The organism is Roseburia sp. AF42-8 (assembly GCF_003435965.1).
In the GTDB taxonomy this organism is placed as follows: Bacteria; Bacillota; Clostridia; order Lachnospirales; family Lachnospiraceae; genus Roseburia_C; species Roseburia_C amylophila.
Map to the genome: position 1 here is coordinate 1 of NZ_QTVB01000008.1, position 102,585 is coordinate 102,585.

Genomic DNA, 102,585 nt, shown 5'->3' on the forward strand with positions numbered 1-102,585 from the left:
ATTTTTTACAAATAATAGCGCATTCGGAAGTACTACTGACACGAGGGACTGAATTTTATTTCAAGAAAATATAGTTCCCCTTTTTCAGTAACACGGTAATCAATGCGCGCAATATCTCTAGCTCCCATATGTTCAAAAATTTGTTGTGATGTTTGCTGTATTTTCTGGCACATACTTGCAGCGATAAAATCAGAGGCAGTATATTGTTTCCTTAATTTTTGGGACTTTTCTTTAAGTCCCAAAACCTCTTGCGAAAAATAAATCTTGTCATTAATACTTGTAAGTATCACTTCGTTAAAGCGATAGTCATTAGGATTTCCTATGATTAGATTCGTTATTTCATAGCCAGGAATATATTCTTCTATAACAATTTCGGTAAAGTTATTCATAGCCAGGAATATATTCTTCTATAACAATTTCGGTAAAGTTATTCAATTTTTTTTAAAGCAGTTTCTAATTGTTGAATATTGTGGCATACGCTAGTATCTGAAATGCCAAGTGAAGACCCTTCGGTATTAGGTTTTACAATAAGAGGATAATTCGGTAATTCTATGTCATGTAAAGAAATATTTTTATTGGTAAGGCGATTAATCAAAATACCCTCTGGAATATTTATATTTATTTCTTTGACAGATAATTTAGAATAATGTTTATTATTCATCAATGCAACTGTAAATGTTGGAGAACCTGAATAATGAACATTTAACATTTCACATAACATAGGTACTTGTATCCTACTATATGGCTGTGTTAGTCCGTCAGACATATTTATAAATATGCAATCAGTAAAGGATTTTTTTTGAATATATGCATCAATTAGTTGGTTTACTCCACCAAAAATCTCACAAGTATATCCACCAGTATTTAAAATCTTACAAATTTCTTCAATGCTATTTCGAGTTGGATGATCATTAAATATCGTGTTCCCAGTACTTAAATTTTCAAAGTCTTCTCGAAAATCACATATTATTTTTATTTTTTGCATTTGTCATTTCTCCGCATATACATCAGAATATTATTTAATCTGACAGGCAGTGTCTGATTGTCCTGTCTATTTTTGAAAGATAATACATGATTATCCATCAGTTATAGTTCATTTAAATCCTGTTATACAAACAATGACAACATTCCTTCCAAGAATGAAACAAAGAAAACAAAAGAATGAATAAGTATATGAATAAAAAGAACTGCCAGAAAAGCAATACTGCCAATTCTAACAGTCCTTTTTATCTTTTACCCCACCCTGAAATCCTTCCTTGGATGTTTGTTCATCAGAATGTCCCGCTGCTTTGCTGTGGAAACATGGGTGTAGATTTCCGTGATGTGGATGGAACTGTGACCAAGCATTTCCTGGATGTAGCGGATATCCACATCGGCTTCTAAGAGGCTGGTGGCGAAGGTGTGGCGGAACATGTGCGGAGTGATGTGCATATCAATGGAAGCAAGGCTGCAGTATTTCCGGATGGTTCGGCGGACGTACTGGTCGGAGAGAGGACGTCCTGCCTGGTTGACGAAGAAGCGGTTGGTACGCTTAATATCAGGAAGGTAATATTTCCGGTATTCCAGCAGGGTGTGGACAACATCGTCATTGCCAATCTGGAGGAGCCGCTCTTTGGAACCTTTGCCGAAGATAAGCAGAGTCCGGTTGGAAAGGTTGATGTCATCCGGTGTGATGGAACACAGCTCAGAGATTCGGATGCCGGTGGCGAAGAGCAGTTCGATAACAGCAGCATCCCGGAGCGCATTTTTACGCTGGAAATCGGTAGCGGCGTAGGAGTATTGGTGATAGATAGAAGATAAAAGCAGTTCAATCGTAGGAAGCGGAATGGTTTTAGGAAGAATCACCGGTTCCCGGAATTTGATATGCAATTTGTTAAAAGGGTTGGAGACAATGCGGTCGCGGTAGTCGAGGTAGTGGAAAAAGGCTTTGAGGGAGGCAAGCTTTCGCTTTACGGTTTTGGGCTTGAATTGTTCATGAAGGGAGGCAACATAGGACTCTAATATGGCAGGAGAGATGTCAGATATACTGTAAGCAGAAGGAAAAGCAGCCGCAAGGCTGGTACCAAACTGTGTAAGGTCGATGCGGTATGCTTTTAAGGTTTTGCCATCAAGGCGTTTCTGGGTGCGGCAGTAGGTTAAATACTGGTTCATTTCAAAGTTAAAATCATGCATAATAAATACTCCTTTGTATGTGGCAGGAGGCTGTCCTGCCTGAATATAGATATAAGAGTATATCATAGAAAAATTTTTTATAAAAATTTCCAACTTCATATTGACAATTTGAAATCCCAAGCGTATTATGAACATATGAACAAATGCTCATATGTTAAAACGACCTGGAGGTGAGAAGATGGCAATGAACGATGTAGAATGCTGCGAAGAAAACTGCATTCATGCAGAGCTTCTTAAGAAGGCACGGGAGAAGATGCCGGATGAAGATGAATTATATGATCTGGCAGAGCTTTTTAAAGTATTTGGTGATTCTACCAGAATCCGGATCCTGTTTGTATTATTTGGCTCGGAAGTATGTGTGTGTGATCTGGCAGAGACGTTGAACATGACGCAGTCAGCAGTATCCCATCAGCTTAAGATTTTAAAACAGGCGAAGCTGGTAAGCAGCAGGCGGGAAGGAAAATCCGTATTTTATTCACTGGCAGATGAACATGTAAGAACCATTATCGACCAGGGCAGAGAACATATTGAAGAATGAGGAGGATATTATAATGAAGAAAAAATTTAAATTGGAAGACTTAGACTGTGCAAACTGTGCAGCAAAAATGGAAGATGCAATCAAGAAAATCCCAGGAGTCAATGATGCTGTAGTAAGCTTCATGACACAGAAGATGACCATCGATGCAGAAGATGAGCGTTTTGAAGAAATTATGGATGAAGTAGCCAAAGTATGTGCAAAGGTAGAACCGGACTGCCGGATTCTGCGATAGGAGATAGCTTATGACAAAGAATCAGAAAAAAATGCTGGAACGTATTCTGGTTACTGCAGTGCTGTTTGTAGCACTTCTGGTATTGGAACACGTTGGTGTCTTAGAACAGATTACACAGCCAGTCCTGATTTTTATTATTTATCTAGTACCATACCTTTTGATTGGCTATGATATTATATTTAAAGCATTCCGGAATATCAGTCATGGACAGGTATTTGATGAGAACTTTCTGATGATGATTGCAACGTTTGGAGCATTTGGAGTACGGGAGTATTCCGAGGGTGTTGCAGTTATGCTGTTCTATCAGATTGGAGAACTTTTCCAGGCTATGCCGTTGGAAAATCCAGACAGTCCATTGCAGATATGATGGACATTTGTCCGGAATATGCCAATGTGGAAGAGGATGGCAAATTAGTCCAGGCAGATCCGGATGATGTGGAAATCGGCACTGTCATTGTGGTAAAACCGGGCGAGCGTATTCCGCTGGATGGAATTGTAGTAGAAGGTGAGTCCATGGTCGATACCGCGGCACTGACCGGAGAATCTGTTCCAAGAAGAGCAGCAGAAGGTGATGAAATCATCAGCGGCTGTGTCAATGGAAGCGGTACTTTAAAGGTAAAAGTAACAAAAGCATTCGAAGATTCCACAGTATCCAAGATTCTGGAACTGGTGGAGAATGCAAGCAGCAAGAAAGCAAGAGTGGAGAACTTTATCACCAGATTTGCAAAATATTACACTCCGGTTGTTACCATTGGAGCAGTAATTCTTGCAATCCTGCCACCGATTATTTTGGGCGGCGGCTGGGCTGAGTGGATTCAGAGAGCCTGTATTTTCCTTGTTATTTCCTGCCCGTGTGCCCTTGTAATCTCCGTCCCATTGGGATTCTTCGGCGGTATCGGAGCATCTTCTAACTTAGGTGTTCTTGTAAAAGGAAGTAACTATTTAGAGGCAGTGGCTGAGATGACCACTATCGTATTTGACAAAACCGGTACACTGACCAAAGGCGAGTTCAAGGTATCTGAGGTACTTCCGGTAAATGGAAGCAAAGAGGAACTCTTAGAGCTTTCAGCCCATGTAGAAGGATATTCCAATCATCCAATTGCTAATTCCGTGCGTGAAGCCTATGGCAAAGAACTGGATATGAACCGGGTAAATGGAACAGAAGAAATTGCCGGACATGGAATTCATACATTTGTAGATGGAAAAGAAGTATGGCTTGGAAATGCCAAAATGATGGCAGCCCGGAATATTTCCTATACCGAAAACAGTAGTGCTGGAACCGTGATTTATGTTGCGGTAGATGGAGCATTTGCCGGAACCATTGTAATTTCCGATTCCATTAAGGAGGGCGTAAAAGAAGCTATCCATAGCATGAAGAAGGTAGGCGTGAAGAAATGCGTTATGCTGACCGGAGACCGTAAGGCAGCAGCACAGGCAGTAGCAGATGAACTGGGACTGGATGAAGTGCATGCAGAATTACTGCCGGGTGACAAGGTAAGTCAGGTTGAGGCACTTCTGAAAGAACAGCATGAGAAAGAAAAACTTGCATTTGTGGGTGATGGCATCAACGATGCACCAGTACTGACCAGAGCAGACATTGGAATTGCAATGGGAAGTATGGGGTCTGATGCGGCAATCGAAGCTGCAGATGTAGTTCTTATGGATGATGATGTACGAAAGATTGCATCTCTTGTGAAGATTGCAAGAAAGACACTTTCCATCGTGCACCAGAATATCGTATTTGCACTTGGCGTAAAAGCAATTGTGCTGATACTCGGTGCATTTGGTATTGCCAATATGTGGGAAGCAGTATTTGCAGATGTAGGTGTATCTGTCATTGCAATTTTGAATTCCATGCGGACACTGCGCATTGCAAAGAAATAGTATAAAGGCGTTTATTGAGAAAAAGAATCAGTAAACGCCTTTCTTTTACCAAACAGATAGTCTATACTAACAAAAGTTACAAAAATCTAACAGGAAGTCGGAAATAGTACAGCATTGGGAAAGAGGGAAGCAGGAGTAACAAAATAAAAGAACTGAAAAAAGAGTCAGAAAAGAAAAAGGAGGATGAATATGTTTCTGGAGATTCAGGATTTGAAAAAAAGTTTTGGACAGGGAGAGGCAAAAACAGAAGTTTTGAAGGGAATTAATTTCTCTGTTGAAAAAGGTGAGATTTGCGTATTGTTAGGACCGTCTGGTTCCGGTAAATCAACACTTTTGAATATTATTGGAGGAATTGATAGTGCAGACAGCGGCTATATTTCCATCAATGGAGAGAAAACAGCAGATATGAACGAAAAGGCACTGACGAATTACCGCCGCCGCCATTTAGGATATGTATTTCAGATGTATAATCTGATCCCAAACCTCAATGTGAAGGAAAATATCGAGGTAGGAGCATATCTGAGTGATAAATCATTAGACATTGACGAATTGCTTAAGACACTGGGACTTTATGAGCATCGTCATAAGCTGCCAAACCAGTTATCCGGTGGACAGCAGCAGCGTACAGCCATTGGCCGTGCCATTGTAAAGAACCCGGATATTCTGCTCTGTGATGAGCCGACCGGAGCACTGGATTACAATACATCCAAAGAGATTTTGAAGCTGATTGAGGATGTAAATCAGAAATATGGAAATACCGTTATTATGGTTACCCATAATGATGCCATCAAAAACATGGCAGACCGTGTCATTAAGCTGCGTGATGGACAGATTCGAAAGGATTACACCAATGAAGTGAAGATTCCTGCACAGGAACTTGACTGGTAAAGGCGGTGATGAAAGTGAAGAGTCCATTAAGAAAACGAATTCCAAGGGAATTGAAAACAGATTTTGGAAAATATCTTGTGATTTTCCTGTTCCTGATAGCTACTATCGGATTTGTATCGGGATTTCTGGTGGCAGGAAGCAGTATGATAACTGCCTATAATGAGAGTTTTGAAAAGTACAATATTGAAGACGGTAATTTCGAGCTGATGGAAGAAGCTGACGATACCCTGCTTACAGAACTGGAAAAAGAAGGCGTAACAATTTATGAGAATTACTATCTGGAAGAAGAGGTGGTAAATGGCAAGTCAGACAGTACCCTCCGTATTTTTAAACCGAGAAACGAAGTGGATAAAGTATGTCTGATGGATGGAGAAATGCCGCAGCAGGAAGATGAAATTGCAATTGACCGGATGTATGCGGACAATAATTCCTTAAAAGTAGGAGATACCATTAAAGTAGGCGGTGAGAAAAAGACCATCAGTGGTCTTGTGGCATTATCAGATTACAGTGCTCTGTTTTCCGATAGCAAGGATCTGATGTTTGATGCCATAAAATTTGGCGTTGCCATTGCCACAGAGGGTGCCTTTGATGCTTATGGTACCGGAAATCTCCATTACAGCTATTCCTGGAAATATGAAAAAACTCCGGCTGATGATACGGAAGCAAAAGAGAAAGCAGAAGATTTTATGAAAGTGCTGGGCAGTAAGGCAGCAATAGCAGCATACATACCGGCATTTTCCAATCAGGCAATTCATTTTACGGGAGATGATATGGGTGGAGACAAAACAATGGTAATGACGTTGTTATATATCCTGATAGCGATTATGGCATTTGTCTTTGCAGTTACCACCAATAATACGATTACAAAAGAAGCGGCAGTCATCGGAACGCTGCGTGCATCCGGCTATACCAGAGGAGAACTGCTGCGGCATTATCTGCATCTTCCGGTACTGGTGACAATCGTAGCAGCAATTATTGGAAATATACTTGGCTATACCGTATTTAAAAATATGGTAGCAGATTTGTACTATGGAAGCTATAGTCTGCCGACCTACCATACCATCTGGAATGGGGATGCGTTTATCCTGACAACGGTGATTCCGGCAATCATAATGATTGTTATAAATCTGCTTTTGATTTCTTCCAAACTGCGTATTTCACCACTGAATTTCCTGCGCAGGGATTTGGGCAGAAGAAAGCGGAAAAAAGCAGTAAAACTGCCGCATTTCAAATTCTTTAACCGGTTCCGTATCCGTATTATTTTACAGAACCGTGCGGGCTACCTGACTTTATTTATCGGTATTGCTTTTGCAGAAATTCTGCTGGTTTTCGGCATGATGATGTCACCACTTTTAGAGCATTATCAGGATGAAGTGCTGTCCCACATGCTTGCAGATTATCAGTATGTATTAAAAGCACCGGTTCCAACGGAAACAGATGGCGCAGAGACTTATCTTGCCGGTAGTTTAAAGACAATGCCGACAGAATTCAGCAGCGAAGAGGTCAGCGTCTATGGAATTGAAAAAGACAGTGCTTATGTTGATATTGATTTCCCAAAAGAAGGTGTTTATATTTCGGATAGTTATGCAGAAAAATACCGGCTTGCAGAAGGCGATACCATTGAGTTAAAGGAAACTTATGGAGATAAGAAATACAAGTTTAAGGTGGCTGGAATCTATGAGTATCCGGCAGCGGTGGCAATTTTTATGCCGGAAGAGGAATATCGGGATGTATTTGACAAAGAGGAGGATTATTTCAATGGATATTTCTCCGATAAGAAGATTACCGATATTGAGGATGCCTATATCATGACGACCATTACAGAAGATGACCTCACCAAGGTATCAAGACAGCTTGATGTATCTATGGGCGGCATGTTCTATCTGATGAATGTATTTTCTGTTGCACTGGCAGCAATCCTTATTTACCTGATGACAAAGCTGATTATCGAGCGGAATGCTTCATCCATATCCATGGTTAAGATATTGGGTTACAACACCCGAGAAATTGGGAAACTGTATCTGACAGCCACCACCTGGATTGTGGTGATATCCGTTATCCTGGGTGAAGCAATTGCTACCGAGACCATTAATGTCATCTACCGGGCAATGATGAGTGATTACTCCGGCTGGCTGAGCATCTACTATGACCCGAACATCTACTGGAAGATACTTCTGATGGTACTGGCGGCATACTTCGTAGTTGCATTCTTCTGCCTGGGTAAGATTCGGAAGATACCAATGGACGAAGCTTTGAAGAATGTAGAGTAGAACTTGAAAATGTAATATTGCAGCGAAACTGCTGGTATTTTTATACAAGTATATTTTCATCCCACCCAGCCAAACTAAAACCATATCAAACTAACTGAAATTCTTAATATGATAAAGAATTCTCACCACGCACATTTTATGTTGACAACAGAAATGTAATTAGTTATGATAAACACAAGTTAGGAACAGCTAACTAGAACGAAAGGAAAAGAAACTATGAGTACAGAGATTCTGGAAATTGTACAACAGATGGATTTACACAATGCAGAGACGCAGTTAGCGTTACAATGTGCCCCATTGATCGCAGGAGTAAAGATATCCAATCTCTTAGTCGTTTCAACAGGCATGGAGGATGCGGTAAAACAGTGCCTGAGAAAATCCGGAATTTCATTCCTGCTACTGCTCAGGACCAGGGAAAAAGCTCGTTACCTTCTTTTTCGGAAGAAACCGTTGGAGGCGTATCTGATGCGTAAAGAGATATGGGAGCTGCTGCAGGAGTCCGGTTATCAGGACTTTACGCTCGGAAATATTCTCAGTACGTTTCAGAAACGTTACCAGGGTTATATGTGCGGAGAACCTGGCTTTCCTCATGAAATGGGATTGCTGCTTGGCTATCCGGTAGAAGATGTAAGAGGGTTTATGGAACAGAATGGACAGAATGCACTCTATCAGGGTTACTGGAAAGTGTATGCGCATGTTCCGGAAAAGAAACGTCTTTTCGCACGCTATGATATGGAAAAAGAGACCATCATCCAGCTTCTCTCCAATGGAGTGGGAATGCGGGACATCATTGGTATTTATAATGACAGCATGCCGCAGAAAGCGGCTGTTTAGGAGGTAGAAAAAATGAGTAAGATTCAGGTAGTTTATTGGACACAGTCAGGAAACACACAGGCAATGGCTGAGGCTGTTGGAAGAGGAATTGAAGCAGCTGGCAAAGAAGCAGAGGTTGTTGATGTAAGTACAGCTGATATGGATGCATTAAAAGCTTCTTCCGTATTTGCAATGGGATGTCCTGCAATGGGTGCAGAAGTCTTAGAAGAAGGCGAGATGGAGCCATTCGTTGAAGAAGTAGAAGGCTTTGCAGCAGGAAAGAAAATCGCATTATTCGGTTCTTACGGATGGGGCGATGGACAGTGGATGCGTGACTGGGTAGACCGTATGACAAGTGCAGGAGCAACCGTTGTAAATGGCGAAGGTGTGATTTGTCAGGAAGCACCGGATGACGATGCAGTCGCTACATGCGAAAGTTTAGGCAAACAGTTAGCAGGAATGTAAATTCCAAAAACAAAAACATTTCCGTAGGGTACAAACAAATTGTATTATATATCATAACCAGAAGAAGTCTTGCAGAAAACTGCAAGGCTTTTTCACTTTACAGGAAATTGCTTTCCTGTAAAGTGAAAAACGCTCCGCGAGGATGCGCACTGCGGCGTATAAGGTAGATGTCGCAAGCGACCGCCGCAGGCGCGAGAATGTGGCAGGGCACATTCTTTGTTACGTTTTGAAAACAGCTGCATATACTGATAAGAAGGACTGGAAACAGGTGAAAGAATGAAAGTATTGAATCTGGGAGAACGCTCCGTGCTGGTACAGTATGTGCAGCTGGCATTAAACCGTGCGGGATATGATATAAGGAAAGATGGAATTTTGGGAGAGAATACCTGCAGGGCATTGCGGCAGTTTTTAAGGAAAAAGAGCGGGGAAGAATTTAACTGTAAAATAGATGATGTAGTGTGGGGAAAGCTTTTCCCTTATTTAAAAGGATATACGATGCATGAAATAAAATCCGGTGATACATTATGGGGTATTGCGGCAAATTATGACACCAGTGTATCAGCGATTATGACAGCCAATCCAACAGTAAATCCGCTGGCACTGCGGACCGGAAGTATTCTTGCAATTCCATTCTCTTTTTCGCTTGTAGCAGAAGATGTGGCTTACACTTCTTATCTCAATGACTGGATATTGGAAGGGCTTACGGTACGCTATCCTTTCTTGGTTCAGGGAAATATTGGAAAAAGTGCGATGGGAAAGGAAATTCCCTATCTTCGGATTGGAACAGGAGAGCGGGAAGTCTTTTACAGTGGAGCATATCATGCCAACGAATGGATTACCACACCGGTCCTGCTTAAATTTGCGGAAGAATATGCCCATGCATTTGCAGCGGGACGCATGCTTTATACTGTGCAGGCGGCATGGCTTTTTTATGGATTTTCCCTGTATCTTGTTCCCCTGGTAAACCCGGATGGCGTGGATTTAGTGAATGGAGTATTAGAAGAGGGTGCATCCTTAGAAGAGGCAGAGCGCATTGCAGCTGATTATCCGAAGATTCCATTTCCGAATGGATGGAAAGCCAATATAGAAGGAATTGATTTGAATCTGCAATTTCCGGCGGGCTGGGAAAATGCCAGAAACATTAAATTTGCCATGGGATTTACAACACCGGCACCAAGAGATTATGTGGGAGAGGCTCCCCTTGTGGCACCGGAAAGCCGCAGTGTCTATGAATTTACAAGAGCCCATAATTTTTCGTTAATTCTGGCATATCATGCACAGGGAGAAGTGATTTACTGGCGGTATCTTGACTATGAACCGGCAGATTCCAGAAGAATTGCAGAATACTTTGGCGAGGTCAGCGGATACCGGGTGGAAGAGACACCATCTGCGTCGGGTTATGCTGGTTTCAAAGACTGGTTTATTCAGGAATACAATCGTCCCGGCTATACCATTGAGGTGGGAATGGGTGTAAGCCCGCTTCCAATGAGCCAGTTTGCCGGAATCTATGAAGATAACCGTCTGATTTTAGAAGGCGGAATGACGGAACTTGTGCGATAACCGGGGATGTGTTATATTGTAGCAGAGAAAAGTTGAGGAAACTGGAGCGTAAGATGAACACAGCATACAGCTATGAGATACAGCCGCTGGATGAACATTCCATAAGCATAGAGCGTGTATATGGGACGACACCGGTTGTTGTAATTCCAGAACAGATAGATGGATTCACAGTAAAGAGAATAGGCGCATATTGTTTTTCGGAAAGCAAACATGTTCCGGCAGATGCCGTTACCATCGGCGAAGTGGACAGTTTTATGAAGGCATTATGTGGAAATGATATCGAAGAAATTTCTTTGCCGGATTCCGTGGAACAAATCGGGAATCTGGCATTTTATAATTGCCGCAAATTACGAACACTTACCTTGGGGCGTTTCTTAAAAGAATTAGGAAGCGATGCCTTTATGAACTGCCGGAGCTTAAAGCGGCTGGTGCTTCGTTCTTCCATGGAAGAAGCCAGTGGCGCACAGCTTATCTTAAATCAGGTTCGGGCTGATTTGGAAGTGGAATTTAAGGAAGCCTTATTTTTCTATCCGGAATATTACGATTCCTATGAAGAAATCGGACCGGCACATATATTTGCACTGAATATTGCGGGGGAAGGTTTCCGGGCAAGACAGTGTTTTCATGAGCGGATGGTAGATGCCGCCGCATACGATATGATATTTGAGCGGATCTGCATTGAGGAGAAGATGTGGACTGCAGCCAGAATGGCACTTTGCAGACTGGCATATCCGGTGGAATTAAAGGAAGAAGCCCGTGAACGTTATCTTTCTTATTTAAAAGAACATGCCAGTGAGGTATGCGATGTTTTGATTCAGAAAAAAGATTTAGCATTATTAGAGCTGATATGCCGGCTTCAGGTGGTGGAGCGGAGTGGAATCACTGCATTAATCGAGCAGGCGGCAGAAGCCGGCTGGGCAGAAGGCAGTGTCAGCTTAAGCAGCTGGCAGCAGAAATATTATAAGGAAGAAGCAGCTTCTTCCTGTTATGATATTGAGTGGTAAAAACAGCAGAAAATTAAGAAAATATGCAGTGGCAGAAAGGAGTAGAAGATGGCGCATATTAAGACCCAGACCGAATGGGAAAATGATATGTCTGTAAAAATCTTGCAGCATGCAAGAAGTGAAATCTATCTGGATTTGCGATATCTTGATGTGGCACTTTCTGCATTGAAGCCTCAGGCAATGGAAGGCTTAGAGACAATGGCTACGGACGGAGAGAGTCTCTTTTTCTCAGCAGGACAGGTAATACGTGTATTCCGGAATAATCCGGCATTTATGAACCGGGCGTACCTGCACACGATATTGCACTGTATTTTTTCACACTTATTTTTAAAAGGAAACAGAGATACGAAGCTTTGGAATCTTGCCTGCGATATTGTAGTGGAGCAGACCATTGACGGCATGGACAAGCCTGTACCAGGCGCGCATTAAGCTTTCTGCGGCAGCAGACCTATGAAGCGTTGAAGGGTGAGGGGCGGATTTCAGCAGCAGTGGTATACCGCTGGCTGCGGGGAAAATCCATGGAAGAGCTTCTTACCTTAAATCATGAATTTTATACGGATGACCACCGTTTCTGGAAAGAGGAAACCGGCAATGGCGCGGCATCTGCGGCCAGAAATAAATGGAATAAGATAGCAAGGCAGACCAGTATGGCGAAGAAGCGGCATGGAGATGAGCCGGAAAAGGGAGAAGAACTTCTGATGACACAGATCAGTGCTGCGAAAAGCCGCCGGAGTTATAAGGAATTTTTACAGAAATTTTCCATACTACAGGAAGAATTAAAATGCAATCCCGATGAGTATGATTTGAATTATTATACCTATGGGCTGCGGCTTTATAAGAATATGCCCTGATAGAACCGGTGGAGAGCCGGGAAGTAAAGAAAATCCGGGAATTTGTAGTGGTGGTAGACACCAGTTATTCTACCAGCGGCAGTTTAATCAAAGGCTTTTTAAATGAGACATTTGGCATTTTATCCCAGCAGAACAGCTTCTTTCGAAGATGCAGAATCCGGATTATCCAGTGCGATGATAAAGTGGAAATGGATGAGGTAATCAGCAGTCAGGAAGAAATGGAGCGGCTGCTAAAAAGCTTTCAGGTAGTGGGCGGCGGAAATACAGATTTTCGACCGGCGTTTACTTATGTAAACCAACTAATCAAAGAAGGAAACATCCGGCATCTGGATGGACTCTTGTACTTTACCGATGGCAAGGGCATTTATCCGGTAAAGAAGCCGGAATATAAGACCGCATTTTTATTCTTGGGAGCCTATGATGAGACGGCAGTACCGCCATGGGCAATGCGGCTGCAGCTGGAGCCGGAAGAGCTGGAACAGAATGCATGAGAGAAATAATATAGATTGGAAGAAAACAGATGAATATCAAACAGGCAAAGGAAGAAATCAAACATACCGTAACAGCATATTTGAAAAAGGATGATGAGGGCAGATATAAGATTCCTCTGATTCGTCAGAGACCGGTCTTATTAATGGGACCGCCGGGAATCGGCAAGACCCAGATTATGGAGCAGATTGCAGAGGAGTGCAAAATCGGACTGGTAGCATATACGATTACCCATCATACCAGACAGAGTGCAGTGGGACTTCCTTTTATCAAAGAAATGGAATTTGCAGGCAAAGAGTATTCCATAACGGAATATACCATGAGTGAGATTATTGCCAGCGTATACCGGAAAATCGAGGAAGGCTGTCCGGAAGGAATCCTTTTCATTGATGAGATTAACTGTGTGTCTGAGACACTGGCACCGACCATGCTGCAGTTTTTGCAGTGCAAGACCTTTGGTAATCAGGCAGTGCCGGAGGGCTGGATTATTGTTGCAGCAGGCAATCCGCCGGAATACAATAAATCGGTGCGGGAATTTGATATGGTAACCTTGGACCGTGTCCGCTGTATGCAGGTAGAGGCAGACCTTGGTGTTTGGAAAGCTTATGCCAGAACAAGACATATCCATGGTGCAATTTTAAGCTATCTTGAGCTTCGTCCAAAGAATTTCTACCGGGTGGAAGCAGATGTAGACGGCTTGCAGTTTGTCACAGCAAGAGGCTGGGAGGATTTAAGCATTCTGATGAAGACCTATGAAGAAATGGGGCTTCCGGTAGATGAGACCGTTGTAGGAGAATTTTTACACCATAAGGATGTGGCAGAGGATGCGGCAGCATATTTTGATTTATACCAGAAGTATAAGGATGACTATGGAATTCCGTTAATATTGGAAGGAAAGATTCGGCCGGAAGTATTTGCCCGGATTTATGATGCAGCTTTTGATGAAAGACTCAGCGTGGTCAATCTTTTGTTGGACGGATTACAGAATCTGTTCCGAAGCTATGGAAAAGAAAAGGCTAAGACAGATCGCGACTTTGCAGCCTTGAAAGAGTACCGTAATTCCGAAGGGGCAAAGAAAGAAGTTTTTGAGGAAAAAAAGGCAGCCTTTGATATCCAGAGAAAGACATTAGAAACAATCGAAGAAAAGACCGCAGCAGCCTTAGAGCATGCGTTTGATTTTATGGAGCAGGCATTTGAGGGCGGCCAGGAAATGGTGGTATTTGTAACAGATCTTGCTACCGTGGCAGAATCCGCAAGATTCTTAGCCGAGCACAACTGCGACCGCTATTTACAGTATAATCAGGAGCTGCTGATTGGAAGCAAGCGGGCAGAGCTTTTAGCCGAGCTGAACCGGGACTAGTTGTACAGCGTAAAAAAATGTCAGAAAGGATACCTTTAAACATGAAGAAGCTGGTAATCGGAATTCTTGCACATGTAGATGCAGGAAAGACAACATTATCGGAAAGTATGTTGTATACAAGCGGAAGCATACGCCATCTGGGAAGAGTGGATAATAAGGATGCATATCTTGACAATAATGCCATGGAGCGGGAGCGTGGAATTACGATTTTCTCAAAGCAGGCAGAATTTTCCTGGAAAGATATGGCAATCACTTTGTTGGATACACCGGGGCATGTGGACTTTTCTGCGGAGATGGAGCGGACCCTTAAAGTGCTTGATTATGCAGTGCTGGTCATCAGCGGAGTCGATGGTGTGCAGGGACATACCAGAACGCTGTGGCGTCTGTTAAAACTTTATCAGGTTCCGGTATTCTTATTTATCAATAAAATGGATCAGCCGGGAGCGGATAAAGAGGCTCTTTTATGGGAAATCAAGGAGCATTTGGACAGCAACTGCATTGACTTTACACAGGAGCAGAACGAAGGCTTCTATGAAGAGGCGGCTATGTGCGAAGAAGCAGCCATGGAGAAATTCTTATCGGAAGGAAGTCTTGCATCCAATGACCTTGCACAAATGATTGCAAAGCGGGAGCTTTTCCCCTGCTATTTTGGCTCTGCATTAAAGGTGCAGGGTGTGGAAGAACTGTTAGACGGACTTTACGAATATGGCAGGACACCGCAGTATCCGGATAAATTTGGTGCTAAAATCTTTAAGATTGCAAGAGAAGAACAGGGAAACCGGCTGACTTATCTTAAAGTGACCGGAGGAACTCTTCGTGTAAAGGACATGCTTAATGGCAAAGCCGGAGAAGAAGAGTGGGCGGAAAAGGTCAATCAGATCCGTATTTATTCCGGAGAAAAATATGAGGCAGTATCCGAGGCGGCAGCAGGTACAGTCTGTGCTGTTACCGGACTGACAAAGACGTATCCGGGAGAAGGACTTGGCATTGAAGAAGAGTCCATACTTCCGGTCTTAGAGCCGGTACGCAGTGTAAAACTGGTTTTGCCGAAGGAAGTTCCGGTGGCGGTTATGCTGCCAAAATTAAAGCAGTTAGAGGAAGAAAATCCGGAATTGCATATTGTATACCGGGAAGAAACCGGAGAGATTCTCATTAAGCTGATGGGCGAAGTACAGCTTGAAATCTTACAGAAACTGGTAAAAGAACGCTACGGCGTAGTAGTGGATTTTGGCGAAGAAAAGATTATTTATAAAGAAACCATCCGCAATACTGTAGAAGGAGTCGGACATTTTGAACCACTGCGCCATTATGCGGAAGTACATCTTCTGTTAGAGCCGGGTGAGCGCGGAAGCGGACTGTGTTTTCAGACAGACTGCAGTGAAGATATTTTAGATAAGAACTGGCAGCGGCTGATACTGACCCATCTTGCAGAGCGGGAACATAAGGGCGTATTAACCGGTTCTGCCATTACAGATATGAAGATTACCGTAGTGTCCGGACGGGCACATCCGAAACATACGGAAGGCGGTGATTTCAGACAGGCTACTTACCGGGCGGTAAGGCAGGGGCTGATGGAAGCAGATTCTGTATTGTTAGAGCCATATTATGCATTCCGTCTGGAAATACCGGAAGAATGTCTGGGTCGTGCAATGCATGATATGGAGCAGCGTAATAGCAGAATGGACGCTCCGCAGATAGAAAATGGAATGGCACTGCTCACCGGAAGCGGCCCGGTATCGAAGCTTTCGGATTATCAGAAGGAATTAAATACCTATGCCAAAGGGCGTGGCAAATTCTTCTGCACATTGCAGGGCTACGAGGTGTGCCAGAATCAGGATGAGGTGGTAGAAGCTATCGGTTATCAGCCGGAGGCAGATTTATATAATACATCAGATTCCGTATTCTGTGCCCACGGAGCGGGCTATCTGGTGCCGTGGTATGAAGTAAAAGAGTACATGCATATGCCATCTGTTTTAGAAGAAGATGGCGGCACAAAAGAAGAACGGATAAAAGTCCACCGTCCCGGCGTAGTAGAGGACTGGGTAGATACCGATGAAATCGATGCTATTTTAGAAAAGACCTTCTATGCCAACCGGCAGGAAGGAAAACGCAAAAACGGTGTTGTGCGAAAACGCAAAGCAGAAAACAATGCACCAACCGTCCGTACTTACCACAAGCCGGAAAAACTGGAACGCTATCTACTGGTGGATGGCTACAATGTAATTTATGCCTGGAAGGATTTACATGAACTGGCAGAAGTGAATCTGGATGGAGCCAGAGGCAAATTGCAGGACATTCTCTGCAACTATCAGGGCATCTTTGGTGGCGAAGTCATTGTGGTGTTTGATGCATACCGCCTGACCGGACATAAGACAGAACAGTTGGACTATCACAATATCCATATTGTCTTTACGAAGGAAGCAGAAACGGCAGACCAGTACATTGAACGCTTTGCCCACGAACATCACAATCATTATGATGTAACGGTTGCAACCTCCGATGGCTTAGAGCAGATGATTATCCGCGGCCAGGACTGCAAGCTGATATCTGCCCGGGAGTTTGAACAGGAAGTAAAACGGGCGAACAGCGCTATGTGGGATAATTACCGGAATGGACAGAATATTTTCTGATAAATATTGCCATGGCATGGAAAAAAAGCTATGATAGAAAAAGAGTTTCACTCGGGTGATTACGATAGAGGAAAACAGGATGCAACCATTGTATCTGCCATTTGACAGATGTTTCTTTTGTAATAGGAAATGTCATCGTTCTAAGACACTGCATTTTGCTTTTGTGATTTAGCCGGTCTTTCCAATGTTTGACAAGATATCTGTACGGTGCGCCGGAATGCGGATGCATGAAGCAGGCTGTTAGGGGCACTTGGAATTTCGGCGGCAAACCGGCAGCACTGGCACAGGGATGTGCCAGTGAGGCGCATCTTAAGCATGGATGCGAATATGCGCCGGTTGCCGGACGAATTCGTAACTTTATCGAAATTCTTAGTGCCCCTTGCAGGTTTGCTGTGGCATCCGCCTCCGGCGGACAGTGCAGATATCCCGTCAAAGCAGGTGGAAAGACAGTCTACTACAAGCAAAATGCGTATCTAAGAACGATAGGACATTTCCTGTTCATCAAAAGAAAACATCGTTAAATGGCAGCAACAATCGTTTGATCGTTGTTTTGCGTTATCGTAATCACCTGAACAGAATCATTTTTAGCAGAAGGAGAAAAGACATGGAAGGAAAAGGAAGAATAACAGGACATACAGGATTATTGGCATTGATCGGTTCCCCGGTAGGACACTCAGGCTCCCCGGCAATGTATAACTATAGCTTTGAAAAATTAGGATTAGACTATGCATACGTAGCATTCGATATAAAAGTAGAAGAAGTAAAGGCAGCCTTGGATGCCATGCGCCTTTTCCACATGCGTGGCTGCAATGTAACGATGCCATGTAAGACAGAAGCTGCAAAATATATGGATGAGCTTTCACCGGCAGCCCGGATTATCGGAGCAGTCAATACCATAGTAAATGAAGATGGAAAATTAATCGGACATATGACAGACGGTGAAGGATTTGTAGGCAATTTAAGAGACCATGGAATTGAGATAAAAGGAAAGAAAATCACAGTAGCAGGAGGCGGCGGAGCAGCCACTGCCATTCAGGTACAGTGTGCGCTGGACGGGGCAAGAGAAATCAGCATTTTCAATATCAAAGATGACTTCTTCGAAAGAACACTGGAAACAGCAGAGAAGATTAGAAAAGAAGTGCCGGGCATTGTGGTAAATGTGTATGACATTGCAGATACTGCAAAGATGACAGAAGAGATTCAAAGCTCTGACATTTTTGCCAATGCAACCATCGTTGGAATGAAACCGATGGAAAAAGAAAGCGTTGTGAAAGATACATCCGCATTCCGTCCGGGACTGGTGGTTGCAGATGCCGTTTATAATCCGGAAGAGACAAGATTACTCCGGGAAGCAAAAGAAGCAGGCTGCACCTGCCTCAATGGAAAAGGAATGTTACTGTGGCAGGGTGTTGCTGCATTCCGCCTGTACACCGGAGAAGAGATGCCAGTACGGGAAGTAAAAGAGAAGTTTTTCCAGTAGGATAAGGAGTAAGAAATGGAGCAGACGGTAGTCAGAATCAGGACATTGGAAATCGGAAGCGGAATGCCAAAGATTTGTGTTCCGGTTGTAGGAAAGACGGAAAAAGAAATATTAGAGGGCGCAGAGCGGGCGAAGGATGCAAAACCGGATCTGGTGGAATTTCGTGTGGACTGGTATGAAGAAGCTGCAGACAGTAAAAAAGTAGTAGCACTGTTAGAAAAGCTTCGTAAATGTTTGGGAGAACTGCCGGTTTTATTTACCTTCCGAAGCAGCAGGGAAGGCGGAGAAGCTGCCTTAAGCGACGGAGCATATCAAAGCTTAAATGAAGCTGCAATTGCATCCGACTTTGTGGACTGCGTGGATGTGGAATTATTTTCCGGGGATGCTGTTGTAAAGGCAGTAGTAGCGGCAGCACATAGCAATAATGTAAAAGTCATTGCATCCAATCATGATTTTGAAAAAACACCGGCAGCAGAAGAACTCCTTGCCAGACTTCAGAAAATGGAAGCACTTGGCGCAGATATTCCAAAGATTGCCGTTATGCCACAAAGCAGCAAGGATGTTTTAACACTGCTTACGGTAACGGAAAGCTGGAAGGAAACAGGGAAGACACCTGTTATTACCATGTCTATGGCAGGAGAGGGCTTAATCAGCCGTCTTTGCGGAGAAATCTTTGGCTCGGCAGTTACCTTTGGCGCAGCCGGAAAGAGCAGCGCACCGGGACAGATAGATGCAGAAGAACTGCGGCGGATATTGGAAATCATACATCAGAATAGCAATAGACAGTAAAAATAATAGAGAAGAATTTCAATCGATATTTGGAATCATACATATGGAAAGGAATTAGAAAATGGCAGAGAATATTTTTCTGATTGGATTTATGGGAGCCGGAAAGAGCACCATAGCAAAAGTATTAAAAGAGAAATTAAATGTTCCTCTTTGCGAAATGGATGAAATGATTGCAGAGCAGCAGAAAATGGCTATCTCTGACATTTTTGCACAGTATGGTGAAACACATTTCAGAGATTTGGAGACACAGCTTGTAAAAGATATTTCAGAAAAAGACGGTGTCATCGTATCCTGCGGTGGCGGTGCAGTGCTGCGGGAAGAAAATGTATCTTTTATGAAAGAAAATGGCAGAATCGTTCTGTTATCTGCTACACCGGAAACCATTTATGAGAGAGTCCGCTACAGCAAGGACCGCCCGATTTTAAATGGCCATATGAATGTGGAGTACATCCGTGAACTGATGGAGAAACGTCGCAGCCGTTATGAAAGTGTTGCAGACCTTGCGGTGGCAACAGACGGCAGGAGTGCAGAGACAATCGCAGATGAGATTATTGCAAAGTTAAGAGAAGCATAATGGAAATGAGAGAGTATATAGAAGCAATCGCAGAAAGCTGCAGGAAGCTGATTATCAGTAAGCCTGCCACAAAGCAGGAAGAGTATCGTAAAATTATCGTACAGAAAAAGGAAGCCTTTTTCCAGATGGAAAAATATACGGACAAGCAGGTATTTCATGAGAATCTATCTGTAGAAGAATTAGAGACAGCATTGGAAGAACTGATGCAGAATCATTTTCGTCAGCTCAATGGATTTGATATAGAAGCAGAGCATATTCTTCTGGTATCCAAAAAAGGAGTGCCGTCTTATAAAAAGAAAAAGCTGCAGAATGCAGTAAATGAGACTGCAACCCATAACCGGAAGAAAAATTATCTCTTAGAAGAAGGTAAGGTCATTCCGCCGTTGGTGGATATGGGAATTTTTACTGCAGAGGGCAAAATCGTCCGCACCATGTATGATAAGTTTAAGCAGATTAATCGTTTTGTTGAAATCATTGATGATTATGTGAAGGACTGCAAAAAGGAGAAGCTTCATATCATTGATTTCGGCTGCGGCAAGTCCTATCTTACTTTTGTTATGTACTACTACTTTACGGAAGTGCGCAAGATTCCAGTAGAGATTGTAGGACTGGATTTAAAGAAAGATGTCATAGAAAAATGTAATCAGGCAGCAAAAAAATACGGATATGACACCCTGCATTTTGAACTGGGAGATATCAATGGCTACAAAGCACCGTTTCCGGTGGATATTGTAGTATCTTTGCATGCCTGCGATACCGCAACGGATTTTGCCTTATACAATGCTATCAGTTGGGATGCGGAAATGATTTTCTCCGTGCCATGCTGCCAGCATGAATTAAATGAGCAGATGGAGAGCGAAAAGCTGCATCTGATGACCCGTTATGGCATTATCAAAGAGCGTTTTGCAGCACTGACAACGGATGCAATCCGTGCCAACCTCTTAGAGTGCTGCGGATACAAGAGCCAGGTCTTAGAATTTGTGGATTTGTCCCATACGCCAAAGAATCTTCTGATCCGGGCGAGAAAGGCAAAGATTTCAAAGGAGCATAAGCATAAGCTTTTAAAAGAAGTGGATGCCATGTGCGAAGAATTCCAGCTAAAACCGTTACTCTACGGATTACTGCAAGTGGATGAAGGGAGAAATACGGATGCATTCAGAACAGGAAAATAATAGTTTCCCGGTAGAGTTTTTAGAGAGAATGAAAGAAATGTTAGGGGAAGAGTACCCGGCATTTTTTGAAAGCTTAGGGCAGGAGCGGCAGCAGTCGTTCCGGATTAATACAGGGAAAACCAGAGTATCAGGATTTTTACAACAGACAGATTGGAAGCTAAAACCGGTTCCATGGTGTGAGACCGGTTTTTATTATGGAAAAGAGATTCGTCCGGGAAAACATCCTTATCACAATGCTGGTGTGTATTATATTCAGGAGCCGTCGGCAATGGTACCGGCAGAATGTCTTAAGGCACAGCCGGGGGATATCATTTTAGACCTCTGTGCAGCTCCCGGTGGAAAGAGCACCCAGATTGCGGCAGCTATGAAAGGGGAAGGAATCTTAATCTGTAATGAGATTCATCCGGCGAGAGCGAAGATTTTATCTGAAAATATTGAGCGGATGGGAATTAAAAATGCACTGGTATTAAATGAGACACCGGAGCATCTGGCAGAGCGTTTTCCAGGCTGCTTTGATAAAATCATGGTGGATGCACCATGCTCCGGGGAAGGCATGTTCCGGAAGAATGAAGAGGCCGGAAATGAGTGGAGTATAGAAAATGTCAGATTATGTGCCGACCGGCAGGACGGCATCTTAGACTGTGCGTATGAGATGTTAAGGCCCGGCGGCAGGATGGTATATTCCACCTGCACCTTTGCACCGGAAGAGGATGAAGGAAGTGTGCACCGTTTCTTAGAACGTCATCCGGACTGCCAGATTGCAGAAGGAATTGACAGTGAAGGCTTCATTCATGACAAAGAAGGCTGCATCCGACTGTTTCCGCATAAAATCGAAGGCGAAGGACATTTTGCAGCAGTGATAACGAAAGCAGGCGAAGGTTATGGCGGCTTTGGACTGACGGAAAAGGGCATAAAGGAAAAAGACTGCCCGGAATATCTTTCTTTTGTAAAAGAGAATTTAAAAGAAAAACCTCAGGGAGCATTGCTTAAATTTGGAGAGCAGCTCTATCTGATGCCGGAAGGATTTCCTGCTTTAAAGGGGCTGAAGGTATTACGGCCGGGACTGCATCTTGGCACCTTAAAAAAGAACCGTTTTGAACCATCCCATGCACTGGCACTTGCCATGCAGCCACAAGAGGCATTTCATGTTGCCATGCTTTCTTCTGGCAGCCAGGAAATCAGACAGTATCTGATGGGACAGACTTTTTCATGGGGAGGAGAAAAGGGCTGGTATTTAATCTGCGTAGATGGCTACAGCATCGGCTGGGGCAAGCTGGCAGGTGGAATTATGAAGAATCATTATCCGAAAGGGCTTCGTATGGTGGATATTACCTAAAAAGAGAGAATCTGAAAAAAGCTGCTTAAAATAAAACAAAATTAAGGAAATATTAATAAACACCGGGAATATCTGCTTGTGATTTAAAAGAAAATCGAATATGATTATTAAGTCGGAAAAAATAGAAAGTTAGAAAATTATGTGTGAAGAGACAAAGTTGGGAAAATTTTATCAAAAATACATAGCAAAATGGATACCATCATATGGACCACTGCCATTGGCATGGTGTGCCATTTTTAATACCATTATTTATTGGGGCACCCAGAGGCTGATGGCAAATGCAAAGCATTATGACCTGACCAGCAATCTGGACAGGAGTATTCCTTTTGTAAAAGAGTGGATTATTCTGTATGTTTTATTTTTTGCGTTCAGTTTAATAAATTATATTCTGGTATCGAGAGAAGATAAGGAAACATTTTTCCGTTTTGCAACAGCGGATATGTTGTCAAGAGTAATCTGCTGCATCTTATTTATATTGCTTCCAACCACGAATATTAGACCGGAAGTGACAGGGCATGATTTCTGCAGCTGGCTGGTGCGTTTTATCTATGCATCGGATGCACCGACGAATCTCTTTCCATCCATCCATTGTCTGGTAAGTTGGTTCTGCTTCATCGGGGTAAGAAAGAGCTGTAAGCTGCCGGGCTGGTACAAAGGATTTTCTTTTGTGATGGCAGCATTGATTTGTGCATCCACCCAGTTTACCAAACAGCATTATATGATTGACCTGGTAGCAGGCATTTTTCTGGCAGAATTCTGCTGGTTTGTATCAAAGCATACCGGAATGTACCGTCCGGTAATGAAAGTTTTTGATAAAATCGGAAGAAAGATATTTGGGGTGAAGCATTATGATGAGTAAGAAAAAAGGAATACTGAATGCAGTTTTTCTTATTACCGTATTTGCAATTACCATATATGCAATCTTTCATGGACAGGATTTAGGTGAATTGTTCGGCTATATCCGGAATACGGATTACCGGTACTGGCTTGTTGCGGTGGTCTGCGTGGTATTCTTTATCTGCAGTGAATCTGTTATTATATTTTATATGATGCGAAGCATCCGGCAGAAGATAAAACTTATGCATTGTTTCCTGTATTCCTTTGTTGGATTCTTTTTCAGCTGTATTACACCATCGGCAACCGGAGGACAGCCGGCACAGATTTATTATATGAAAAAGGATAAGCTGTCCATACCGGTATCGACACTGGTTTTAATGATTGTAACCATTACCTATAAGCTGGTACTTGTGGTACTCGGCACATTGGTTGTAATCATTCGTCCGGCACAGATTATGCATTATCTTGAACCTGTGCTGGGATGGTGTTATCTGGGACTTTTATTAAATGTCTTTTGTGTGGCATTTATGATGTTTCTGGTTTTCCATCCGACACTGGCAGCTAATATGATGGATGCCATCATAAGAGGACTTGGCAAAATTCATCTGATGAAGCGTACTGAATATTACCGGGAAAAAATGGCAAATGCCATGAAGCAGTATCAGGATGTGGCAGGATATTTCCGTACCCATAAATTGGTCGTAACCAATGTATTTCTGATTACCGTAGTACAAAGACTGTTACTCTTTTTTGTAACATATCTGACCTGCCGTTCCTTCGGAATCAATGGAACAGGGATGGTAACCATTGTTGTATTACAGGGAATGATTTCCGTTGCGGTGGATATGCTTCCGTTACCGGGAGGAATGGGAATCAGTGAATCACTGTTTTTATCTATTTTTGCACCAATCTGCGGCACACTGACATTGCCGGCGATGGTGGTAAGCAGGGGACTCAGTTATTACACAGAATTAATTTTAAGCGCAGTTATGACAGTCGTAGCACATTTTACGATAGGAAGACCGCATAAACAGAAGAGGGAAGAAAGGTAGAGGAAAAAATGATAGGTTTTTATGATTATACAGTAGTACTTACATATATTAGTCTGATGTGTTCTGTTTTTGGAATCACTCAGGCAATTGGAGGACATTATAGAACAGCAATTATCTGTCTGGCATTATCCGGATTATTTGATATGTTTGATGGAAAGATTGCAAGAACCAAAAAGAACCGTACTGATGATGAAAAGTTATTTGGCGTTCAGATTGATTCCCTTTGCGATGTAGTCTGCTTTGGTGCGTTCCCGGCAGTAATCTGTTATGTGCTTGGTGTAAGAGGTATTCTTGGAACCATTGTTCTGGCATATTATTGTGTCTGCTCCGTGATTCGTCTTGGATTCTTCAATGTGTTGGAAACCAACCGCCAGAGAGTAGAAGAGGGTGCCAATAAATATTATCACGGACTGCCGATTACAACGATGGCAATCGTACTGCCACTGGCATTTATGCTGAACTTTGTAATTGCGGAGCGTGAATTCAGTGTGTTACTACTCTTTGTTTTGGCAGTAGTTGGCACATTATTCATTGTAGATTTTAAATTGAGAAAGCCATCTAATGCATTTCTTGCAGTTTTGGTTATCCTTGTGGCATGTGCAGTAATTGCAATCTTCTTATTCTCAAAATATCATATTTCACTGTGCTTTCCGGGACTGGAGAATTCCATTTTAGACCGTCTGATGAGGTAGAAATTGCGTAACATTTCCTGCAATAAGGAAAAATGAGGAGGAAACGAGGATGCGTTGTGTAGATCGGAATGGAAATGAAATTGGTGAGAATGCAGCACAGGGCAGAGTGTTAAAGGCATTGTATGAGACGGCTGCCGGAAGAATTTTACTTGGAATTCTGGTGAAACCTTTTGTTTCCAAAGCAGGTGGATTCCTTTTGAACCAGCCGGTATCAAAGGCTGCAATTGCACCATTTATAAAAAAGAATCATATAGATATGACAGATTATGAGGAACGGGAATACCGTTCCTATAATGATTTTTTCACCAGGAAAGTCAAGCCGGGACACCGGAAATTTGACCGTGTTAAGGAGAATTTCTGTGCACCCTGCGACAGCAGGCTCAGTATATATCCCATTACAGCAGAGGGAAAAGTCCGCGTCAAGGATACGGAATATACCATGGAGAGTCTTTTCCGCAGCAGGAAAATCGCCCATCATTATGAGGGCGGAACCCTTTGTATTTTCCGTCTGACGGTAGATGATTATCATCATTACAGCTTTGTGGATGATGGCAGAATGGGGTACATCTATAGGATTCCGGGTGTTTTTCATACGGTAAATCCGCTGGCGGGAGAAATATATCCGATTTATAAGGAAAATACCAGAGAATTTTCTGTGCTGAAAAGTCAGCATTTTGGCAATATTTTAATGATGGAAGTGGGTGCACTTATGGTAGGCAGAATCTGTAATGAGAAAGAAAACTGCCCGGTGCACCGTGGAGAAGAAAAAGGTAAATTTGAATTTGGCGGTTCTACGGTAATTTTGTGCCTGGAAAAAGACAGGGTAGAACTGGACGCAGATATTGTGTATAATTCCAATAAAGGAGTCGAGACGAAAGTCCGGCAGGGGGAAAAGATTGGAAGGATGTCAGAATGGAAGCGCATGAAGTATTAGAACAGGTGAAAAGCGGAAAGATGACCGTAGAAGAAGCGGAGCAGTTTTTTAAAAGGGAACCATTTGAAGAGATGGGCTATGCAAAGATAGACAGCCATCGGAAAGTGCGTTCCGGTTTTGCAGAAGTGGTATTCTGTCAGGGAAAACGGGATGAGTTTCTTCTTGAAATCTTTCAGAGAATATACAAGGATGAAGGCGAGGTCATGGGAACCAGGGCGTCTTTGGCACAGTATGAGCTGTTGCACAAGGAATTACCGCAGGTTACCTATGACCCTGTTTCTCGTATATTAAAAATTGAAAAAAAGGATAAAAAACGCAGTGGACTGATAGCAGTATGTACGGCTGGAACGGCAGATATTGCAGTGGCAGAAGAGGCTGCGCAGACGGCAGAGTTTTTCGGAGCCAATGTGGAACGTATTTATGATGTGGGAGTCAGTGGAATTCACCGTCTCCTTTCAAGGCTTGAGGTAATCCAGAAAGCCAACTGTGTTGTTGCAGTGGCTGGCATGGAAGGAGCACTGGCAAGTGTTTTAGGCGGACTGGTAAGCAGGCCGGTAATCGGTGTACCAACCTCCGTAGGCTATGGAGCGAATATGGGAGGCATTTCTGCATTGCTTACCATGATTAATTCCTGTGCCAATGGTGTTGCAGTGGTAAATATTGATAATGGTTATGGTGCAGGCTGTCTTGCAACACAGATAAACAGACTGGGGGTGCATGATGAAGAAGCGTAGTTTATATCTGGACTGCCATACCGGAATCAGTGGTGATATGGTAGTGGCGGCTTTACTGGATGCAGGAGCAGACAGAGAAGTCTTAGAAACTGTTTTAGGAGCATTCCGGTATCCGGCTTTGGGATTGCAATCAGCAGAGTACAAAAGGCGGCCCTGTCGGCATGTGATTTTAAGGTCATCTTAGATGCCGCCCATGAGAATCATGATCATGATATGAAGTATTTATATGGGAAGGAAGAATCGCACGCACATGGAGGGCATTTCCATTCGGAAGAATCGCACGCACATGGAGGGCATTTCCATTCGGAAGAATCACATACCTATGGAGAGCATTCCCATACGGAAGAATCATACACCCATGGGGAACATCATCATCACGAACACCGCGGTCTGACGGAAATTTATTCCATAATCGATGGCACGAATATGCTTGATAGTGCCAGGACACTTGCTAAGAAAATATTTAGGATTTTAGCAGAAGCGGAAGCAAAAGCCCATGGTGTTCCGGTGGAAGAAGTACATTTTCATGAAGTGGGAGCCTTGGATTCAATCGTAGATATTATTGCAGCGGCAGTTTGTGTTGATAATCTTGGAGTAGATGAGGTCATTATACCTGCCCTGTGGGAAGGGGAAGGAACGGTGCGCTGTCAGCATGGAATCCTGCCGGTTCCGGTTCCGGCAGTGACTAACATAGTGATGGAATATGGAATCCCGCTTGGAAAAATAGGTGAAGCGGGAGAATATGTGACTCCGACAGGGGCTGCAATTGCAGCGGCTATCTGTACGTCAGGAGAGCTGCCGGAATGTTACCGGATTGTGGGAAACGGACTGGGCGCCGGAAAGCGGGACTATAAGCGGCCGGGACTGCTCCGGGCATTGCTGCTGGAAACAGAAGAACCGGTCTATGAAAGTGATTCTATTTTAAAACTGGAATGTAATATCGATGACTGTACCGGGGAAGCACTGGGCTATGCCATGGAGCTTTTACTGGAAAATGGCGCAAGAGATGTCCATTATATACCGGTCTATATGAAGAAAAACCGCCCGGCATATCAGTTGACAGTAATCTGCAGGAAAGAAGACCGGGAAAAATTAGAAGCAATTATATTTCGTGAGACAACAACCATTGGAATCCGCTATGTAGAAATGGTGCGGACGATTCTGCCAAGAAGGATAGAAAAGCGGCAGACCTCCTATGGTGAGGTGGCGGTTAAAATATGTGAGGGTGAAGGAGAAGTGCGTATTACTCCGGAGTATGAATCCATCCGGGAGGTATGCAGAGAGAGAGGACTTCCTTTTCAGAAGGTATATGATGATGTATTGCAGGAGTTGAAATAAGGATATGAAAAGGATGAGGTTAAAAGGATGCATACAAAAACAGATTTATTAGAGGGTAATATTTTAAAATCTTTGATTTTATTTGCAATTCCACTTATTATTTCCAATTTATTTCAGCAGCTCTATAATGCGGCAGATACCATGATAGTAGGCCATTTTCTGGGTGATGAATCACTGGCAGCAATCGGTGCATGTGCAGCGGTTTATGAACTGCTGGTAGGATTTGCACTGGGGTTTGGAAATGGACTTAGCATGGTAGTGGCAAGAAGCTTTGGTGTAGGAGATAAAGACTTGTTAAAGCGTGCAGTTGCAGGCTCTTTGGTAATTGGAGCAGCGGTGACGGTTGGTGTAATGCTGATTGCACAGATTGGACTTCGTCCGCTTCTGGTCTTGTTACATACACCATCAGAAATCATTGAGGAATCCTATTCTTATATTTATATTGTAACAATCTGTGTTGGAGTAATGTTTGCATATAATCTGTTGTCCGGATTGCTTCGTGCAATTGGAAACAGTTTTATGCCGCTGGCATTTCTGATTATTTCGTCCGTTATCAATATTGTACTGGATGTTCTTTTTATTACACAGTTTCAGATGGGAATCCGCGGTGCAGCAGTGGCAACGGTGGTAGCACAGGGAATTTCTGCAGTATTATGTGCCATTTATATTATGAAAAAATGTAAGATTTTAATACCGGCACGGGAGCATTTTAAAGTAGATGGACCACTTTACCTGGAACTGACAGGCCAGGGGCTTTCCATGGGCTTTATGTTAGCTATTGTATCTGCAGGAACAGTAATCCTGCAATATGCTATCAATCAGCTGGGTTATCTGATTATTGCGGGACATACAGCAGCACGAAAATTAAACAGTTTTTGTTCGTTGCCATTAATGCCACTGGCAATGGCAACAGCAACCTTTGTATCCCAGAACCGGGGAGCAGACCAGCGTGACCGTATCCTTAAGGTAGTACGGTATGCCATGATACTGTCTGTTGGCTGGGCAGTATTTATTACCGTTATTGTTGCATTTGCCGCACCTTCCCTGATTGCATTGCTCTCCGGCTCATCCGAAAGTGTAGTTCTTGAAAATGGTGCCAGATATATCCGCTGGAATACACCGTTTTATTCGGTTCTTGGAATTCTGCTGGTACTTCGAAATGTGTTACAGGGACTTGGTAAAAAGGTAGTGCCACTGGTTTCAAGCATGATAGAGCTGGTAGGAAAAATTGCATTTGTTCTATTGTTTATCCCAATCTTGAAATATTTTGGTGTAATTATCTGTGAGCCGGTTATCTGGTGCCTGATGTGTATCCAGCTTGTCATATCCTATTACAGAGACCCGTATATCCGTGGAAAGGAAGAAAAGAAATGAAGCTTGGAATCGTAGGAACAGGAACTATCGTAGAAGAAGTACTTCCGGTATTGCAGCAGGTAAAAGGGCTTTCCTGCTATGGAATTTGTGGAACAAAGCGCAGTGAAGCAAAAGCAGAAAAACTAAAAGAACAGTATCAGATGAAGCTTGCAGTAAGTGATTATGAAAAGCTTCTGGATTCGGAAATTGATACGGTCTATATTGCTGTGCCAAATCTTTTACATTTTGAAATGGCAAAAGAAGCAGTTCTTCGTGGAAAACATGTTATTGTAGAAAAACCCATGACAGCCAATGAAAGACAGGCAGAGGAGCTTTGTGCCCTTGCAAAGAAGCAGGGAGTATTTTTATTTGAAGCTATTACCACACGGTATCAGTCGAACTATCAGTTTATCAAAGAGCAGTTACCGACGATTGGCAAAATTAAAATGGCAGTCTGCAATTTCAGTCAGTATTCCAGAAAGTATGACCGTTTCCAGAATGGAGAAAACATTCCTGTTTTTGATGCAAAGCAGGCAGGTGGAGCTTTGATGGATTTAAACTTATATAATATCCAGTATTTAGAAGGCTTGTTTGGAGAACCGCAGTCTGTGCATTATACCGCAAACACGGAAAAAGGAATTGACACCAGCGGTGTTGCAATTTTATCTTATCCCGGCTTTCAGGCAGTTGCAATAGGCGCAAAGGACTGTCAGGGACAGCCGGAATATCGCATTGAAGGAAGCGAAGGCTACATTGCCCAGAACAGCCCGTGTAATATCTGCGGCGCAGTGACCATCCATTACCGGGATGGAAGAGAGGTATCCTATGATGGAAATGGAGATGCACACCGGATGTATGCAGAGTTTGTTTCCTTTGTAAATGAGATAGCATCAAAGGACACTGAAACCTGCTACGAAATGCTCGACCACAGCCTTGCGGTCAGCCGGATACTGACCCGGGCAAGAGCGGATGCCGGAATTGTATTTCCGTGTGATGAAAATTAGTCAAGTATGATTTAGTCAATCGTACTTGACTAAATTGTATTTGACGAAGGTAATCCTTCCATCTCCACACTATCTCCATATCTATGTAATAAGATGTAACAAGTTCGTAACAACTTGCGAATGATTACATAGGAAATTGCGAGAAGAGAAAATTATTTGAATTTATTTTAGAAAATGAACAATAGCCAGGCAGGCCAGCAAAGTGCGAAGGCATTTTCATGGCTGTTAGGGGCACTTGGAATTTCGTATGGGAACAGGCAACGCCGGTACATGGAAGTACCGGCGAGGCGCAGATGAACATGGATGTGAATTTGCACCGTTTGCCGGATAAAAAGAATACAATCCGAAATTCTTAGTGCCTCTTGCAGACATGATGCGGTCTTTGCATTTGCCGGACTGCCCGGCTATTTCATTCATTTATTAAAAATAAAATATCTCTTCTGCAATACCTGATGATTACATAGGTAAGGAGACAGATATGAAATACAAAACAGTAAAAAAATTATGGTTTGCAGCCGCAATCCTGACAACTACAACTTCATTATGGACCAATGTCAATGCCATGGAGACACCAGCTGCATCCGGTGCAGGCGTAATCCGGGCACTGAATGAGCAGCGCATTTTATCTGAGCAGTATGCACTGCAGCAGATACAGACAGGAGCTGGTGAACTGGCAGAAGGTGAAGCAGAAATAAATGATGTGGCAGAACTTTCACTTGGAAGTGCAGAAGGGGAAATGCCGGCAGCAGACCAGCCGGAACTTGCGGTTGCAATCGCACCGAATTATGTGAATATTCGAAAAGAACCGTCTACAGAAGGAGAAGTGCTTGGAAAACTTTACCGTAATACGGTAGGTGTGATAGAGGCGGCAGAAGAGGGCTGGTATTATATTACTTCCGGTTCAGTCAGCGGCTTTGTCAGTGCAGAATATATCTGCGTGGGAGAAGAAGCAAGAACACTGGCGGAAGAAATTGGCACACAGCTTGCCCGGGTAACTACAACAACTTTAAAAGTGCGTACGGAAGCATCCACAGAGGCTGCCGTATTAGGACTGGTACCGGAGGGCGATATACTAACGGTAACAGAGACGCTGGATGGCTGGTTAAAGGTTGATGCAGAGGAAGGGGAGGGCTATGTGGCAGCAGATTATGTAGAAACCTATACGGAATATCCCCATGCAGAATCCATTCAGGAAGAGATAGAACGGTTAGCAAGAGAAGAAGCGGCAAGAAGAGCAGCACAGGAAGCGGAAGAAAGAAGAAAAGAGGCAGAGCAGCAGGCAGCAGCACAAAAGAAGGCAGCAGCGAAGCAGAGCACCAATCATACAACAGCAGGGAATGCAACATCTAAAGCTTCAACATCTGGAAATGCTGCATCCGGAAACAGCGGAACAGCGGCGTCTGCATCTGATGCCGGTTTAGGCAGGCAGATTGCAGATTATGGATTGCAGTTTGTAGGAAATCCATATGTATATGGTGGAACCAGTCTTACAAATGGGGCGGATTGTTCCGGCTTTGTGCAGAGTGTATATAGGAATTTTGGAATTAATCTGCCAAGAACTTCCGGTGAGCAGGGAGCCTGCGGAAGTGCAGTGGCATCTTTGGCAGAAGCACAGCCGGGAGATTTAATCTGGTATTCCGGTCATATCGGAATCTATATCGGAAGCGGACAGATTGTGCATGCAAGTTCAGCAAAGACCGGAATTAAAGTATCAAATGCAGGCTACCGGACGATTCTTTCTATCCGAAGAATTGTATAAAGAGAATAAAAAATTTTATCCGTGGAGATACTGACTACAATAGAAAAGAGTATAAATTAGTAGAAAAGATTGTAGCAGGAAGGATAGAAGATATATGGGAACAAAGGGAACCATTATCATTCAGGAGTCAGAAGGAAGGATGCCCCAGGAACTCTGCCAGCAGCTTTTAGAAGAGGGCTACCGCATTGTATACGAAGAAGACAGGCGGGCAGGAAGTCAGATTGAAATTGGAACGGCCTGCATCTTAGAAGTAGACAATCATTGTATCAGAAGAGGCAGGAAAAAGATTCATCTGACACCTAATGAATATAAAATTTTATATACCATGGTGAAATCTCCCCACCGTATATAGCAGAAACCAGTTGATTACTTATGCGTTAGAGGATGCCTTTGATGGCTATGACAGAACAATAGATTCCTATATTAAGAGTATCCGGAAGAAAATTGAAAAGAATCCCAGACGGCCGCGTTATATCATAACGGTGCACGGAGTCGGATATAAATATGTTCCATCAGACAGTGAGGGCACTCATGGAGAATAAGAGCCTGGAACAGAGGATGGAAACAGAACCGGTGCATCGTGTGATTTTGTCACTGGCTGCACCTACGGTACTTAGCATGCTGGTAATTTCTGCTTATAGTATCGTAGATACCTTCTTTGTAACGAGACTTGGCAGCAGGGCAACCGGCGCGGTCGGAATTACATTTGCACTGGTGGCATGGATACAGGCAGTGGGCTATACCGTTGGCATGGGAGCGGGAAGCCTTGTTTCAAGGCTTCTTGGAAAGAAAGAAAAAGAGCAGGCAGAGCAGATTGCAAATTCAGCAATTATGTCAGGGCTGCTGCTTGGGCTTATAAGTCTGGGCGCAGGTCTGATTTTTTTAACACCTTTGCTGAAACTTTCCGGTGCAACAACAGAGCTGCTTCCAAATGCAAGAGAATATGCCGTATTTGTATTGCTGTCGGCACCATTTACTATAGAGACACTGGTGCTTGGTACGCTTCTTCGGGCACAAGGCAGGGCAAAAGCATCCATGGCAGGAATGGTAACCGGTGGAATTCTTGATATTATACTGACACCGGTGTTTCTGTTTGTCTTAAATCTTGGAGTAAAAGGAGCTGCATTAGCGGCATTTATCGGACAGGCAGTGGCAGCAATGGTACTGGGCGGTTGTTTCTGGCATGGCAGAATGAAACTCAATGGAAAGAAACAAAGTAAAAATTTCTTCAAAATAAAGGACTATGGAATCATTATAAAAAATGGTCTGCCGTCGCTTTGCAGGCAGGGATTTGCCAGCGTGGCAGCCGTATTGTTAAACCGGCAGGCGGTAGGATATGGAGATGCGGCAGTAGCAGCAATGTCTGTAGACGGACGGTTATTTATGGTATTTTTCAGCCTTTTTATCGGATATGGTCAGGGTTTTCAGCCGGTGGCAGGGTATCAGTTTGGAGCTGAAAATAAAAAAAAGTTAAAGCAGGCATTTATTTTCACTTTATGGAGCAGCACCATAGCAGCGGCAGGAATCGGAGCAGCAGGATTTCTTTTTGCACCGGTGCTGATGAGATTCTTTTTAAAGGAAGAAGCAGTAACCGCAATCAGCAGCTGTGCATTTCGGAGCCAGTGCATTGTATTTCCATTGATTCCCATAGGAATTTTAAGTAATATGCTGTTTCAGGGAATCGGGCAGCAGGGGAAGGCGGCATTTCTATCAGCGTGCCGTCAGGGAATTGTATTTCTTCCGTTGATTTTCCTTCTACCGGAATGGATCGGACTGGCGGGAGTGGAGATTGCGCAGGCATTGTCAGATGGGCTGACTGCAATCATCAGCATTCCATTTGTGTTTTGTTATTTCCAAAAGAGTGAGAAAAAAAGAACAAAAAAGACCAGTGACGGAAAGCGGCGGCTATGAAGCGCCGTTTGGTCAACTGGTCTACTGAACCATTTCTACCAGATAAGCTAACATGGTAACAGGTTCTTTCTTCTGTGCTTTCATCTCTCTTACATATGCTTCGTATTTTGCTACGAACCTGGAAAGACCCAGCACTGCATCCTGCTCTAAGAACATACAAATCCCTCCTTATGCAATTTATTATCTGAACAAACCTCTTTGTTCATTTAGTATTATATACTTACCTTTGGTAAATGTCAACAAAAAAGATGTGAAAAAATTGTGTAAAATTACCATAAAAGAAAATTAAGTTTTTGTTAATAAAATGTAAGGAACATTTGGTGTATGATGATAAGGATTGAAATAACAGATAACGCATATAGGAGCAGATAAAAATAAATGAGACAGACCGGAAGAGGAAAGAGAAAAACAGGAAGAAAAAAATATACATATGAGAAACCACATACAGCAGCAGAATACCGGCGCAGAAGAAGACAGCAGCAGGTGCGGATTCAGAGAATGCTGCTGCTTTTAGGAATTGTTCTTGTAGTAATTTTCATATTTGTATTAGGTGGGAAATTGCTCCGCTGGATAAGGGGAAAACATTTGGCAGCAGCAGATGTGCCGGCAGCCGTTACCAAAGTGGTAGAAAATCCGCCGGATTATGATGTGCAGCTTCTTACGATAAATGATTATTCCAGACCGGGACTTGCAATTGATCAGGTAAATGGCATTGTGGTGCATTATACTGCAAATCCGGGAACCACAGCACAGCAGAACCGTGATTATTTTGAAGGCTTAAAGGACAGCCATGAAACACATGCCAGCAGTCATTTTGTCATCGGACTGGATGGTGAACTGATTCAATGCATCCCATGCAAAGAAATTTCCTATGCATCCAATGACAGGAACAGTGATACTATTTCCATCGAATGCTGTATCCCGGACGATACCGGAAGATTCAACGATGCCACCTACCAGACATTAGTGCATCTGGTGGCATGGCTTTGTGGCAGATATGATCTGACCATGGATGATGTCATCCGTCATTATGACGTAACCGGAAAAAACTGTCCGAAATATTATGTGGAACATGAGGATGCCTGGAAACAGTTTAAGTTGGATGTGGCAGATTATATAGAAAAGAATGGAGTTGCCCCGGAAAATCTAAAAAATGACAAGGAGTAAGTCTTGCCAAATCTTCTGATTTCAAGTAATATTAAATCATTGATAGTGGAGAGACGAAAAGTCCACTGGTTGTAAGAAGGAAAAACATGTTAGAAGAGATTTGTAAGGCACTGACCGAAGAGACGAATATACGTGAAAATCTGATAGAATTAAAGAAAAGCATAAAAAATCAGGATGCATTGAAGGAATGGAAAGAATACCATGCAACGCATCCGGTTTTGTATGCTTTTTTGAGTTCCGAAGATGCTAAAATCCGGAAAAATGCAGCACTTATTCTGGGTGAGACAAATGAATCAGGGGCGGCAAAAGCACTGTTTGAGGCATACCAGAGGGAGAATACACGCTTTGTGAAAAGTTCTTATCTTACTGCAATGAATGGACTTGATATAGAGATTTATCAGGACGCATTCGGGAAGCGTTACAAGGAATTGTTAGCAGAAGTTCCGGCAGAAAGCGAAAAGAAGCACAGAACGGAAGAACTGCATGCTCTGGATAAATTGTTAGGTGGGCTGAACCAGAATAAGAAGCATCGTTTTACTGGATATGAAGAAGAGGTAGAAGTGCTTCTGACAACCAATCCTGCATATCGTGAGATTACGGCAGAACAGATAAAAAAAGATCGTCCGGTGCTGGTTCCGGCAGGTGTAAAAGTAAAGACGACACATCTTAGGGATGTGATAAAGATTCGTACTTTCCGGGAGATGCTGTTGCTGTTGTCCGGGGGACACCGGATTGCTGCAGAACCGGAAGCGGTAGCAGAGGCATATGTAAAATCAAATCTTATGGAGTTATTAAACAGGCTGCATGAGGGCAATCCACCATTTCGCTTCCGCATGGAAGTAAGGGGCATTGCTCCGGAAGAAAAAGGCAGCTTTATCCGGAAAGCGGCAGCAGCATTAGAAGATTTAACCGGACATCAGCTGTTAAATACGGTAGATGGCTATGAAATAGAATTGCGGCTTACAAAGAATACGGATGGCACATTATATCCATCCTGTAAATTATTTACGATTCCAATGCGGAGATTTTCTTACCGGAAGGAAGCAGTTGCAGCATCCATTCATCCGGCAAATGCAGCATTATTTATGAAGCTGGCAGAACCTTATCTGAAAAAGGGTGCACAGGTATTAGATCCGTGCTGCGGAGTTGGTACCATGTTAATAGAACGTGACCTTCTGGTGCCGGCGGGAGATATGTACGGACTGGATATTTTTGGAGAGGCTGTGATAAAGGCAAGAGAGAATGCCAAAGCGGCAGGAAGGCAGATTAATTATATTAATCGTGATTTTTTGATTTTACACATAAATACCTTTTTGATGAAATCATTTCCAATATGCCATTGAGAGGGAAGAAAACAAGAGAAGAACAGGATGCCTTTTACAGTCAGTTCTTTGATTGTGCAGGAAAATTCCTGAAAAATGGTGGTCATATGATTTTATATTCCAATGAGGGCGGCTTTGTAAAGAAACAGCTGCGGAGACATATGGAATATCGTCTATTAGACGAGTTCTGTATACGGGAAAAAGAAGGTTTTTATTTATTTATAGTCGGTAAAAAGGGGTAACAAAAATGAAGCAGAAGTTGGACATGCAGGGGAGTAATGAGTTAATGTTTGGAGCGGAATTACTCGACGGAAGAGTGCTTCAGGGATTACAGGACCGTTTCTGTGCCTGTAATAATTTATATTGTGTATGCTTAAGCCAGATGCAGGGGGTTGTGACCAAGGCATATGGTTCCAAGGAAGAACTGAATTATATTCATGAAAAAGTCGGTATGGCACGCCATATTGTGCTGCTGAACAGACTGATTACCTCTGAGATGGAAGATGTAGTGGAAGAACCATTGGAAGAGGATTATTTGAAAATGAACGGTGTTGCAATCCGTGTAGGCGGTAAGATTGCAGCAATCTGGATTGTCATTGGTGTGCTTTCTGATATAGCCGCACCAGAACAGGAGATTCCGGAGAATATCCAGAAGACTACGACAAAGCAGTATTACAATTCACTTGATTTTTTAACCTATATATCCAAACAGTATTTTGCTACAAAGTTGGATGAGCTTCTGGCACAGGAAGCATTTGCCAAAAACAGGGAAAGCCAGGAGCAGATTAAGACAGAATTACAGCGTACAGAGGTCATGACTTCTATCGTGAAAATGCTGGAGAGTGAAAATGGCTTTTCCAAAATTGCAGACGAAATTCTGACAGATGTATGCAATTATCTGAAAATCAGTAATGCAGCATTGCTCCGTATTAACCGGGATGGCGAGACTGCGGATATGATAAGTGAATGCTGTCTGGAGGAAGAGGATGCATTGATTGCAAAATGCCAGGGCATTTCCACATCAGAATTTCCTTTTACCAATGGCAAGCCTTATATGATTTCAGCAGATTCCATACTGCCGCCCGCATTTGCACAGTTTTTTGAAAAATGGAATATTCAGGCGGCAATCAGCCTGCCGGTAGAGATTAACGGGGAAGCTGCCATGTATTTATGCTTCTTTGAACTGCGGAAACGCCGTATCTGGGATGTTTCCGATATTAAATTTTTAAATGAAGTAAAACAGATTGTGCAGAGTATTTTGATTAAGCGGATTACAAAGAATTCGCTGGCAAGTTCTTATGCATCCTTAGAGGCAATCCTTGAAAATGTAGGCTGTGGAATCTGTGTAAGGGATATGCTTTCGGAGAAGATTCTTTATACGAACCAGCAGTTTCACAGGTTATTTGCAGATGGCCGGTTTGAAAAGCAGCAGGATGAGATTTTCCGTTCCGGTAATAAGCGTTATGGAAATGGTAATTTTGTAGAATATTATTCCAAAGAGGATAACCGGTATTTTGACATTTATCATACCCAGATTAACTGGGTGGATGGCAGAAGGGTTATGCTGCTGACGGTTTATGATGTGACGGATAAAAAGCTTTATCAGCAGAAGATTGAACGCCAGGCGAATAATGATTTCCTGACGGGACTTTATAACAGAATGCGTTGTGAGCATGATGTGGAAATCTATATCCAGAGAGCCAGGGAACAGGGTGGCAAGGGAGCACTCTGCTATATTGACCTGGATGACTTTAAGCATATTAATGATGGTCTGGGACATCAGTATGGGGATATTCTGCTGCAGACGATTTCAAGAAGCCTGCAGGGAGTGACCGGACTGGATTCTACCTGCTACCGCATGGGTGGTGATGAGTTTATCATCATTGTTAATCAGGAAGAATATCAGCGTCTGGATGAGATTTTAACAGAGATTAGGAATATTTTCTCCAAGCCGTGGTTCTTAAAAGGTGGAGATTACTACTGTACCATGAGTATGGGGGTGGTATGTTTCCCGGATGACGGAGACAATGTACAGGAATTAATCAAAAAAGCAGATATTGCTTTATACGAAGCAAAAAAAGGCGGTAAAAACCGTATAGAATTCTATGATGAGAATGTAGAAGCAACATCCTTTAAGCGGCTTGATTTAGAGAAGAATATGCGTTATGCCACTACAAATTCCTGCCAGGAATTTGAGGTGTATTATCAGCCGATTGTGGATATTTCCAGACCGGGAGATCCATGTAGTGGAGCAGAGGCACTTATCCGCTGGAATTCCGAGGCAATGGGGATGATTTCCCCGTCTGAATTTATTCCACTGGCAGAATATTTAGGACTTATCAATCCAATCGGAAGCTTTGCATTGAAAGAAGCCTGCCACCGTTGTAAATACTGGAATGACATGGGACATCCGGAGTATCATGTCAATGTAAATCTTTCGGTGGTACAGCTATTGCAGAATGATATGAAAGAAAAAGTCAGGGAAGTGTTGGAAGAGACAAAGATGGATCCGGCAAACCTTACCCTTGAAGTAACAGAGAGCCTTGCAATTAACGATATGAAGCGTATGAAGAGGATTCTTTCGGATATCAAGAGCCTTGGAGTAAAGGTTGCACTGGACGATTTTGGAACAGGTTATTCTTCCTTGAACCATATCCGTGAGCTGCCGATTGACATTATCAAGATAGACCGCTGCTTTATCATTGACATTGGAAAAGATGAGTATGCAGAGGCCTTTGTAAAGATGGTATCAGAACTGGCAGAGACCATCGGAGTACGGATTTGTGTAGAGGGGGTAGAGGAAACGGAACAGGTGGAGAAGCTCCGCAGCATGAAGGTGCAGTATATTCAGGGTTATTATTATGGTAAGCCAATGCGTGCAGAGGACTTTGAAAAGAAGTATCTGTAGAAATAAAAGAATGAGTAAAAAGCTGATGGAAGGAAAGCTTTTTACTCATTTTAAGTTTAGCAGTCTATCTCCAGTTCTACCGGACAATGGTCGGAACCAGGAACTTCCGTATGAATGGCAGCTCCCTTTAACTTCTCTTTTAAGGACTGGGAAACCAGAAAATAATCAATACGCCATCCGGCATTCTTTTCCCTTGCGTGGAAACGGTAGGACCACCAGGAGTAGATGCCTTCCTGTTCCGGGTAGAAATAACGGAAGGTGTCGATAAAACCATTCTCTAAAAGAACAGAGAATTTTTCCCGTTCTTCATCTGTAAATCCGGCATTTTTACGGTTGGTTTTCGGATTCTTCAAATCAATTTCTTTGTGGGCAACATTCAGGTCACCGCAGAAAATAACCGGTTTCTTTTCTTCTAATCCCTTTAAATACTGTAAAAAAGCATCTTCCCATTCCATACGGTAGGAAAGCCTTGCCAGTTCGCTCTGGGAGTTTGGCGTGTAGCAGGTGATGAGATAGTAGTTTTCATATTCTAATGTGATAACACGTCCTTCTTCATCATGCTCCGGGATGCCAATGCCATAGTTTACAGAAAGAGGTTCCTTTTTGGTAAAGATGGCAGTGCCGGAATAGCCTTTTTTCTTCGCATAATTCCAGTACTGGTAATAGCCCGGAAGGGAAAGGTCAATCTGTCCTTCCTGCAGTTTAGTCTCCTGAATACAGAATGCATCTGCATTGATTTCATGGAAGAAATCTAAAAATCCTTTATTGACACAGGCACGTAAGCCATTTACATTCCAAGAAATAAATTTCATAGTGAGTCTCCTTTTTATTGATACATATCGGTGATTGCGAAAAAGCGGTGTTTTATTTGAAAAAGATCTGTATTCGAAGAATTGGTGGCTTATGTGATGTGAAATGCCAGCAATTCTTAGCTGCATATTTTTCTTAATGGTAAACTGTCTTTCCGTTGCTTTGACCGGATGCCGTCACTGTCCGCCAGGTGCGGATGCCACATAATAACTGCAAGGGGCACTAAGAATTTCGAGACATATTTTGTCAGGTCCGGCAACCGGCACAAATTCACATCCATGTTCATATGTGCCTCGCTGGCACGTCCCTGTGCCAGCGTTGCCGGGTGCCGGACGAAATTCCAAGTGCCCCTAACAGCCATTAAAAGGCATCCGTACTCCGGCGGACAGTACCGGCATCTTGTCAAACATTGGAAAGACTGCTTTCTATCACAAAAAGAAAAATATGCAGCTTAGAACTGCGGTATTTCATATTAAAGCCAACATTCTTCGAATACAGTCTTTTGAAATAATAATTTCTTTTCGCAATCACATATTTGTTTCATTATACCCATTAGACTGGATATTCTTCAAGAAAAATATTATACTATTTCTATATATAAAAATGCAACGTATTGTGGAGTTATAAGCGAAGGAGGATATGCGATGTTAGAGAAGGTAGATTTAAACCGGAAGATGGGGAAAAAGGAATATAAGGAGTGGATGGACGATTTGCAGCCGAAACTTTCTTATCTGCAGAGAGCCTGTAAGGAACAGAAGATTCCGGTTATGATTGTATTTGAGGGATTTGGTGCAGCAGGAAAAGGAACATTGATTAATAAAATCATTGAGCCTTTAGACCCGAGGGGATTTTCGGTGTACGCTACTGCAGTGGAGACAAAGGAAGAAAAAATGCATCCGTTCCTGTGGCGTTTCTGGACGAAGATTCCATCACAGGGAAGAATTGCAATTTTTGACAGAAGCTGGTACCGGAGAGTGTTGGTGGACCGCTTTGACGGTGTGACCACAAAGGAGCAGCTTGATTATGCGTTTGGAGAAATCTGCTCCTTTGAAAAGCAATTAACGGATGATGGCATGGTAATTATCAAATTGTTTGCAGATGTGTCAAAGAAGGAGCAGAAGAAGCGTTTTGATAAGCTTCTGGAAGATAAGAAGACTGCGTGGCGGGTAACAAAGGACGATTTGGCAAGGAATAAGCATTATGAAGAATACCTTGCCATGAATGAAGAAATGCTGGAAAAGACGGATTCTGAATATGCACCGTGGCATATTTTAGAATGTACCGACCGGGAATATGCGGCAGCAAAAATGACGGAAATCGTAGTTTCTGTATTGGAACAGGCAATCGCAGATAAGAAAGCCGAACAGGAGAAGAGGGAGCAGGAGAAAGCAAAGGCGCAGCAGAAAGCGCAGGAAATAAAGCAGGAAAAGAATGCTTTACAGGAAGCAGAGACTACAGCACAAAAGGAACAGGTGCTTAAGAGTTCCGTACTGGCTGGAGTCGACCTTTCAAAGAAGATGGAAAAAGAAGAGTATAAAAAAGAACTTGCACGTCTTCAGGCAAGACTTTCCGAGCTTCATAATGAACTTTATAAATACCGGATTCCGGTGGTGCTGGCATTTGAAGGCTGGGATGCTGGTGGAAAAGGCGGAGCCATTAAACGGCTGACCCAGGCATTGGATCCAAGGGGCTATCAGGTAAATCCGGTGGCAGCACCCAATGATGCGGAGAAAACACATCATTATCTGTGGCGTTTCTGGAAACAGTTTCCAAAGGATGGTCATGTAGCAATATTTGACCGTTCCTGGTATGGCCGCGTTATGGTTGAGAGAATCGAAGGCTTCTGTCAGGAAGAAGAATGGAAGCGTGCTTACCATGAGATGAACGAAATGGAAGAGCAGCTGGCGCATCATGGAACCATTGTTTTAAAATTCTGGATGCACATTGATAAGGATGAGCAGGAGCGTCGTTTTAAGGAGCGTATGGAAAACCCGGCAAAGCAGTGGAAGATTACCGATGAGGACTGGCGCAACCGTGAGAAATGGGGTGCTTATGAAAAGGCAGTGGATGAAATGCTGATTCGTACCTCTACCACTTATGCACCATGGATTTTAGTAGAGGCAGACTGCAAGTATTATGCCAGAATTAAAGTGCTTCGTACGGTGGTAGAAGCAATTGAGAAGCGGCTGAAAGAAGAAAAAGAACGGAAATAATTACCGCTTGGTTCGTATTTCTTACCACTTATTCCAAAGGCATTTACAGAAAAATGTGTTTGTGTATAATGAGTGACATAGGAAGGAACGACAATGAAGATACGGATTGAATTAGACGAAAACTTAATAGAGGATGAAGTGCTGATTCGCTGCAGATCCTTAGATGAAAATGTAAGGAAAATACAGGAAGCCGTGTCACAGGTGCTTACCGGAAAACAGCAGTTAATCTGTTATAAGGAAGATACGGAATACTATCTGTCTTTGGATGAAATCCTGTTTTTTGAGACAGAGACCAAAGAGGTATGGGTGCATACAACAGATAAGATGTATCAGACCAGATATAAACTGTATGAGCTGGAAGAACTGTTGCCGGGACATTTTATGAGGGTTTCCAAATCCACAATTTTAAATACCAACCGGATTTACTCCATTACAAGAAATCTTACGGCATCAAGTGTGGTGGAATTTATGGGAAGCCATAAACAGGTATATGTATCAAGATATTACTACAAACCATTAAAATGTAAACTGGAAGAAAAGAGGATAAGAAAATGAAAAAAGAGAGAATCTTCTGGGGACTGTTTCTGATTTTTGGAGCGGTATTCCTGATTGTAAGCAAACTGGGACTGGTGGAAGGCATTGGCTTCTGGACGGTAATCGGAACAATATTTTTCGGTTGTATTTTATTAAGCAGCCTGATAAAGCTTCGATTTACCGGAATCTTTTTTTCACTGGCATTTCTAGGAATTATTTATGATGAACAGCTTGGCATACAGGCGATTACACCATGGCCGATACTTGGAGCGGCACTGCTTTTATCCATCGGCTTCGGTATCATTTTTAAGAAGAATACCACAAAATGTTGGAAAAAGAAAAAAGATACGGACTATGAGACCATTATAGATGAAGAGGATGGTAACCGGATTTCTTTCGATACCTCCTTTGGCGCATCCATCAAATATGTGAATACGGATGATTTCCAGTCTGCTTCCTTGGACTGCAGCTTTGGCAGTATGAAAGTGTATTTTGATAATGCGATGATGCAGCAGCCACAGGCAACGATTTATCTGGATGCATCCTTTTCCGGAGTAGAGCTTTATATTCCAAAGAGCTGGGCAATGATAAATAAAGTCCATGCAGCATTTGGTGCAGTGGAAGAGAAAAATCAGAATGTACCGGATGGTGTGCACAGTGTGATACTTACTGGAGAATGTAATTTTTCCGGCGTAACAATTATATATGTATAAGAAATAGCATAGAGAAAGCTGTCAGCAAAATTTTGCTGGCAGCTTTCTCTATGCTATTTTATGCCTGTGTGCCCGGAAGCCGGAGGCTTGATTTCATCAGCAGGGCAGCAATTGCAGCGGTGAGAATTTCCGTAATCCAGAAAGCATGGAACACATACTGCGGACCAAAGGCTTTGCAGAGAACAAAGGCAATCGGAATGATAAAAAGGATATAACGGAGCAGTGAAATAATTAAGGACTGTCCGCCCTTTGAAAGCCCTTCCAAAGCACCGGAGGCAGTAATGGATACGGTGGAAATCAGGAAACCACAGCAGATAATCCGAAGGGCATTGCTTCCCGCGGAAATTGTGGTGGCATTGTCTGTAAACATTCCGATAAGGTAAGGTGATGCAGTAAAGCAGATAATCATACCAAGAAGCATAATGACACCGTTCATACAGAGGGTAAGATGATAGATTTTCTTTACGCGCTTTATTTCACCGGCACCGTAATTGAAGCCCACCAGCGGACGCATCCCCTGGATAATTCCATTGGCAGGAAGGTAGAGGAAGGTCTGCAGCTTGTAATAGATTCCGACGACTACCACATAACACTGGTCATATGCGGCAAGGAGTCCGTTTAAAAATGAGATCAGTAAGGACGGCAGAGCCAGATTTAAGATGGCAGGGATGCCGATACCATATAATTTCAAATCAAGATGTTTATCCAGGATAAGATATTTTCTGCTAATCCGTACACTGATTGGGCGCAGAAAATAGGCAAAGAGATAAAAAATAAGAGTCAGCAGCTGTCCGATACCGGTGGCAAGGGCAGCTCCGCGCATTCCCATTTTCGGGAAGATGCCAATTCCGAAAATCAAAAGCGGGTCTAAAATGATATTGGCAATACAGCCTAGCATCAGTCCAATCATGGAGACATTCATTCTGCCGACAGACTGAAAGACTTTTTCAAAGGTTAAATTCATCATAATAATGATACTGAATACAAATACAATATTTGCATATTCTACACCTGACTTAAGAACATTACTGTCGGTGGTAAAGCGGCTTAAAAACGTAGGAATCAGGGCAATGCTTCCAATCGTTAAAATGACACCATGCAAAATAGAAAAGAAGAACCCATGGGTTGCAGCAATATTGGCTTTTTCCCCTTCTTTTGCACCAAGGTGAAAAGAAATTAAAGCATTAATTCCGACACCAAATCCAATTGCCACAGCATTGATAAAATTCTGCACCGGATAGACCAGGGAAAGGGCAGTCATGGCATCTTCACTGATTTTAGCCACAAACAGACTGTCTATAATATTATAAAGAGAATTTACCAGCATGGAGATAACCATAGGAAGTGCCATGGTAGTCAGCAGTGGTAAAATCGGTTTTTCTTTCATAAAATCTTCATTCATAATAATTGCTCCTTTTTTTCTTTTTTCTCACTAATCCAAAGTGTGAGAAAGAACAAAGAATGTGCCTTGGCACATTCTCGCGCCTGCGGCGGTCGCTTGCGACATCTACCTTATACGCCGAAGTGTGCATCCTCGCGGAGCGTTTTTTACTTTACAGGAAAGCAATTTCCTGTAAAGTAAAAAACGCCACACAATTATCGCAAGGATAATTGTGTGGCGAAAAGTAGTCAGACTAGAAAAATCCACACCAGTTTTAGCGTTATGAAAATAGCATAAATCATAGGAAAAGTCAAGATAATATCATAGAGCGGAAGAAGATGGCTTGAATATGAATTGGAACATTCAATGGAAAAATGATTGACAAATACCCTATGGGGGTATAATATAAGCATACCGGTAGGGGGTATATGACTATCGGGAAATGTGTATTGGAATGTGAAGATAGAAGGGAGCCTGACTATGGCAGAAGAAAAAGAGATGTGCCCATCCTGCTGTGGACGGAAGAAGCACAGACAGGAAGCAGAATATCAGGATTTATTAAAACGCTTGAACCGGATTGAAGGACAGGTGCGGGGTGTAAAGAAAATGTTGGAAGAAGACCGCTACTGTGTGGATATTTTAACGCAGGTGTCTGCAATTAATTCTGCACTGAACTCCTTTAATAAAGTGTTGTTAGCGGAGCATATCAAATCCTGTGTGGTGGAAGACATCCGTGCCGGAAAGGAAGAAGCGGTGGATGAGCTTTGTGCGACCCTTCAGAAACTGATGAAATAGAGGAGGACAAAAGTGTGAAACAGGAACGTTATGAAGTCACAGGTATGACGTGTTCTGCATGCTCTTCCCGTGTGGAAAAGTGTGTGTCAAAGATTGACGGAGTGGAAAATGTATCCGTAAATCTGCTGACCAACAGTATGCAGGTGTCCTATGACGAGAATAAGGTCAATGAAGATATCATTGTATCAGAAGTAGAGAAGGCAGGTTATGGTGCTGCACTGGCAAATGCCGGAAATGAGAAACGTACCGGCAAAGGGAAAAAGATAAATAAGGCAGAGCAGGAAATTCATGAGATGAAAATCCGTCTGATCTGGTCTGTTATTTTTCTGATTCCGATGATGTATATTTCCATGCACCATATGTTTTATGAATGGTTTGGAATTCCGGTACCGGGATTTATCAAGGCTGCATTTCACGGAGATGAGAATGCACTGGCATTTTCCTTTTCCCAGTTTTTATTGCTGCTTCCGATTATGTATCTGAACCGGAAATATTTTATTGTAGGATTTAAGAATCTTTTTGTACACAGAAGCCCGAATATGGATTCGCTGATTGCACTTGGGGCATCGGCTTCCGTTATCTATGGTGTATTTGCCATTTTCCGGATTGGTTATGGCCTGGGACATCAGGATATGGCACTGGTAAGCCGGTACAGCATGGATATTTATTTTGAGTCTGCAGGAATGATTCTGACATTGATTACAGTTGGAAAATATTTAGAGAGCCGTTCCAAAGGAAAGACCAGTGAAGCTATTGAGAAGCTGATGGACTTGGCTCCGAAGCAGGCAAAGGTCTTAAGAGATGGCAAAGAAGTTACGGTTCCGGCAGAGGAACTGGTAAAAGGTGATTTGGTGCTGGTTCGTCCCGGTGAAACCGTTCCGGTGGACGGAGTAATTGAAGAGGGACAGTCAAGCCTCGATGAATCTGCCATTACCGGGGAGAGCATTCCGGTATATAAGGAAGTGGGGGATATTGCAATTTCCGCAACCATTAACCAGAATGGCTTCTTGAAAATCCGTGCATCCAAGGTCGGGGAAGATACCACCATCAGCCAGATTATTCATCTGGTGGAAGAAGCTGGATCCAGTAAAGCACCGATTGCCAAGATGGCAGATAAGATTGCAGGAGTATTTGTGCCGGTGGTTATTACAATTGCCCTAATTGCTGCAATCATCTGGCTCATCAGTGGGGCAACCTTTGAATTTGCACTTTCTATTGGAATCGCAGTGCTGGTTATTTCCTGTCCGTGTGCCCTTGGACTTGCAACACCGGTAGCTATTATGGTAGGAACCGGAAAAGGTGCAGAAAACGGAATCCTGATTAAGTCTGGCGAAGCGCTGGAAACGGCGCACAGTATCGATACTGTAGTTATGGATAAGACCGGAACCATAACAGAAGGTAAGCCAAGGGTTACAGATGTGAGTGTTGGAACCACAGAATTAAACGAAAAAGAATTTGTGGCAATTGCAGCAGGCGTTGAGCAGGGAAGCGGGCATCCACTGGCACAGGCAATTCTGCAGTATGCGAAGGAGCAGGAGATTATGCCCCTTGCCATGAAGAATTTTAAGACAATTCTGGGCAGAGGAATTGAGGCAGAAGACGAAAATGCATCTTATTATGCGGGAAACGAAGCCTTTATGAAAGAAAAGGGAGTGTCATTGGATGACCTTGGAGATACTCTGGACAAGCTGGCAGAAGAAGGAAAGACTCCATTAATCTTTGCGAAAAACAACAGCCTTCTGGGTATCATTGCAGCAGCAGATGTGGAAAAGAAAACCAGCCGCTATGCTATTGAAGCATTCCGTAAGATGCACATTGAGGTAGTAATGCTGACCGGAGACCATAAACGTACCGCCGAAGCTATTCGTAAGAAGCTTGGAATTCCAAAAGTAATTGCAGAAGTATTGCCGGAGGATAAGGAACGGCATATTGCCAAACTGCAGCAGCAGGGACATAAGGTTGCCATGATTGGAGACGGAATCAATGATGCACCGGCACTGGCAAGAGCTGATGTAGGAATTGCCATTGGAGCAGGAACAGATGTGGCAATCGAAAGTGCAGATGCGGTACTGATGCGGAATGATCTGATGGATGCCGTAACAGCTATCCGGTTAAGTAAAGCGGTTATCCGCAATATCAAGGAGAACCTGTTCTGGGCATTCTTCTATAACAGTATTGGAATTCCACTGGCAGCAGGCGTTTTATACCCGGCATTTCATATTAAATTAAACCCGATGTTCGGTGCAGCCGCCATGAGTTTAAGCAGCGTCTGTGTTGTTTGCAATGCTCTCCGGTTAAAGCTTTTTAAGCCGCAGCGATTAGAGCAGACGGCAGGAAATGTGGCAGAACAGATAGCGGAAAAAGCAGCAGGAAGTCAGATAGAACAGACGACCGAAAAAGTGACAGATAATAATGAAAATGATAAGGAGGATAATAAAATGAAAGAAACACTTAAAATTGAAGGAATGATGTGTGAACATTGCAAGAAACATGTGGAAGAAGCATTAAATGCCATGGAAGGAGTACAGGCAGCTGTCAGCCTTGAGACAAAGAGTGCTGAAGTAACCATGGACAAAGAGATTCCGGATGCAGCATTTGCAGAAGTGATTGAAAAAGCAGGATATCAGCTTACCGGTGTTGAAAAATAACAAAATAACGTTATAAAAATCAAAAAAAATTAGGAAAAATGCAAGAAAAAAATTCCCTTATGCTATAAAGTTATGTTATAATAAGCGTAATTGAAACAACATGGGCGAAGGTAGAGGGAAGAAGTTAGGAGGATGGTTCCCGCAAAAGGAACCGTCCTCTTTTATTTACGCGAGTAGCGGGAAAAACCACAGCACATGATGGACAGACAGGAGGAACAGTTTTTATGTGGTCATATGACAGTGTATTTTATCAGATTTCAACATTGGGATTTTGCGGGGCTCCAACAGAAAATGATGGTGTTCTGGCTCATCGGATAAAGAAAGTGGAAGACTGGATTCCGCATATGGTAAAGCTTGGAGTGGATGCAATATATTTCTGTCCGGTTTTTGAATCGGACCGTCACGGTTATGATACCAGGGATTATACAAAGTTAGATGTAAGACTTGGAACCAATGAGGACTTTAAAGAAGTATGTGGAAAATTACATGACAACAATATCAAAGTAGTGTTGGACGGAGTGTTTAATCATGTGGGAAGAGGCTTCTTTGCATTTCAGGATTTACTGAAAAACAGAGAGAATTCTCCATATAAGGACTGGTTCACAAATGTGAATTTTGGCTGGAATAATAATTATAACGACGGACTTTCCTATGAAGGCTGGGAAGGACATAATGAGCTGGTAAAACTGAATTTGCGGAATGAAGAAGTAATCCGGCATATCTTTTCAGCAGTAGAGGGATGGATAAAAGAATTTGATATTGACGGACTGCGTCTGGATGTTGCATACAGTCTGGATATGGATTTTGTAAGAAGATTACGTCAGTTCGTAGATTCGAAAAAGGATGATTTTTATCTCCTGGGCGAGATGATTCATGGTGATTATAACCGTCTTCTGGATGAACAGAATATGCTGCACAGTGTAACAAATTATCAGGCATATAAGGGAATGTGGTCCAGCTTTAATGACCGCAACCTCTTTGAAATCAATTATACCCTGGAGCAGCATTTCTGTGGAATGTATCAGGGCAAACATTTATTAAATTTTCTGGATAACCATGATGTGAACCGTCTGGCAAGCACTTTAAAGGAAAAAGAACATCTTCCACTGGTATATGCAATGCTGTTTGCAATTCCTGGCATTCCATGTGTCTATTATGGCGGTGAATGGGCAGCAGAGGGAAAGAAGGAAAATGGCGGGGATGAAGCACTCCGTCCTTCCTTTGAAGCACCGGAATGGAATGAACTTACCGATTATATTTCCAGACTGGCGAAGGTTCATAAATCGGAAAAAGCACTTTGCTATGGTAGCTACCGAAAGGTATTCTTAACAAACCGGCAGATTGTATTTGAGAGAAGCTTTGAAGGTGAGCGGATTCTTGTAGCAATCAATCTGGAAGAGAATCCCTTCCATGCATCCTTTGATGCAGGAGCAGCAGAAGCAGTTGACCTGCTGACCGGAGAAAAAGCGGTATTTCAGGGTGGTCTCGATATGCCGGCATTTTCCGCAGCTTATTTAAAGATAACCGGATAAAAAGATAATACATAAGAATAAGAATAAGAGATAAGAGCTATAAGGAGGAAGTGCAGTAATGGCAGAAAAACGTAAATCTTCAGAAAAAAGTAATATAGGAAAGAAACTGGCACTTGGATTAATTGCAGTAATTTCACTCCCGATTCTTCTGGTTGGACTTGCCGGAATTATCATAATGCATCTGGTACAGAATACAGCATTAAATGCAGGTGTGGGAACGATTATTTTAATTGTGGTTTTAGCGGTATTTGTGGCAGGTTCCCTGTGGCTTGCAGTAGCAATTGCCGGAAAACTGAAAGCTGTAATTGGAAGTATGGATAAGATTGCGGATGGAAGCCTTCAGTTAGAAGAACCAAAACATAATGAAAAAAATGATGAAATCAGCAAATTGTTAGGCTCTGCCAATGATTTGGTAAGAAGCTTTGCACAGATTGTAACCGGAATCCGTAGAGCCAGCAGGGAATTAAGCGAACTGTCTACGACATTCAGCCAGTCCTTTGACACTATGAATGAAGCGTTGGATCAGGTGAGCGGTGAAGTTGCTTCCATTACAGATAATACCGTTTCACAGGCAGAGAAAACACAGCATGTACAGCAGAAAGTAGCAGAAATCGGTAATGCCATTGAAGTGATTGCCAGCAATATTACACTTCTTTCGGACAGTGCATTAAAAATGAAAGACTGCAATGAATCAGCAGAGGTGATTATGCAGCAGCTGGTGGAAATCAGCAGACAGAACAGGCAGTCTATTGATGAAGTGCAGAGCCAGACAGACAGAACCAATCAGTCTGCCTTACAGATTCGTACTGCAACAGAGATTATTGCAGGAATTGCAAGCCAGACAAATCTGCTTGCTTTAAATGCAAGTATTGAAGCTGCACGGGCAGGAGAACAGGGAAAAGGATTTGCCGTAGTTGCAGAAGAAATCCGTACCTTGGCAGACCAGTCCAGAGAGTCTTCAGAGCAGATTAATAAAATTGTTAATGAACTGATTGATAATTCTAATGTCAGTGTAGACATTACCGGAAAAGTATCAGAAGCATTTGAACAGCAGAATGCAAAGATTCGCGAGACAGAGACAATCTTTACTGCCTTGAATCATGAAATTGAAAGTGTCAGCACTTCTATTCAGGGAATCAATTCAGAAGTCGGTGGCTTGAATGAACATAAGAGTGCCATTGAAGAGAAAATGGATTCGCTTGCTGCAGCAGCAGAGATAAATACAACAAGTGCCAGAGATACATCTGAGGCAATGAACGAGTTTGAAGCTTTGGTAGAAGAATGTAAGAATGCAACTGCCAGAATTACTTCTGTAGTAGCAGAACTGGATGAAAATATCCGTAAGTTTAACGTTTCTTCCATGAAAGAAGAAGTAGAGAAAAACATGATGTAATAAACGGTATACAATTGCAAAGAGAAGGGTATTCCACAGGCCGAAGGAGTGCATATGGAATACCCTTTTGTGTATCTTTAAGGAGATTAAAATGAAAACAGAGATTTATACGATACCAATACAGGATGCATTTGCAGAGGAAAGCGAATGTCCGGTCTGCAGAATGTATCAGAAATTAGAAGAAAATGCTATCAATTATACCATTGGACCGGGTGCAAGTTATATGGAGGAAGATATCCGGGAGCAGAGCGATGAACAGGGCTTCTGTCAGAAGCATTTGGAAATGTTATATGAATATCCGAATAAATTAGGACTTGCCATGATGTTAAAGACCCATATGGATAAGACAGCTAAGGAGTTAAAAAAAGCAATGAAAGCACCACTGCCTCAGGCAGCTGTACTTTTCAGGAAAAAGAGCCAGACGGTCCATCCGGTGATTACCTTTGTGGAAGAAAAAGAGAAAAAGTGCTTTGTGTGTGATTACATTAATCACAGCTTTACAAATTATATCAATACCATTTACTATTTATATGAAAAAGAAGAGGACTTCCGCAAACAGTTTGCAGCATCCAAAGGCTTTTGTGTAAATCATTATAAAGTTCTGTTTTCCGGTGCCCCGGAATATATGGGTAAGAAATACCTGAATGAATTTCTGATGACTTTAAATGAGACTTTTATTAACGGATATGAGAGGGTGCGGGATGATTTAGAATGGTTCATCTGTAAGAATGATTACCGTTATAAGGAGCAGCCTTGGAAGAATGCAAGGGATGCACTGCAGAGAGGACTGGTAAAGGCAGGAAGTATCATGGAGGCAGAAGAAAAGAAGGAATAGGTAGAGGTAATAAAAGAAAAGGGGATAGAAGAAGACGTAAGAGCAACAGGTAAATAAAAACAGGAAAGAGAGGTATTTATGACAAGTTATATTTTACTGGTAGCAGCAGTGATTTTATTGTGCCTGTCATTGAATAAAATGTCCAACAAACTGGGAATTCCAATGCTGTTGGCATATATTCTTCTTGGCATGATGTTTGGAACAGATGGAATTTTAAAGATTCCTTTTGATAATTTTACGATTGCCGAACAGATTTGTACGGTGTCCTTAATCTTTATCATGTTTTACGGTGGATTTGGAACCAACTGGAAACAGGCAAAGCCGGTGGCTGGTAAAGCAGTATTATTATCAACAGTGGGTGTTATACTGACCGCAGTAACAACCGGAGCATTCTGTCATTTTATATTGAAAATGGATTTCTGGGAAAGTATGCTGATTGGCTCTGTAATCAGTTCTACGGATGCGGCATCGGTCTTTTCAATCCTTCGTTCCAGACGGTTGAATCTTAAGAACAATACTGCATCCATGCTGGAAGTGGAAAGCGGTAGTAATGACCCATGTTCTTATATGCTGACCGTAATTATATTAACAATAATGAGCGGAGAATTAAGTGGTTCTTCGCTGGTTGTCATGATATTCTCGCAGATTATTTTTGGCATATTAGTGGGGGTAGTTGTGGCACTGGCAGCAGCATTCATTTTAAAAAAAGTGAATTTTGCAACGGATGGATTTGATACGATATTTGTATTCAGTATGGCACTGGTATCCTACGCCGGGGCATCCATGATAAATGGAAATGGTTATCTGGCAGCATACATTGCCGGAATTATCCTTGGCAATACTCCACTTCATCACAAAAAATCACTGGTGCATTTCTTTGACGGAATCACCGGATTGATGCAGATGCTGATTTTCTTCCTGCTTGGTCTGCTGGCATATCCATCCCAGCTGCCGAAGATACTGCCGATTGCACTGGCAATTGCGGTATTTTTAACATTTGTGGCAAGGCCGGTTTCTGTATTTGCTATCTTGATGCCATTCCGCTGCCCGGTAAAGCAGCAGCTTCTGGTGTCCTGGGCGGGGCTTCGTGGAGCGGCATCCATAGTATTTGCAATTATGGCAACAGTAAGCCCAGCATATACGAAAAATGATTTGTTCCACATAGTTATTTTCATTGTCCTGTTCTCTATCAGTATTCAGGGTACACTGCTTGGACTGGTGGCAAAGAAGCTTGACATGATAGACGAAAATGGCAACGTCATGAAGACCTTCAGTGACTACTCCGATGAAATGCCGGTGGAGTTTGTTAAAATCAGCATCAAGGCGGGACATCCATGGGAGAACCGCAAGATAAAAGACCTTACTTCCCTGCCGGATTTATTACTGGTGCTGATTCTAAGAGGCGAGGAGCGTATCATTCCAAATGGCAACACGGTAGTGCTTGCCGGAGACAAGATTGTCTTAAGTGCTTTATCTCCGGAAGAAAATCTTGGCATCTGTCTGACAGAAATCCCAATCGAAAAAGACAGCAAGTGGATTGGAAAGCCATTATCCAGAATAAAACTGGGAGAAGAGAAGCTGGTTCTTGTTCTAAAGCGGAATGAGAAGGTTGTGATACCGAACGGAAATACTGTGATTCGTGAAAATGATGTGCTGGTAATCAGCCAGTTATAAATATGTTTTTTTGAATTTTGAAGAATAGCAGGAGTGTTCGCCGAAGTGCAGATGCATTTTAAGGGCTGTTAAGGGCACTTGGAATTTCGTTAGATATTAGGCAATGCCGGCACAAGGATGTGCCGGCAAGGTGCATAGGAACATGGATGTGACTTTGCACCGGTTGCCGGATATAAAAATGATTTTTCGAAATTCTTAGTGCCCTTTACAGCACTTAGACAGCATCTGTATTCGGTGAAGAGTACTGCTATTTTTAAAAATTTAAAAATATATGCAACAGAATGGAATTCAGCGACACTATATATATGAGACCGGTCAAAGGAAAGGACTTAGGAAGGTATAGGGTGAGCATATGGAGCAGGAACTGCAGCTGGTGTGCAGGGCACAAAGTGGGGATACCGGTGCATTTGCACAATTATATGAAGGCGTTTATCAGGACTTGTATCGCTTTGCGTTATATGTGCTGAAGCATCCGCAGGATGCACAGGATGTGGTCAGCGATACCGTGACAGATGCATTTGCACAAATCGGGGAGCTTCGAAAGACAGAAGCGTTCCGGGCGTGGATATTCCGTATTTTAAGTAATAAGTGCAAACGTAAATTAAAAGAGTATGCGACCCGTCCGGAAGAGCTGACACCGGAGCTTTTAGAGCATCTGGGAAAATCCGGAATGGATGAGCATGCAGCAGTGCGGAGCCTGTTCTTTGAGCTGCCTTCCGAGGAACGAATGATTATCGCCATGCATTTATTCTGTGGGTATAGCAGCAAGGAAATCGGAAAACTGTTAGACCTTAACGAAAATACCGTCCGCTCAAAAGAGAGCCGGGGAATAAAGAAAATGGTGGAGAAATATTGGAAGTGAGAAACGGAAGATATGCAAAAAGTCTGAAAAACAACAGAAAATTCAGATGAGATGGAGGTGACGGTATGAATGAACAGGAGATTTTAACCCAGTTAAGAAAAGCGGCGGAAGAGATAGAGATACCAGAGACTCTGAAACCGGAACAGATAGAAAAACAATTACAGGAACAGAAAGCAAAACAGCAGCAGGAAAATCAGCACTTGGAACCGAAAAAATCGAAGAAAATAATTCCATGGCGCAGACTTGGAAGTATGGTGGCAGTGCTGGCACTGGTAGTATGCAGCGGAATTTATATAACAGTGACCCGTTTCGATAAGAATTCCGGTACAGGGCAGACGGATTCCGTAGCAATGACAGATACGCAGCAGACTGTGGGAGAAGCAGATGAAACAGGGTATGTGGATGTGGCAGCTCTTGGAACAATGTATCATCCTGCATCGGATTATAAGGAGGTATATCAGACCCTTCTTAAGGGGTATCAGCAGAATTGGATAGAAGATCTGGAAACAAGTGCGGAGACAAGCGAAGCTGCATCGGGAGCATGAATTCCGGCAGTGACGAATATTACTACAGTGATGAAGCTAAGTACGGAAGTGCCGATGCCGATTTGCTGGAGAGCAGCAAGGAAGGCGGAAAAGATTATTCTACGACAAATCTGCAGATGGAAGGTGTAGACGAGAGTGATATTGCTAAAATTGATGGCAGTTACATTTATACGGTAGAGGATAAATACATTGTTATAACGGATATCCGGGATGGAAAATTAGAAGAAGTAACACGATTTCTCCCGAAAGACTGTGGCGCAGCAGACCGGGTGATGGAAATTTATGTGGATGGAGACCAGCTGATTCTGGTTGTGCAGGGCTATGAGACATCCTTGGGCGAAAGCAGCAAAGCTGGCTCTGATAAGGAAAACTCAGATAAAGAAAGCTCAGATGAAGAAATTGCTGTATCAGATGCTTCTGAAGACAGTGCATTCTGCTATAAAATGAATGGAAAAAGCACCACACAGATTCAGGTATACAGTATCGTAGACCGCAGGAATCCGGAATTTGAAGGAAGATTAATCCAGGATGGTTATTATAATACTTCCCGGAAAATCGGAGATGTAGTCTATCTTTTTACACAGTATCATATGACATCCGATGTGGTGGGATATGTAGAAAAGGAATATACCTCAGTGATTCCGAAGGTAAATGGAGAAAAGGTTGCCGCCGGTGAAATTTATCTGCCGGAGTCATCAGGAGAAAGTGGTATACTGGTTTCTTCACTGGATGTAAATAAGCCGGATAAAGTGCTGGACAGTAAGCTTGTAATCTCTGGATATGCCCAGACTTATATCAGCAAAGATGCCCTGTATTTATATGAGGAAGATTATGATGGGGCAATGATTACCAATATTGCAAAATTTGCACTGGATGAGGGCAGAATCAGTGGTGTGGCGGCAACGGCAGTAAGGGGTTATGTCAGAGATACCTTTGCAATCAATGCCAGTGATGGATATCTCAGGGTATTGACCACCGATTATAGTACAGAGGATGAGGTGAATGCACTTTATATTCTGGATGAGAACTTGAAATTAACCGGACAGTTGACGGGCATTGCACCGGGAGAAGAAATCTATGCCGCCCGCTTTATGGGAAACACTGGTTACTTTGTAACCTACCGGAATACCGACCCGCTGTTTACCGTGGATTTATCAGACCCGGCAAAACCGGAAATTATCGGCGAACTCAAGGTGACCGGCTTCTCCGAATATCTGCATTTCTGGGATGATACACACTTACTGGGAATCGGCTACGAATCTGATGAGAAGACCGGAAATATAGAAAACATTAAGATTTCCATGTTTAATATAGAAAATCCGGGAGAAGTAATCGAAGAGGCAAAGCTGGTATTAAAGGATGTAGATTATAGCGAAGCATTATATGATTATAAGAGTGTCATCATTTCAAAGGATAAGAATTTAATCGGTCTGGTTTGTGAGGATTATAGCGGCAGCGGAATAAAACAGACCTATCAGATATATTCCTATGAAAACGGAGCCTTTAAGAAACAGGCAGAAATTCCGGGTATTAACGGAGCCAATTACGAGAATGTCCGTGGAATGTATAGTGGCAATGTATTTTACCTCTGGATTTATGATAACATTACATCCTATGACATGACCGATGGATTTAAAAAGATAAAGGAGCGGGAGTGATTCTTGCAAAACTTTCCCGATAGCTTTATAATGACAGTATATGTGCCGGGTGGTGGTATGAAAATATCATCACCCGGCAACTTATGCAGAATCGGTGACTGCGAAATGGAGAAATGATAAATAGGGATGTCTGTTTTCTTAATACTTGTCAGGATGCAGTCTTCTGTTCGCCTGTAGACGAATACATTTGCGCAGGCTGCTAGGGGCTCTTAGAATTTTGGTAATACCAGGCAACGCTGGTACAGGGATGTACCAGCGAGGTGCAGAGGAACATGGATGTGACTTTGCACCGTTTGCCATATATAAAAGAATTGTCCTAAAATTATTAGACCCCCTTGCAGCCGGAGTGGTATTCGCTATAGGTGAACAAAAGGCGCATCCCGTCAAAGCAGTGGTAAGATATCCTTATTATCATTTTCCATTTCGCAGCAGCCATAACAACAAGTGCAAGGGAGAATAAACATGCAATATAGAGAAAATCCGGGAAACAAAGACCAGCTGTCCATCTTAGGCTATGGCTGCCTGCGTTATTCTAAGAAAGGAACCGCAATCGACCAGGAAAAGGCAGAGCGGGAGATGGCAGCGGCAGTGGAAGCCGGGGTCAATTATTTTGATACCGCATATACTTACGGTGGAAGTGAAGCCTGTCTGGGAAAATTTTGGCAAAAGGCTATCGGGATAAAGTGAAGATTGCAACCAAACTGCCGCATTATTACATAAAAGCAGAAGGGGATATGGAACGGTATTTTAAGGAGCAGTTAGAACGCCTTCAGACGGATCATGTGGAATATTATCTGATGCATATGTTAAATGATATTGCAGCATGGGAGCGTCTTACAGAACTTGGTATACAGGACTGGATTGCAGAGAAGAAACAATCAGGACAGATTGGAAATATCGGTTTTTCTTTCCATGGAGGAGCAAATCAGTTTAAGAAGATTATAGATGCTTATGACTGGGATTTCTGCCAGATACAGTATAACTATATGGATGAGCATACCCAGGCAGGAACAGAAGGCTTAAAATATGCAGCAGCAAAGGGAATTCCGGTGATTATCATGGAACCGCTGCGGGGAGGAAGACTGGTCAACGCACTGCCAAAGGATGCCAGAGCCATATTTGCATCCGCAGAACCACATCGTTCCCCGGCAGAATGGGGACTCCGCTGGATATGGAATCATCCGGAAGTAACTGTGGTACTTTCCGGAATGAATGATATTGCACAGGTAGAAGAAAATGTGCGGATAGCATCGGATGCCACAGCAGATGCATTAACAGAGAAAGACTTGGAAATCTTTGAAAAGGTAAAGAAATCCATTAACCAGCATATGAAGGTACCTTGTACCGGCTGCGGCTACTGTATGCCATGCCCGCATGGAGTAGATATTCCAACCTGTTTTGCAGCATATAATACACGCTATACCGACAGCTTTTATTCCGGTATGAAGGCATATATTATGTGTACCACTTTAAAGACAAATCCGACCAATGCTTCAAAATGCCGTCAGTGCGGAAAATGTGAGAAACACTGCCCGCAGTCCATTGCCATCCGGCAGGAATTAAAACAGGTGGCAAAGAAGATGGAGAATCCGGTTTATAAGGTAGCAAGGGCGATTTCGAAGCGCATTGGAAAGTATTAGAAAAAATATTATGAAATTTTGTAAAAAATAAAGGAAATTTGAAGGTGGACACAGAATTATAATAGCAGAGGTCGAATGACGTCCTCATAATGGTAAAGATGATGGCAGTGCATTTACATCATGAAATGGTGATGTGACAGGAAGGGAGAAGATAAGGATATGACAATTCGGGAACGGATGGAGCGCATGGAGCATGAGATGTTAAGCCTTATGCAGCATTAAGCGAGAATTCCAAAGGACGGGATTATCCGGAGGCACCTTGTGATATACGTCCCGTATACCAGAGAGACAGAGACCGTATTCTCCACTGTAAGGCATTCCGCCGTCTGAAGAATAAGACGCAGGTGTTCTTAACACCGAAGGGTGACCATTATCGTACCCGTATGTCGCATACCTTAGAGGTATCACAGAATGCCAGAACCATTGCAAAGGCACTGCGGCTGAATGAAGATCTGGTGGAAGCCATTGCATTAGGGCATGATTTGGGACATACGCCATTTGGTCATGCCGGAGAGCGGGTGTTAAATGAACTTTGCTCCGGTGGTTTTAAACATAATAAACAGAGCGTACGTATCGTAGAAAAATTGGAAAAAGGCGGACAGGGACTGAATCTGACCTGGGAAGTGCGGGATGGCATTTTAAATCATCAGACCAGTACGATGCCGCATACACTGGAAGGCAAAATCGTCCGTTTCTCCGATAAAATCGCCTATATTCATCATGATATCGATGATGCGGTGCGTGGAAAGATAATGGTGGAAGAAGATATTCCAATTGAGATACGGAAGGTATTGGGAAAGAATTCGGCAGACCGGCTGGATACACTGATTCATGATATTATTACCAACAGCATGGATAAGCCGGATATCATTATGTCCGATGAAATTTTCCAGGCAATGCAGGATTTACGGAAGTTCATGTTTGTAAGCGTATATACCAATTCCATTGCCAAAGGCGAAGAGACAAAGGCAGAAGGCTTACTCAGCAAACTGTTTACATATTATATGGAACATCCGATGACAATGCCGGCGCAGTATACCGATATGATTGCAGAAGGCGAAGAGGAAGAACGGGTAGTATGTGATTATATAGCAGGAATGACCGACCAGTATGCAATTGCCAAATTCTCAGAATATTTTGTACCGAGGCTTGGCAGGTGAATTAAGGAATGGCATATTATTCAGATGAATTAATAGAAGAAGTACGTTCCAGAAATGATATTGTAGATGTGATTTCCGGATATGTACGGTTGACAAAAAAAGGCAGCACGTATTTTGGACTGTGCCCCTTCCATAATGAAAAGACAGGTTCTTTTTCCGTATCACCGAATAAGCAGATGTATTACTGCTTTGGATGCGGAGCAGGCGGAAATGTATTTACTTTTCTGATGCAGTATGAGAACTTTTCATTCCCGGAAGCGATGGAGGCATTGGCAGAGCGTGCCGGAATCGAACTGCCGAAGCAGGAAATGAGTGCCCAGGCAAAGAAAGAAGCAGACAAACGCCAGATTCTGTTAGAGATTAACAAGGCAGCTGGCAAATATTATTATATGCTGCTGAGGAGTGGACACGGAAAACAGGCGTATGAATATTTTAAAAAGAGAGAATTATCGGATGCCACCATGCAGAAGTTTGGGCTTGGCTATTCGGATAAATACAGTGATGATTTGTACCGCTATTTAAGAAAGCTTGGATATGATGATGCAATCTTAAAGGAATCCGGTCTTGTGTCCATTGACGAAGTCCGGGGTGGACATGATAAATTCTGGAATCGTGCCATGTTTCCGATTATGGATGTGCATAATAAAGTAATCGGATTTGGTGGACGAGTCATGGGAGACGGCGAACCGAAGTATCTGAATTCGCCGGAGACCAAAGTCTTTGATAAGAGCCGGAATCTGTATGCATTGAATTTCGCAAGACAGACCAAGAAACCGCAGATGCTCTTATGTGAAGGCTATATGGATGTGATTGCGCTGCATCAGGCAGGCTTTGACAATGCAGTGGCATCCTTAGGAACCGCGTTTACCAGTGGACATGCCAGTCTGCTGAAGCGATATACGAAGGAGGTTTATCTTACCTTCGACAGCGATGGCGCCGGAATTAAGGCGGCACTTCGTGCAATCCCGATTTTAAAAGAAGTAGGGCTGACTGCCAAAGTCATCAACATGAAGCCGTACAAAGACCCGGATGAATTCATCAAGGCACTTGGAGCGGAAGAATACCAGAAGCGGATTGATGCGGCAGAAAACAGCTTTATGTTTGAAATCAGGATTTTAGAGCAGAAATATGATATGAAGGACCCGGAAGGAAAGACCGCATTCCAGACAGAAGTGGCAAAGAAACTGCTTGATTTTACCACGGAACTGGAACGGAACAATTATATGGAAGCTGTGGCGGATAAATATCATATGAGCTTTGAAGCACTCCGGAATCTGGTAAACCAGCTGGGCACCCAGGGAGGACTTGTAAAAGAGCGGACACCGCTTAAGAGTGGGCTGAATGAGAAGAAGCATAAGAAAGAGGACGGCATGAAGCAGTCCCAGAAATTGCTTTTGACCTGGCTCATAGAATATGATAATCTGTACGATAAAATCAAAGATATCATTACACCGGAAGATTTTACGGAAGACATTTTCCGTAAGGTGGCAGAGCTTCTTTATGAGCAGAAGAAGTCGGGTACTGTCAATCCGGCACAGATTATTAGTTTATTTGCAGAAGAAGAGGAACAGCGGGAAGTTGCAGAGCTCTTCCATGCGAGAATCCATGAAGTAGATTCTGCTGCAGAGCGGGATAAGGCGTTAAAAGAGACGATTCTGCGGGTGAAGGATAACAGCATCTCCTGCCGTTCGGCACACTTAGAACCTACGGATATACAGGGCTTGCAACAGATTGTGGCAGATAAGAGAACCTTGCAGAATATGGAGAAAATGCATATTTCTATAGATTGAGGACAAAATACTATTTAGTCCCGTTTATATGACGAATCATGAGAGGATGAACAAGAAAATGGATGAAAAGATGGAAAAGACTACGAAAAAGACAACAAAAGCTGCAAAAAGTGCTCCGGCAGCAAAAGACGAAAAGATGAGCATTGAGGAGAAAAAAGCAAAATTGCAGGAAAAACTCCAGGAACTCCTTGCACTGGCAAAGAAGAAAAAGAACAGCCTTGAGTATCAGGAAATCAGCGAGTTCTTCAAGGACATGGAACTGGATGCAGATGAGTTTGAGAAAATCTTAGACTTCCTTGAGACCAATAACATTGATGTGCTTCGAATCATGGATGATGACGATATCGATGACGATATCATCTTAGATGACGAAGACGAGGTAGAGGTAGAAAAGATTGATTTATCGGTACCGGACGGCGTATCCATTGAGGATCCGGTCCGTATGTATTTAAAGGAAATCGGTAAAGTACCTCTTTTAAGTGCAGAAGAAGAAATCGAGCTGGCAAAGAGAATGGAATTAGGAGACCAGGAAGCAAAGAAACGTCTGGCAGAAGCCAACCTTCGTCTGGTGGTAAGTATTGCAAAACGTTATGTAGGACGTGGTATGTTATTCTTAGACCTGATTCAGGAAGGTAACTTAGGTCTGATTAAAGCCGTTGAAAAATTCGATTACCGGAAAGGCTATAAGTTCTCTACCTATGCAACATGGTGGATTCGTCAGGCAATCACAAGAGCCATTGCAGACCAGGCAAGAACCATCCGTATCCCGGTTCATATGGTTGAGACCATCAACAAACTGATCCGCGTTTCCAGACAGTTACTGCAGGAGTTGGGACGTGAACCGACCCCGGAAGAGATTGCAGCAGAAATGAATATGCCGGTAGACCGTGTACGCGAAATCTTAAAGATTTCCCAGGAGCCGGTTTCTTTAGAGACTCCAATCGGTGAAGAGGAAGATTCCCATTTAGGAGACTTCATTCAGGATGATAATGTACCGGTACCTGCTGATGCAGCAGCATTTACCCTGTTAAAAGAGCAGTTGGAGGAAGTGCTTGGAACACTGACCGAGCGGGAGCAGAAGGTATTAACCCTTCGTTTTGGTCTGGAAGATGGACGTGCCCGTACACTGGAAGAAGTTGGAAAAGAATTCAATGTAACCAGGGAGCGTATCCGTCAGATTGAAGCAAAGGCACTCCGTAAACTGCGTCATCCAAGCAGAAGCCGCAAATTAAAGGACTATCTGGAGTAATATATGAATAAACTTTCAAAAAGAATGCAGGCAGTTGCAGCATTGGTTCAGAATACCACCTGCCTTGCAGATGTAGGATGTGACCATGGTTATGTTCCGATTTATCTGATTCAGTCAGAATGTATTGGGCATGCCATTGCAATGGATGTGAACCGGGGTCCGCTTCTTCGGGCAGAGGAGCATATCCGGGAAGTTCATTTAGAAGATTACATAGAAACCAGATTGTCCGATGGACTTACGGCACTGGCTCCATCCGAAGCCGATGGCGTGGTAATCGCCGGAATGGGTGGAGCGTTGACAAAACGGATTCTTGCAGAGCATCCGGAAGTCTGGAAGAAGATGAATAATCTTGTGTTACAGCCACAGTCTGAAATAGAAGAGGTACGCCGTTATATTTATGCGGAAGGCTTTCACATTGAAGAAGAAGATATGGTGGAAGAAGAAGGCAAATATTACGTGATGTTAAGATGCGTACCGGGAAAAGCAGCACCGTTGACGGATGTTGCTTTTCGTTATGGTGGATATTTATTGCAGACAAAAAATGAAATATTAAAACAATATTTAACAAAACAGAGACAGCAGTTCTCGGAAATCTTAAAGAAACTTGAAATCCAGAAGCTTATGCCGGAGCAAACTGTATTGCAGAAACCAGAATTGCTGCAACAATCTGCAACGCAACAGGATGAATTGCAGCAGAAAGAAGATGGCAGTACAAGACGCTTTGAACGGCAGAAAGAACTGGAAGAGAAACTTGCAATGATAGAAGAAGCAGAGCGTATCATGGGAGAAAATATATGAAGTGTGAACAGATACGGGAAATATTAGAGACACTTGCTCCTGTAGCAATGGCCTGTGAATGGGATAATCCAGGATTTCAGGTCTGCAGATGGGGGAAAGAGATAAACAGTATCTATCTGGCGGTAGATGCAACCGATGAAGTAATTGCGGAAGCAAAAGAACTTAAGGCTGATATGATACTGACGCATCATCCGTTAATCTTTGGTGGAATAAAAAATATTCTTACCAGTGATTTTATCGGCAGAAGAATTTACGGACTGGCACAGCAGGATATGGTTTACTGTGCGATGCATACGAATTTTGATATCTGCGTCATGGCGGACCTTGCAGCAGATTACATGGAACTAATGGAGACAGAACCATTGGAAGTAACCGGGGAGTGGCAGGGAAAATCCTGTGGTATCGGTAAAGTAGGAATGCTGCCGCAGCAGATAAGCCTTGAGGATTGCGGCAGGATTGTAAGAAGCCGGTTTCAGACAGAAGCGGTAAAAGTATTTGGTGATACCAGCCGCATGGTACAGCGTGCAGCAATTTGCCCCGGCTCCGGAAAGAGTGAAGTGGATGAAGCGATTGCAAAGGGTGCCCAGGTGTTGATAACGGGAGATATTGACCACCATACGGGAATCGACGCAGCAGCCCGAGGCTTAAGTATCTTAGATGCAGGACATTATGGATTGGAGCATATTTTTGTAACCTATATGGCAGAATATTTCAAGGAAAAATTACCGGAACTGAACATATACAGCCAGAAGTTACAATCTCCGTTTTCCTATATTGTATAAATAGTAATCAAAGAAATGGGGGACTACTATGGGAGAAATTAGATGTAGAATTAATATTCACGGAAATGTAAGGGAGTATGTGCCGGAAACCACATACAAGCAGCTTGCCAAGGAATATCAGAAACAGTTTTCGGATGATATTGTCCTGGTGCTGGTGAACAACCGCCTGCGGGAGCTGCGTGAGAAGGTAGAATCGGGAAATCTTACCTTTATTACAACAGCAGACAAGGATGGAAGGAAAGCATACCGGAGAAGTACGGCGTTACTGATGCAGAAGGCAGTGCATAATCTTTATGGGGAAGAAAAGATTACGGTCCGTATCATGCATTCCATTGCCCAGGGATATTATTGTGAACTGAAGCGGAATGAGGAAAAGAACGGAGCATCAGAGCAGGCAGAATGGGTAGCTGTCGATGAACAGATGTTAAGGAATTTAAAGCAGGAGATGCAGCGTCTGGTAGAAGCCGATTTTCTGATTGAAAAGCACAGTCTGCCGACGGCAGATGCAGTAGAACTCTTCCGGAGACTGGGAATGACCGATAAAGAAAGACTGTTCCGCTACCGGAGAAGCTCAAGAGTCAATATTTATGAGCTGGATCATTACAAAGATTATTTCTATGGATATATGGTACCGTCTACCGGTTATCTGAAATATTTTGACCTGACATTATATAAAGAAGGTTTTATGCTACTCTTTCCGGGAAAAGATACCAGGACGGTGGATGTTTTTGCCCCATCGGATAAACTGTACCTGACACTGGAAGAAGCGTCAGAGTGGGGACATACCATGGGAGTAGGAACCATAGGAGCTTTGAATGATGCAGTTTCTGCCGGCAGAATACAGGAAATAATTCTGATACAGGAAGCTCTGATGGAACAGAAAATAGGACAGCTGGCAGAGCAGATTAAAGAGGGACATCATAAGAAATTCATTATGATAGCAGGTCCGTCCTCTTCCGGGAAGACAACGTTTTCCCACAGGCTGTCCATACAGCTTGCCGCCCATGGCATGAAACCGCATCCGGTTCCGCTGGATGATTTTTATGTAGACCGGGATAAGACACCGAAAGATGCAGATGGAAAACTGGATTTCGAATGCCTGGAGGCATTGGATATTGACCGTTTTAATAATGATATGACAAGTCTTTTAAATGGAGATGCAACGGAACTGCCGGTATTTAATTTTAAAACCGGAAAACGGGAAGCAAAAGGCAGAATGATGCAGCTTGGAGAGGAAGATGTACTTGTTATTGAAGGCATCCATGGACTGAATGACAGGCTTTCCTACTCTCTGCCGCAGGAAAGCAAATTCCGTATTTATATCAGTGCGCTGACCCAGCTGGATATTGATGAACATAACTGCCTGCCGACGACAGATGGCAGACTGATCCGGAGAATTGTAAGGGATGCAAGAACCAGGGCTACATCAGCGAGGGAGACCATTGCCATGTGGGATTCGGTAAGGCGGGGAGAAGAAAAAAATATCTTCCCATTTCAGGAAGGTGCTGATGTAATGTTTAATTCAGCTTTAATTTATGAACTTGCTGTGCTAAAACAGTATGCAGAGCCATTGCTGTTTGCAATTGAACGGGACTGCCCGGAGTATCTTGAAGCGAAGCGGCTGCTGAAGTTCTTAGATTATTTCCTTCCGGTACCGGCAGATAATATCAATAACAATTCGATTATCCGTGAGTTTATCGGTGGAAGCTGTTTTAATGTCTGATATAGAAGCTATATGAGGGATAGACCGTGTTTCTTGTACAAAAGAGACATTTGTCTATCCCTGAATTTTACTTAAAAACACAAAAAAATAGACAAAAATTACGAAAAAAAGCGAATAAAAATAGAAATTTTGTTGAAAAGCATATAAAGAATGGCTATAATAAAATAATGATGATTTTTGTCACATCATGATATGTGAAGAATGATTTGGAGAGTGGCAGAGAATGGAAAGCAGACAGAAGAAACGTCTGGGGGATATGCTGATTGAGGAACAGATTATTACAGATGAGCAGCTCTCAGATGCATTAGAGAAGAAAAAGGGGACTACAAAGCGGCTGGGTGAGGTTCTGGTAGAGCTGGGTTATACCAATGAGACGGATATTGCCAAGGCACTGTCAAGCCAGCTTGGACTGGAAATAGTCTCGCTTAGTGGAATACAGATAGAAGAAAATGTGCTAAAGCTGGTGGACGTGGCAGTTCTGAGAAAATATGTCATGGTACCAATTGGCTTTTCACCGAATAATATGAATGAAGTCCGTGTGGCAATGGCCGACCCGATGGATATGCGTGGAATTGATGATTTTTCTATTATTACTAATCTGCAGGTCGCACCGGTAATTGCCACAACCCATGATATTATGCTTACCCTTGACCGTTTCTATGGAAGCAGTGAAGCAAGGAAGGTGGCTGAGGCATATGCACTGGAGCGCCGGCAGGAAGAGCAGAGGGAACAGGAGAAGGAGAATGATGAAGATATTGCAAATTCCCCGATTGTCCTTCTGGTAAATGCCATGATTGAGCAGGCAGCAAGACAGCGTGCCAGTGATATACATATAGAAGCATTGGAAAGCCGTGTAAGAATCCGCTACAGGATTGATGGTGTGTTATATGAGAAGGCGAGCTACGACATCCGGCTTCTGAATGCAATTACAGCACGTATCAAGATTATTGGCGGCATGGATATATCAGAAAAAAGAAAACCACAGGATGGACGAATTACCCTTGTGGTAGATCGTGTGGAATATGATATCCGTGTATCAATCCTGCCAACGGTTTATGGAGAGAAGTGTGTACTTCGTCTTGCACAGAAGAAAGCACTGACCAAGGATAAGAGGGAACTTGGATTTACCCCGGGGGAGCTGGAAAGCTTTGATCGTATGTTAAAGCATCCGAATGGAATCCTTTTGGTAACAGGACCAACCGGAAGTGGTAAATCAACGACGCTTTACACAGCACTTTCTGAACTGAATACAGAGGATATTAATATTATCACAGTAGAAGACCCGGTAGAGGCGAATCTGGACGGCGTCAATCAGGTACAGGTAAATGCCAAAGCGGATATGACCTTTGCATCTGCACTGCGTTCAATCCTGCGACAGGATCCGGATATTATCATGATTGGAGAGATCCGAGACGAAGAAACTGCAGAGATTGCGGTACAGGCTTCTATTACTGGACATCTGGTAGTAAGTACCCTGCATACCAACAGTGCGGCAGGAACCATTACCCGAATGTTAAATATGGGCGTAGAGGGATACCTCCTTGCGGATTCCATAATTGGTGTAATTGCCCAGCGTCTGGTGCGGAGACTCTGTCCGAACTGTAAACAGCCGCATAAGCCGACAGAATACGAACGCAAGCTTCTGAATCTGGATGATTTGGATGAGACGATGATTTTTGAAGCAAAGGGCTGCCCGATGTGTGCCAATACAGGATATAAGGGCAGAATCGGTGTCTATGAGATGATGGAAATCAGCACGGAAATGAAAGACGCTATAGCAAAAGATGCTTCCACTGCCGAAATCAAACATCTGGCAGTAGAAAATGGAATGGAAACTCTTGCAGCGGGAGCCAGACGTAAAGTTTTAGAAGGAATTACTTCTGTGTCAGAGCTGGTGGGAGTATCTGCTGAGGATTAAGGAGAACTGGGGATTTTACAATGAACAGAATAGAAATGTTTTTGCGGGAAGGAAATGAAAAAGGGGCATCCGATATCCATCTTGCACCGGGAAGCCCGGTGATGTTCCGGATTGATGGAGAACTGGTTCCTGCATCAGATGAGAAGATAAAACCATTTGAAATAGAAGAAATGATAGAACCGCTGTTGACGGAAGAGCAGAAGGCAGAGCTGAAGGAAAATGGAGAACTGGATTTTGCGTATTCTATCGCAGGCTTTCACAGGGTGCGTTTTAATGTGTTCCGTCAGAGAGGTACTTATGCGGTAGCACTCCGTATACTCTCGTTTGAGATACCGGAAGCAAAGCAGCTTGGTATTCCACCATCTGTGGTTGACCTGACCAACCGCAAGCGTGGGCTGGTATTGGTAACAGGACCGACCGGAAGTGGTAAATCTACCACACTGGCGTCTTTGATACATATTATTTCTGAAACATATGCTAAGACAATTATTACACTGGAAGACCCGATTGAGTATTTGCATCCTCACAGCAAGTCAATTGTATTGCAGAGGGAAATCGGTTACGACAGTAAGAGTTATGCGTCAGCACTTCGCGCCGCATTGCGTGAAGACCCGGATGTAATTCTGGTGGGGGAGATGCGTGACCTAGAAACAATCAGTATTGCGATTACGGCGGCAGAGACCGGACATCTGGTATTTTCAACCCTGCATACCAACAGTGCAGCAGCAACCATTGACCGTGTCATTGACGTGTTTCCACCGCATCAGCAGCAGCAGACCAGGATACAGCTGTCAGGTGTTATTGAAGGAATTATCGCCCAGCAGCTTCTTCCAAAGGAAGGCGGTGGACGTGTGGCAGCTTACGAGGTCATGCTTGCCACTCCGGCAATCCGTAACCTGATACGTGAAGGAAAGAGCTTCCAGATACAGTCTATGATACAGACCAGCAAGAAGCTTGGCATGCAGGCAATGGATGATGCTATTTATGACCTTTATATGCAGAATAAGATATCAGCAGAAGATGCCGTAAGTTTTGCACAGGAGCCGGCAGTTATGCAGCAGAAGGTAACGCTATTCTAAACTGCGGAGCATCTGCAGGGAACTGTTAACAGCAGCTTCCGTGGATACCGTAGAATGAGAAAAATGGTTAACAAATTTGAAATTTAACCGATAAATATACTGTAAGGGGGATGAGAAGGTGCCCAGTTATTCATATATAGCAGTGGATGCCATGGGAAAAGAGAAGAAGGCAACCATTGATGCAGAAAATCAGAACAAGGCAGCAGCCCAGCTTAAGAAAAACGGACTTACTTTAATATCCATAAAGGAAGTCGGAATGTTGGAAAAGGATATTAAATTAAGCTTTGGGCGGAAAGTAAAACCAAGGGATTTAAGCGTGTTCTGCCGGCAGTTTGTCAGTATGATAGAAGCCGGGGTTACGGTAATTGATGCCCTTGGAATGTTAGAGGAACAGACGGAAAATAAGAGGCTTTCCGCTGCACTTCATGAAGTACGTACCGAAGTGGAAAAAGGACAGACACTATCCGAAGCTATGGGACATCAGGGAGAGATTTTCCCGGAAATGCTAGTGAATATGGTGGCGGCAGGAGAGACCTCCGGTAATATCGAGCTTTCCTTCAGCCGTATGGCAGTGCAGTTTGATAAGACGGCAAAACTGTCCGGTTTAATGAAAAAATCACTGGCTTATCCGGTGGTACTGCTGATTGTGGCAGTATTAATCGTCATTCTGATGGTAGTAAAGGTAATACCGGGATATGCAGCAACCTTTGAGCAGGCAGGCATGCAGCTGCCGGGCATCACCCGGGCAATGATGAGCATGAGCCATGTAATTACAAAATTCTGGTATCTTTTCGTGGGAGGAATCCTGCTGATTGTGCTTGGTATCCGGGAATGGCGCAAGACAGAGAGCGGAAAGCTGTTCTTTGGCAAAATGGCCATGAAGCTTCCAATGTTTGGCAAGTTAAACATAAAGACATATTCTTCACAGTTTGCCCGTACATTAAGTACTTTAATGTATGCAGGAATTCCATTGATTCATGGAATTGATGCAGTCACCAAGCTGATGAAGAACCGTCACTTCCAGCTGCAATTGCAGTCGGCAAGAGAGGAAGTGGCAAAGGGTGTTCCGTTATCAGAACCGCTGCGGAAGGGCGGACTGTTCCCGCCTATGGTAATCCACATGCTTTCTATCGGTGAGGAAACCGGTGATATTGAGGGCATGTTAGACAAGCTGGCAGATTATTATGATGAAGAGGTTGAGATGACTACCCAGACGGTTATGGCGGCAATGGAACCAATGATTATCGTAGTTATGGCAATTATCGTAGTCATTCTGATTGCAGCAATTTATGCACCGATGCTTTCGATGTACAACCAGCTCGGCAACATGTAAAACGAATTAAGGTTCCGTAATAGGGGCGGAATTTTAAGATAAAATATTTATATTTATACAAGAAGGAGAATAGCATTATGAACAAGATTAGAAACAGAAAGAACAACAAAGGCTTTTCATTAGTTGAGTTAATCATCGTTATTGCCATCATGGCAATCTTAGCAGGAATTTTAATTCCTCAGTTTGTTAAGTACATCAGCAGCTCCAAAGTATCCGGAGATATCCAGCAGGCAGAGAATATCTACAATGCAGTAGCAGCTCAGTATGCAGATTCCCAGGGAACAGCACCGACAGGTATGAGTTATGATGGAAATAAGCATGAAGTAACAGATGATGTTGCAGAGGCATTAGAAATGGGAAAAGCAGCACCTACATGTAAAGTAGATTCTAGCTATTTATTTATGTATAGCTGTGATGACAAGGGTGCGGTTGCTGTATATCTTGCACCAGCAAGTGAGGATGGCAAAGCGTATGATCCTGCAAAAGATACCAAGATTTCTCCATCCATTGACGGAGTGGATAAAGATAAGTGGACAAAATAATCCGCTGAGCTAAGAAAGGACACTACATACCATGACACCAATGCCTGCACTCATCACAGTATTTATTTTCATATATGGAATTGTCATCGGAAGCTTCTTAAATGTCTGTATCTACCGGATACCACAGAAAGAAGATATCGTCCGGGAGAGTTCCCACTGTATGAGCTGCGGGCACCGGTTGAAATGGTATGATTTAGTGCCGCTGTTCAGTTATCTTTTCTTAAAGGGAAAATGCCGTTACTGTGGTTCGAAGCTGTCAAAGCAGTACCCTATCGTCGAAGCACTCAATGGAATCCTTTATGTAGTTGTATTTTATGCAACAGATTTTAGCTGGGACAGTATTTTATACTGCCTTATGACTTCTGCGTTAATCGTACTTAGTGTGATAGATTACCGCACCTATGAGATTCCTTTTGGAATCAATGTGTTCCTGTTTGTACTGGGGGTTATCCGGTGCGTATTTGGAAAAGGGGACAGAGGAACCTTGATGATTGGTTTCTTTGCAGTAAGCTTGTTCTTGCTGTTATTATCACTTCTTACCAGAGGAGCAGCAATCGGTGGTGGAGACATCAAGCTGATGGCGGCTGCCGGGCTGCTTCTCGGATGGAAGTTGATTATTCTTGCATTTGTGATGGGATGTATTGCGGGTTCTGTGGTGCATCTGTTCCGGATGAAGGTCTGTGGTGCCGGCAGAATGCTGGCGCTGGGTCCATATTTATCGGTCGGGATATTTATTGCCGCCCTGTGGGGGAATGGGATGATAGACTGGTATCTGGGACTTTTTATGTAGAAAAGAGTGATTATAAGTGGAAAGTGTATGAAGCATAGGTATGCTTTCCAGTTATAATCACGAAAGGTGAGTGAAGGATGAAGATATTAAGTATAGAAATAGGTGTTGATGTAACCCATGTATTGGAGATGGATTACCGGGTGAAGAATCCGAAAGTATATCGAAGCTTTAGCTTTCAGACTCCGGTAGGTGTAATTGGAGAAGCCGGTGTGCGTAAGAGTGAGGAATTCCGCACAGCCTTACATAAGCTTCTGGATGCAAATAAGATTAAGACACGGAAAACTTTATTCGTAGTTAATTCCGGTAAGATAGCAAGCCGTGAAGTGCTGATTCCGATGATAAAAGAAAACCGTATCAAGGATTTCCTGAATACAAATTCAGCAGATTTCTTCCCGGTAGATTTATCCCGGTACCAGCTGGTATACCGGAATGAAGGTGTGGTACAGCAGGACACGGTAAAGAAGAGAAAATTATATGTATTTGCTGTGCCGGGAGATCTGGTACAGTCTTATGAAGAGCTGGCAGATTTCTGCTCCCTGGAACATACAGCACTTGATTATGTGGGAAACAGTATTTTCCAGATGATGCATAAAGCGGTAGGAAATAATATCTGCTGTTCTGTAAAATTAGACAATAATGCAACCATGATTACGATTATCAATCAGGGAATGGTTGTATTACAAAGAACAGTATTTTATGGCTTTGAAGAAGTAGAGAAGGTTGTAGTGGATTCCGGTCTTTTCCCGAAGGAACAGTATCCGGCAGCGATGGATATATTACAGCAGACAGACTGTCTGGATACAAACCAGGCGGCACCGGAAGATGCCATGAATGCCATGCGGGCAGAAGCGGTAGAAGCACTGCGTCCGATGATTGGCAATATCCGGCGTGTATTAGATTATTATCAGTCCAGAAATAATGGGGCAGAAGTAAAAGAGTGTTTCCTGATTGGTAACGGAGCTTATATCAAGGGACTGGACAGGCTGATGTCCATGGAATTGAATCTTCCGGTACATTTACAGGAAAAAGATGTTTTAAACGGTTTCCGTACATCCGGAGGCAGATTTGATGCCATGTATGAAGCCTGCTATGGAGCAGCAATACAGCCATTAGACTTTGTGTTTGGTTCGGCACAGACTGCAAAGATTATAGAAGAGAAGAAAAAACGCGAATTGCTTGCGGCAAAGCTGATTGGTCTGCTTTGCGTGGCATGTGCTGTGATATTGCTGGCATTATCCGGAGTACAGAGGATTGCATTATCCCACGAACTGAATACTCTGAATAAGCAGAAGGATGAACTGGAATATATACAGGATATTTATAATGCATATGTGGATACCAAGAGCCAGTATGATGATGTGACAAAAATGAATGGCAAGACAGAGACAGTCAGTGATGCACTGGCAGATGCCATTGAAGAAATGGAAGAAAAATTCCCATCCGGTGTAAAGGTAACAAGCCTTACCAGTAATGGAGAGGGAATTTCCATGGACATTGAAGTATCTACAAAGGAAGAAGCAGCAAAGATTTTGCAGAATCTTGCAACCTTCGATGCTTTCCGCAGTGTAACGACCAACGGAATTACAGAATCCACAGATGAGAACGGTAAAATTACGGTAACATTTTCAGTGATGTGTACCTATGTAAATGGTACAGCAGATGATTCCATTGATACCGAGACCACACCGGAAGAAGATGTCGAGACCTATATGAATGGTGACCAGTATATTTATCCGGATATGGAAGGCAGTACCGAAAGTGGGGAGGCAGACAATGAATAAGGAAAATAAGAAAGTAAACGACAGGGAATTAAAACTGATATTTGTATTAGGCGGCATAGTATTATTTTTCTTAATCTACCAGTTTGGATATCTGAATGTCCAGAAGGCAAATAAAAATTTAAAGAGCCAGGTAGATGAGGTGCGTGGAGAAGTAAAGGTTATGCAGACCATGAAGCAGAACGAAGAGACTTATAAGGCATATACAGATTCCATGACACAGGAAATGCAGGAGGTAATGGATGCAATTCCATCAGAGATCCGTTCGGAGGATAAGATTATGTTTGCCAGAAGTCTTGAAAAAGAGTATGGCTTTCATGTTACCGGCGTAGGTCTCCAGACGGACGAAATGGTTTATGAAATGAATGAAGATGGAAGCAATCCGGCAGATGATGGCAAATTGTTATATCGTACCGTGGTAAGTCTTGACTGTGAATGTGATTATACACAGCTTAAGAACTGTCTGCGTGGATTAAAGAATAATAATTTCAAGATGTCTGTGGATACAGCAAGCTTCGAGCCGGATGAAGAAACCGGGAAGCTGAAAGGAAATATGACGGTAAATATGTATTATCTCTACGGAAGTGATAAACCATATGAACCATTAACCATTGATGGGGTATCCTTAGGAACAGATAATATCTTTGGAACGGGAACGATTACTCCGGCAGCTCCATCGGATGCCACAGGTACGGAAGATACCACAGGAACAACAGGTACCACAGGAACAACAGGTACCACAGGAACGGATACCAGGCGGTAAGAAAAGCCGGACAGTATAGAAGAAAATGTGAAAAGCAGAAAGGAGCAGAGATGGTATGAGCGGTTATAATGGCAGAAAATTAAATCATAAATTAAATTGTAGTTTAAATAACCGGGGATTTTCACTGGTGGAAATTCTGATTGCAGTAGCGATTCTCGTACTGTGTGCAGTTCCTTTACTGAAAGCATTTGTAACATCTGCCCAGACCAATGCCAGGGCAAGACAGAATTTAAATGCTACTACGTTGGCTGAAAATATTATGGAAGAAATAAAAGCGGCAGGTGTTGAAGGCTATGGTGTGAAATCGGGAGATACGGTTACGATAGATGGTGTGGAGCTTCCGGTTTATGAGGCAGAGTATAGCAATTACAGCTTTGATGGCAGGGCATATGATGTTAAGGCAGTAATGACACCATCGCAGGAGACCTATCAGGATGGTACTGATGAAAAGGCATATAATGCTCAGGGTATCCCGGAGATTTCTGTTATGGATGACAGCCGGGATGCTGTTTATGTAGAGGACAAGAATGCAAGATTTGACATAATAGATGAAAATGCGGATTCGCTGGGCATGAAGGCGGAAGAACTGCTGAATGCATGCAGAACGGAATACCGCTTTGCAGTAAAGGAAAATCACGGCAGATATACCGTTACCCAGACGGTAACATACAGTGATGCTTCCGGAAATACAATCGGAACACCCCAGACCCTGACCATATTTGATTCGGTGCTGACCGGAGCAGATCTCAGAAGTCTTTATGTGTGCTATATTCCGGCACTTCGAACAGCCGGTGATATGTACAGAACGCAGGAGAAGGTGGTAATCGAAAACAGACAGGATATTCCGGTTGATGTATATCTTATCCGTCAGGGCTCGCAGGATACACCACTTGCAGTCAGTATTATAGAAAGTGCTCCATCAACAGTGGCAGCAACACAGATTCATACAAATCTTTCTGTAGATGATAAGACAGACATCGGCAGTATAGAACGAAATGGAAGCAGTATTACAGCAGCTACAGCTAAAAGCGCCTTTGGTTTTCAGAAGATGGGCGAGGCTGCAAAGGCAGATGCAGCCAGACTTTATACAGTAGAAGTAACCGTTAAACCGGTAGATTCGGAAAAATCAATTACCTTAACAGGAACGGCAATGAAGTAAGGCGGGAAAACAATGAACAGATGGAAGAAATCACGGGACAATCGAGGAATGTCACTGGTCATGGTCATTGGAACAGTGGCACTGGTAAGCATACTGGTGGTTATAGTACTGTCTCTTTCTCTGATGAATATACAGATGAAGTCAGTATATAAGAAGTCTGCGGATAATTTCTATGATGCAGAAGCGGCAATGGATGAGATACGTACCGGTCTGCAGCAGGATGTGGCAGATGCAGCAACCACGGCATATCTTTCTGTTATGTCACAATATTCTGCCAGCAGTTATCAGGATGCTGTGCGTCAGAGCACCTTCCGGGAATTGTACCGGAAGGAGTTAAAGAAGAAAATCGGGCAGACCATGGATGATACCCATTATGATATCGGCTATCTTGAGAATTATATCGGTGCGTCCCACCGTTATGAAGCAGCAACCGGTACCGGAGCCAGACTTACAACACAGGATGGCAAAGATGCAGATTTTGTGGTAACACAGTCCGGTCTTGTGATTATGAATCTGGAGCTTTCTTATAAGGATGCAGATGCTTATGAGTCAGTTGTAGATACAGATCTTGTATTAAGCTATCCACAGGTAAACTTTATCCAGTCAACATCAGTACCGGATTTGCTGAATTACTGTGTGGTAGCAGATGAAGGTGTCTGGGTAAACAATGGAAACCGTACACTTACCATGAATGGCAATGTATACGCAGGCAATTATTATACCGGGAGCAGCAGTGACCGGAATGGATTCCACATTGACAACAGTGGAAGTGTAATGCTTGGACTGCGCAAGACGCTGATTACCAGAGGCGGACTTACGGTAGAAAACCAAGGTTCTTTTACAACGGATACCAAAGCTACGATATGGGCAGATAATCTCAATGTTTACAGCAACGCAGCCCTGTCCTTATCTGGCAGTACATATGTATCGGATGATTTGACGATTACCGGAAGCGGTGATGTTACCTTGCGTGGAGAGTATTATGGCTACGGTAATCCGGAGACTGCCAAGCAGCGGCATCTGTAGTTACAGAAGAAGTCAATGCCAATAAGGCGGCATACAGCAGTGCCATGATTATCAATGGAATTGCAGACAGTGGCAAGGCTAGTATCCGCATGAATGGATTAAAGACATTGATGTTAGCAGGAAATGCCTATATCGGAAGCGGCAATGCCATGATGGGAGAATCCCTGGCTGTAAAGAGCAGCCAGACGGCATATCTTGCACCGGCAGACTGTTTTCTTATAAATACTACCAATCCCACAACGGTAGCGGAAGATTTTATGGCAAAGAGTGATTTTGCAGCAGCTCCGGAAAAATATATTAATTATGAAGTGTTAAAAAATTATCATGCTTTGGATATCACACCATTATATAAAGATGGTCTGGTTTATTATTTCTTAAAATTCGAGAATGCAAAGGAAGCTGCGGCATTTGACCTTGCATACTACAATGATGCAGACCATGCAGCCACAAGGCAGCAGTACCTGTCTCTTTATGTGGATGACGCAGAATTATCTATCCGGGAGAGCAGCTCTGTGGAGAAGATTACCAACGGAAGTATTCTTGTCTGGGATACAAAAGGAATCCGCACCATTGAGCCGACAACCATAAGTAATGGATTAGACGATATTTACGAGGATGGTTATTATGCCGGACTGCAGAGTGGCTGGCAGGATATGTATGCTTCTTATAATATTTCACTGACAAAGGATTATGAGAGGCTTACAGCGGAGCAGAAGGCAGCCACTGTGTTTGAAAATCTGGTGGATGTAGACGGGCTGAAAAAAATTACTGGCACATCCGGAGCAGTTGAATTTGAATTTACCGATGGGGATGGAGTCCGGCAGGTGGCATACGTAACAGATAATGAAGGTGCATCAGCATTGGAGGTGGATGCTTCGTTTCTGGGTGGAAAGAATGTACCGCTTATCATTGCAACCGGAGATGTGAAGGTTACAGCAGATTACTCCGGTACAATTTTAAGTGGTGGCCAGGTGACCTTTGGCATGCCGGGAAGCAGCAGTTCAACAGTGTCATCTGATATGCAGGATGCTGCCAGAGTCATCCAGAATGCCGAATATAAGAAGGGGTCAGATACCTATATTCTGTCACAGGTATTGAAGAACAGCCAGTACTATGTAGGCAGTATTGGAAAGGCATATACCGGAGAGGATGCCGTGGATGTAACGAAGCTTGTAACCTATCAGAACTGGTCAAAGGAGTAAAGATAAGATGCAGAAAGGGAATCGTATAAGCGGAAAAAAGAATAGTGGATTTTCGTTGGTAGAGCTGATTGTTACCGTGGCGATTCTTGCAATTATTTCTGTGGGAGCGTTTCTGCTTACCGGCTCACAGAATGGATGGAAACTGCGTCATGTTGCGGAAAGACTGGATTCAGCACTGGATAAAGCTATGGTTCAGTCTATGAGTAAGAGTGATACTGCAGGTCTTATTGTCTATGAATTGAATGGAGAATATTATGCGGCAATAATAAAGGAATCCTGCCGGGACGGAAATATTTACCGTGTAACTGAGGACAAGGTGCTGGAAAAGTATTCACTTGGAAAAGAACCGTTGACGATTACGCTAAGTTATAAAGGAAAAGACGGGACAGCAGTATCAGATGTTACATTATCCAATCAGGGCAGTGAGAGTAATTTAAGCAGTGCGGCAGAATTTCTCTATGACAGAAGTACGGGGGCGGTTAAGACCGTAAAGGTAAACAGTGTGGAAAGCTATTATACTGGTATATATTTGAAGTTGTCAGACCGTGATATGCAGATAAAAATAAGTGCTGCCACCGGCAGACATGAGATACAGTAAGCAAAAAGCAGGGAGGAGGAAAACAAAGTGGACCACAGGAAAGCTTCAAAGAAGTATTGTGAAATCAGAAAATGCGGGATATATGATAATAAAGGATTTACGCTGGTTGAACTGCTGGTGGGAATTGCGATTGTGGCAATTGTCGGTGGATTAATCGGCACATTTTTGATTTTCTCCACAAGAACATATGGAAAAGTAACCGATGAAGCAGACTTACAGGAGGATGCACAGATTCTCCTATCCCAGATGGATAGTTATATTATCGATACAGACAGTGCACTTCGTTATTATGCAGATGTATCAGAGAGTGGAAGCGGCACGGAAATTTTAAAGGACAGCCTTTATCCGGGTGGAGCAGCAGGACTGACCAGAAAATGGCTGGAGATTTATAAGACCACCGATACCGGATATACAAAAGAGACCGTTTTGTGGACAAAATCCACAGAGAAGCTGACATATAAGCAGGAGACTATTGATGCGGCAGGAACGGTAACTGAAAATATAGAAGAACAGGATCTGGCAACGCATGTAACAGATTTTTCCATTGATCTGACGAAAGTAACTTCACTGCGTCAGGTAACAGTGTCTGTTGCTCTTGCCAGTGGAGAGAAAAGTTATGGAGCGGATACTACAGTGTATCTGCGTAACCAGATTGTAGTAAATGGGGAACCTTATACACCGGATGCAGCACCGGTCATTTCATCCGTACTCAGCGTTAAGGTTCTGCCACAGACGGTTATGATGCGGCCTGGCGGAAGAAAGGCATTTCAGGCAATTGTTTATGGTAATAATTCACCATCCCAGGAGGTAACCTGGAGTCTTTCCGGAAATACGTCTTCCCTTACCACTATTTCAGCGGATGGACTGCTGTGGATCAGCATGGATGAGAAGGCAAAGACCTTAACGGTAACAGCAACATCGGTACAGGATACCACCAAGTCAGGAACGGCGGAAGTAACAGTAGTACATGGCAAGAAGCTGTCTTTAGGCCAGATTCGGAAATACTGGCTGCAAAGAGGAAAATCAATGTATATCTATGCAAGGGTGAATGGAACATTAAGTGGTTCTATTACCTGGGAAAGTAATCCATTGGATTTACTTTCGGTGAATCCCGCAGATTCTGTAACAGTTGCAGGAGGATATCCATCATTGGATTTGATGAATGCGAGATGTGTGAAAACAGAGTATCCGGGGACACCTTTAGGAGAATATACAGTGAAGATTAGCGGTATAGTAGATGGTCAGCCGTATGAAGATATGGTTTATATAGAGGTGGTGGATTCGCCTGAAATAGCTGGAGCAGGTGATGTTGTATATTTTGATAAATCAAATGGTTTGGATTATTGGGTACATCCTGGAGACACCGTGAATTTGTCTACAGCATTAAAGAGGTTCGATATTGGAACAAAACGTAGTTATGAATTTAAAGAAGGCGGGAATATAAATAAGGATTCCTATACTTTTGAGACCTCTGGAACAGATGATGAAAAGATAAAAATAAGTATTGATGAAACAGCTGAGGATGGTGAAATTTATGTTACAGTCAAAGCTGGAAATCAATGGCATACAGGCTATGATTCTGTTACAATTCATGTGGCGGAGGAATTGGATTTCCCATATATTGTGGAAACAACATATTTTCCAGATCAGGAGAACTGGTTCTGGTCAAGTGTACATTGCAGGGGACCGGTAATGATAGCAGATTCAACATTACAATTTACGAATCTTACTTCCGGAATCAATGGGTTGATAGCAAATACCGGCGAGCCGCATAAACTTACACCATCGGAGCAGCATACAGGTGAGAATGAGCGTACGCTGTCTGGCGTAAATGAATTTACACAGGACGGACCGGGAAGGTATGAAAGTTCTAAGATACTTAATTTAGAGGGAATTATTATTATTGATAAAGATGTTGAACTTGATGCACCTTTTATTTGTTGTAATAGTGATACGGTGATTTATATAAAGGGAGAACATAGCTTGAAATTCAAAGGAATTACTACTTTTGACGGGCTGATTTATGCACCGGAAGGAGATGTTTATTTTGAAGGTCAGGCGGGTTATTGCCGGGGTGTTGTAATAGCAAAAAATTTGCATGTAAATAGTCGGGGAGACAGGGAGTTCTCCTTTATGGAAAAAAGCAGTGTAATGGATCTGGTTAATACATTGAAGGCAAACTAGCTTGTTGAGAAGTAAAAGAGGACAGGATATATGAAACGGAAGAATTCTTTGAAAAATTCCAGAAAGAGAATCATTCAGGCAACGGTAGCAGCAGTAGCAGGTATAACAGTTGCGGTTGCTGCATTCCGGCCGGTAGAGACTTCAGCAAACGGAGTACTGCCGGGGGTGGAAAGTATCGTTGCACAGAAGATGGCAACAGAAGATAAGACCTATCGGATTTTAGAGATTATGCCGGATGGAGCAGAAAGTGAAATGGGCTATCTTGCAGCGGGCAGTGAGCCGGTAGCCCTAGCAGCAGATGGAATGCTGGCTTACTTTGCAGAGAATGGTATCGAAAATACGCAGCAGGAGAGAATGAATTATATCAACAGCTTAAAGCAGCGTTTGGAGGACGGGAAGATAGCTTCCGGTGATACATCTAAGACACCACTTTATGCAGAAGCTTATGAGGAGACTTTTTTCCCGACAGAGGAGCAGCAGAAGGACTACAAGAAGCTGGTATTTCCGGAAGAACAGTATGAGACAATTACTGCTGAGGGACATTATGCTTACCGGCAGGATTATGACGGAAACTATAATCCCAATGTAGTTTCCTTCTCTTATAATGCAACTGGGGATTATGCAGTAGAATTTGAACGGAGAACACCACTTAGGGATGAAGCACCATATAACCAGCCATATGAGTACCGGGATAATGGAACAGATGGTTATTATGAAGCAGTTGAAAATCCTATGACAGGTGGTAATTATTACTATATTTCAGATTTTTACTACGTTGGAGCAGATTCAGAACATGGGCATTATCTGGCACAGTTAGATGCTGTAAAACCATATTCATATACTGCATCAGGGGATGGTGCATTTGCATTTGTACCGGGAACAGCGGAAGAGGACAGTGCAAATCAGTCCTGTCAGGTGGAGATGGGCTCTGTCTGGTATACCGGTGGACTTTATAATAATAACCTGTTCCGGGACTATGTATTAGGGGCATTGTCCAAGGATGATTTAAAGGTAGAAGTAACGGCAGTAACAGAGTCTGGACTTGCTTCTGTAGATGTATCCGGTATGGATTTTATTTATATCGGCGGACAGGGTTATGATACCGGAATGAAATATCAGCTTTCTTCTCCGGAGCTTCTTGCACAGGTGGATAAGATATATAAGAAAATTTTAGGCAAAGCACCGGTTCTTATTGATTCTACTGTCTTAGAAAGTGCGCTTACTGATTATAATACTTCTGATATGGCAAAGCTTGTGGTGTGGAGCATCCAGAAGGAGTTAAAGGATGACCCGCAGTCTGTGGATGCGGCAGAATTATGTGATACCGCTTCTTTAAACAGCAATTACACCGGCAATGATACTAATTATGCGGAAAATAATGTTTACTGCATGAAAATGACAGATGCAGACGGGGTACGTCAGCATGTATTTACCGGTCTGCTGGAAGCTTTTCCACAGGAGCTGCAGGAGGCGGAGGGATTTGCACCGGTGCGGGCATTGATTGAACAGGAGAATACCCTCCGTACATCAGCGGATGCAATTGATACCACGCTTTCAAAGAACATGGTCTTACAGTATATTTTAAATTATCCGTATGAGAGAACCTTTAGTGATAAAGAGGAGCTGCGGGTGCTGGATATCGAACCGGCAATGGGCGCACTTTATCTTGATGAAAATACAGCTGATGACAGGATTCTTACCAAAAAGAAGCTGGCAGACTGGACAGGTGTTGCTATTGAAAATATCAGCATTACCCGGATGACTTCAGCGGAGTTTATTGGTAAAATCGAAGACATGAATATGGAATACGACCTGGTTTACTTTGGGCTTGGTTATGCCGGAGAGAATGGAAATTCTGATGCAAAGCTTCAGGGGGATTATATGAACCGTGATGCTGAAGGAAATACGGTTTATAATGATTCACTGATGAACGGACTGGTCTATGCACATACCGGGGATGCATTCTTAAGAAAGGCTATTCTTGGCGGACTTTTAGATACCGATTATGTAGATAATAATACATCGAATTATCTCTATGGAGGCAATCCGGACAGCTCAAGAGACCCATACGGTGACCGGGATGAGTGGAACAGCGGATTAGGTAAGCTCGTTACCGTAACAAAGACCATCAGTGGTTTCCAGTATGATAATCCAAAGAATAGAAATGACCGTCAGGAAATTACCGTTACAGTAGGAAATGTAGGAGTATACCGTGCCAGCGGAAATGATATAACAGAGAGCAAGAAACGTGATCTGGAAGAATTCCTCGGAGCGAAATATCCGGTTCTTTTTGCACAGAATTTTGTGACCACAGAAGGTGAAATCAATGCAAAGGTGGTAGATAATTCTTCTGTTTTATATCAGTTCGCAAAGGAAAATCTGGCACAGGATAATGTCTTTTACCTGGATACCGAAGGCAGGCCAAATGATGAGAGCAGCTTCCGGTACTATATTAATATGCCAAAGGTTAAACTTGCCATGCTCAATCCGTCTACCGGAGCAGAAGAGAGTGATACGGCATTAAGTACAGGAACAGCACGTACTACGGATAACAATTATGGCAATAAAATTGTAGAAATCCGTACCGATAAGAAGGATTCCGGAGTCTATACGCTGCGTTATCGCTTCCGGATTGACAGTACCGTAGATGCCAGCGTGGCTACGGTATATCATGCAGGACTTTATTTTGATATGAATGCCGATGGTAAATTTATCGAAAATGATACCTATTCCGAACGGCAGAAGGACTGCATCATTTTTGATGCTTCCGGCAATGAAGTCAACCGGGATGCAGCTGGAGAATATCAGTTGAGCAGCGGACAGGAGTACTATCTTGAAAAAGACATTCCAGGTGACTATCGTGGTATGCTGACCTGGAAACTGGAACTGACTCAGACCACCAATGCCTATATCCGTACAGCAAAGACAGGTTATACGATTGTATCAAGACCAGCTGGTGATGATAGTGTACAGGTTGTTAAGGTGCTTCAGATTATGGGAAATAATAATGAATGGGGCGGTTACTTTAATCTTTCTCAAGATAGAGACATGCAGGATTTTATCAGCAATTTTGAAAATACAGAGGGAGTCCGGTTTGAAATTACAGCCATTCCAATGCGCGATTTCGATGGCAAATATACATCCTTTGAACAGCTGAAGGATTATCAGATGTTAATCTTTGGTTTCCAGGACAGTTATTCGGATATGACCAATGCTGACACACTGACAGCAGTAGATGATTATATTGTCAGCGGACGAAGTGTATTGTTTACCCATGATACCTCTTCCTTTGTCAATGTGGCAACCGAGCAGATGTACTGTCAGGATAATCCGGATGGCGATAATGGCTGGAACCCGGGCTGGCTTAGCAACCAGGGTAATGCAGGAGATTTTAACCAGGTGGAACGTCACTGGGGCTATATGGTAAACCAGAAATTCCGTGGTGTTCTTGGAATGGACCGTTATGGAATTACTTATAATGAGCGGACTTCCAAAGACCCGCAGGCGGCACAGCTTCGTTCCCTTCTATTAAAGGAAGGACAGCTTTTAGACATCAGTACTACTACAGATGCCTCTGGCAATGAGATAACAACCGGAACCATTGATACGGCACATGGTGGTGTAACGACACGGGAGAATCCGGATGGCAGCGGGGCACTGACTTCTGCAGTATTAGGAAGTGATAAAGATATTGCGTATGTACCGGGAACGAATCAGAAGCAGTCCTATGGACAGACACAGGGTTATACTTATGGAGCAATCAATTTCCATTATTATTATAATGCTCCGTGGCAGTGTACAACGGAAGCAAAGTATGCTTATAACCAGTACATGATGTGGCGTACACTTCCGTTACCAACACAAAGAAATGATGTTTCTCTTGGAAACCTGAAAAACAATGCCAGCATGTATGCAACCCAGGTAAATGATGGACAGATTACCCATTATCCATATGAGATTGGCAGTCAGATTACGATAGCTAATACCCATTACCAGTATTATCAGCTGAATATGGATGAGGATATGGATGGAGATGAAAACAGTGATATTGTAGTGTGGTACTGTCTGGGTGCATCCGGTGATGGTTCGGCGATATATACCAGTTCCCCGAATGATGTGCGGAACAATTATTATATTTACAACATTGGAAATATTACCTATTCCGGTGTGGGACACAGTACAATAAGTAACGTGAATGAGAAGCAGTTATTCTTTAATACCATTGTTGCAGCGTACAAGACAAGAATCAAAGATCCGGTAGTAAAGCTTTTAGAGAATGGAAGCCGTACTTCAGCAGAAAAGGAAGCTGTTTATGTACATACTGATAATGCCATCGGAAATAAGGCACTGGAAAATGAAGTAAATTTTTATTATACCGTAACAGATTCGAATCTCGTCACATCAGATAAGGAAATCAGTGTGGATTATTCCATGGTAGATAAAAATGGCAGCAGTATTGCAATTCCGGTACACGTAGCAGAAAATCAGGTGTATATCACAACAGAAGCAGTAAACGGAGATACGGTTACGACAGATTCTGCCGGAAGACTGAGAGGCTTAAAGAGCGGGGAAGTGTATAAAGTCACAGTTCATAATCTGACGGATACAAAAGTACAGGAGGCAATTACCAATGGTAATATGCGGATTGCAGTTCATGCAGTCAGTACCTTTGACTATTATGGAGACAGCTATGGTCTGGGTGAAAATGCCCAGGGCATTCCACAGAGCAGTGCATCTATGAAAATATTAGGAACAACGCTGTTTGATTTGGATTAGAACAAAAGAAAAAAATTTTATTGGAAAAATGGAAACGAAATCGTATAAGACCGGAAAAGCAATTCGTAAAATCAAAAAAAGGTTGAAAAACTGGTAACGTTACCATATAATAAAACCATGAAGAACCAAGTAGGGTGAATGGTCGCGGCTGCATTGTCGAAAGACATACAGACGAGGAAAGTCCGGGCTTCGCAGGGCAGGATGCCGGATAACATCCGGTGGAGGCAACTCCAAGGAAAGTGCAACAGAAATGTACCGCCAGGTAACTGGTAAGGGTGGAAAGGCAGTGTAAGAGACTACCGCATCTCTGGTAACAGAGATGGCTCTGTAAACCCCATTCGAAGCAAGACCAGATTTAAGCATTGACGTGGCCCGCCAGCTTAAGGTAGGTTGCTTGAGGCGGTTGGCAACAGCCGTCCTAGATAGATGACCATTTTCAACATAACCCGGCTTACAGCCCTGCTTGGTTTCTTACTATCAAATCTAATGTAATTCTAAAATGTTTCTTAAAAGACAATAACTCTGTTGACACAGAAAAGCAGGGGACTTAAGATGAATATCAGGGTATGGTGATATGTGAACATACATATCACCATATTTTTGCGTAAGCATCCGTAAGGAACTGCCGGTGGCAGGTGCGTAGATATAAAAAGAAGAGAGGTCTTATATTTGAAAGAGAAGTTAGCGAGATTTATGTCAGGAAGATATGGAGTAGATCAGTTATCAAGATTATATCTTGGAATTGCACTGATATTACTGGTAGTTTCAATTTTTAGTCACCTTGGTATATTTTATATAGTTGGAATTGTTCTTCTGGTGTATACTTATTATCGTATGTTTTCGAAGAACATTTCCAAGATGTATGCACAGAATCAGAAGTATTTGAATGCAAAATATCGTGCGGTGGTAAAAAAGGATGCATGGAAGAAACAGTGGCAGCAGCGTAAGATTTACCGGTTTTATCGTTGTCCGGGATGTAAACAGAAGGTTCGTGTTCCAAAGGGAAAAGGTAAAATCTGCATTACCTGTCCAAAATGCAGAATGGAATTCATAAAGAAAAGTTAAGCTGTAGCTATTTGGAGGAAGCAGTATGTTTGGATATGTAAATATCAATCGTAATGAATTATCAGATGAAAATAAAAAGATTTACCAGGGTTATTACTGCGGACTTTGTCAGAAACTAAAGGAGGTTTCCGGCCGTAAAGGCCAGATGCTTTTAAACTATGACATGACATTTCTGGTAGTGCTTCTGACCGGACTTTATGAGCTGGAGGATAAAAGCACAGATTTTGTATGTGCGCTGCATCCGACGAAAAAACGGACAGCCAGAATCAATGAAGCAACAGAATATGCTGCTGATATGAATATTATTCTTTCCTACCAGAATTTTGAAGATGACTGGAGAGACAATCGTTCTTATTCGAAAAAAGCATTTGCCAGAATGCTGGGAAAAGATTATAATCGCATCATGGCAAAATACCCAAGACAGGTAAAGGCAGTAGAAACCTATATCGAAGAACTGGGTAAGGCAGAGGATGCACAGGAATCTAATATTGATAAAATATCAGGACTGACAGGAACCATGCTGGGCGAAATTTTTGCATGGCGGGAAGATATATGGGCAGAAGAACTCAGATATTTTGGATTCTATTTAGGGAAGTTTGTTTATCTGATGGATGCCTATGAGGATTTTGAAACAGATAAGCGTAAAAATGCATACAATGTTTTCCGGGTACAGCGGAAAGAGGATATGCAGAATCTGGATACCTTTGTGAAGCTGTTGCTGACCAGTATGATGTCAGAGTGTGCCAAGTCCTTTGAACGTCTGCCAATTCTTATGCATGCGGACATTCTGCGGAATGTATTATATTCCGGAGTCTGGACGAAATATGAGTACAACAGACTGAAACGTGAGCGGAAGCAGCAGAAGCTTCTTGAAAAACAGAAAGCCGAAAAACAGAAGGCAGACAGGAAAAGTGCAACAAAGTGAAGTTAAGAATTAAGAAGGAGTAAGTAGTATGGACCCATACAAGGTGCTGGGCATAGCTCCGGGAGCAACAGATGAAGAAATCAAAAGGGCATACCGGAATCTGAGCCGCAAATATCATCCGGATGCCAATGTAAATAATCCTGACCGTGCACAGGCAGAAGAAAAATTTAAAGAAGTACAGATGGCTTATGACCAGATTATGAAACAGAAACAGCAGGGTTACAGCTATGGAAGCGGTTACGGCGGCGGTGGCGCCTATGGTTATGGTGGTTTTGGCTATGGCAGAACCAATGGTGCATATGGAAACAGCGGTTATGGCAGCAGTGCTTCCGGTGAATCGGTAGAGATGCAGGCGGCTGCAAATTACATCCGGAATCGTTGTTTTAAAGAAGCATTGCATGTGTTAGATGGCATTTCGGACAGAACGGCACGCTGGTATTATTACAGTGCAATTGCCAATGCCGGAAGCGGTAATAATGTAACGGCAAAGGAGCATGCCAGTCAGGCTGTCAATATGGAACCGAGTAATATGGAATATCGTCAGCTGCAGCAGCAGTTAGAGTTTGGTGGAACATGGTATCAGAGCAGAGGCGGCGAATATGAACGGCCATATTCCGGCAGCAGCGGCTGGTGCATGAGTATGCTGTTATTGAATCTTTTATGTAACTGTTGTTGTTTCAGACCATATTAGAAAATCATATTTTAGAAGTTCTTTTTTATTTGCAAGAATGAAAACTTCTGCTATACTGTAGAATGAAAAAACAGAAATGGAGATTAGAAATGAGAATTTTAGCTGAAAATACATCATGTATTGTAATTGACTATCAGGAGAAGATTTTGCCGGCAATGTCAGGAAGAGAGGAACTTGTGGCAAATTCTGCTGCATTATTAAAGGGACTTAATTTATTGGAAATACCGATGGTATTGACCACACAGTATGCCAAGGGATTAGGAAATAATATTCCGGAGATTTGTGAAGCAATTGGAAGTGATGTGGCATATGACAAGACCACATTTTCTGCATATGAAACAGAAGCGGTATATGAAGCAATGGATAAAGAGCGTAAAAATGTCCTGATTTGTGGAATTGAAGCACATATCTGTGTACTTCAGACAGCCATTGATTTAAAGGCAGCAGGGTATCAGCCGGTTATCGTAGCAGACTGTGTATCTTCAAGAAAAGAACTGGATAAGGAACTTGGTTTAAAGAGAGCAGAACAGGAAGGTATTCTGATTACATCTAAGGAAGCTATTTTATTTGAATTGACACGTAAGGCAGGCGGACCGGTATTTAAACAGATTTCTGCACTGATTAAATAAAGGAGACAGGATATGCTGCAAAGATTTTATCCCGATGAATATCTGGATTCTACCTATGTCATTGACTTTGATAAGCTTTATGAAGAGGGATACCGGGGCATTATTTTTGATATTGATAATACGCTTGTTCCACACGGGGCACCGGCGGATGAGCGGGCAAAAAAGCTGTTTGCTCATTTAAAAGAGCTGAGTTATCATTGTATGCTGTTATCGAATAACAAGGAACCACGGGTGAAGATGTTCAATGATGCGGTAAATGTTTCTTATATTTACAAGGCAGGGAAACCGTCAACGAAAAATTATCTTAAGGCAATGGAAGAGATGGGAACCACCACGGAGAATACGTTATTTGTGGGAGACCAGATATTTACGGATGTGTATGGGGCAAACCGTGCGGGAATCCGTACAATTCTGGTAAAACCGATACATCCGAAAGAGGAAATACAGATTGTTTTAAAGAGATATCTGGAGAAAATTGTGTTATTTTTTTATACAAGGAAGAGAAAGAAGGAAGAAAAATTATGAAAATCGGAATTGGAAATGACCACAGTGCAGTCGAAATGAAATTTGCAATTAAAAAGTATTTAGAGGAAATGGGACATGAAGTTGTAAATTACGGAACAGATTCTACCGAGAGTTGTGACTATCCGGAGTATGGTGAAAAAGTAGGACGCGCAGTTGCAGCCGGGGAAGTAGACTGTGGCGTATTAATCTGTGGTACCGGGGTTGGAATCTCTTTAGCTGCTAATAAGGTAAAAGGTGTCCGTGCAGCAGTATGTTCTGATGTAACAACTGCGCATCTGGTAAAAGAACATAACAATGCCAATATCATCGCATTTGGAGCAAGAATTGTTGGAATCGAGAAGGCAAAAGATATTGTAAAAGCATACCTGAATGCAGAATTTCAGGGTGGCAGACATGAAAAACGTATTGCCATGATTCACGAAATTGAATCAAGATAGGGTAAAGTCACAAAAAAAGGTTGAAAAATGGCTTGTTTTATTATAGAATAGAACGAGTGAGTGACAAGTTTGGAATGAGAATTTTTTCCAATACCCGTAAGAACCTGCCGATGGCGGCGTCTTATGGTGCTTAGCAACGAAAATTAGGAGGAATATCGATGATTTCAGCAGGAGATTTCAGAAACGGAATTACAATCGAATTAGAAGGAAATATTTATCAGATTATTGAATTCCAGCACGTTAAACCTGGAAAGGGTGCTGCATTTGTCAGAACCAAATTAAAGAATATCAAGAGTGGCGGTGTAGTTGAGAAAACTTTCCGTCCAACAGAGAAATGCCCACAGGCACGTATCGACCGTAAAGATATGCAGTATTTATATTCTGACGGAGATTTGTATTACTTCATGGATGTTGAAAACTATGAGCAGATTGCTTTAGATAAGACAACCATCGGTGATACATTAAAATTTGTAAAAGAGAACGAAATGTGTAAAATCTGTTCTCACAATGGCAACGTATTTGCTGTTGAACCACCATTGTTTGTTGAACTTCAGATTACAGAGACAGAACCTGGATTCAAGGGTGATACTGCAACAGGTGCAACAAAACCTGCAACTGTTGAGACTGGTGCAACTGTAATGGTTCCATTATTCGTAGAGCAGGATGATGTCATTAAAATCGATACAAGAACTGGTGAGTATTTATCCAGAGTATAATTTCATGCGAAATATGTGGGAGTTTCAAAACAGTTGTTTTGAAACTCCTTTTTCTGTTGCCGGGTATTTAGGAAAGAACTGTCAGTGGCAGTACCAGCAGGTTATGGCAATGAGAATGGAAAGTTGAGGAAACAGGCTATGCAGGAAGAAAGCAGAAAAGAGAAAAATTTCATAAAAAGGATTTATCATGCAGACGCACCAAAGTGGTTGAAATATGCGATATTATTCGGATATCCGGTTCTGCTTTTTTATATTACTGCATTTATGACATATAATCCTTTTGTAAGAACCAGGTGGAGAGCACAAATTCTAAATCTCCTTTTATTTGAGGCTTTTGTGTGGCTGCTGCTGGCGATTACCGGAAGTGCAGTGATTGCACTTCGCATGGAGACAATTCTTGGAATTGCACTGAGCATTGCGAATTATTATGTCATTTCCTTCCGTGGTTCTCCGGTGGTTCCGTGGGATTTATTGTCTCTTGGAACGGCAGCCAGTGTTGCCGGAGGCTATGATTATACTTTGCCGCCCCGTCAGATTGCATTGATTCTTCTGATGCTCTTTCTGGCATTTACGGAGTGTTATGCAAAGATTCATATTTCACGGAAAAAGATATTGCTCCGTGCAGGCAGTGCTGTGATTTCTATTGCCTGTATGGCAGGAATTGGCTGGATGGTACAGGATGATGCAATGGTAAGTGAATTACAGCTTTATCCGTTCCTTTTTACGCCTACAGTCATGTATGAACGAAATGGCTTTGCAGTGACGTTTCTTATGGATATGCAGTATCTTAAGGTGGAGAAGCCGGAAGGATATTCTGTTGAAAAGGCAAAGAAATTATTAGAAAATGAGGATGGTCTTGAATGGACGGCATCTGACCAGAGAAATAATGTTGGAAAGGAATTCGCAAATCAGAAAGAAACAACAGGCCAGCTTCCGAATGTTATCGTCATTATGGATGAAGCCTTTTCCGATTTGGGGGTCCTGTCCGATGAGGCACTTACGGTAAATGAAGACTATATGCCATTTATTCACAGCCTGCAACAGGGGGCAGAAAATACCCAGACCGGATATTTGAATGTATCGGTGAAGGGTGGAAATACAGCAAATACGGAATTTGAATTTTTAACGGGAGATACCATGGCATTTCTTCCGGCTGGTAGTATTCCGTATCAGCAGTATATTACGAAGGACACACCAAGCATGGCATCCTATCTAAAGAGCTTGGGCTATGAGACCTATGCCATGCATCCGTATTATGCGTCCGGCTGGAACCGGGATAAGATATATCCGCTGCTGGGATTTGACAGCTTTTATTCTTCCACGGATTTCTATGGTTCCACCTATGAGCGGGGCTATATTGATGATTCATCCTGTGTGGATAAGATTATTGAGACATATGAGAAGAAGGATGCAGGAACGCCGGCATTTATCTTTAATGTAACCATGCAGAATCACAGCCCATATACCGACGGCTATCAGAATCTTCAGGGAAATGTTACAGTAGATGGAACGGTATCTGCCCAGTTATCGGAATATCTGACACTGGTAAAATTATCGGATGCTGCATTGGAAAAGCTGATTGATTATTTTGAGACACAGGACGAACCTACGGTTATCGTATTCTTTGGTGACCACCAGCCGACAGATGCAGTGGTGGAGCCAATCTGGAATTTAGAAGGCAAATCATCCTCTGATTTAACAGAAGAAGAAAATCAGCTTCGTTATAAGGTGCCTTATGTTATCTGGGCAAATTATGATATTGATGAGGCGGTAAATCAGGAGAGCAGTGCCAACTATCTGGGGGCACAGATGATGGAAGCAGCAGGAGTTCCGTTGTCGGATTATCAGAATTATTTACTGGAACAAAAGAAGGAGATGCCATTGATTTCCACGCAGCATACGGAAGCAGAAGGCAGTGATGCATGGCTTAATTATCAGACGCTGCAGTATTATCTTTTATTTGACTGGGATGGAGAAAAATAGAAATGAAGGAAAGATTACTTCGAATCAAAAACAATAAGAAGATGCCGTTAATACTGGCTTTTTGCATTCCGTTTTTTCTTGCACTGGGAGTCTGTATCGGCCATGAGATTTATCCTTTTGGCGATCAGTGTTTTCTGCATATTGATATGTATCACCAGTATGCACCGTTTTTTACGGAATTCATGAATAAGTTAAAGAGCGGAAGCGGGTTATTATATACATGGAATCTGGGGCTTGGTACAGATTTTGTATCCCTGATGGCATATTATCTTTCCAGTCCTTTTAACTGGCTGTTATTATTATGTCCGTCTAATCTGGTAATCGAATTTATGACGGTATTGATTCTAATTAAGATTGGACTTAGCGGACTTACTTTTGCATTTTACTTAAACCGGCATTATAAAGATAATGGATATCGCATTGCTTTATTTGCGGTATTCTATGCGTTATCCGGGTTTATGTGTGCTTATAACTGGGATATTATGTGGCTGGATACGGTGGTGTTATTGCCGCTTATTTTGCTGGGTCTGGAAAGATTGGTAGAAGGAAAGAAGATGACGCTTTATGTGGTACACTGGCGGTTTCGATTCTTTCAAACTACTATATTTCCATTATGGTCTGTATCTATCTGGTGCTTTATTTTGTGATTCTGATATTAGAGCAGAAAAGCGGAATAGGAAAAGCAATTCTTAAATTTGCGACCGGCTCCATCCTGGCAGGCGGTATGGGAGCAATACTGATTCTGCCGGAGATTGTGGCGTTAAGCGGGAGTGGTTCCGGTGGAATCTCTTTTCCGGAAAAATGGAGTGGTATTTTGGCCTGCTGGATGAAGCAGCAAGGTTCTGCATTGGTGTCGAGCCGTCTTCTACGGTAGGACATATGCCAAATCTTTACTGCGGAGCGGCAATTTTATTATTATTATTCCTTTATCTTTTGAATCGCAGGATCCGAATTGGTGCAAAGATTCCAAGACTCTTACTGGTGGCCTTTTTCTTTGTGAGCTTTGCAAATAATAAACTGGATTTTATCTGGCATGGCTTTCATTTTCCGGATGGACTTCCGGCAAGACAGACCTTTTTATTTGCATTTTTACTGTTGACCTTAGGTTATGAAGCAGTGCGGGAAGAAAGAGGCAATAGCATTTTTAAAATCCTATTTGCATTCCTGTTAGCGGAGCTGGTATTGGTTTTATGTTTCCGGTTTACAGATTTAGAGCAGGTGACACCGGAGCAGATGCTTTTAACAGGACTTTTGATTTTAGGTTATGCACTTCTGCTGTTATTCTATCGGCGGAAGGATAAGACGATGCGGACTATCGTATCGATATTTGCGGTGATTCTGGTATGTGCCGAGGCAGGCGTAAATCTTGACACGACCAGTATTTCTACTACCAGCCGGACGCTGTATACCCAGCATTTAGAGGATTATAAAACACTGGCGGAGACAGCAGGAGCAGAGGGTGACGGTTTCTTCCGTATGGATAAGTTTAACCGGATGACGAAGAATGAGTCGGCACTTTCAAACTATGCATCCGCATCTATTTTTTCTTCTCTTATAAATAAAGATGTGGCAGATTTCTACCGGGAGATGGGAATGGAAGGCGGCAAGAATTATTACTGCTATAATGGTGCAACGATGCTTACTTCCTCGCTGCTTTCGGTAAAATATATCCTGACGGACAGTGCAGAAGAGGAAAGTCCGTATCGAAGTCTGATATCAGAACAGAATGGCATATACTTATATGAAAATACTTATACACTGCCACTTGGTTTTATGGTAGATAGTGATTTGACGGAAAAGTGGGATTTTACCCTTGGAACACCGATAATGGCACAGAATGAACTCGCCTATGCCCTTGGTGCAACGGAGAATCTTTTAGAGCCGGTGGATGCAGAATTACATGATGGCAAAACCGTGATTCAGGTAACGGAAACCGGCTATTATTATGGTTATTATACGATGAAGGATGCCAAAACCATTACCGCAACCACTGGAAACCGCACGCGGACATTTTCTAAATGTGACCATGTCTATTTACTGGATTTGGGCTATTGTGAGGCTGGGGAAGATATTACGCTGACTTCTGCCGATACGGATCAGATACTGGTGCAGGGCTACCGGTTAAATGATGCAGCATTTCAGGCAGCATATCATACATTATCCCAGCAGACCATGGAGTTAAAATCCTACAGTGACAGCAGAATCGAAGGCAGCATCAACGTAAAAAAAGCCGGAACTCTTTTGCTGTCCGTGCCGGATGATGAAGGCTGGCATGTCTTTGTGGATGGGGAAGAAGTGGATTATGAGCATTTCTGCGATGCGTTTATCAGCATTCCATTAAAAGAAGGCAGCCATGATATTATATTAAAATATACAACACCGAATCTGAAACTGGGAGCATTGCTTTCCGGTGGAGCATTGTTCTTATTCCTTTGTATTACCTGGATACCGGTTGTTGTGAGAAAACGAGGAGAGAGGGCATGAAGAAAAAAATAACATTTCTGATATTTACGGTACTGGCGCTACTTTGTGTTGTTTATTCGGGGATGGTACTGGCAACGGGTTCCGGAACATCATTTTTTCTTGTGTGGATTGGGCTGGCGGTACTTTTCTTCCTGTTTGGGTATTCTGTCTGGAAATCTTTCTGGAAGAAAGTTCCCCGGCTGGTTAAGGGAATCTGTATTGCTGTCGTTGCAGTGGGATTTACAGCATTTTTCATCGTAGAAGGCTGTATCATAAGTCAGATGCATGAAAAAGGCGAAGCGGGACTTGACTATATTATTGTGCTGGGGGCACAGGTGAGGGAAAGCGGACCAAGTGCTGCGTTAAAATACCGACTGGATGAGGCAGTGGAATATTTAGAGGATAATCCAAAGACAATCTGTATCGTATCCGGTGGACAGGGTGCAAATGAACCATATTCCGAAGCCGAAGGAATGGCACAGTATTTAAAAGAACAGGGGATTGATGCGTCCCGGATTCTCTTAGAGGATAAGTCCTTAAATACAGAGCAGAATATGGAGTACAGCAAGGCACTGATAAAAGATGGGGCATCCGTTGGAATTATCACCAATGATTTTCATCTGTTCCGGGCAAAGCAGATTGCACGAAAATATGGACTGGACAATATCTGTGGGATAGCAGCAAAGTCTACACCGGTTTATCTTCCAAATAATATGCTGCGGGAATTTTTAGCAGAGATAAAATTTTTGCTGTAATTATGCGGATGAATGGAAAAGTCAAAGACTGACCGGAGACTTTGATGTGTGCCAAGGCACATTCTTTGTTCTAAATGGGCTTGCATCGGGTGGAAGAATAGAATAGTATAAAAAGTAACAGGAGTTTTATGGAGAAAGGGCTTATATAGCTATGGAGATTAAATGCGAATACTGTGGCTCCATCATTAAGGAAACAGATGAGAAATGTCCTTACTGTGGAGCCACCAATCAGGCAGTAAAGCGTACTGCAGACCATACGCCAAAGACTATTGAAGAATTGCAGCAGTGGTATCAGGCACGGAATCTGCCGCCGTATGAAGTGACGAGATTCTTTATCGGAATCAATTACACACAGCCCAAAGCCTTTGGTATTTACCGGGAAGGACAGAATGTTATTGTCTATAAGAACAAGGCAAACGGCGAGCGGGCAATCCGCTATCAGGGAACGGATGAAGCCTATGCGGTAAATGAACTGTATCTTAAGTTAAAAGAGGAAATCTTAAACCAGAAGGAACATAATCGGGCTGGAAATGTAAGAAGCAGTTATGGAAATAACAGAAAGCCAATGTCAACAGGAAAGGTAATAGGAAGAACCTTTGCCGGGATTGGAGCATTCTTTCTTTTCTTCTTTGGATCCTTTGTACTCTTTGTGTTAGATACATTATACCGGGGAATTGGAACTGCACTTTTTATTGCACTGATTGCCGCAGCACCTGTGGCAGTGATATTAGACCTTATTGTTTGTGGGTTAAGGGAAAAAAGCACGGTATTTGAAAAGATATATCAGGGATTTTCCGGAAAGAAATTCTTAACCTGTGCCGTTTGTTTCCTGATGTGCTTTTTAATCGTTCTGATTCCGATACATAATTACAAGAAGGCAAGTTATTACCAGTACCAAAATACGGTCTATGTACACAGCCACAATAACTGGTTCGAGTATGATGGTTATGACTATGATAAGGTAGACAGTGATGAGGTACCGGATGATATTTTAAATAACCGTTCTGATTATGAAATGACTTATCAGAATGGCTATGACTGGGATAACAGCATTACCAATTTTGAAGACAGCAGATATTATGAAGAGCATTATGGCTCAGACAGCTCGGACAGCAGTTCAGACAGTGGATATGACTGGGATTCCAATGACAGCTGGGATTCTAATTCATCTGACTGGGATAGCGACTGGTAAATATTAATATATCATTTAGAAATTTATTTTTCTGTTAAGAATAATCTAAGAAATGAAATAGAATATCTTTAAGAACACTCTTTTTTCGTGTGCTTTACTAAGAGTAAAGAATGAAAAAGGGGTGTTTTTTATGATGCAGTCAGAACAGGAAGGACAACGAAATTTACAACAATCAGGAGCAGCCGGACAGCGGAATACACAACATGCAACGAACATAAAAAAGCGGAGCATGCGCCGGAAAAAAGCAAGAAGAATGCGAAGAATCAAAAGAATATTTGTGGCAGCAGTAATTCTGCTGGTAGTTTTTTCCGCGGGCAGAACATCATTTGTGCAAGGCTTCTTAAATCACTGGAATGTAAAATCAGAGGCAACACTTACGGCAGAGGGGTATCCGGAAAGCCTGGTACAACTTTACGAGAAAAATGAAGAAGCAAGACAGTTTGTGCTTGATTATAAGAAGAATGGAAACAACGAGCAGCCGATTGATATTTCATCGGATGTAACAGATGGTAAAATACCGCTTTTCCTTCAGTGGGACGAGCGTTGGGGCTATAGAACCTATGGAGATAATTTCCTTGCAATTACAGGATGTGGTCCGACGGCATTGTCCATGGTCTATGTGGGACTGACCGGAGATACTTCCATGAATCCTTATGCCGTTGCCCAGATGGCACAGGAGGATGGCTTCTATGTCAATGGAAGCGGATCTTCCTGGAGTATGATGACGGAACTTGCCACAAAGCTTGGCTTATCCGCGCAGGAACTGAGCTTAAATGAAGACAGCATCCGGCAGGAATTATCCCAGGGACATCCGATTATCTGTATCATGGGACCGGGAGATTTTACCACATCCGGACATTTTGTTGTTTTAACAGGAGTAGATTCCGAAGGAAAAATAACAGTGAATGATTCCAATAGTAAAAAGAACAGTAATAAGGCATGGAAGATAGAAGACCTTATGAGCCAGATCCGGGATTTGTGGGTGTATCAGTAGAAGTGGCATTCTTTACGAAAATCTGCTATAATTCTTGATAAAATGATTCGAAAGGCGAGTGGGAAAGAGACTGGTGGTAATCTTTCGACGGTAGTGTTTGAATATCCACAGCATTTGCCGGATGTGAATGTTGCATAAAAACTGTAAGGGGTACTAAGAATTTTGATTTAAATTTTATTTTTTTTCTGGCAACCGGTGCAAATTCGCATCCATGCTCAGATGCACCTCGCTGGCACATCCCTGTGCCAGCGTTGCCTGATGTGAGACAAAATTCCAAGTGCCCCTAACAGTCTTTATCATGCATCCACATTCCGGTAAATACTGTGGATATTACATCACATTCCGCCGGAAGAAAACCGGCATCACATTTCCCACTCCTTTACAAATATTTTAACAAGAAGGGAGCTATAGAATATGGGAACATGGTATTATGAAGTTGTATCCATCGATGGAGACTATGCAAATTTAAAGAGGACAGACATTGCTTCAGATGATTTGAAACTTGTGGCAAGAGCGCTTCTTCCGGCAGAAATTATGGAGGGAAGCAAGTTAAAATACGAACTGATGCAGTATGAGATTATAGAATAGAGGATAAAGGAGTTAGGGAAGATGAAAATCGAAGCATTAAACTGTCCGAACTGTGGAGCACCATTTCAGCCGGAGCAAAAAAACTGTGCGTATTGTGGAAGCTATATTATTGTGTCTGAGGAAAACTATGTGGATTTAAGCAATGTTGCGATTCATACAGAGATAAAGCAGCAGGAAAAATACCCTGGGGTATATGTGTATGGACGTTTATTGGGACAGGGAGAGAAACCACTGGCACTTGGTGCTGCAAATTTTTCTTCCGGGCTTGTATCAACCGGTGGCAAATTGCTGCTGACCACAGAAAGCCTGTCTTTTAGTGCACATGCATTTAATATTGGAGAAAAGGCAGTAACGATTCCATTGAAGCAGGTTACAGAGGTGAAAATGGGAAGCAATTTCCTGATTTCACAGAGTATTCTTGTGTCAACACCGCAACAGCAGTATAAATTTGTGGTATATCATGGAAAAGAATGGGTGGCAAAAATCGAAGCGGCAAGGCGGGAGGTTTAGCAAAAATTATGAAAAAGGAAAAGGTTATTGGAATTGGGGTTCTGCTTGGAGTCATTATTCTGGCAGTGATTGTAGTTGTAGTGGCAGGAAATCGGGGAAAAAATAAAACGAAGACTGAGACAGGAAATAAAACGGAAACAGAGACGCAGATGGAATCAGACTCAGAATCAGAAACAGAAACTGCACCTGCGGATAAAGAGCCTTTGGACGCAGACGAGCTGGTAGAAGAGAACTTTCGTCAGGCTGGAATTACAGAATATGAAAAAATAGATCTGGAAGATTATGAGAGCCAGGCAGGAATCGATTTATCAGAATATGTATCTTATCGGTTTTATTATGATAGCGATGGACTGAAAATTGAAGGATATTTCAGTGCACCAAAAGATTTACTGGATGGACAAAAGACTTCCTGTCTTATTTATAATCATGGTGGAAATCAGGATTACGGAGCATTGGAAAATATAGAAACCTGCTTTTATGCCTATCAGCTTCATACCATTTGCATTGCATCAAACTACAGGGGATGTGGAAGCAGTGAAGGAGAAGATCAGTTTGGCGGAGCAGATGTGGATGATGTTATCCGGCTTTTAGACTTGTGTAAACAATTTTCCTATATTGATAAGGATGCCATAAATATGATGGGTATTTCCAGAGGCGGAATGATGACTTATGAAGTGTTAAGAAGGGATGAGCGGGTGCATAAGGCAGTTGTCGTATCTGGCCTTTCCGATTGCTTTATGTCATATGAGGAAAGAAGTGATATGCAGACCATATTCGATTCTTTGGTAGGCGGTTCCCCGGAAGAGATACCGGAGGAATATGAGAAACGTTCTGCAACCTATTGGGCGGATGAAATTAATACACCGCTGCTTATCACTCATGCCACCGGAGATGAAAAAGTATCCGTTGCACAGGCAGATAAATTAACGGAAGCATTAGAGCAGGCAGGAAAGACCTACGAATATATTACCTTTGATGGAAATTCCCACGGAGAAATCCGGGCAGAAGATGGTGAGAAGATAAAGGCGTTTCTGGAAGGACAGGAGCAGGAAGAAGATAGTGAAAAGAATAATGTAAAATAGTGAAAAAATAGTGTATTATTTCCTTCGCATGGTACTGTTGTATTCAAATAAGGTTTGTGAATTGCCGGAGAGCTCAAACAGCGAAAAATTGGAGGGAAGCCTTTCGTATCTAAAAAGTAGAGAAAAAGAATTGCTCTTGCTGCTCATGAAGAACTACAAAAGAGAGTTCACGCCTATCGAAGTCAGCAAAGAACTTAAGGTTACCAATAAGACGGTAACAAACTATGCAAAATGGGATGATTGATTTATATGTGAGAGGTAATAATTCTGTAGCTTATTCAGAGATATATTCATCGTTTGCATCAGAAAAAAATAGTTATATTTCTGATTTGTTGTTGCTGGTTATCAATAATGACAGCTCTAAGGTACGAAAACATGGAGAAACATATGAAGTTGCAGGTGTTCGATTTACAGCAGACCAGATTCCTAAAATAGATACAAATAAGTTATTAGAAATAAAAGCTTGTAACAATATAATTGATTTCGGACAGAATCATTACTTCAAATATGTTTCTTCAGACGGAAAAGAGCATGCATTATTTACAAATGACAAGGGTGTTGGGGTTCCCTACTCGGAACATATGCGGGGAGCAGAGCATGATGCAGTTACTCAGAGATATGCTCATTTTTGGCGGTATATGATGAACGATGATCCTGTATATGTAGGATTGACTTATTCTAATGATGATATTGATGAATTTATAAAACATGCAGGCATAGAAAATGGCTTCTTTACTGTTAGAATGGGGAATCGGGAAGCAACACAATATTATACCAAAAGCGAAAACCATACTTTGGATATTCCATACGGAGAAGATTTGTGGTGTTTGGAATACCCGTCAAATTATAGATTTTGGGAAAAATTGATTAATCTCTGAGAGTCTATTTATATGTGTTGTAGTTATCAAGCAAAGGGATACTTATATCGTGTTACAGGACATGGTGTAGGTATCCTTTTTGCATATTATCTATAATCATTACATAAAAAAGTGCAAATGCACAAAAAATAGTAATGGCTATTGAAGTGAAAATAATTTAGTGGTAAAATAACATTACCAAAATTCGTGCAATGCACAAAAATAAGGAGTGACACTATGGAGATTAAGAGAGATTCATACCTTGAACAGTTAAAGATAAGAAAAGATAACGGAATGATTAAGATTATCACAGGAATCAGGAGATGCGGCAAATCATTCCTGTTATTTGTGTTGTTTAAGAAGTATTTACTGGAGAGTGGCATAGATAATGACCACATCATTGAGATTGCTTTAGATGGCATTGAAAATGAGGAACTGAGAGATCCAAAGAAGTGTTATCAGCATATTAAAGAGCGGGTGGAAGATGACCGGAAGTATTATCTGCTCTTGGACGAAGTACAGTTTATGCCACGATTTGAGGAAGTGCTGAACAGTTTGCTTCGTATCAGTAACATTGATGTGTATGTAACCGGCAGTAATTCTAAATTTTTATCTAGTGACATTGTAACTGAATTTAGAGGCAGAGGAGATGAGATAAGAATTTATCCGTTGTCTTTTGCAGAGTTCTATGCGGCTTATGATGGAGATTATGATGATGCTTGGGAAGAATATATGATATACGGTGGTTTACCACAAGTGGCACAATTTTCTGTAGAACGCCAGAAGGCTGAGTATCTTAAAAATATTTTTACCAATGTTTATATCAAGGATGTGGTAGAGCGGAATAAAATTCAAAATGTTGATGAGATTGGAACTTTGGTGGACATTCTTGCTTCTGCCATAGGAGCACCTACCAATCCAACAAAAATATCAAATACTTTCAAAAGTGAGAGAGGTATCAATTACAGCAATAAAACTATATCCAATCATATTGATTATTTGGCAGAGGCATTTTTGATTTCTAAAGCGGACCGGTATGATATTAAGGGGAGAAAATATGTAGGAGCCAATCTGAAATACTATTTTTCGGATATAGGACTTAGAAATGCCAGACTAAACTTCAGACAGCAGGAGCCGACTCATATTATGGAAAACATTGTTTATAATGAGTTGCTTGTGCGTGGCTACAATGTAGATGTTGGTATTGTGGATGTATTTGCAAAGAATAGTGACGGAAAGAGAGTTCATAAGCAGCTAGAGGTTGATTTTGTAGTAAACCAGGGCAGTCAGAGATATTACATTCAGGTGGCTTATGATATGACTTCTGAGGAAAAACAAACACAGGAACTTAATTCACTCCGAAATATTCCGGATTCATTTAAGAAGATTGTTATAGTAAATGGAACAAAAAAGCCTTGGAGAAATGAGGAAGGCTTTGTGATCATGGGCATGAAATATTTTCTGCTCAATGAGGATAGTTTGGAGTTTTAGTATGGAAGGAGATGATAAGTGTTCTTTGGTGATAGATCCGAAATAAATAATAGTAAGTACTTTGAGATTTTGGATAAGGAAATAATGAGAAAGGTAAGTGGAGGTTACAATTTAGGCATGGCTTACGTTGAAAATTGCATATATGGTGGAACATGGGATGGGTATAAAACGAGCTGACTTGAAAAAGTAAATTCCAGTGCAAGAGTAAATTCCATCGGCTTTTAAATTTTGCTGGTTTTGCAGGAGTTTTTTTAACAAAATCTCTTGCTTTCTGTTATAAT

The 102,585-nt window shown here is 42.5% G+C and carries 92 protein-coding genes, 1 other RNA gene and 5 pseudogenes; 91 read left to right on the plus strand and 7 right to left on the minus strand.

The window, feature by feature from the left end; genetic code table 11:
• Window positions 1-32 precede the first annotated feature (32 nt).
• The 3 genes from DW059_RS16705 to DW059_RS05015 all read right to left on the minus strand — a co-directional run bounded on the left by DW059_RS16705 (window position 33) and on the right by DW059_RS05015 (window position 2,172).
• A complete protein-coding gene (locus DW059_RS16705) occupies window positions 33-389 on the minus strand; it encodes a hypothetical protein (RefSeq protein WP_117698027.1) in 357 nt (118 codons plus the stop codon).
• Window positions 390-427: 38 nt separating this feature from the next.
• Window positions 428-985, minus strand: a complete 558-nt coding sequence (locus DW059_RS16710; protein ID WP_117698028.1) for a hypothetical protein — start codon at window positions 983-985, stop codon at window positions 428-430.
• Window positions 986-1,233: 248 nt separating this feature from the next.
• A complete protein-coding gene (locus tag DW059_RS05015; RefSeq protein WP_117698029.1) occupies window positions 1,234-2,172 on the minus strand; it encodes a tyrosine-type recombinase/integrase in 939 nt (312 codons plus the stop codon).
• 178 nt (window positions 2,173-2,350) lie between these two features.
• Between DW059_RS05015 and DW059_RS05020 the strand changes: the two genes are divergently transcribed.
• From DW059_RS05020 to DW059_RS05160, 33 genes and pseudogenes are all read left to right on the plus strand, one after another.
• Window positions 2,351-2,710, plus strand: a complete 360-nt coding sequence (locus DW059_RS05020; RefSeq protein ID WP_117698030.1) for an ArsR/SmtB family transcription factor — start codon at window positions 2,351-2,353, stop codon at window positions 2,708-2,710.
• 13 nt (window positions 2,711-2,723) lie between these two features.
• On the plus strand, window positions 2,724-2,942 hold the full coding sequence (locus tag DW059_RS05025; protein ID WP_117698031.1) for a cation transporter: 219 nt from the start codon (window positions 2,724-2,726) through the stop codon (window positions 2,940-2,942).
• A 10-nt stretch (window positions 2,943-2,952) separates the two neighbouring features.
• Window positions 2,953-4,826 (plus strand): annotated as a pseudogene (locus DW059_RS05030) (heavy metal translocating P-type ATPase).
• A 189-nt stretch (window positions 4,827-5,015) separates the two neighbouring features.
• A complete protein-coding gene (locus DW059_RS05035; protein WP_117698032.1) occupies window positions 5,016-5,714 on the plus strand; it encodes an ABC transporter ATP-binding protein in 699 nt (232 codons plus the stop codon).
• Between the two features lie 8 nt (window positions 5,715-5,722).
• Window positions 5,723-7,984: an ABC transporter permease gene (locus DW059_RS05040; protein ID WP_334294163.1), complete on the plus strand. Its 2,262-nt coding sequence runs from the start codon at window positions 5,723-5,725 to the stop codon at window positions 7,982-7,984.
• 216 nt (window positions 7,985-8,200) lie between these two features.
• The gene (locus DW059_RS05045; RefSeq protein WP_117698034.1) at window positions 8,201-8,818 is read left to right on the plus strand and encodes a DUF3793 family protein; all 618 of its coding nucleotides are present in this window, start codon (window positions 8,201-8,203) and stop codon (window positions 8,816-8,818) included.
• A gap of 12 nt (window positions 8,819-8,830) precedes the next feature.
• Window positions 8,831-9,262: a flavodoxin gene (locus tag DW059_RS05050; RefSeq protein WP_117698035.1), complete on the plus strand. Its 432-nt coding sequence runs from the start codon at window positions 8,831-8,833 to the stop codon at window positions 9,260-9,262.
• Window positions 9,263-9,538: 276 nt separating this feature from the next.
• Complete coding sequence (locus tag DW059_RS05055; protein ID WP_117698036.1) at window positions 9,539-10,822, plus strand: M14 family metallopeptidase; 1,284 nt, start codon at window positions 9,539-9,541, stop codon at window positions 10,820-10,822.
• Window positions 10,823-10,875: 53 nt separating this feature from the next.
• Window positions 10,876-11,826 carry a leucine-rich repeat domain-containing protein gene (locus DW059_RS05060; RefSeq protein WP_117698037.1) on the plus strand — a complete coding sequence of 317 codons (951 nt, stop codon included), beginning with the start codon at window positions 10,876-10,878 and terminating at the stop codon, window positions 11,824-11,826.
• A 48-nt stretch (window positions 11,827-11,874) separates the two neighbouring features.
• Window positions 11,875-12,255 (plus strand): DUF2201 family putative metallopeptidase, encoded by a 381-nt coding sequence (locus DW059_RS17050; protein WP_330408287.1) that lies wholly within the window; start codon window positions 11,875-11,877, stop codon window positions 12,253-12,255.
• Window positions 12,256-12,284: 29 nt separating this feature from the next.
• Window positions 12,285-12,677: a hypothetical protein gene (locus DW059_RS17055; RefSeq protein WP_330408288.1), complete on the plus strand. Its 393-nt coding sequence runs from the start codon at window positions 12,285-12,287 to the stop codon at window positions 12,675-12,677.
• A gap of 8 nt (window positions 12,678-12,685) precedes the next feature.
• Complete coding sequence (locus DW059_RS17060) at window positions 12,686-13,168, plus strand: VWA-like domain-containing protein (RefSeq protein WP_330408289.1); 483 nt, start codon at window positions 12,686-12,688, stop codon at window positions 13,166-13,168.
• 29 nt (window positions 13,169-13,197) lie between these two features.
• Window positions 13,198-14,526, plus strand: coding sequence for an AAA family ATPase (locus tag DW059_RS05070; protein WP_117698038.1), 1,329 nt, complete (start codon window positions 13,198-13,200; stop codon window positions 14,524-14,526).
• A gap of 41 nt (window positions 14,527-14,567) precedes the next feature.
• Window positions 14,568-17,156 (plus strand): translation factor GTPase family protein, encoded by a 2,589-nt coding sequence (locus DW059_RS05075; protein WP_117698039.1) that lies wholly within the window; start codon window positions 14,568-14,570, stop codon window positions 17,154-17,156.
• A 227-nt stretch (window positions 17,157-17,383) separates the two neighbouring features.
• Complete coding sequence (locus DW059_RS05080; RefSeq protein WP_117698040.1) at window positions 17,384-17,677, plus strand: hypothetical protein; 294 nt, start codon at window positions 17,384-17,386, stop codon at window positions 17,675-17,677.
• A gap of 83 nt (window positions 17,678-17,760) precedes the next feature.
• Window positions 17,761-18,636, plus strand: coding sequence for a shikimate dehydrogenase (gene aroE, locus DW059_RS05085; protein ID WP_022243991.1), 876 nt, complete (start codon window positions 17,761-17,763; stop codon window positions 18,634-18,636).
• A gap of 15 nt (window positions 18,637-18,651) precedes the next feature.
• The gene (gene aroD, locus DW059_RS05090; protein WP_117698041.1) at window positions 18,652-19,425 is read left to right on the plus strand and encodes a type I 3-dehydroquinate dehydratase; all 774 of its coding nucleotides are present in this window, start codon (window positions 18,652-18,654) and stop codon (window positions 19,423-19,425) included.
• Window positions 19,426-19,486: 61 nt separating this feature from the next.
• Window positions 19,487-19,999: a shikimate kinase gene (locus DW059_RS05095; protein ID WP_022243993.1), complete on the plus strand. Its 513-nt coding sequence runs from the start codon at window positions 19,487-19,489 to the stop codon at window positions 19,997-19,999.
• Window positions 19,999-21,171 (plus strand): class I SAM-dependent methyltransferase, encoded by a 1,173-nt coding sequence (locus DW059_RS05100; protein ID WP_330408290.1) that lies wholly within the window; start codon window positions 19,999-20,001, stop codon window positions 21,169-21,171. The genes DW059_RS05095 and DW059_RS05100 overlap by 1 nt, the downstream gene beginning before the upstream one ends.
• Window positions 21,149-22,507 carry an RsmF rRNA methyltransferase first C-terminal domain-containing protein gene (locus tag DW059_RS05105; protein ID WP_117698042.1) on the plus strand — a complete coding sequence of 453 codons (1,359 nt, stop codon included), beginning with the start codon at window positions 21,149-21,151 and terminating at the stop codon, window positions 22,505-22,507. Before DW059_RS05100 ends, DW059_RS05105 begins: the two co-directional genes overlap by 23 nt.
• A 157-nt stretch (window positions 22,508-22,664) precedes the next feature.
• Window positions 22,665-23,366, plus strand: coding sequence for a phosphatase PAP2 family protein (locus DW059_RS05110; RefSeq protein ID WP_158552031.1), 702 nt, complete (start codon window positions 22,665-22,667; stop codon window positions 23,364-23,366).
• A complete protein-coding gene (locus DW059_RS05115) occupies window positions 23,356-24,396 on the plus strand; it encodes a lysylphosphatidylglycerol synthase transmembrane domain-containing protein (protein WP_117698044.1) in 1,041 nt (346 codons plus the stop codon). The genes DW059_RS05110 and DW059_RS05115 overlap by 11 nt, the downstream gene beginning before the upstream one ends.
• Before the next feature lie 8 nt (window positions 24,397-24,404).
• Window positions 24,405-25,088 carry a CDP-alcohol phosphatidyltransferase family protein gene (locus tag DW059_RS05120; RefSeq protein ID WP_022243998.1) on the plus strand — a complete coding sequence of 228 codons (684 nt, stop codon included), beginning with the start codon at window positions 24,405-24,407 and terminating at the stop codon, window positions 25,086-25,088.
• A 49-nt stretch (window positions 25,089-25,137) separates the two neighbouring features.
• Window positions 25,138-26,022, plus strand: a complete 885-nt coding sequence (locus tag DW059_RS05125) for a phosphatidylserine decarboxylase (RefSeq protein ID WP_117698097.1) — start codon at window positions 25,138-25,140, stop codon at window positions 26,020-26,022.
• Complete coding sequence (gene larB, locus DW059_RS05130; protein ID WP_117698045.1) at window positions 26,001-26,756, plus strand: nickel pincer cofactor biosynthesis protein LarB; 756 nt, start codon at window positions 26,001-26,003, stop codon at window positions 26,754-26,756. Before DW059_RS05125 ends, larB begins: the two co-directional genes overlap by 22 nt.
• 37 nt (window positions 26,757-26,793) lie before the next feature.
• Window positions 26,794-28,094 (plus strand): annotated as a pseudogene (gene larC / locus DW059_RS05135) (nickel pincer cofactor biosynthesis protein LarC).
• A gap of 27 nt (window positions 28,095-28,121) precedes the next feature.
• The gene (locus DW059_RS05140) at window positions 28,122-29,468 is read left to right on the plus strand and encodes an MATE family efflux transporter (RefSeq protein ID WP_117698046.1); all 1,347 of its coding nucleotides are present in this window, start codon (window positions 28,122-28,124) and stop codon (window positions 29,466-29,468) included.
• The gene (locus tag DW059_RS05145) at window positions 29,465-30,451 is read left to right on the plus strand and encodes a Gfo/Idh/MocA family protein (RefSeq protein ID WP_117698047.1); all 987 of its coding nucleotides are present in this window, start codon (window positions 29,465-29,467) and stop codon (window positions 30,449-30,451) included. Before DW059_RS05140 ends, DW059_RS05145 begins: the two co-directional genes overlap by 4 nt.
• A gap of 218 nt (window positions 30,452-30,669) precedes the next feature.
• On the plus strand, window positions 30,670-30,807 hold the full coding sequence (locus tag DW059_RS15865; protein WP_158552034.1) for a hypothetical protein: 138 nt from the start codon (window positions 30,670-30,672) through the stop codon (window positions 30,805-30,807).
• Between the two features lie 122 nt (window positions 30,808-30,929).
• Window positions 30,930-32,210, plus strand: a complete 1,281-nt coding sequence (locus DW059_RS05150) for a C40 family peptidase (protein WP_117698048.1) — start codon at window positions 30,930-30,932, stop codon at window positions 32,208-32,210.
• Between the two features lie 94 nt (window positions 32,211-32,304).
• The gene (locus DW059_RS16395; protein WP_242986121.1) at window positions 32,305-32,562 is read left to right on the plus strand and encodes a hypothetical protein; all 258 of its coding nucleotides are present in this window, start codon (window positions 32,305-32,307) and stop codon (window positions 32,560-32,562) included.
• A 10-nt stretch (window positions 32,563-32,572) separates the two neighbouring features.
• Entirely contained in the window at window positions 32,573-32,752 is a 180-nt protein-coding gene (locus tag DW059_RS16400; protein ID WP_242986123.1) for a winged helix-turn-helix domain-containing protein, read from the plus strand.
• Entirely contained in the window at window positions 32,742-34,121 is a 1,380-nt protein-coding gene (locus DW059_RS05160; protein WP_158552037.1) for an MATE family efflux transporter, read from the plus strand. Before DW059_RS16400 ends, DW059_RS05160 begins: the two co-directional genes overlap by 11 nt.
• Before the next feature lie 21 nt (window positions 34,122-34,142).
• Here the strand turns inward: DW059_RS05160 and DW059_RS16715 are convergent, their stop codons facing one another.
• Window positions 34,143-34,277 (minus strand): hypothetical protein, encoded by a 135-nt coding sequence (locus DW059_RS16715; RefSeq protein WP_022244007.1) that lies wholly within the window; start codon window positions 34,275-34,277, stop codon window positions 34,143-34,145.
• Window positions 34,278-34,499: 222 nt separating this feature from the next.
• Between DW059_RS16715 and DW059_RS05165 the strand changes: the two genes are divergently transcribed.
• From DW059_RS05165 to DW059_RS05180, 4 genes are all read left to right on the plus strand, one after another.
• Window positions 34,500-35,288 carry a peptidoglycan recognition protein family protein gene (locus tag DW059_RS05165; RefSeq protein ID WP_117698050.1) on the plus strand — a complete coding sequence of 263 codons (789 nt, stop codon included), beginning with the start codon at window positions 34,500-34,502 and terminating at the stop codon, window positions 35,286-35,288.
• 86 nt (window positions 35,289-35,374) lie between these two features.
• Window positions 35,375-36,631: an RNA methyltransferase gene (locus DW059_RS05170; RefSeq protein ID WP_117698051.1), complete on the plus strand. Its 1,257-nt coding sequence runs from the start codon at window positions 35,375-35,377 to the stop codon at window positions 36,629-36,631.
• Window positions 36,622-36,852 (plus strand): hypothetical protein, encoded by a 231-nt coding sequence (locus DW059_RS05175; protein ID WP_117698052.1) that lies wholly within the window; start codon window positions 36,622-36,624, stop codon window positions 36,850-36,852. The genes DW059_RS05170 and DW059_RS05175 overlap by 10 nt, the downstream gene beginning before the upstream one ends.
• Window positions 36,853-36,857: 5 nt before the next feature.
• Window positions 36,858-39,518 (plus strand): sensor domain-containing phosphodiesterase, encoded by a 2,661-nt coding sequence (locus tag DW059_RS05180; RefSeq protein WP_117698053.1) that lies wholly within the window; start codon window positions 36,858-36,860, stop codon window positions 39,516-39,518.
• A gap of 56 nt (window positions 39,519-39,574) precedes the next feature.
• Here DW059_RS05180 and DW059_RS05185 read toward each other — a convergent pair whose 3' ends face one another.
• Together DW059_RS05185 and DW059_RS05190 are read right to left on the minus strand one after the other, a co-directional pair.
• Window positions 39,575-40,330, minus strand: a complete 756-nt coding sequence (locus DW059_RS05185) for an exodeoxyribonuclease III (RefSeq protein WP_117698054.1) — start codon at window positions 40,328-40,330, stop codon at window positions 39,575-39,577.
• 116 nt (window positions 40,331-40,446) lie between these two features.
• A complete protein-coding gene (locus tag DW059_RS05190) occupies window positions 40,447-40,689 on the minus strand; it encodes a hypothetical protein (RefSeq protein ID WP_117698055.1) in 243 nt (80 codons plus the stop codon).
• Between the two features lie 283 nt (window positions 40,690-40,972).
• Between DW059_RS05190 and DW059_RS05195 the strand changes: the two genes are divergently transcribed.
• The 3 genes from DW059_RS05195 to DW059_RS05205 all read left to right on the plus strand — a co-directional run bounded on the left by DW059_RS05195 (window position 40,973) and on the right by DW059_RS05205 (window position 43,788).
• Window positions 40,973-42,541, plus strand: a complete 1,569-nt coding sequence (locus tag DW059_RS05195) for a phosphate--AMP phosphotransferase (RefSeq protein WP_117698056.1) — start codon at window positions 40,973-40,975, stop codon at window positions 42,539-42,541.
• 93 nt (window positions 42,542-42,634) lie between these two features.
• The gene (locus DW059_RS05200; RefSeq protein ID WP_117698057.1) at window positions 42,635-43,096 is read left to right on the plus strand and encodes a LytTR family DNA-binding domain-containing protein; all 462 of its coding nucleotides are present in this window, start codon (window positions 42,635-42,637) and stop codon (window positions 43,094-43,096) included.
• Window positions 43,093-43,788: a LiaF transmembrane domain-containing protein gene (locus DW059_RS05205; protein ID WP_117698058.1), complete on the plus strand. Its 696-nt coding sequence runs from the start codon at window positions 43,093-43,095 to the stop codon at window positions 43,786-43,788. The genes DW059_RS05200 and DW059_RS05205 overlap by 4 nt, the downstream gene beginning before the upstream one ends.
• Before the next feature lie 58 nt (window positions 43,789-43,846).
• Here the strand turns inward: DW059_RS05205 and DW059_RS05210 are convergent, their stop codons facing one another.
• Window positions 43,847-45,190: an MATE family efflux transporter gene (locus DW059_RS05210; protein ID WP_117698059.1), complete on the minus strand. Its 1,344-nt coding sequence runs from the start codon at window positions 45,188-45,190 to the stop codon at window positions 43,847-43,849.
• 459 nt (window positions 45,191-45,649) lie between these two features.
• Between DW059_RS05210 and DW059_RS05215 the strand changes: the two genes are divergently transcribed.
• From DW059_RS05215 to DW059_RS15870, 51 genes and pseudogenes are all read left to right on the plus strand, one after another.
• Window positions 45,650-45,964 (plus strand): metal-sensing transcriptional repressor, encoded by a 315-nt coding sequence (locus DW059_RS05215; protein WP_117698060.1) that lies wholly within the window; start codon window positions 45,650-45,652, stop codon window positions 45,962-45,964.
• A gap of 14 nt (window positions 45,965-45,978) precedes the next feature.
• Window positions 45,979-48,612, plus strand: a complete 2,634-nt coding sequence (locus tag DW059_RS05220) for a heavy metal translocating P-type ATPase (RefSeq protein WP_117698061.1) — start codon at window positions 45,979-45,981, stop codon at window positions 48,610-48,612.
• Window positions 48,613-48,836: 224 nt separating this feature from the next.
• Complete coding sequence (locus tag DW059_RS05225; protein WP_117698062.1) at window positions 48,837-50,144, plus strand: alpha-amylase family glycosyl hydrolase; 1,308 nt, start codon at window positions 48,837-48,839, stop codon at window positions 50,142-50,144.
• Between the two features lie 58 nt (window positions 50,145-50,202).
• Window positions 50,203-51,537, plus strand: a complete 1,335-nt coding sequence (locus DW059_RS05230) for a methyl-accepting chemotaxis protein (RefSeq protein WP_117698063.1) — start codon at window positions 50,203-50,205, stop codon at window positions 51,535-51,537.
• A gap of 91 nt (window positions 51,538-51,628) precedes the next feature.
• Window positions 51,629-52,372 (plus strand): DUF6062 family protein, encoded by a 744-nt coding sequence (locus tag DW059_RS05235; RefSeq protein ID WP_117698064.1) that lies wholly within the window; start codon window positions 51,629-51,631, stop codon window positions 52,370-52,372.
• 78 nt (window positions 52,373-52,450) lie between these two features.
• Entirely contained in the window at window positions 52,451-54,046 is a 1,596-nt protein-coding gene (locus tag DW059_RS05240; protein WP_117698065.1) for a potassium/proton antiporter, read from the plus strand.
• Between the two features lie 352 nt (window positions 54,047-54,398).
• A complete protein-coding gene (locus DW059_RS05245; protein ID WP_117698066.1) occupies window positions 54,399-54,908 on the plus strand; it encodes an RNA polymerase sigma factor in 510 nt (169 codons plus the stop codon).
• A gap of 65 nt (window positions 54,909-54,973) precedes the next feature.
• Entirely contained in the window at window positions 54,974-55,453 is a 480-nt protein-coding gene (locus DW059_RS05250; protein ID WP_117698067.1) for a hypothetical protein, read from the plus strand.
• Window positions 55,396-57,111, plus strand: a complete 1,716-nt coding sequence (locus tag DW059_RS05255) for a beta-propeller domain-containing protein (RefSeq protein WP_147326026.1) — start codon at window positions 55,396-55,398, stop codon at window positions 57,109-57,111. Before DW059_RS05250 ends, DW059_RS05255 begins: the two co-directional genes overlap by 58 nt.
• Before the next feature lie 217 nt (window positions 57,112-57,328).
• Complete coding sequence (locus tag DW059_RS05260) at window positions 57,329-57,571, plus strand: hypothetical protein (RefSeq protein WP_117698069.1); 243 nt, start codon at window positions 57,329-57,331, stop codon at window positions 57,569-57,571.
• A gap of 2 nt (window positions 57,572-57,573) precedes the next feature.
• Window positions 57,574-58,304, plus strand: a pseudogene (locus tag DW059_RS17065) (aldo/keto reductase); the annotation flags it as partial.
• 168 nt (window positions 58,305-58,472) lie between these two features.
• Entirely contained in the window at window positions 58,473-58,751 is a 279-nt protein-coding gene (locus tag DW059_RS17070; protein ID WP_334294164.1) for a 4Fe-4S dicluster domain-containing protein, read from the plus strand.
• A 159-nt stretch (window positions 58,752-58,910) separates the two neighbouring features.
• Window positions 58,911-59,916 (plus strand): annotated as a pseudogene (locus DW059_RS05270) (deoxyguanosinetriphosphate triphosphohydrolase).
• 3 nt (window positions 59,917-59,919) lie between these two features.
• The gene (dnaG, locus tag DW059_RS05275; protein WP_117698070.1) at window positions 59,920-61,701 is read left to right on the plus strand and encodes a DNA primase; all 1,782 of its coding nucleotides are present in this window, start codon (window positions 59,920-59,922) and stop codon (window positions 61,699-61,701) included.
• Window positions 61,702-61,837: 136 nt separating this feature from the next.
• Window positions 61,838-62,950: an RNA polymerase sigma factor RpoD gene (rpoD, locus tag DW059_RS05280; protein ID WP_117698098.1), complete on the plus strand. Its 1,113-nt coding sequence runs from the start codon at window positions 61,838-61,840 to the stop codon at window positions 62,948-62,950.
• 3 nt (window positions 62,951-62,953) lie between these two features.
• Window positions 62,954-63,748, plus strand: coding sequence for a tRNA (adenine(22)-N(1))-methyltransferase (locus DW059_RS05285; protein WP_117698071.1), 795 nt, complete (start codon window positions 62,954-62,956; stop codon window positions 63,746-63,748).
• Window positions 63,745-64,530 (plus strand): Nif3-like dinuclear metal center hexameric protein, encoded by a 786-nt coding sequence (locus DW059_RS05290; RefSeq protein WP_117698072.1) that lies wholly within the window; start codon window positions 63,745-63,747, stop codon window positions 64,528-64,530. The genes DW059_RS05285 and DW059_RS05290 overlap by 4 nt, the downstream gene beginning before the upstream one ends.
• Window positions 64,531-64,558: 28 nt before the next feature.
• Window positions 64,559-66,253, plus strand: a complete 1,695-nt coding sequence (locus DW059_RS05295) for a nucleoside kinase (protein ID WP_117698073.1) — start codon at window positions 64,559-64,561, stop codon at window positions 66,251-66,253.
• A gap of 223 nt (window positions 66,254-66,476) precedes the next feature.
• The gene (locus tag DW059_RS05300; RefSeq protein ID WP_117698074.1) at window positions 66,477-68,171 is read left to right on the plus strand and encodes a GspE/PulE family protein; all 1,695 of its coding nucleotides are present in this window, start codon (window positions 66,477-66,479) and stop codon (window positions 68,169-68,171) included.
• A gap of 20 nt (window positions 68,172-68,191) precedes the next feature.
• Window positions 68,192-69,250 (plus strand): type IV pilus twitching motility protein PilT, encoded by a 1,059-nt coding sequence (locus DW059_RS05305; protein ID WP_117698075.1) that lies wholly within the window; start codon window positions 68,192-68,194, stop codon window positions 69,248-69,250.
• 118 nt (window positions 69,251-69,368) lie between these two features.
• On the plus strand, window positions 69,369-70,583 hold the full coding sequence (locus DW059_RS05310) for a type II secretion system F family protein (RefSeq protein WP_117698076.1): 1,215 nt from the start codon (window positions 69,369-69,371) through the stop codon (window positions 70,581-70,583).
• Window positions 70,584-70,660: 77 nt separating this feature from the next.
• Window positions 70,661-71,125, plus strand: coding sequence for a prepilin-type N-terminal cleavage/methylation domain-containing protein (locus DW059_RS05315; RefSeq protein WP_117698077.1), 465 nt, complete (start codon window positions 70,661-70,663; stop codon window positions 71,123-71,125).
• A 31-nt stretch (window positions 71,126-71,156) separates the two neighbouring features.
• Complete coding sequence (locus DW059_RS05320) at window positions 71,157-71,915, plus strand: prepilin peptidase (protein WP_330408291.1); 759 nt, start codon at window positions 71,157-71,159, stop codon at window positions 71,913-71,915.
• A gap of 77 nt (window positions 71,916-71,992) precedes the next feature.
• Window positions 71,993-73,696: a pilus assembly protein PilM gene (locus DW059_RS05325; protein ID WP_117698078.1), complete on the plus strand. Its 1,704-nt coding sequence runs from the start codon at window positions 71,993-71,995 to the stop codon at window positions 73,694-73,696.
• Window positions 73,689-74,456 carry a hypothetical protein gene (locus DW059_RS05330; RefSeq protein WP_117698079.1) on the plus strand — a complete coding sequence of 256 codons (768 nt, stop codon included), beginning with the start codon at window positions 73,689-73,691 and terminating at the stop codon, window positions 74,454-74,456. Before DW059_RS05325 ends, DW059_RS05330 begins: the two co-directional genes overlap by 8 nt.
• A 55-nt stretch (window positions 74,457-74,511) precedes the next feature.
• Entirely contained in the window at window positions 74,512-75,615 is a 1,104-nt protein-coding gene (locus tag DW059_RS05335; protein ID WP_117698080.1) for a type II secretion system protein, read from the plus strand.
• Window positions 75,616-75,627: 12 nt separating this feature from the next.
• Complete coding sequence (locus DW059_RS05340; protein ID WP_117698081.1) at window positions 75,628-76,641, plus strand: hypothetical protein; 1,014 nt, start codon at window positions 75,628-75,630, stop codon at window positions 76,639-76,641.
• A gap of 44 nt (window positions 76,642-76,685) precedes the next feature.
• Window positions 76,686-77,843, plus strand: a complete 1,158-nt coding sequence (locus DW059_RS05345) for a hypothetical protein (RefSeq protein WP_117698082.1) — start codon at window positions 76,686-76,688, stop codon at window positions 77,841-77,843.
• A 7-nt stretch (window positions 77,844-77,850) separates the two neighbouring features.
• Window positions 77,851-78,441, plus strand: coding sequence for a pilus assembly FimT family protein (locus DW059_RS05350; protein ID WP_117698083.1), 591 nt, complete (start codon window positions 77,851-77,853; stop codon window positions 78,439-78,441).
• A gap of 27 nt (window positions 78,442-78,468) precedes the next feature.
• The gene (locus DW059_RS05355) at window positions 78,469-80,625 is read left to right on the plus strand and encodes a type II secretion system protein (protein WP_117698084.1); all 2,157 of its coding nucleotides are present in this window, start codon (window positions 78,469-78,471) and stop codon (window positions 80,623-80,625) included.
• Between the two features lie 30 nt (window positions 80,626-80,655).
• A complete protein-coding gene (locus tag DW059_RS05360; RefSeq protein ID WP_117698085.1) occupies window positions 80,656-85,401 on the plus strand; it encodes a DUF5057 domain-containing protein in 4,746 nt (1,581 codons plus the stop codon).
• Window positions 85,402-85,527: 126 nt separating this feature from the next.
• An RNA gene (rnpB, locus tag DW059_RS05365) (RNase P RNA component class A) lies at window positions 85,528-85,871 on the plus strand.
• Between the two features lie 199 nt (window positions 85,872-86,070).
• Window positions 86,071-86,466: a hypothetical protein gene (locus DW059_RS05370; protein WP_117698086.1), complete on the plus strand. Its 396-nt coding sequence runs from the start codon at window positions 86,071-86,073 to the stop codon at window positions 86,464-86,466.
• 25 nt (window positions 86,467-86,491) lie between these two features.
• Complete coding sequence (locus DW059_RS05375) at window positions 86,492-87,391, plus strand: DUF5685 family protein (protein WP_117698087.1); 900 nt, start codon at window positions 86,492-86,494, stop codon at window positions 87,389-87,391.
• A gap of 28 nt (window positions 87,392-87,419) precedes the next feature.
• Entirely contained in the window at window positions 87,420-88,082 is a 663-nt protein-coding gene (locus DW059_RS05380) for a J domain-containing protein (RefSeq protein WP_022244043.1), read from the plus strand.
• A gap of 89 nt (window positions 88,083-88,171) precedes the next feature.
• Window positions 88,172-88,711, plus strand: coding sequence for a hydrolase (locus DW059_RS05385; RefSeq protein ID WP_022244044.1), 540 nt, complete (start codon window positions 88,172-88,174; stop codon window positions 88,709-88,711).
• Between the two features lie 12 nt (window positions 88,712-88,723).
• Window positions 88,724-89,236: a YqeG family HAD IIIA-type phosphatase gene (locus DW059_RS05390; protein WP_117698088.1), complete on the plus strand. Its 513-nt coding sequence runs from the start codon at window positions 88,724-88,726 to the stop codon at window positions 89,234-89,236.
• Window positions 89,233-89,673, plus strand: a complete 441-nt coding sequence (gene rpiB / locus DW059_RS05395) for a ribose 5-phosphate isomerase B (RefSeq protein ID WP_022244046.1) — start codon at window positions 89,233-89,235, stop codon at window positions 89,671-89,673. The genes DW059_RS05390 and rpiB overlap by 4 nt, the downstream gene beginning before the upstream one ends.
• Before the next feature lie 158 nt (window positions 89,674-89,831).
• Window positions 89,832-90,389, plus strand: coding sequence for an elongation factor P (gene efp / locus DW059_RS05400; RefSeq protein ID WP_022244047.1), 558 nt, complete (start codon window positions 89,832-89,834; stop codon window positions 90,387-90,389).
• A gap of 84 nt (window positions 90,390-90,473) precedes the next feature.
• Window positions 90,474-92,372 carry a sulfatase-like hydrolase/transferase gene (locus DW059_RS05405; RefSeq protein ID WP_242986125.1) on the plus strand — a complete coding sequence of 633 codons (1,899 nt, stop codon included), beginning with the start codon at window positions 90,474-90,476 and terminating at the stop codon, window positions 92,370-92,372.
• A gap of 41 nt (window positions 92,373-92,413) precedes the next feature.
• A pseudogene (locus DW059_RS16720) lies at window positions 92,414-93,246 on the plus strand (YfhO family protein).
• Window positions 93,174-94,856, plus strand: a complete 1,683-nt coding sequence (locus DW059_RS05420; protein WP_117698090.1) for a YfhO family protein — start codon at window positions 93,174-93,176, stop codon at window positions 94,854-94,856. Before DW059_RS16720 ends, DW059_RS05420 begins: the two are co-directional and overlap by 73 nt.
• Window positions 94,853-95,590, plus strand: a complete 738-nt coding sequence (locus tag DW059_RS05425; RefSeq protein WP_117698091.1) for an ElyC/SanA/YdcF family protein — start codon at window positions 94,853-94,855, stop codon at window positions 95,588-95,590. The genes DW059_RS05420 and DW059_RS05425 overlap by 4 nt, the downstream gene beginning before the upstream one ends.
• A 151-nt stretch (window positions 95,591-95,741) precedes the next feature.
• Window positions 95,742-96,782 carry a zinc ribbon domain-containing protein gene (locus DW059_RS05430; RefSeq protein WP_117698092.1) on the plus strand — a complete coding sequence of 347 codons (1,041 nt, stop codon included), beginning with the start codon at window positions 95,742-95,744 and terminating at the stop codon, window positions 96,780-96,782.
• Window positions 96,783-96,912: 130 nt separating this feature from the next.
• On the plus strand, window positions 96,913-97,776 hold the full coding sequence (locus tag DW059_RS05435) for a C39 family peptidase (protein WP_242986127.1): 864 nt from the start codon (window positions 96,913-96,915) through the stop codon (window positions 97,774-97,776).
• 414 nt (window positions 97,777-98,190) lie between these two features.
• Window positions 98,191-98,364: a chorismate--pyruvate lyase gene (locus DW059_RS05440; RefSeq protein ID WP_117698093.1), complete on the plus strand. Its 174-nt coding sequence runs from the start codon at window positions 98,191-98,193 to the stop codon at window positions 98,362-98,364.
• Window positions 98,365-98,385: 21 nt separating this feature from the next.
• Window positions 98,386-98,874: a zinc ribbon domain-containing protein gene (locus tag DW059_RS05445; protein WP_117698103.1), complete on the plus strand. Its 489-nt coding sequence runs from the start codon at window positions 98,386-98,388 to the stop codon at window positions 98,872-98,874.
• Window positions 98,875-98,882: 8 nt separating this feature from the next.
• On the plus strand, window positions 98,883-99,956 hold the full coding sequence (locus DW059_RS05450; RefSeq protein ID WP_158552040.1) for an alpha/beta hydrolase family protein: 1,074 nt from the start codon (window positions 98,883-98,885) through the stop codon (window positions 99,954-99,956).
• Window positions 99,957-100,180: 224 nt separating this feature from the next.
• Window positions 100,181-100,834 (plus strand): hypothetical protein, encoded by a 654-nt coding sequence (locus DW059_RS05455; RefSeq protein WP_147326028.1) that lies wholly within the window; start codon window positions 100,181-100,183, stop codon window positions 100,832-100,834.
• Window positions 100,835-101,050: 216 nt separating this feature from the next.
• Entirely contained in the window at window positions 101,051-102,304 is a 1,254-nt protein-coding gene (locus DW059_RS05460) for an ATP-binding protein (RefSeq protein ID WP_022244062.1), read from the plus strand.
• Between the two features lie 18 nt (window positions 102,305-102,322).
• On the plus strand, window positions 102,323-102,481 hold the full coding sequence (locus tag DW059_RS15870; RefSeq protein ID WP_158552043.1) for a hypothetical protein: 159 nt from the start codon (window positions 102,323-102,325) through the stop codon (window positions 102,479-102,481).
• Window positions 102,482-102,585 lie beyond the last annotated feature (104 nt).

What these genes read in the sequence shown, in the direction of transcription:
- DW059_RS16705 (WP_117698027.1), bottom strand. Translation starts at nt 389, where the DNA reads ATGAATAACTTTACCGAAATTGTTATAGAAGAATATATTCCTGGCTAT.
- DW059_RS16710 (WP_117698028.1), bottom strand. Translation starts at nt 985, where the DNA reads ATGCAAAAAATAAAAATAATATGTGATTTTCGAGAAGACTTTGAAAAT.
- DW059_RS05015 (WP_117698029.1), bottom strand. Translation starts at nt 2,172, where the DNA reads ATGCATGATTTTAACTTTGAAATGAACCAGTATTTAACCTACTGCCGC.
- DW059_RS05020 (WP_117698030.1), top strand. Translation starts at nt 2,351, where the DNA reads ATGGCAATGAACGATGTAGAATGCTGCGAAGAAAACTGCATTCATGCA.
- DW059_RS05025 (WP_117698031.1), top strand. Translation starts at nt 2,724, where the DNA reads ATGAAGAAAAAATTTAAATTGGAAGACTTAGACTGTGCAAACTGTGCA.
- DW059_RS05035 (WP_117698032.1), top strand. Translation starts at nt 5,016, where the DNA reads ATGTTTCTGGAGATTCAGGATTTGAAAAAAAGTTTTGGACAGGGAGAG.
- DW059_RS05040 (WP_334294163.1), top strand. Translation starts at nt 5,723, where the DNA reads ATGAAAGTGAAGAGTCCATTAAGAAAACGAATTCCAAGGGAATTGAAA.
- DW059_RS05045 (WP_117698034.1), top strand. Translation starts at nt 8,201, where the DNA reads ATGAGTACAGAGATTCTGGAAATTGTACAACAGATGGATTTACACAAT.
- DW059_RS05050 (WP_117698035.1), top strand. Translation starts at nt 8,831, where the DNA reads ATGAGTAAGATTCAGGTAGTTTATTGGACACAGTCAGGAAACACACAG.
- DW059_RS05055 (WP_117698036.1), top strand. Translation starts at nt 9,539, where the DNA reads ATGAAAGTATTGAATCTGGGAGAACGCTCCGTGCTGGTACAGTATGTG.
- DW059_RS05060 (WP_117698037.1), top strand. Translation starts at nt 10,876, where the DNA reads ATGAACACAGCATACAGCTATGAGATACAGCCGCTGGATGAACATTCC.
- DW059_RS17050 (WP_330408287.1), top strand. Translation starts at nt 11,875, where the DNA reads ATGGCGCATATTAAGACCCAGACCGAATGGGAAAATGATATGTCTGTA.
- DW059_RS05070 (WP_117698038.1), top strand. Translation starts at nt 13,198, where the DNA reads ATGAATATCAAACAGGCAAAGGAAGAAATCAAACATACCGTAACAGCA.
- DW059_RS05075 (WP_117698039.1), top strand. Translation starts at nt 14,568, where the DNA reads ATGAAGAAGCTGGTAATCGGAATTCTTGCACATGTAGATGCAGGAAAG.
- DW059_RS05080 (WP_117698040.1), top strand. Translation starts at nt 17,384, where the DNA reads ATGAAGCAGGCTGTTAGGGGCACTTGGAATTTCGGCGGCAAACCGGCA.
- aroE (WP_022243991.1), top strand. Translation starts at nt 17,761, where the DNA reads ATGGAAGGAAAAGGAAGAATAACAGGACATACAGGATTATTGGCATTG.
- aroD (WP_117698041.1), top strand. Translation starts at nt 18,652, where the DNA reads ATGGAGCAGACGGTAGTCAGAATCAGGACATTGGAAATCGGAAGCGGA.
- DW059_RS05095 (WP_022243993.1), top strand. Translation starts at nt 19,487, where the DNA reads ATGGCAGAGAATATTTTTCTGATTGGATTTATGGGAGCCGGAAAGAGC.
- DW059_RS05100 (WP_330408290.1), top strand. Translation starts at nt 19,999, where the DNA reads ATGGAAATGAGAGAGTATATAGAAGCAATCGCAGAAAGCTGCAGGAAG.
- DW059_RS05105 (WP_117698042.1), top strand. Translation starts at nt 21,149, where the DNA reads ATGCATTCAGAACAGGAAAATAATAGTTTCCCGGTAGAGTTTTTAGAG.
- DW059_RS05115 (WP_117698044.1), top strand. Translation starts at nt 23,356, where the DNA reads ATGATGAGTAAGAAAAAAGGAATACTGAATGCAGTTTTTCTTATTACC.
- DW059_RS05120 (WP_022243998.1), top strand. Translation starts at nt 24,405, where the DNA reads ATGATAGGTTTTTATGATTATACAGTAGTACTTACATATATTAGTCTG.
- DW059_RS05125 (WP_117698097.1), top strand. Translation starts at nt 25,138, where the DNA reads ATGCGTTGTGTAGATCGGAATGGAAATGAAATTGGTGAGAATGCAGCA.
- larB (WP_117698045.1), top strand. Translation starts at nt 26,001, where the DNA reads ATGGAAGCGCATGAAGTATTAGAACAGGTGAAAAGCGGAAAGATGACC.
- DW059_RS05140 (WP_117698046.1), top strand. Translation starts at nt 28,122, where the DNA reads ATGCATACAAAAACAGATTTATTAGAGGGTAATATTTTAAAATCTTTG.
- DW059_RS05145 (WP_117698047.1), top strand. Translation starts at nt 29,465, where the DNA reads ATGAAGCTTGGAATCGTAGGAACAGGAACTATCGTAGAAGAAGTACTT.
- DW059_RS15865 (WP_158552034.1), top strand. Translation starts at nt 30,670, where the DNA reads ATGGCTGTTAGGGGCACTTGGAATTTCGTATGGGAACAGGCAACGCCG.
- DW059_RS05150 (WP_117698048.1), top strand. Translation starts at nt 30,930, where the DNA reads ATGAAATACAAAACAGTAAAAAAATTATGGTTTGCAGCCGCAATCCTG.
- DW059_RS16395 (WP_242986121.1), top strand. Translation starts at nt 32,305, where the DNA reads ATGGGAACAAAGGGAACCATTATCATTCAGGAGTCAGAAGGAAGGATG.
- DW059_RS05160 (WP_158552037.1), top strand. Translation starts at nt 32,742, where the DNA reads ATGGAGAATAAGAGCCTGGAACAGAGGATGGAAACAGAACCGGTGCAT.
- DW059_RS16715 (WP_022244007.1), bottom strand. Translation starts at nt 34,277, where the DNA reads ATGTTCTTAGAGCAGGATGCAGTGCTGGGTCTTTCCAGGTTCGTAGCA.
- DW059_RS05165 (WP_117698050.1), top strand. Translation starts at nt 34,500, where the DNA reads ATGAGACAGACCGGAAGAGGAAAGAGAAAAACAGGAAGAAAAAAATAT.
- DW059_RS05170 (WP_117698051.1), top strand. Translation starts at nt 35,375, where the DNA reads ATGTTAGAAGAGATTTGTAAGGCACTGACCGAAGAGACGAATATACGT.
- DW059_RS05175 (WP_117698052.1), top strand. Translation starts at nt 36,622, where the DNA reads ATGCCATTGAGAGGGAAGAAAACAAGAGAAGAACAGGATGCCTTTTAC.
- DW059_RS05180 (WP_117698053.1), top strand. Translation starts at nt 36,858, where the DNA reads ATGAAGCAGAAGTTGGACATGCAGGGGAGTAATGAGTTAATGTTTGGA.
- DW059_RS05185 (WP_117698054.1), bottom strand. Translation starts at nt 40,330, where the DNA reads ATGAAATTTATTTCTTGGAATGTAAATGGCTTACGTGCCTGTGTCAAT.
- DW059_RS05190 (WP_117698055.1), bottom strand. Translation starts at nt 40,689, where the DNA reads ATGGCTGTTAGGGGCACTTGGAATTTCGTCCGGCACCCGGCAACGCTG.
- DW059_RS05195 (WP_117698056.1), top strand. Translation starts at nt 40,973, where the DNA reads ATGTTAGAGAAGGTAGATTTAAACCGGAAGATGGGGAAAAAGGAATAT.
- DW059_RS05200 (WP_117698057.1), top strand. Translation starts at nt 42,635, where the DNA reads ATGAAGATACGGATTGAATTAGACGAAAACTTAATAGAGGATGAAGTG.
- DW059_RS05205 (WP_117698058.1), top strand. Translation starts at nt 43,093, where the DNA reads ATGAAAAAAGAGAGAATCTTCTGGGGACTGTTTCTGATTTTTGGAGCG.
- DW059_RS05210 (WP_117698059.1), bottom strand. Translation starts at nt 45,190, where the DNA reads ATGAATGAAGATTTTATGAAAGAAAAACCGATTTTACCACTGCTGACT.
- DW059_RS05215 (WP_117698060.1), top strand. Translation starts at nt 45,650, where the DNA reads ATGGCAGAAGAAAAAGAGATGTGCCCATCCTGCTGTGGACGGAAGAAG.
- DW059_RS05225 (WP_117698062.1), top strand. Translation starts at nt 48,837, where the DNA reads ATGTGGTCATATGACAGTGTATTTTATCAGATTTCAACATTGGGATTT.
- DW059_RS05230 (WP_117698063.1), top strand. Translation starts at nt 50,203, where the DNA reads ATGGCAGAAAAACGTAAATCTTCAGAAAAAAGTAATATAGGAAAGAAA.
- DW059_RS05235 (WP_117698064.1), top strand. Translation starts at nt 51,629, where the DNA reads ATGAAAACAGAGATTTATACGATACCAATACAGGATGCATTTGCAGAG.
- DW059_RS05240 (WP_117698065.1), top strand. Translation starts at nt 52,451, where the DNA reads ATGACAAGTTATATTTTACTGGTAGCAGCAGTGATTTTATTGTGCCTG.
- DW059_RS05245 (WP_117698066.1), top strand. Translation starts at nt 54,399, where the DNA reads ATGGAGCAGGAACTGCAGCTGGTGTGCAGGGCACAAAGTGGGGATACC.
- DW059_RS05250 (WP_117698067.1), top strand. Translation starts at nt 54,974, where the DNA reads ATGAATGAACAGGAGATTTTAACCCAGTTAAGAAAAGCGGCGGAAGAG.
- DW059_RS17070 (WP_334294164.1), top strand. Translation starts at nt 58,473, where the DNA reads ATGCCATGCCCGCATGGAGTAGATATTCCAACCTGTTTTGCAGCATAT.
- dnaG (WP_117698070.1), top strand. Translation starts at nt 59,920, where the DNA reads ATGGCATATTATTCAGATGAATTAATAGAAGAAGTACGTTCCAGAAAT.
- rpoD (WP_117698098.1), top strand. Translation starts at nt 61,838, where the DNA reads ATGAGCATTGAGGAGAAAAAAGCAAAATTGCAGGAAAAACTCCAGGAA.
- DW059_RS05285 (WP_117698071.1), top strand. Translation starts at nt 62,954, where the DNA reads ATGAATAAACTTTCAAAAAGAATGCAGGCAGTTGCAGCATTGGTTCAG.
- DW059_RS05290 (WP_117698072.1), top strand. Translation starts at nt 63,745, where the DNA reads ATGAAGTGTGAACAGATACGGGAAATATTAGAGACACTTGCTCCTGTA.
- DW059_RS05295 (WP_117698073.1), top strand. Translation starts at nt 64,559, where the DNA reads ATGGGAGAAATTAGATGTAGAATTAATATTCACGGAAATGTAAGGGAG.
- DW059_RS05300 (WP_117698074.1), top strand. Translation starts at nt 66,477, where the DNA reads ATGGAAAGCAGACAGAAGAAACGTCTGGGGGATATGCTGATTGAGGAA.
- DW059_RS05305 (WP_117698075.1), top strand. Translation starts at nt 68,192, where the DNA reads ATGAACAGAATAGAAATGTTTTTGCGGGAAGGAAATGAAAAAGGGGCA.
- DW059_RS05315 (WP_117698077.1), top strand. Translation starts at nt 70,661, where the DNA reads ATGAACAAGATTAGAAACAGAAAGAACAACAAAGGCTTTTCATTAGTT.
- DW059_RS05320 (WP_330408291.1), top strand. Translation starts at nt 71,157, where the DNA reads ATGACACCAATGCCTGCACTCATCACAGTATTTATTTTCATATATGGA.
- DW059_RS05325 (WP_117698078.1), top strand. Translation starts at nt 71,993, where the DNA reads ATGAAGATATTAAGTATAGAAATAGGTGTTGATGTAACCCATGTATTG.
- DW059_RS05330 (WP_117698079.1), top strand. Translation starts at nt 73,689, where the DNA reads ATGAATAAGGAAAATAAGAAAGTAAACGACAGGGAATTAAAACTGATA.
- DW059_RS05335 (WP_117698080.1), top strand. Translation starts at nt 74,512, where the DNA reads ATGAGCGGTTATAATGGCAGAAAATTAAATCATAAATTAAATTGTAGT.
- DW059_RS05340 (WP_117698081.1), top strand. Translation starts at nt 75,628, where the DNA reads ATGAACAGATGGAAGAAATCACGGGACAATCGAGGAATGTCACTGGTC.
- DW059_RS05345 (WP_117698082.1), top strand. Translation starts at nt 76,686, where the DNA reads ATGATTATCAATGGAATTGCAGACAGTGGCAAGGCTAGTATCCGCATG.
- DW059_RS05350 (WP_117698083.1), top strand. Translation starts at nt 77,851, where the DNA reads ATGCAGAAAGGGAATCGTATAAGCGGAAAAAAGAATAGTGGATTTTCG.
- DW059_RS05360 (WP_117698085.1), top strand. Translation starts at nt 80,656, where the DNA reads ATGAAACGGAAGAATTCTTTGAAAAATTCCAGAAAGAGAATCATTCAG.
- DW059_RS05375 (WP_117698087.1), top strand. Translation starts at nt 86,492, where the DNA reads ATGTTTGGATATGTAAATATCAATCGTAATGAATTATCAGATGAAAAT.
- DW059_RS05380 (WP_022244043.1), top strand. Translation starts at nt 87,420, where the DNA reads ATGGACCCATACAAGGTGCTGGGCATAGCTCCGGGAGCAACAGATGAA.
- DW059_RS05385 (WP_022244044.1), top strand. Translation starts at nt 88,172, where the DNA reads ATGAGAATTTTAGCTGAAAATACATCATGTATTGTAATTGACTATCAG.
- DW059_RS05390 (WP_117698088.1), top strand. Translation starts at nt 88,724, where the DNA reads ATGCTGCAAAGATTTTATCCCGATGAATATCTGGATTCTACCTATGTC.
- rpiB (WP_022244046.1), top strand. Translation starts at nt 89,233, where the DNA reads ATGAAAATCGGAATTGGAAATGACCACAGTGCAGTCGAAATGAAATTT.
- efp (WP_022244047.1), top strand. Translation starts at nt 89,832, where the DNA reads ATGATTTCAGCAGGAGATTTCAGAAACGGAATTACAATCGAATTAGAA.
- DW059_RS05420 (WP_117698090.1), top strand. Translation starts at nt 93,174, where the DNA reads ATGGAGTGGTATTTTGGCCTGCTGGATGAAGCAGCAAGGTTCTGCATT.
- DW059_RS05425 (WP_117698091.1), top strand. Translation starts at nt 94,853, where the DNA reads ATGAAGAAAAAAATAACATTTCTGATATTTACGGTACTGGCGCTACTT.
- DW059_RS05430 (WP_117698092.1), top strand. Translation starts at nt 95,742, where the DNA reads ATGGAGATTAAATGCGAATACTGTGGCTCCATCATTAAGGAAACAGAT.
- DW059_RS05435 (WP_242986127.1), top strand. Translation starts at nt 96,913, where the DNA reads ATGATGCAGTCAGAACAGGAAGGACAACGAAATTTACAACAATCAGGA.
- DW059_RS05440 (WP_117698093.1), top strand. Translation starts at nt 98,191, where the DNA reads ATGGGAACATGGTATTATGAAGTTGTATCCATCGATGGAGACTATGCA.
- DW059_RS05445 (WP_117698103.1), top strand. Translation starts at nt 98,386, where the DNA reads ATGAAAATCGAAGCATTAAACTGTCCGAACTGTGGAGCACCATTTCAG.
- DW059_RS05450 (WP_158552040.1), top strand. Translation starts at nt 98,883, where the DNA reads ATGAAAAAGGAAAAGGTTATTGGAATTGGGGTTCTGCTTGGAGTCATT.
- DW059_RS05455 (WP_147326028.1), top strand. Translation starts at nt 100,181, where the DNA reads ATGCAAAATGGGATGATTGATTTATATGTGAGAGGTAATAATTCTGTA.
- DW059_RS05460 (WP_022244062.1), top strand. Translation starts at nt 101,051, where the DNA reads ATGGAGATTAAGAGAGATTCATACCTTGAACAGTTAAAGATAAGAAAA.